Below are 115,343 nucleotides of genomic sequence, written 5' to 3'. Positions count from 1 at the left end.
TGAGAATACCTGCGCATTAATCCTCTCTTACACAAATAGTATCAACAGCACGTATATATACCCTCAAAAATTTGGTTATTGAGGATAAGATCAATGTGGATCAGCGCCATTACGGATACACTAGGTAAAACCTCACAACAATATCCTCACACGATAGGCAAACAGGAACAGAAATGGATGTATTACGCGAAATCCTTCATGCCTTATGGCAGCAGGATTTTAGTAAACTTGCCGACCCGAATGTGATTTGGGTTATTTACGGCATACTCTTTACCACCCTCTTTTTAGAAAATGGTTTGCTACCGGCTTCTTTCCTCCCCGGTGATAGCTTGTTGCTATTGGCGGGTGCATTAATTGCCAAAGGTGTCATGGGGTTCTTACCCACCATGATAATTCTGACCGCCGCGGCCAGCTTGGGTTGTTGGCTGAGTTACCTGCAAGGGTTGTGGTTGGGAGATACCAAAGTAGTAAAAAGGTGGCTGTTACAGCTGCCGGTTCATTATCGTCAACGCGCCCATAACCTGTTTGTGCGCCACGGTTTGGCGGCACTGATTATTGGCCGATTCCTGGCTTTTGTGCGGACTTTATTGCCGACTCTGGCAGGTATTTCCGGCTTAAACAGCACACGTTTTCAGTTCTTTAACTGGCTCAGTGGGCTGCTATGGGTGGGGAGTGTCGTGGGGCTAGGTTTTGCACTTAGCCATATTCCACTGGTTAAGCACTATGAAAATCAAGTCATGACAGCATTGATGATTTTGCCGATTGTCTTGTTACTGGTGGGGTTGGTTGGCACGCTGGTATTGGTCTGGTGTAAACGTAAAAGTGTGACTGAGTAATCTTTTCCGCTCGAACAGTTAAACGGCGCTCAGTGCGCCGTTTTGTGTAGATATCACCTCAGTTAGTACGTAGTTTGGCAACTTCCTCACTCGGCGTGAGGCCAAAATAGCGTTTAAACTCGCGGCTAAATTGCGAAGCACTCTCGTATCCCACCTTATTTGCAGCGGTGCTGGCCTTTAACCCATCGTGCAATATCATCATGCGCGCACGGTGCAAGCGGTAAGATTTCAAGTACTGCAACGGAGAGGTATTCGTCACTGCTTTGAAATTGTGATGAAACGCCGAGATGCTCATATTCACATCTGCGGCTAATTGTTCGACATTCAAGTTATCTGCAAACTGATTTTCGATCCGCCGCAATGTCTTGGTAATTTGATTGAAATGACCGTGGCGATTAACTAATGCCTGCAGTGCCCCACCACACTGACCACATAACACGTAGTAGATAATTTCTCGCACGATTTGTGGGCCAAGCACTCTGGCATCACGGGGATTAGACATTACATCCAGTAGCCGCTCGGTGGCGCATAGCATCTCTTCAGTCAGTGCCGATGAATTCACGCCAGAGGTATTGCCGAAAGGCTTGTCTAGCTCGTCATCACCGATATCTATAATCAAGTCTTGTAACATCTGGCTGTCTATATGAATGGAAATACCGGCCAACGGCACTTCCGGGCTGGCGAAGGTTTCACATTCAAACGGCAACGGTACTGTCAGAATCAGGTAGTTCTTCGGATCGTACTGAAACACCTTGCTACCCAGATAGCCTACTTTATGGCCCTGAAAAATAATAACCACACTCGGGGTATACATCACTGGCGTGCGCGGTTGATGCACGGTGGAGTACAGAATTTTTACTTTTGGCACCGCACTGGGGGTTAAACCATTGCCTTGAGCCAAACTTGCAATCATCCCGGCCATCTGTGCCTGGATATCAGTAACCTCAACCATTGCGCCCTCGCCTGCTTCTGCTATCTGAAACGATCTGACATAAATTGTGCAGTATTTTGCGTGTTTTCTACAGTCTTTTGTAGAAATAGGCAAGAGCAAGGCAGAAATGTGCATTGAGGTATGGCATCAAGTTACCGACAATGGCTATCACTGATACGGCGGCAAATAACGCTTGCGCCATAAGCTAATCTTTTAGTTCTTATTGTTCATTACCCAACGCTGGAAAAAAATCATGCAAAATTTTACCCTTCATACCCCAACTAAAGTGCTGTTCGGAACTGGTCAAATCGCGCAACTGAATAAAGAAATTCCTGCTAATGCACGTATTTTGATTACCTATGGCGGCGGCAGCATTAAGCAAAATGGTGTGCTCGACCAGGTTCACCAGGCACTGAAAGGTTTTGATTTCCTCGAGTTTGGTGGCATTGAGCCGAATCCTACCTATGAAACTCTGATGAAAGCGGTTGAGGTTTGCCGGAAAGAGAAAATTACTTTCCTGCTGGCCGTTGGTGGTGGCTCTGTATTGGATGGCACCAAATTCATCGCTGCAGCCGTCAATTATCCACAAGACCCATGGCATATTCTGGAAACTACTGGCAGCGATATCAAAGAAGCTCTGCCGATGGGTTCAGTATTGACCTTACCTGCTACCGGCTCTGAAGCTAACAACGGCGCGGTTATTAGTCGTCGTAGCACAGGTGATAAACAGCATTTCTTCTCCGCTCATGTACAACCGCTATTTGCCGTGCTGGACCCAGAGGTGACGTATACCTTGCCACCGCGTCAGGTCGCCAATGGCGTAGTCGATGCTTTTGTTCACACTATCGAGCAATATTTGACTTACCCAGTCGATGCCAAAGTGCAAGATCGCTTTGCTGAGGGCTTGCTGCTAACACTGATTGAAGACGGCCCAAAAGCCTTAAGCGACCCTAAAAATTACAATGTGCGTGCCAACATCATGTGGAGCGCAACCATGGCATTAAACGGTCTGATTGGTGCAGGCGTCCCACAGGACTGGGCGACACATATGCTGGGCCACGAACTGACCGCTCGTCACGGGCTGGATCATGCACAAACATTAGCGGTGGTATTACCGGCTTTGTTGGTGGCGAAGAAACAGCAAAAACGCGCCAAATTACTGCAATACGCAGAACGTGTTTGGGGGCTGCAGGGCGGTAGCGAAGAACAACGTATTAATGCTGCCATTGAAGCGACCCGTGATTTCTTTGAAAGCATGGGTGTGGCAACTCGTTTGTCTGCTTACAAACTGGATGGCAGCACCATTCCTGATCTCATTAAAAAACTAGAAGAGCACGGTATGACTGCGCTTGGTGAGCACGGTGATATCACCTTAGCCGATAGCAAACGTATCTACGAAGCTGCGGTCTAAAAGATAGCCCGGTGAAATGTCACGAGGCTAAGAATATTGTTCTTTACAGTTTGGCTTTGAGCGATTTCTGCTGAAACTAATAAGCAAAGCAATCACGACTAAACTTACATCATCGGCTTCAGGCTGATACAGCCCAATCACTACCCTAAGACATCACAGTTGCAGACCTCCCTGCAACTGTGAATGCGAAGGGTATGCATGCTAAGGAGATAAATATGGCGACGCAACCCATTATCAAATTGCACGATGGAAATCTGATGCCACAACTCGGCCTTGGCGTTTGGCAAGCAAGTATTGAAGAAACACAACTTGCTGTCAGCAAGGCGCTGGAAGTCGGCTATCGATCAATCGATACTGCGGCTATTTATAAAAATGAAGAGGGTGTTGGTGAGGCACTGAAATCAGCACATGTCGCCCGTGATAAACTATTTATTACCACCAAGCTGTGGAATAGCGATCAAGATAATCCGCAGCAAGCACTGGAAGAGAGTCTGAAAAAACTTCAGCTCGATTATGTGGATCTCTATCTGATCCACTGGCCTGATCCAACACAAGATCGCTATGTCAGTGCCTGGCGCGAGCTGATCGCATTGAAAGAGCAAGGGTTGATCCGCAGTATTGGCGTTTGTAACTTTAATATCCCCCACCTACAGCGGCTAATTGATGAAACTGGCGTTGCGCCTGCCGTCAATCAGATTGAGCTACACCCCTTACTACAGCAACGGCAAATCCATGCATGGAATGCCACGCATCATATTGCGACAGAATCCTGGAGCCCGCTGGCCCAAGGTGGCGATGGTGTTTTTGATCAGGCAGTTATCCGTCAATTAGCGCAGAAATACAGCAAAACACCAGCACAGATAGTGATCCGTTGGCATCTGGACAGCGGGTTGATTGTGATTCCAAAATCGGTGACACCTGCGCGTATCAGAGAGAACTTTGAAGTATTTGATTTTAAATTGCACAAAGATGAACTGACGGCAATTTCGAAATTGGATAGCGGCAAACGGCTAGGGCCAGACCCGGATGTCTTCGGATCTGACCGCTAGTTTACATGCTTAGTGATGCCTGGCTTTCCCTCTGCCTGCACCAACGGAGGGTTTATTCACCGGCGCTCTGTTTGCGCCGGTTTTGTTGCCTGTCGTCTTCGGCGCTGAACTGCCCGTCGTTGTCTGTGCAGTTTTGCCCGAAGGTGCTTTACTCGCAGGAGCCTTACCTGCTGGAGCACCATTTGTTCGGTTACCCGGCTGTCGCTGACGCGTGATCGAGGTGTGCTTGGTCAGCGCTGGCGTATGCTGACGATACGCCCGACGTGCTTCACGCTGCTCTTCCAGTGTAGGTGCAGGAACCAAACATTCACGGCGGCTACCAATCAAATGCTGTAACCCCATCTCTTCTAAAGCCGTGCGGATCATCGTCCAATTGGCAGGATCATGATAACGCAGCAATGCCTTATGCAACCGACGCTGACGATCGCCTTTCGGCACCACCACATCCTCACTCTTGTAGTCCACTTTACTCAGCGGATTCTTGCCGGTGTAATACATGGTGGTGGAGTTAGCCAACGGTGATGGATAGAAGTTCTGCACTTGATCCAAACGGAAGCGGTTTTTCTTCAACCAAAGCGCCAAATTGACCATATCTTTATCTTCGGTTCCCGGATGAGCCGAGATGAAATACGGAATCAAATATTGCTCTTTACCCGCCTGCCTGGAATAGGTATCAAACAGCTCTTTAAAGCGCTGATAGCTGCCCATCCCCGGTTTCATCATTTTTGAAAGTGGCCCTTCTTCAGTGTGCTCCGGGGCTATTTTCAGGTAACCGCCCACATGGTGGCTGGCTAATTCTTTGATATAACGAGGGTCTTCCACTGCCAAATCATAGCGGACGCCGGAGGCAATCAGGATTTTTTTAATCCCTTTCAAATCACGCGCTCGCCGATACAGAGAAATGGTCGGCTCATGGTTAGTGTCCATGTGCTGGCAGATTTCAGGATAAACGCAGGATGCGCGGCGGCATGTTTGCTCGGCTCGCGGCGACTGGCAACGCAGCATATACATGTTGGCTGTCGGGCCACCCAGATCAGAGATAATGCCGGTAAAACCAGGAACTTTATCGCGAATTTCTTCTATTTCACGAATGATGGAATCTTCAGAGCGGCTCTGGATAATGCGCCCTTCATGTTCGGTAATTGAACAGAACGAGCAACCACCATAGCAGCCACGCATGATATTAATCGAGAAACGAATCATATCGTAAGCCGGGATCGGCGATTTCCCATAAGAGGGATGCGGCACACGTTGGTAAGGCAGGGCAAAAACGCTGTCCATTTCTTCGGTACTGAGCGGGATTGCCGGCGGATTAATCCAGATATAGCGGTCGCCATGTTTTTGCATCAAAGCCCGGGCACAACCGGGGTTGGTTTCATGATGTAAAATCCGCGAGGTATGGGCATACAGCACTTTGTCTGCTTTCACTTTTTCATAAGAGGGCAGCAAGACATAGGTCTTTTCCCAGGGCTTAGGTTTGGCAGCCCGCACAGTAATAGGTTTGGCTTCCGGCTCGGGTACGCTGTCTGTTGCACAGGGTAAATCATCGCCATAAGGGTTAGGAATCGCTTCGATACGGCCCGGTTTATCCAGCCGGGTAGAATCCACACCACTCCAGCCCGGCAATGCCGTTTTGCGCATCACAACGGTGTTACGGACATCCTGAATATCCGCAATCTTCTCACCCGCCGCCAAGCGATGTGCGACTTCAACCAGAGGCCGTTCACCATTGCCGTACACCAGCATATCGGCTTTGGCATCGACAATAACCGAGCGGCGCACAGTATCCGACCAATAATCATAATGGGCAATACGACGCAAGCTGGCTTCGATCCCGCCAAGCAAAACCGGCACATGGCTATAGGCCTCTTTACAGCGCTGGCTATACACTAATGTGGCGCGGTCTGGCCGCTTACCACTTTGATTATCTGGCGTATAAGCATCGTCATGGCGTAACTTGCGATCAGCGGTATAGCGGTTGATCATCGAATCCATATTACCCGCCGTGACCCCGAAGAATAGATTCGGCTCCCCCAATCGCATGAAATCGTTTTTATTGGTCCAATCAGGCTGAGCAATGATTCCCACACGGAAGCCCTGAGCCTCCAACATGCGGCCAATGATAGCCATGCCAAAACTGGGGTGGTCAACATAAGCATCGCCGGTGATAACAATAATGTCGCAGCTATCCCAGCCTAATATGTCCATTTCTGCGCGAGACATCGGTAAAAATGGCGCAGTGCCATAGCATTCAGCCCAATATGGCTGATAAGAAAACAGGTCACGCTCTGGCTGGATCAGGCTGGTACTCATGGCAATACTCTTTGAATTGGGGAAAGTTGAGGTGGTTCGGGTTAAGAAATCATCACCGGGCGGCGATTATACGCATTTATCCACGGAAAGAGGAAGGATATAGACAGCTTTTAGTTTTTTACTGCATGAGAAAAACAATTTTTTGATGCGTCAATCAGTAACTGCGTTCGCCGCTGTCCCAAAAGGTGCACCATTTATGTGAGGTTAATGACAAAGCGATTGATAATTCAGTGAGTGAAGGGTTTACCGCACCTCGGGGCACTCCGACGGCTTACACCGTTACGGCCCCAACGGCGCGATTCCCCTTCATTTGACTTTGTCAGCAGTCTGAATTTATATGGCCCTTTGGGAATATAAACCGTTATTTAATATTGATGACCGCTGTCATTTTACAGGTTGCCATTACGGTTGCTCCGCGAGGCGTTGTCACTTGTACCTGGTCACCAGACTTCTTGCCTGCGCACGGTTTAATTAAGTGCTCTTCAAAACTCTTTTTTGCCTGTTCGGTTTGCTGATCTGCCGCTTGAGCAAAAGAAGAAACAGCCGCAGTAGCAAAAATTGCAGAAACCAAGATTTTCTTAAACATGAGTAGCTCCATTTATTCTGATTAATAGGCATCACTTACATCGCCAATGGAGCATACATTCGATATTTATTATTAGTTGTAAGTAAATAACAGTTACTGTGAATATATTATCTATAATAATCAAGTGATTAGGATTAATCTTCCGTAAGAGAGAATAATCTGTATTTGAATACTGGATATCTGGTCACTCAAGCCAGACACCCAATATTCAATCATGATTTAGCTCGGCACAGCTTGTGTCACTAATTGCCCTGCGGAGCCACGATCGGCCATTTCAAGGCTCTGGCTGTAGAACAGGAATGGAAAATGCTCGGAAGAAACCTGATTGAAGTACACCAGTAACTCCACACTTCCATCAACCCAGACGGTATCTTTCCAGCCGCGATCCTCGGCCATCGCCGGTGCACCATTCACATTTTTCACCAGGAACGAGACGCCCTGTATATGGAATGCTTGCGGCATATCTGCGTGTATGGTCCAGCGCTCCCAAGTCCCTTGCTGTGCTTGAGCATCGACCCGACTCATATCCCAGATAACGCCATTGATTCCCGGCAGATCATCTCCCAGACGGAACTCTCGGGTACGCACCACACTGCCATCCAGAATCTGATCAGAGAGCAAGCGCATTGGCAGGTTATCAGTGACCAATGGCAGCAAGCCAGTCGGTTTTAATGTCAGTACCAAAGTGGAAATTAAAATACTTGATGGCTCAAATAGCCCACGCAGCCTGTCCATAATCCCGGCAGACTCACCCGCCGTGATGGACACTTCGCTACCCTGCGACATATCGATAACCACTTCACGCCGCTCACCGGGAGCCAGTGAGAGCTGTTGTACCGCAACTGGCGCAGGCAGGAAACCTTGATCACTGGCCACCACATGCAGTGGGCGGCCATCACTCAACTGCAAGGTATAGCGGCGGGCATTGGACGCATTGAGTAAACGTAAGCGCACCCAACCACGAGAAACTTCGACAAACGGGCTTTGCACCCCGTTAACCAGCAAAGTATCGCCGATAAAGCCACCTTTGGCTGGCGGGTCATATTCCGGTACGCCAAAGTTATCGAGTCGTTTGTCCTGAATAATAATCGGAAAATCATCAACGCCGTAATGGCTTGGCAATGGCATTGCTTTGCTGACTTCATCTTCCACCAGCCACATACCCGCCAGCCCATTATAGACATGGGGTGCCATGCGGTTAGGCGTATTGGCATGATACCAACAAGTTGCAGCGGGTTGGCGTACAGGCAAAACCGGTGACCAGTCGACGCCAGGGGAGATCATGCGGGCGGCCCCCCCCATCAACGTGCCTGGGACTTGCAGCCCGCTGATAGTCATAGATACCGGCTCAGCCAAACGGTTGCTGTAAATGAGCTTCACATCATCACCGCTGTACACCCGAACGGTCGGCCCCAGATACATCCCGTTGATACCCCATACCGCAGCTTTCTGCTTACCACTGAATGCCCAATGCGCTCGCTGCAAGGTCAAAAACAGCGGTTGGCCACGACGTGATTCCAGTAAGGGTGGAACAGGTAACGAGGGCTGCTGGGTACTATTAGCCTGTGCCCTCAATGGCAACGAACCCGCGCCAAGCGCTAAGCCCGTAGCCTGAATGAACTGGCGACGACTGAGTGACATATCTTCTCCGTGAAAACCACAATCAAACCTACTGCAAAATTTTGCCTGACTGCGAATAACGCTGAAGGACGGCAAAATGCTCACGACCAGAGTCGTTTAAATAAAACCCGTCATACTTCAAGCTGCACGTGCGTTAGCTGCACTCAATCACCCGAATCACTTACTTATGTAAGCTCATCGGGATTAATGAGCCTCAAAGAGGCTCACCCTGCGGGCTAGCATAAATGCTGTTCAAATCGGTTTTCAACCGATTAGTCACTCGTTTGCCGCCTTCCTGCAACTCGAATTATTTAGGGTATTCTTTATATAGATTATTTTTCAGTTGCTGCCTGTTGGGCTATTTCTGCATCAAGTTGCTCAATTTTAGCCAGCATTAAATTACGGCAATGCTCTGACAACTCGCGCACACGTTCTTTACCATAACCAGTGGTATCAACGGGCGGCATTATTTCTACAATAACTTTGCCATTTGACCAACGGTTTAACTTGATATTATTGGTACTGGATACGCAGATTGGCACAATGGGCACCCCAGCGGCGATAGCGGCATGGAAGGCTCCGGTCTTAAACGGCAGCAAACCACGGCCACGGCTACGCGTCCCTTCAGGAAACATCCAGATAGACACATTCTTTTTTTTCACTTGCTCAACCACTTGAGCGATAGTGCCATGTGCTTTGGCGCGATTATCGCGGTCGATAAGCAGGTTGCCAGTCAGCCAATACAATGGGCCAAATAAAGGTATCCACAACAAGCTCTTTTTACCCACGGTGACGGTGCCGGATTGAACCACATTAGACATCGTGACCATATCGTAGTTATTTTGATGGTTAGCGATATAAATACAGGTTCCGTAGTTCGCCGCTTCCGCCGGAATTCGCTGTTCAACGGTAATCCCAAATAACACTGACATCCGGCCAAAGAGATGGGCGAACGTGGCAAGATTACGCGGATTTCGTGGGCGAAACAGGCAATAAATCGAACCAAACACACACACCAGAACACAATATAAAACTGCCAGTACCGTGCGCAAAATTAGTAGCATAACAACCTCTTAAACACTTATTTTTATGAAACACTCACTTCTATTAAACACTGGCTCTTAGATTTGTAATCGGCGCTAGTATAGCGGCTTCCTGACAAAATACCGCGCAGATTCCTTAACCTAATGATGTTACTCGAAAGCGCGAATGGCGCGCTCCCTGTAACATTAACTGGCTACCACCTCATGACTCTTCATTATCTGTTGGTATCGCCCGTTCAGGTGCATCAACATCAACGCGGTCAATACGTTGTAACCCACGAGGTAGTGGCGAACCTTTGCGCCCACGTTCAGCACGGAATTTCTGCAAATCTTCCGGCCGTAAGGTTAGCTTACGTTTACCGAAGTGAAGTGTAATTGACGTTTGCGGAGGCAAGACAAATAGCCATACCAAGCGGTCTTTGCCCGCTGCTGCATCTGCCGCAGAGATCGAGACGATTTTATTACCCTTACCTTTTGATAATTCAGGTAGATCTGCCACCGGGAACATCAACATACGGCCAGCCGCAGTGATGGATAATAACATGTCATCCGGCCCGTGAATTTCCAATGGCGGCAACGCCTTGGCATTCTCCGGCAAGGTAATCATGGTTTTCCCCGCACGATTTTTGGCGACCAAATCATTGAAAGTACAAACAAAGCCATAGCCAGCATCTGAAGCCATCAATAATTTCTGATCATCTGCTGCCATGAGTACGTGTTCAATATTGGCTCCTGGCGGCAGAGTCAACTTGCCAGTCAACGGCTCCCCTTGCCCACGCGCAGATGGCAGGGTCAGTGGATCTAATGCGTAGCTGCGACCGGTGGAGTCCATAAACACCACCGGTTGGTTACTCTTACCGCGAGCCGCTGCACGGAAACTGTCCCCCGCTTTATAACTTAACCCACTCGGGTCAATATCATGACCTTTGGCACTGCGCACCCACCCCATTTCTGACAGCACTATGGTCACCGGCTCTGACGGCACAATGTCATGCTCACTCATGGCTTTGGCTTCTTCACGTTCAGTCAACGGCGAACGACGATCATCACCATAAGCGGCTGCATCGGCCTGAATCTCTTTCTTAATCAGGGTATTAAGTTTACGTTCTGACGCCAGCAATGCCTGTAATTGATCGCGTTCTTTGGCTAATTCATCTTGCTCACCACGGATCTTCATCTCTTCCAATTTGGCTAAATGGCGGAGTTTCAGTTCGAGGATCGCTTCAGCCTGAGTTTCAGAAATCGCAAAGTGCTGCATCAGCAGCGGTTTTGGCTCATCTTCAGTACGGATGATATGAATAACTTCGTCGATATTCAGGAAGGCAATCAATAAGCCTTCTAAAATATGCAGCCGCTTCAGTACTTTTTCCAACCGATAATTCAGTCGGTTACGCACAGTTTGACGGCGGAATACCAACCATTCGGTCAAGATCTCCAACAGCCCTTTGACTGACGGTCGATGATCCAGGCCGATCATATTCATATTAATACGATAGCTTCTTTCCAGATCCGTGGTGGCGAACAGATGGTTCATCACTTGATCCAAATCGACGCGATTGGTACGTGGAACTATTACCAGACGAGTAGGGTTTTCATGGTCAGATTCATCACGTAAATCTTCAACCATTGGTAATTTCTTGGCGCGCATCTGGCTGGCAATCTGTTCCAACACCTTAGCGCCAGAAACCTGATGCGGTAGTGCAGTGATGACCGCACTGCCGTCTTCTTTTTTCCACAAGGCGCGCATCCGCACCGAGCCACGACCACTCTGGTAAATCTTACGAATCTCATTACGTGGCGTGATAATTTCCGCTTCAGTTGGGAAATCTGGCCCTTGCACAAACTCCAGTAACTCTTCGAGGGAGGTCGTAGGCTTATCGATAAGAGCAATGACCGCCTGCGCAATTTCACGCACGTTGTGTGGCGGAATATCGGTCGCCATACCCACAGCAATACCAGTAGTGCCATTGAGTAGAATATTGGGCAGGCGCGCAGGTAGCATTTTCGGCTCCTGCATGGTGCCGTCAAAGTTCGGCACCCAATCGACAGTTCCCTGCCCCAACTCACCCAATAGCACTTCTGCATATTTGGATAGGCGAGATTCGGTGTAACGCATTGCCGCAAAGGATTTAGGGTCATCCGGTGCCCCCCAGTTCCCCTGCCCATCAACCAATGGATAACGGTAAGAGAATGGCTGTGCCATCAGCACCATTGCTTCATAACACGCGCTGTCACCATGTGGGTGATATTTACCCAGCACGTCACCCACGGTACGGGCTGACTTTTTGAATTTAGCGCTATTGTTCAGCCCCAGTTCGGACATTGCGTAGACAATGCGCCGTTGCACCGGCTTCAAACCATCGCCGATAAACGGCAACGCCCGATCCATGATGACGTACATGGAATAGTTCAGATAGGCGTTTTCAGTAAAGGTGTGCAGCGGTAAGCGTTCTGCACCGTCATGAGTCAAATCACTCATTACTCAATTATCCTCAGACTCTGGAGGCGATCACTGTCAGTCAGCAGATCGGCACCGCAAGTTCATTGTCAATTTCTGCCCGCGATAGTACCTCATCTGCAGGGTTACTGTCACAACCCACAGAATCAATGTCGTGTCGGCTGATGCACAATTTTGCAGCTAAAACGCGGCAATCCAGGTGCTTTATTGCTTATTAAGCAACAGTGTTATGCATTGTTGTCTATTTTTCTCTGGTAAAGAAACCATTAGCATACTCAGTATTCCGGGTTAGGCAGTTTCAAACCCCTGTTATTTAAATGAGTTATATACCCAAAATAATTCGAATTGCAGGAAGGCGGCAAGCGAGTGACTCCTGATGAGCTTACTCAAGTAAGTGATTCGGGTGATTGAGTACAGCTAACGCACATGCAGTTTGAAGTATGACGGGTATAGCTTTAAAAAGGTATATCAATGAGTAACGTACTAATTATTAACGCAATGAAAGAATTTGCGCACTCCAAAGGGGCGCTCAATCGGACTCTCACTGATGTTGCTGCCGGGTTTCTTCAGGAAAATGGCCATGAGGTGAGAATTACCACGGTTGACCAAGGCTATGATATTGAAAGTGAAATTCAAAGTTATCTGTGGGCCGATACTGTCATTTATCAAATGCCGGGTTGGTGGATGGGCGAGCCTTGGATTTTGAAAAAATACATTGATGAAGTCTTTACCTATGGTCATGGCAAACTGTACCAAAGTGATGGCCGTACTCGCTCCGATGCCACGAAGAGCTATGGTTCTGGCGGTTTAATTCAGGGTAAAACCTATATGCTTTCGGTGACCTGGAATGCCCCTCTTGAAGCGTTTACTGATCCGAATCAGTTCTTCGAAGGGGTCGGTGTTGACGGTGTTTACTTGCATTTCCATAAAGCAAACCAGTTCCTTGGCATGAAGCCATTGCCAACATTTATGTGTAACGATGTGATTAAACAACCCAATATTGAAGGTGACATTAGCCGTTATCGTCAGCATTTGGCCGAAAACTTTAAGCGCCAGGCTATTTGATATCACTGCATCACACCTGAGTTGGAGTCGCTATGATTACCGTTTTTGCAGAAATAAAGGTCAAACTGGGTCGTCGCCAGGCGGTGTTGAACGCCATTGAGAAACTCATTCCTGCCGTGCTGGCAGAAGAAGGTTGTGGCGGCTACGTGCCGATGATTGACGTACCCACCCAGCTTGACTGGCAAAAGAATTCGCCGGACTCAATTTTCATGCTGGAAAAGTGGCAAAGTGTTCACCATCTGGAATTGCATTTACAGATGGAACACATGCATCAACATCGTGAAGTGATTAAAGACGATGTACTGGATGTGAATATTCATATCCTTGATAACGCTTAATCAACCGATCCCCAAAGTAATTGAAGTTGCAGGTAGGCGGCAAGCAAACGCATCCCGATGAGCTTACTCAAGTAAGTGATTCGGGTAAGTGAGAGTGGCCAACACCCCTGCGGCTTTAAGAACGAAGGGGATCTTTCAACCAATTAATGCCCTGCAACTTGATCTGCTCACTCACATAATCCAGAAAACAGGTAATCCGCGCTGCAAGCTGTGTATTGCGATAATAAACCGCGTTAATCGGCTGCCAGGTTTCCAGAATTTGATCTGCCATGACCTCAACTAAACGCCCCGCCAGTTGATCTTCTCGGGTCATAAAATCAGAGAGTTCGACGAGCCCTTCGCCCTGTAAAGCCAACAAGCGCAGTGTCTCACCACTGGATGCCGCCAAATTAGGCGTGATTGATGCCCGTCCACCGGGCAAATGAGGTAGCGACCACTGATTAAGAAATTCCGGCTGAGTGAAGCCGAGCAAGCTGTGATTTGCCAGGTCATCAATGGTGTGAGGGGTGCCGTGGCGTTGTAGATAATCAGGGCTGGCAAGGATACGCACCCGACTGGCTCCCAGCAGACGTGCATGGATGGTCGAATCGCGCAACGCACCAATACGAATCGCAATATCAGTGCGTTGTTCCAGTAAATCTATATTCAGGTCATCGGTATTCAGTTCAAGAATGATTTGCGGATATAGCGCGCGAAAACCGCTGATCATCGGCACAATCACATGCTGCATAAAAGGAGCTGCCGCATTCACCCGCAACCGCCCGGCAGGTTTTAGCCGCCGTAGCGCAATCTGCTCTTCAGCATCATCAACCGCACCAAGGATCTGCCGTGCATGGGTGAGAAACAACTCCCCCTCTTCCGTCAATTCCAATCGCCGAGTGGTGCGGCGTAGCAAAGTGGTCGCCAGCTTCTGTTCCAGCCGACTTAATGCCCGGCTGATGCCCGATGTGGTTTGACTGCGCTGTTCCGCAGCCGCCGTAATAGAGCCGCAGTCAACGACCGAGGTAAACGCCTGCAACTCTTCTAAGGTAACCTTCATCGATCAGACCTCAATCTCGGCGGTATCCCCTTTCTCTTGTAGCCAATTGCGGCGATCTTCTGAGCGTTTCTTCGCCAATAGCATATCCATCATCGCCATGGTTTTATCAATATCGTCATCACCAATGGTCAATTGCACCAAGCGACGGGTATTGGGATCAAGCGTTGTTTCGCGTAACTGCAACGGGTTCATTTCACCCAACCCTTTAAAGCGCTGCACATTCGGCTTGCCACGTTTGCGTTTTAGCTGCTCCAGCACACCGGCTTTCTCTTCTTCATCCAGCGCATAAAATACTTCTTTGCCCAAATCGATGCGGTATAACGGCGGCATGGCCACATACACATGCCCATTGCGAACCAGAGCACGGAAATGACGCACAAACAGCGCGCACAGCAAGGTGGCGATATGCAAACCATCGGAATCCGCATCCGCGAGGATACAGATTTTACCGTAGCGCAATTGGCTCAAATCTTCGCTGTCGGGGTCAATACCAATCGCAACTGAGATATCATGGACTTCCTGCGAGGCCAGGACTTCATCTGAAGACACTTCCCAGGTATTCAGGATCTTCCCTTTCAGCGGCATGATCGCCTGATATTCGCGATCACGTGCTTGCTTGGCAGAGCCACCCGCGGAATCCCCTTCCACCAGAAACAGTTCAGTCATGCTTAAATCTTGCGAAGTACAGTCAGCCAGTTTACCGGGCAGTGCCGGGCCGCTGGTCAGTTTCTTACGCACCACTTTCTTGGCCGCACGCATACGGCGCTGAGCGCTGGAAATAGCCAACTCAGCTAACTGTTCAGCCGCTTGTACGTTCTGATTCAGCCATAAGCTGAATGCATCTTTGACTACGCCGGACACAAAGGCCGCGCACTGACGTGAGGAGAGTCGCTCTTTCGTCTGGCCGGCAAATTGTGGATCTTGCATTTTAACTGACAACACATAGGCGCAGCGTTCCCAGATATCATCTGCCGAGAGTTTGACGCCACGTGGCAGAATATTGCGGTATTCACAAAATTCGCGCATCGCATCAAGCAAACCCTGACGTAAGCCATTAACGTGAGTACCGCCCTGCATGGTTGGGATCAAGTTGACGTAACTTTCAGTCAGTAACTCGCCGCCTTCCGGTAGCCATAACAGCGCCCAATCAATCGCTTCGGTATCCCCGGCAAAAGAGCCGACAAACGGCACTTCCGGCAAAGTAATCAAGCCGTTAACCGCTTCCATAAGATAATCGGTTAAACCATCGGCATAACACCAGCGCTGCTCGGTATTATTGACCTGATCTTTAAAGACGATCTCCACGCCAGGGCACAGTACCGCTTTCGCTTTAAGCAAATGAGACAAGCGAGATACTGAAAAACGCGGGCTATCGAAGAAAGAAACATCCGGCCAGAAATGTACGCTGGTGCCAGTATTGCGCTTTCCACATGTGCCGATAACCTGTAAATCCTGCACTTTATCGCCATTTTCAAAGGCAATGCTGTAGATTTGGCTATCGCGACGTACCGTCACTTCTACACGCTTGGATAAGGCATTCACAACTGAAATACCTACACCATGCAAGCCACCGGAGAACTGATAGTTTTTATTCGAGAATTTGCCGCCTGCATGTAAACGACACAAAATCAGTTCAACCGCAGGAACGCCTTCTTCAGGATGGATATCAACCGGCATCCCACGGCCATCATCAATTACTTCCAGTGATTGATCGGCGTGCAGAATGACATCAATGCGACGGGCATGGCCTGCCAGTGCCTCATCGACGCTGTTATCAATCACCTCTTGACCAAGGTGGTTTGGTCGCGTGGTATCCGTATACATTCCCGGACGACGACGCACTGGTTCTAAACCGCTGAGTACTTCAATGGCATCAGCGTTATAGCTGGATTCAGTCATGGTTTGATTAATATTCGGCTAATGGTTGGAAGGCTAGCGGCGATATGCCCGCTGTATTGAGTGATGCTTAAACCGCCAGATATCAAGCAGTCGCTAGCCCTAAAAAAGTCACAATCGGGGAGAAATAATGATCAAAGCCGACAAAGGCATGATTCCCACCTGATTCTACTGTTTGCCGACAAGGGGTGTAATAGGCAACCGCTTGACGGTAATCGAGGACTTCATCCCCGGTTTGTTGCAATAACCAGAGTAAATCCGGTGATTCCAACTTTTCAATCTGCATGGCTTTCAGATCGTAAATATGCCGAGACTCTAACACATATTTTTGCCCGGTGTAGGGGTTCTGATTTTCGCCCAGGTAATCACCGAGCAGCTCAAATGGCCGGACTGCCGGGTTAACCACTACTGCGGGAATACTGAAGCGCTGGGAAAGCCAGGTCGCAAAATAGCCACCAAGAGAAGAGCCAACCAAACCAATGGATTGCCCGGCTTTATCCATCACGATGCTTTCCAGCATTTCTGCGGCCTCCGCCGGATAAGGCGGTAATTGCGGTATCAGCATCTCAATATGAGGATGGTGTTGCTGCAACCAGCTTTTGAATGTCGTTGCTTTGGCCGAGCTGGGTGAGCTATTAAAGCCGTGAATATATAGAAGCGTACTCATCAATAACCATCCGAGTCCATGTCCGGGCAGAACTCATCACTGGCTAACCGACGAACCTCAGTTTCAAGTCTTCCATCAGGCAGTAAGTCGAGGTAGCGCCATCCCGGTGCCACGGTATCAAGTGTGAAATTAGTACAGTGCGGTTTGAACTGCACACAGGTAGAAGGGCTGGCCAGCAGGCGTTTGCCATACCAATCGAGATCCAAATCCTGATGGATATGGCCACACAATAAGGTGGTCACACGCGGATAGCGGGTCAATACTGCCGCTAGCATATGTGCATTACGCAAGCTGTGCTGATCAAGCCAGGTACAGCCTGAAGGCATCGGGTGATGGTGTAATAATATCAGTGTATAGCGTTCTGGATGTGCCATCAGGCAGCGCTCCATCCACTCCAACTGATACTCACTCAACTCACCATAAGGAACACCAAAGACCTGACTGTCCAATAATAGAATTTGCCAGTTATCACCCACCAGAACATGCTTTGAAGGGGCGATACCAGCACTGGCTAAGGCATCCACCATAGCTGGTTGGAAATCATGATTACCTGGAAGCCAGACACAGGGCGCTGGCAAACGGGAGATACCCTTTGCAAAATTTTGATAAGCGGCAACGGAATGATCCTGAGCCAAATCACCTGTTGCAACAATAAGATCAAAGGGGTGCTGCTCAGCAATAATCGCATCCAGCACAGCGCGATAACTGCGAGAAGTATTTACACCCAGCAAGGTCTCATGTTCCCCCGCAAAGAGGTGGGTATCTGTTATTTGTAAAATTCTAACCCTGGCCCCACTCGCCATAGGCAGTTTAAACAGGCTTTCCAAATGGTGTCCTTGTTTTTGCATCCTTCCCAACCAGATTCATTACGTACCTTCATCTCTGTAGGTCAGGCTATAAGTCTGTCTAACAAACCGGAACTGCCACCGCTCCATGCGCCAAGCAATAGCGCAACCAGTCAGCAAGAAACTGGTTAATTTGATGCTTTTCGTCCCGCTGATGCAACTTTTTATTCGGATAATCATAACTTGCTTTGAAACGAAAGATCTGCTGACTGGCACACACTTCCGCGACCATAGCATCATGATAAAGCCGTACCACCATAGAGGGTAGGCTCCAGTATCTGACTGCGGGCTCGATTTGGACAATCTCAACAACAGAAGTGTAGCGGGTCGATTCAATAATTGTCAGTTGATAACTGGCGCCATTAACCTGATAAGCCACGCTTTCGCCCACTTCGTCGACTCGCGGTATCAAACGACGTAATTGGGCGAAGTTAGTTTCGCATACCCGCATCATCTCAGGGAAATCAGGTGTGTAGCGCTTGCTCATTATTATCTCTCTTTTTATCTACTTATCTATACTCTAAATAATTCGAGTTGCAGGAAGGCGGCAAGCGAGATAATCCCGATGAGCTTACTGTAGTAAGTGATTCGGGTTATTGAGTAAAGCCAACGCACATGCAGCTTGAAGTATGACGAGTATATTTATGACTGCCATTCTGCTCTTAGCGCTTGATGGTGCAACGCCAACCACTGTAATGCAATGATTGAGGCTGCGTTATCAATTGCACCTTCGTCAACCCAGCGACAAGCCTGCTCACGGCTGACAACATGCACCTTGATATCTTCATTTTCATCGGCCAACCCATGAATCCCACTCGCGGTGGTCGCATCGACTTCCCCAACCATAATGGACAAACGTTCACTGGTGCCCCCCGGGCTGGCTAAGTAACTCAATACAGGTTTACAGCGGCCAATATGAATTCCCGCTTCTTCCTCAGCCTCGCGCCGCGCCACTTCCTCAACGGTTTCGCCCTCTTCAATCATCCCTGCAACCATTTCTAATAACCAAGGTGATGGGCTGCTGTCAATGGCGGCAATACGCAGTTGCTCCACCAGCACCACTTCATCACGTATCGGGTCGTAAGGTAATAGTACGGCGGCGTGACCGCGCTCAAAAATCTCGCGTTTAACTTCCCCGCTCATTTCGCCATTAAACAAACGATGACGAAATCGGTATAAATTCAGTGAAAAAAAGCCCTTATACAGTGACTCTCGTGCAATAATTTCCACATCGTTTTTATCGAAAGTCACCGGTGAGGGTTGTTGTGATGACATATACTTCTCTCCTGATGTCAGTATCAAACCTAAATTGTACTTTTTGATGACAGCCAAACGACACAGGCTACACCCTAAATAATTCGAGTTGCCGGAAGGCGGCAATTGAGCGAACCCCCATGAGCTTACATAAGTAAATGACTGGGGTGAACGAAAGCAACCAACGCACACGCAGCTCGAAGTATGACGGGTATACAGGATTTTAAAATAGCAGGCATAGAGTTAGCTGATAGAAATGATTTTGATAAAGATTATTTGACAAAGATGGCCGATACAGATTAGTTGTCTGAATACTCATTTAGCTTTGTGTTAGATTTAGGTAAATTTAGGCGAGATGGCACAATCAGCCACCTTATCCCATTGGCAGACTCTGATAGAATCGGCAACAATTCGTCTATCGACAGCTACCATAGTAATATTGCCGCACAACTGCTGCACAACAAGGACTGCAAATGAAGAAACTGCTCCCCCTTCTTATCGGGCTGAGTCTGGCTGGTTTCAGTAGCATGAGCCAGGCAGAGAACTTGCTGCAAGTTTATAAGCAAGCCAGGGATAGTAACCCGGATTTACGCAAATCAGCGGCTGACCGCGATGCTGCATATGAAAAAATTAATGAAGCTCGCAGCCCGCTATTACCACAGTTAGGTTTAGGTGCGGGTTACACCCATACCAATGGCTTCCGTGATGCTTCTGATAACCCAGATAGCAATGCCACATCAGGCTCACTGCAACTGACGCAAACTATTTTCGACATGTCCAAATGGCGTGCTTTGACTTTGCAAGAGAAAGCTGCCGGTATTCAGGACGTAACGTTTCAGACCAATGAACAAGCGCTGATTCTGAACACGGCAACCGCCTACTTCAATGTCCTTAGAGCCATTGATAGCCTGTCTTATACCGAAGCGCAGAAACAGTCCGTTTATCGCCAGTTAGACCAAACAACCCAGCGCTTTAATGTGGGTTTAGTGGCTATTACTGATGTGCAAAACGCCCGCGCTAGCTACGATACCGTGCTAGCAGACGAAGTTACGGCACGTAATAACCTGGATAATGCGCTGGAAAACCTGCGTCAAATTACCGGTGTTTACTACCCAGAACTGGCGTCACTCAATGTCTCTCGCTTGAAGACTGAACGCCCACAAGCCGTCACTAACCTGTTGAAAGAAGCTGAAAAACGTAACCTTTCTTTGCTTTCTGCCCGCTTGAGTCAAGATTTGGCACGTGAGCAAATTAAGTCAGCAGAAACTGGCTATATGCCAACTATCGATTTGACGGCATCAACTTCAGTCACCAATACCCGTTATAGCGGCGGTACACCAAGCACTCAGCAACTGAATAACGATGCAGGTCAGAACAAAATTGGCGTGCAATTGAGCTTACCGCTGTACAGCGGTGGGGCGACGAATTCTGCCGTGAAACAAGCACAATACAACTTCGTCGGTGCCAGTGAGCAGTTGGAAAGCGCACACCGCGGTGTAGTGCAAACTGTACGCTCCTCATTTAATAACATTTCTGCATCCATCAGCAGCATCAAGGCTTATGAGCAGGTGGTTATTTCTAACCAAAGCTCATTAGACGCAATGGAAGCAGGCTATCAGGTGGGTACTCGTACTATTCTGGATGTATTGACTGCAACGACTAACTTGTATCAATCCAAACAGCAACTCGCGGATGCGCGTTATAACTACCTAATCAATCAGTTAAATATCAAGTCTGCTCTGGGCACGTTGAATATGAACGACTTGATGGAGCTGAACGGTGTACTGGATAAACCCGTCCCGACATCAGCCACCAGCCTGGCTCCAGATAACGCTAACCAGAATGCTTATGCTGATGGTGCCAGCACGCAGGCAGCACCTCGCGTTACCACAGTTAGCCAACCGACGACTGCAGCGCCAGCCGCCGCACGTAACGGCAACCCATTCCGTAACTGATTTTTACGGATTTGTACCTACCGGGCATAGCATCAAGCCATGCCCGGTTTATTTTTATTTACTCCCTCTTTTAGCTCCCCAGCATTTTTCGGCGATGAAAAAAGCGAACTTACTCGCAGCATTTCGTATAACTTTGTAAAGTCTGCGTCTCATCAGCCCTCGCGCTTTAATTTCATACACATTTCCCCTATTCTTAGGACACTTACTGGGAAAGGGCATTGAACGCCCGGAAATGAGACAAATAAAGATGAAACGGACTCAAAACATCAATCAAGAGACTTTCCGTAAATCCTGGCGCAGTTATCGCCTGGCGCCAGTAGCTTTAGCTATCAGTGCCGTATTTATGCTGGCTGGCTGCGAAAAAACCGATGAAACCGTCTCTTTGTACCAAAATGCTGATGATTGCTCAGCGGCAAATCCGTCCAAGAGCGCGGAATGTACCACTGCTTACAATACGGCGTTGCAGGAAGCAGCTAAAACTGCGCCCAAGTATGCAACTCGTGAAGATTGCGTGGCTGAATTCGGTGAATCACAGTGTACTCAAGCTCCTGCACAAGCAGGCATGGTGCCAACATCTTCGTCATCTTCTGAAACAACGGCTGCTGCACCACAGCAAAGCGGTAGCATGTGGATGCCACTGATGGCAGGTTATATGATGGGCCGAATGATGGGTGGCGGTGCAAGCCAGCCGTTGTTTACCTCTAAAGCACCAAATAGCCCGGCTAACGGCAAGTTTGTCGATGCCACTGGCAAAAACTTTGGTTCAGCCACCACTGGCCGCACCATGACAGTACCTAGAACAGCGATGGCTCCGAAGCCAGCTGTGACCAATACCATCACCCGTGGCGGTTTTGGTGATTCAGTAGCTAAACAGTCTTCGATGCAACGCAGTGCGGCAACATCATCCAAAACCAGCACGCGCAGCATGGGTGGCTAAGGTCTGATTAATGAAACGTTTAGCGATTAGCGAACGCCCGGACTGGCGCGAAAAAGCCACTGAATTTGGTTTTCGTTTCCACACCATGTATGGCGAACCGTACTGGTGTGAAGATGCATATTACCAATTCACACTCGCACAAATTGAAGAGTTGGAAGACACCACCGCAGAGTTGCATCAGATGTGCCTGCAAGTGGTTGAGAAAGTAGTTAATAGCGATCAACTGATGGCAAAATTCCGCATTCCAAAACATTGCTGGGATTTTGTTCGTAGCTCATGGAAGACCAATCAGCCTTCACTCTATTCGCGTCTTGATCTGGCCTATGACGGTGTAAATCCAGCTAAATTGCTGGAAAACAATGCTGACACCCCAACTTCATTGTATGAGGCAGCTTTTTTCCAATGGCTGTGGTTGGAAGATCAGATCAATGCGGGCAATCTGGACTCAGAGTCTGATCAGTTCAACAGCATGCAAGAGAAACTGATTGAGCGTTTTGCTGATCTACGCGATAACCACGGCTTTAGTTTACTGCATCTGGCCTGCTGCCAGGACAGCGAAGAAGATCGTGGAACTGTGCAGTATCTGCAAGATTGCGCATTAGAAGCCGGTTTGCCAACTGAATTCATGTTTATGGAAGAAATTGGCTTAGGGGAAAAAGGGCAATTTACCGATCTGGATAATCAGGTTATCAGTAATTTGTTCAAGCTCTATCCGTGGGAATTTATGTTCCGCGAAATGTTCTCCACCAAACTGGAAGATGCAGGTGTACGCTGGCTGGAACCGGCCTGGAAGAGCATTATCTCCAATAAAGCCTTGCTGCCACTGCTGTGGGAAATGTTCCCAAATCATCCTAATCTGTTGCCTGCATATTTTGCTGAAGATGATCATCCAGCCATGGATCATTATGTCACCAAGCCGTTATTCTCGCGGGAAGGTGCCAATATCCAGATAGTGGAAAACGGTAAAGAAGTGGCGCGAGTTGATGGGCCATATGGTGAGGAGGGCATGATTGTTCAGCAATTCCATCCTTTACCTAAGTTTGGTGATAGCTACACGTTGATTGGTAGCTGGTTGGTTAACGATCAACCATGCGGTATTGGCTTGCGTGAAGACCGCGAATTGATCACCCAAGATCTGTCACGTTTTTACCCACATATCATTTTGGGTTAATCCTGCGCAAGAATAGGTATAAAGGCTAATGCCGTAAAATTATTGATAAAACTGAACCAAGGGGAAACACTCCGTTGGGGCCGTAGCGGCTTATGCCGCCGGAGCGCCCGTAGGAGTGGTCACCCCTTGGCTCACTGACTTTATCAGTTCAAGCTCTTCTTTTATAACACCTAACTATCCAATTCTTACCGACAACATACTAAGCGACCCCATCTCAATTCCATCGGTCGGAATCGAAATCGGCTCTTTACCATCCCAACTCCCCAACACATACAGTAATGGTAAATAATGCTCTGGCGACGGGTTAGACAACGCCGCTCCTTCGTGTTGCATAAAGTCAACCAATGGGTGGTTATCACCTTGATAATTCAAGTTATCCCGCACAAATTGGTTGAAAGACTCCGCCCATGGATATGGGCTACTTTCCCCCTGCCATCTCACCATACGCAGGTTATGTACCACGTTGCCGCTGGCGACAATCATCACGCCCTGCTCACGTAGTACCGCCAGCTTACGACCTAATTCATAGTGATACTCTGCCGGTTGGGTGCCATCGATACTCAATTGCACCACCGGAATATCCGCGTCAGGGTACATCTTGATCAATACTCCCCAGCTGCCGTGGTCCAACCCCCATTCACTGGTATCAGCTTGCACCGCAATAGGTGCCAGTAGTTGCTGAATCTGGGTTGCCAACTCTGGCGAACCAGGCGCCGGATATTGCGTATCAAACAATGCCTGTGGGAAGCCACCAAAATCATGAATCGTCCGAGGTTTCTCCATCGCTGTCACCGCGGTGCCACGGGTATACCAGTGCGCGGAAATAGCCAAAATCGCCTTTGGACGCGGCAATGTCTCACCCAACGCACGCCATGCCTGAGTGTGACTGTTTTCTTCCAGCACGTTCATCGGGCTACCGTGGCCGAGAAACAGTGCAGGCATACGAGAGGTGTTCATAGATAATCCTTACTGTTAAGAAAAAGTGTGGCGCTAAAACCATAAACAGTACATTACGCGCTTTTTTTTCATTACACAGCCGGATAACAGTGATGAAGATATTCAATAAATTTGAAGAGGAAAAATCGTGGGGAGATATCAAGGATAGGGGGGGAAGGAACGAAATAACCGGGCGGCGATCTATTCAATAGAATAATGGCAACCCGGTGTGTAAACCACGTTATCAATAGGCAATATCAGTAGATATTGCCATCAGACATCAGCTGGCTTTTTTTTCTTGAGACTGGCGGTACTCAGCCAAGTCATCAATAGTCACAACTGGCATATCATGCAATTTGGCAAACTCAATCACTTCTGGTGCATGCGCCATGCTACCGTCATCATTGGTCAGTTCACACAAAACGCCCGCTGGTTTGTAGCCTGCCAGGGTAGCCAAATCGATGGATGCTTCAGTATGACCACGGCGTGATAATACACCACCCGGTTGACCGCGCAGTGGGAATACATGGCCCGGACGATTAAGGTCAGTAGGTTTCGCGTTATCAGCAATTGCCGCACGGATAGTAGTCAAACGGTCAGCCGCAGAAACCCCAGTTGTCACACCTTTAGCCGCTTCGATTGTTACGGTAAATGCAGTTTGGAACTGGCTGGAGTTGTTGGCTACCATCATTGGTAAATCAAGCTGTTGGCGGCGTTCATCAGTGATACACAGACACACAATGCCACTGCCGTGGCGGATAGTCAGTGCCATTTGCTCTACAGTCATTGCTTCAGCAGCAAAAACCATATCGCCTTCGTTTTCACGACTTTCGTCATCCAACACCATAACACCACGGCCATTACGCAGAGCGTCAATAGCACGTTCTACACGCTCAACAGGCGTGCCGAAATCTGATAGAAGGGTCTGATTCATGGTAAAAAACCTCATTAAAATTATGGATTACCAGAATCAGGGCGGTCTTGAGGAGTAAATGGCCACTTTTATATCAATAACAGCATATATCAATAGAAATAGCCGAAATAACGCAAGCGAGCTATTTAATACAATAAATAAGCTCGGCAGATACCGTTACTCTCTCCCATCCGGACTATAACCGTCGGCCCCGGAATTACACCGGATCTGCTGACCTCTACCCTGCTCTCTTTGATAAGAGAAACAACGTGAGCGCTCGCGGGCTTTTGCACCACGACATGATATGCCGCAACACAATTTACCGCCGGTGGGGACTTGCACCCCGCCCTGAGAATAAGCCCTATGACTATAGCGCTATTGATTCGTCGGAGCAATTACCAAAATGGTGATTGAGGAGGTTTATACATTCGGCATCAAGCATTACACTAGTAGGAGTAACTTCACATCTAATTAGGGAAATACCATGATTGACCCGAAAAAAATTGAACAAATCGCCCGCCAGGTGCATGAGTCTATGCCGAAAGGTATTCGCGAATTCGGGGACGACGTCGAAAAGAAAATTCGGATGGTACTGCAATCGCAGTTAACCCGTCTGGATTTGGTTAATCGTGAAGAGTTCGACGTGCAAACTCAAGTGCTGCTGCGCACCAGAGAGAAGCTGGCGTTGTTGGAACAACGTATGGGCGAACTGGAGGCCAGGTTCAACAGCACTCCGGCCACCGTTGAAGCGCCTGCCGCTATTGATGATAAAACCGACGAGTAATCTGAGCCGCTTATTATGATTGGGGCGCCATCTGGCGCCCTTTTTAGTGCGGTATTACTGCTCCACGCGACTTCGACATTAGCATCCACAACAGCGTAAACATCAGTAAAGCATATAAGCTCTTCCAACCAATCATCACCAGTAATACACAACACAGAATACTGCCAATCACCGACATCACCCATGAGCGCCCGGTTAACAAGCGAATTCCAGCCAGCATACACAGCAAATAAATCAGTACAAAAATGCCGTTGGCATACACAATCAGCAGATCTAATGGCAGAGACAGCCAGTAGGTCAGCAAAGTAAACAGCAGGCAACTGCCGACCACTGCAGTCAGTGCATTCACCGGTGTTTGGCCAACAGACAGTTGCGCCAACTTGCTTTGTGGGCGCACCTGCGCCTGCGACCACACCATGCGAGCAAAACTCTGGGTATAGATATTCACACTGGCAAAACAAGCCAAATAACCAATAATGCAGGCAATCCATAGTGCATGCTCACCGAACAATTGCACCACAATTCCTGGCAAGGAGGCAGCAGCGGCTTGCTGCTCACCATAGGCATGAAAATGCAGCACCGCCACGGTACAACCCCAATAGACGGCCCCGGCGACTAATAGTCCGGCCATCAGTGCGCGTGGGAAATCACGTTCTGGGTGGCGGAATTCTGTCGCCAGATGTGCAAAAGCCTCCAGTCCGACAAAGCACCAGAACATTACAGCAAGCGCACTGAACATATTCAACGGGATAATATCTTGTGGTGCTGGCCAAGGAATCTGTGATGGCTGAATATCACCCTGCCACCAAATAGCCACCACCAGTGCGATGACCAGTAACGCAATCAATGTTTGCACATTGGCACTGGAGCCAGCACTGCGTGTTCCCAGCAACCAAATAACCAGCAAGGTAACCAGTTGCACCATCAATAATCCGCTATCACTCCAACCAAAAGTGGCTTGCCAGAAACCAGCCGCAATTTGGAGCGCGGCGGGTAACCCGACTGGAATGACAGACAAAAATAACCAACCGGTAACTTTGCCAAGTTTCGGCCCAAATGCCATGGTGACAAAGTGAGCCGCACCTCCGGCGTTGGGAAAGTGACGGCCTAAAGCAGCAAAAGCTATAGCAATCGGGAAAACCAGCACAATCAATACTGGCCAGGCCCACAAACTATCTTCACCGGCCAGCATTGCTGCCAGTGCGGGCACGGCAAAGACCCCGGTTCCCAGCAATGAAGTGGACAACAACCCGACTCCCTGGGCCAGACTCAACTCCTGTTTTAGTCCATTCATTCTCTTTAATACCCAAAGTCATTGATGTTGCGGGTAGGCGGCAAGCAAACGCGTCCCGATGAGCTTACTCAAGTAAGTGATTCGGGTAAGTGAGCGCAGCTAACACCCCCGCAACCTCAAGGACGAAGGGTATTTAGCCTCGACCATTCTTGATGGACTGAATAATATTGGTAGTAGAAACACCATCTTCGAAATTCAGCACTTTCACTTCCCCACCAGCGGCCCATACCTCTGCACTACCGGCAATTTCGTCAGGTTTATAATCCCCGCCCTTCACCAGTAAATCCGGCAAAATATCAGCAATTAAGCGCTGCGGAGTATCTTCTTCAAATGGCACCACCCAATCCACCGCTTCCAGCGCACCCAACACAATCATGCGCTGATCCAATGGATTCACTGGGCGTTTCTCACCTTTCAACCGTTTGGTAGAGGCATCGCTGTTCACTGCCACTATCAGGCGATCACCCAGCTTACGGGCATTGGCTAAGTAAGAGACATGACCGGCATGAAGGATGTCAAAGATGCCGTTAGTCATGACGACCTTTTCACCACGCTGGCGCGCCTGAGCCACCGCTTTTTTCAGTTGCTGCTCGTCCATCACGCCGAAACCGGTTTCAGCACGACCACGAATCGCATTTTCCAGCTCAATCGGGGAAACAGTAGATGTCCCCAATTTACCGACCACCACACCAGCTGCAGCATTCGCCAGGAAACATGACTCTTCAAGCGTATTCCCCGCCGCTAATGCAGCCGCCAGCACGCCAATAACCGTGTCACCGGCACCGGTCACATCAAACACTTCTTGTGCCTGGGTCGGTAAATGTAATGGCGGTTTGCCCGGCTGTAACAAGGTCATCCCTTGCTCAGAGCGAGTTACCAGCAAAGCAGAAAGCTCAAAGTCAGCGACCAGCTTCATGCCACGGCTCACCAACTCTGCTTCGTTTTGGCAATGCCCCACCACCGCTTCAAACTCGGATAGATTTGGTGTCAGTAGCGTTGCGCCACGATATCGTTCGAAATCGCTGCCTTTGGGATCGATAAGCACCGGAACTTTTGCTTTTCGCGCCAGTTGGATCATCGTCTGCACACTGTTCAGTGCACCTTTGGCATAGTCGGACAGCACCAGGGCACCAATCTGTGGTAGCGCTTGTTGAATGCGCTCAAAGATAGGTTGGGGGTCAACACCATCAAAACCTTCTTCGAAATCCAGGCGAATAAGTTGCTGATTACGGGAAAGTACCCGCAACTTGGTGATAGTTGGGTGAGTGGGCACCGAGACAAAATCACAACGCACCTGCACTTCATTTAGCTTGCTGGTCAGTGCGCGTGCGGCGTCATCAATACCCGTCAACCCGACTAACCGGGAGATAGCGCCAAGGGAGGCGATGTTCATCGCGACGTTTGCAGCGCCGCCGGGGCGTTCTTCGATGGTATCGACTTTGACAACCGGCACCGGTGCTTCTGGTGAAATGCGGCTGGTTGGGCCATACCAATAACGGTCTAACATGACATCACCAACGACTAATACACCGGCGCGGCGAAAATCAGGCAGCGTGACTTTCATACGTTAGCCCCCCAAAGTGAGCTGTTATTAACCCCGAAAACACACATCCCTTCGCTCCAATTTTATGTTTGTTATACTCTAAATAATTCGAGTTGCAGGAAGGCGGCAAGCGAGTAAATCCCGACGAGCTTACTGTAGTAAGTGATTCGGGTGATTGAGCGCGGCCAACACACATGCAGCTCGAAGTATGACGAGTATATATGGTGCCAGATAATATCACAGACACCTTATATACCATTAATAACTGGAATCTATACGCCCGAAGGCGCTGCAACCAACCATTTATGCCAACTGGCGGCTACTTGTTCTCTTTCTGCGGTAAAACAATCAGCAGAGACCTTGCTTGATTGCTCCTGCAATGCCAGATGATGAATCTCATCACGCATGGTGACATAAGCGTGAGTCAATGCTGCCGCCTCCGCCTCCGGCATAATGTCGTAATTAGCCATTAGCTCGAAAATTCGCACATTATCAGACCAACGGGTCAAGCGCGGTTCGGTAGCAGCATAGCGCAGCACCAAATATTGAGCGATAAACTCAATATCGGTGATCCCCCCCTCATCGGCTTTGATATCAAAGATATCACGCTGTTTACTGCCTAAATGATTGCGCATCTTCTCGCGCATTTCGCGAACTTCCTGCTGTAATTGCGAGCCTTCGCGCGGGCGACAAAGAATTTGCTGGCGAATAGCGTCAAACTTTTGCTGCAATTCAGGGCAACCATAGACAATGCGCGCGCGCACCAGCGCCTGATGCTCCCACGTCCAGGCTTCATTCTGTTGATAGTCAGCAAAAGCCTCGATAGTGCTCACTAACATACCCGCTTCACCGGATGGCCTTAACCGCGCATCAACCTCATACAAAATACCTGACGAGGTGCGAGTGCTGAACAAGTGCATAATGCGCTGAGCCAAACGCAAATAGAACTGGCGGCCATCAATACTGCGCTCGCCGTCAGTCATCACATCCAGCGGGCAATCGAGCAGGAACACCAAGTCCAAATCTGAGCTGTAACCCAGCTCCCAGCCCCCCAACTTGCCATAACCAATCACAGCAAAACCACGACCTTCGCGCTGTTGCAAATGACTTGGCTGACCATAACGGGCCACCATTTGATTCCATGCTTGTTGGATAACCGCATCAATCATGGCTTCTGCCAGATAAGTTAAGTGATCACTCACTTTCATTACCGGCAGTGCCTCGGTGATATCTCCAGCGGCAATACGTAATTGTTGAGCCTGCTTAAACTGGCGTAACGCCTCCAGTTGTTGCTCTTCATCATCGGGCGGAACCCGTAACAAGTATTGGCGCAATTCATCACGGTAGGCGCTGGGTTCCAAAGGTTGATAGAGCGATTGCGGATCGAGTAGTTCGTCCAATAACAGTGGATAACGGGCGAGTTGGCTGGCAACCATCGGGGAGGCAGAACATAAACGAATAACATGTTTCAGTGCCGCGTGGTATTCCACCAGCAATTCCAGATAGGTAGTACGAGTCACAATACTTAGCAACAGTTGAATCAGTCGGCTAAGAGCAATATTGGCATCTGGGCGTGGGCAGACTTCAGCGAACAGGCGTGGCATCAGTTGATCCAGCACCTCGCGGCCACGCGGGCCAATGGTGCGTTTATCCACATCATGACGAAAATGATTAATTGTGACCAATAATTGGCTGCGTGCCGTTTCATCTAAATGCGGCGTCAGTGGCGCTAAATCACGCTCTTCCAATACATCCTGCCACAAACTTTTATACAAACCGTGGCTGGGATCTTCGCCAATATCGGGAGTATCGTCGCCAATCAGATCATCAAATACTAAACGCACCGCTTGCATATGCTGCTCTAGTGCGGCATTCATAGCTGCCCAATCTGGATAGCCCATGCCGCAAGCCAGCCGAGCCTGATTCAAGGTGTCACTGGGTAAAGTCTGGGTTTGCTCGTCGGCAATGGCTTGCAGTAGGTTTTCCAAACGGCGCAAGAACAGATAGCTAGCGCTGAGATCCGCCACCTGTTTTTCGGGTAACAAACCCAATTCGGCCACGGCCTGTAAGGTCGGCAGTAAAGCACGATCTTGTAGACGCGGTTCACGGCCACCGCGAATCAACTGAAATACCTGGGTAATGAACTCGATTTCACGAATTCCACCCGCACCCAGTTTGATATTGTCTTTCAGGCCGCGCCGACGCACTTCACGGGCGATCATCCCTTTCATGTTACGCAGCGATTGAATCACACTGAAATCGATATAGCGGCGGAAAACGAAGGGACGCAGGGTTTGGCGTAATTCCTGGCTGTAATGGTCTTCCGCTCCGCCCATCAGACGAGCTTTCACCATCGCGTAGCGCTCCCAGTCGCGCCCTTGCTCTTGGTAATAATCTTCCAGTGCAGCAAAGCTCAACACCAGCGGGCCACTATCGCCAAATGGGCGCAGGCGCATATCTACCCGATAGACAAAGCCGTCTATCGTTTGCTGATCCAAAGCCTTAATCAGCCGTTGCCCTAAGCGAGTAAAGAATTGGGCATTATCCAACTGACGCCGCCCGCCCTGGGTCTGGCCGTTTTCTGGATAAGCAAAGATCAAGTCGATATCCGACGAGAAATTCAGCTCGCCGCCACCTAATTTCCCCATACCTAAAATGAGTAAAGGCTGCGGCACGCCTTCGCTGTTACAGGGCGTACCGAACTCGCGACAGCACGCCTGATATAACCAGTCGCGCGCGGCAATAATCAGGCTTTCTGCCAACCAACTTAGCTGTTGCAGGGTATCCGTCGTGGCGCTGGTTTCCAGTGCCTGTGACCAGGCGATACGCACCATAATCCGCCGGCGAAATAGTCGCAATGCTGCCAGCAGCCCGGCTTCATCTTGTACCTCGGCCAGTGCCTGACTGAGCCATTGTTGATAAAATTGCCACTCCTGCGGTTGTGGCGGCTGCTGATGCAGCTCATCCAGCCAATCAGGGTGAATCAGTAACATGTCACTGACAAAATCACTCAATACCAATACTGCGATATCTTCTTCACGTAAGCTCAGTGGAGCCGGTAACTCATAAAAGCGCTGCTGTATATTTTGCGCCTGAATCTGTAATTCTGAAGGGAGTGGCAACATATCATTCCTTATATACCCTTCGTATTTGAAGCCACAGTAGCGTTAGCTGCAACTCCAACGACTTTGGGTATAAGCTCTATTAATGCACAGCCCCATTCAACCAGAACGCGGGCTGAGACAGCGCTTCTTTACGGGCGGTATCACGCCAGTGACCCTGCCGCTCCATAATGGCCTGCTGTAAACCAAACCAGCCATCAATGTATGGATGCCATTCACTTTGTGGATAGAAACCGGAGAGTAACTGGAAAGACATAATCTGCCGGTTTAAACGCGGAAGTTGTGCCAGATAACCATCATCATCCAGATTGTGGCCAAAGGCCTCTTTTAGGTCAGCAGCACTGCGGCTCAGCATGATGTCGCAGAAGCGTTTGAATGAACCCTCAAACTTGGTTCGCGCTTTGTCATCCATAAACGGTCGCCAGCCAGCAGTGACCAGCCACGATGTGAGCGCCAACTTACATTTCAGATAATCGGTGCTATAACAAATGAGCTCGGCCTTGGCATTTTTCGGCTCTAACTGGGGTTCCAGCGCAATTAATGCCGCACGTAATTCAGTGCTGGCTTTGCGTGGCACCAATCCACCAAAAATAGCCAATGTCTGACGAATCATTCCTAAAGCCTCGATAATCATTGGCTTGGCCGCAGTCTCACCGCGCAACCATAATTCCTCATGATACTGCCAGTGGTTCAACGCCATTTCCAGCCCGGCCACCATACCTTGCTCGACGGTAGATTTCGGCGCAGGTTGTAACACTAACAACGGGCGCAATTCACGTGGTGGCTGACCTTGTGCTAAATGATAGCCGCGCGCCGCTTTACTCAAGTTCCCCTGCCGTAAACCACCGATTTGTGCCAGTTCAGTCGCCAGTGCCAGTAAATCGGCCTGATTGCCTTTCTTGAGTTCCAATTCAATTTCACTTAATGGCTCTGACAACTCACCTGCACTAATAGTACCCTGGTCAAGAGCAAGCTCTATCTCGCTCTCACCGTAAGTAATTACCCACTTCTCACGGGTAAAATCGGTACGGAATAATGGCTGTAACTCGGCTTGTAGCGCGTCAACCGCCCACCCTTCTGGCCAAATATCAGCGGGGAAACGTGCCAGATCTAATTTGTCGTTATCAATATCAACGTTATATTCAGGCCGTTGATGCAAACCGCCGACCACTTTACCGCCGGTCTTAATCGTCATTTCATAGCGGCCATCATAACCACGAATACGTAAGCCAATATCATGTTGGCGCAGACGGTTATCCGCCGTTTCAAAATAGATGTTCGTCAGAGTTTGCGGCGCTGAATGCTGACTTTGCCAAGAGGTGATTCGCTCCGGCAAAGCGGCAATGGCCGCAGGAGTAGCAATAAATTTTAATTCTATTTCAACGGTCATAATTTCATTCACACCGGTATGTTGCGAGATTACGGGCATTATGCCTTTTTCGCGATGATTTGCCTGTTTTACACAAACTTCTCTGCTTTAAAACAAAAAACACGCACGCGGCAGCCCTGATTCAAACTCTATTTTAACCTGTTTTCACCGGTCGACCCTAAGGCTTCATAAGACAAATTTTCACCGTCGTTAAAATGAACAATCAAAGGGCTAAAGCCGCGCTGGCTATGAGAGTAAGATAGTTCTCATTCCGGTTTATGCGTTGCGTCGGCAAACTGAACACACTACTATCGTCCCATAAATTCACTCATAAATGACTCTCTAATGCAGAAATTACGCCTAATTTGCCTCATAGTGCTAAGTCTCACTGTTTCCCTGAGCGCTTACGCTGAAGAAAAACGCTACATCTCTGATGAGCTGGATACCTACGTTCATAGCGGCCCCGGTAACCAATACCGTATTGTTGGCACGCTAAAAGGTGGGGATGAAGTTACCCTGATAAGCGTTAATGACAGCACAAATTACGGCCAAATCCGCGACAGCAAAGGGAAAACTACCTGGATTCCGCTGAATCAATTGAGCGAAACCCCCAGCTTACGCGTTCGGGTTCCTGACCTTGAACAACAGGTCAAAACACTCACCGATAAACTGGCTAATATTGATAATAGCTGGAATCAACGTACTGCCGAAATGCAGCAAAAAGTGGCTGCCAGCGACAGTGTTATTTCCGAATTACAAAAAGAAAATGAGTCATTGAAAAACCAGCTGGTGGTGGCTCAGAAGAAGGTCAACGCGGTAAATCTGCAATTGGATGACAAGCAGCGCACCATTATTTTGCAATGGTTTATGTACGGCGGCGGTGTTGCAGGGATCGGCTTATTACTGGGTCTAATACTGCCACATCTGATCCCCAGCCGTAAAAAGAATAACCGCTGGATGAACTAATAGCAGTTCACTACAACTGCAACGTCAAGAACGAAGGGCCTATATGGATATCTATTTGGTCGGCGGTGCCGTACGCGACAGCTTATTAAACCTACCCGTGACCGAAAAGGACTGGGTGGTGGTAGGTGCAACGCCAGAACAGCTACTCGCGCAGGGTTACCAACAGGTCGGTAAAGATTTCCCGGTATTTCTTCACCCCGTCACCCATGAAGAATACGCGTTGGCCCGTACCGAACGTAAATCAGGCCAAGGCTATACTGGTTTTACTTGCTACGCCGCCCCGGATGTCACTCTGGAAGAAGATTTACTGCGCCGCGATTTGACCATCAACGCCATTGCACGTAGCAGCGAAGGTGAGCTATTTGATCCCTACAATGGCCAACAAGATATAGAAAAACGCGTATTACGCCATGTCTCAGACGCTTTTGGCGAAGATCCTCTACGGGTTCTGCGGGTGGCTCGTTTCGCTGCCCGTTTTGCGCATCTGGGCTTTACCGTCGCCCCAGAAACCCAATCCTTGATGGCAGCAATGGCTAAAAGTGGCGAACTTTCTGCTTTGACAGCAGAACGCGTGTGGAAAGAGACCGAAAAAGCACTCAAAACGCAAAGCCCGCAGGTCTATTTTCAGGTATTACGCGATTGCAGTGCACTGGCGGTGCTGTTCCCTGAGATTGAGCGTTTATTTGGTGTCCCTGCACCGGAAAAATGGCATCCCGAAATTGATACCGGCATTCATACTCTGATGACGCTGGCTATTGCCGCGCAACTCAGCCCAGAAGTTGATGTACGTTTTGCCGCACTCTGCCATGATTTAGGCAAGGGTCTGACACCTAAAGAGTTCTGGCCCCATCATCATGGGCATGGTCCTGCGGGCGTGAAATTAGTCGAACAGCTATGCCAACGTTTACGGGTGCCAAATCCAGTGCGAGATTTAGCAAAACTGGTCGCTGAATACCATGATCTCATCCATACGGTGAATAAGCTCCGACCTGAAACCTTGCTTAAACTGTTCGATGCTATTGATGTATGGCGTAAACCAGAACGCCTTGAGCAAATGATAATGACCAGCGAAGCTGATGCCCGAGGCCGTACTGGATTTGAAGAAAACCCATATCCTCAGGGCGACTATTTACGTGCTGCGTTCCGTATTGCTAACGGAGTCTCAGTGCAGGAAGTGGTCGCCAGTGGGCTGCAGGGTTTGGCTATTCGTGATGAACTGAAACGTCGTCGCCAACAAGCCTTAGCCGAATGGAAACAGACTCAGGAAGTGGTTTCCCCCTAAATTGACCTTCTGACGATAATAAAAAAAGCCCTGATAATTCAGGGCTTTTTTTATTTACAGACCAGGATACTGTTACATAAAGACCCAGTACACCGCTGCCGCGACAATAAAGCGATAAATCGCAAAAGGCACGAAAGAGATACGTTTAATCAGTGACAGGAAGGTTTTGATAGCAATTAGCGCGACAACAAATGCGGTGATAAACCCGACGGCAAACATCGGCAAATCGCCCCAACTCAGGAAATGTAGACTCTTATACAAATCTAATCCGCTGGCCCCGAGCATCATCGGTACTGCCAAAATAAAGGAAAATTCAGAGGCTGCGTAGCGGTTCACACCGACCAGCATCCCACCTGAAATGGTGGCACCCGAGCGGGAAAATCCCGGCCATAATGCCAAACACTGGAAACAACCGATGGCAAAAGCCTGACGATAGGTAATATCATCCAGCCCGATAGCCTTAGGATTTTTAGGTTTAAACCATTCCGCGGCCAGTAAGAGCAAACCGCCGGCGACCAAGGCATACATGACACTTTGCGGGTTAAATAACGATTTAATGACATCGTGGAAAACCAATCCCAAACCAACCGCTGGGATCATTGCCAGCAAAATATGACCCAATGTCAGGTGGCCGCTGGTTTTCCCTTCATGAGGCACTTTACCAAAATGGATACCGATCAGACCGAATAAGCGCCGCCAGAACACCACCACCACGGCCAAAATCGATCCTAACTGAATAATGACTTCAAAAGTTTTTGCTTTATCGCCGGTAAAACCCAATAGCTCGCCAACAATAATCATATGCCCAGTAGATGAAACCGGCAGGAACTCAGTAAGCCCTTCAACCACGCCCAAAACAAAAGCCACAAACAGCGAATACATATCCGTCATCTACGATACCCAATGCCCTGTAATAGAAATCCACAAAAAAACGGCAATGTGAAAAACAATGCCGTTCAATTTCAGTATGTAAAAAATATCACGTTAATCAATAATTCAGACCACATTATCAATATAGGGTTGCATTTTTATGTCGTGGCAGAACAAAAATCAGCCAGGCCGTTGGCCACGTTCGATAACTACACCGACATTACGCGCCTGAGCAACCGCCCCCGGTTTGCTCACCTTAATCCGCACCCAAGGTGAATTAAACTGCTGTAGCAATAGCTCGGCAACCTCTTCAGCCACTCGTTCAACCAGAGCAAAACGTTGCATTTCAACGTGTTTGATGACGGCATCGCTGATATCTGCATAGCTCAGGCAATCATTGACATCATCGCTGGCGGCGGCTTTACGATTATCCCAACCCATTTCGATATCGAACACTAGTTTTTGCTGAATGGTCTGTTCCCAGTCATAAACACCGATAGTGGTTATAACACTGAGTTCCTCAATAAATACGATATCCATCACGTCATTCTCTGTTTTTGTGCCTGCCGGATACCACTTCCAGCCGAATATGCGTATTATCCACAGATGTTGCGATTAAAACGATCATTATTCAACAGGGCGGTGTTATGAGTGCTATCGCGCTTGGCATGATTATCTTCGCGTATTTGTGTGGCTCAATTTCCAGTGCAGTCCTGGTATGTCGAGTTGCCAAGCTACCCGATCCGCGTGAACATGGCTCCGGTAATCCTGGGGCCACTAACGTACTACGTATCGGTGGCCGCACCGCCGCTGCAACCGTACTGATTTTTGATGTACTGAAAGGTATGTTACCAGTTTGGATAGCTTATCTGCTGCACGTATCACCACTGTATCTTGGTCTTACCGCTATTGCCGCCTGTCTGGGCCATATTTATCCGGTATTTTTCCACTTTAAAGGTGGCAAAGGTGTCGCCACTGCCTTTGGTGCCATCGCACCGATTGGCTGGGATCTGACTGGCCTGATGACGGGCACTTGGCTACTGACGGTTTTATTAAGCGGCTATTCATCTTTGGGCGCAATTATCAGCGCGCTGATCGCACCATTTTACGTCTGGTGGTTCAAACCACAATTCACCTTCCCTGTAGCTATGCTCTCCTGCCTGATCCTGATGCGTCATCACGACAATATCCAGCGTTTATGGCGCGGTAAAGAAAGTAAAATCTGGGACAAACTCAGAAAGAAAAAGCAAAAAACCCCCGCTGAAGAAGCCGCAGAGTTGGAAGAGAAAGAAGAAGATTAGTTTTACCTCTCCCGCCCAATCCAGAATGACTGAGCGGGAGCGAGGCAAGGCGCCAGGAATTGAGAGAGCGGAGCATACATCAGTATGTGAGCATCGCGAGATGACGCAGCAACACAGCCACAGCCCCGCTCAGGCTTTCTGATCAGACTTTCGGCAACTCAGCCAACGGCCAGCGCGGCCGCACCGACACACTCAATTCACTATTCACACCACTTTTCAACCTGATCAACCCCGCATAGGCGATCATGGCACCATTATCGGTACAAAATTCTGGCCGGGCATAGAATACTTCGCCGCCACGTTTTTGCATCATTTCTGCCAATTTACTGCGCAAAGTGCGATTAGCGCTCACGCCGCCAGCAATCACTAAGCGTTTAAAACCGGTTTGATCTAGCGCGCGTTTCGATTTGATTGCCAGTGTATCGACCACCGCATCTTCGAATGCTCGCGCAATATCAGCACGCGTTTGGTCATCATCGCCATTAGAGCGAATCGTATTTGCCGCGAAAGTTTTCAAACCAGAAAAACTAAAATCCAGGCCGGGGCGATCAGTCATTGGGCGTGGGAAAGTGAATCGTCCAGCCGTTCCAAGTTGCGCCATACGCGACAACATTGGCCCGCCGGGATAATCCAGACCTAGCAATTTCGCTGTTTTATCAAAAGCCTCACCTGCCGCATCATCGACAGATTCGCCCAACAACAGATATTCGCCAATGCCAGTCACACTAATTAATTGCGTGTGGCCACCAGAGACAAGGAGCGCGACGAATGGAAATTCTGGTGCATTTTCTTCCAGCATTGGAGCCAATAAATGGCCTTCCATATGATGAACGGGCACGGCTGGAACACCCCAGGCAAAAGCTAATGCACGCCCTACTGTGGCACCAACCAGCAATGCGCCAACCAAGCCGGGGCCTGCGGTATACGCCACGCCATCAATATCTTTGGCGCTCAAATTAGCTTCTTTCAATGCAGCCTGAATCAATGGCACTGTTTTGCGCACATGATCTCGGGAAGCCAGTTCAGGCACAACGCCGCCATAATCAGCATGCAATTTAACCTGACTGTACAATTGGTTAGCTAACAGACCGGTTTCATCGTCATACACTGCAATTCCGGTTTCATCGCAGGACGTTTCTATACCCAAAACTCGCATTACATTTCCCATCATTCACGTGCGGCCGATAGTTTAGCATAACCGTGTCGCTCGTCATGATTTCTGATACCAAATTGAACGGAAAAACGGCATTTTGGCTATCCAACAGGATGAATGTTGTTGATAGTTGTCACATTTGAAAAGAATGTTGATAAATTCGATCAATGGCCCTGTTTAGTATATAATCAGCGGCCGTCGCACTCCTGGCACCAACTTTCTTGTAAAGAACGGGGGCGACATCACAGGGGCGTGCCTGTTTCAATTTGCTGTGGTGCTTTACAAAGCAGCATCCATTGAAGTAAAATTCCGCACCATTTTGAGAAGGCTGGCGATTGGCCAGCAGCAAACCGATTTCTATTGAGGTGAGAGGCACATGCCGGTAATTAAAGTACGTGAAAACGAGCCATTCGACGTAGCTCTTCGTCGTTTCAAACGCTCTTGCGAAAAAGCAGGTGTATTAGCTGAAGTTCGTCGTCGTGAGTTCTATGAAAAACCGACTACCGAACGTAAACGCGCTAAGGCTTCTGCTGTAAAACGTCACGCGAAGAAATTGGCTCGCGAAAACGCACGCCGCACTCGTCTGTATTAATTCTTCGGGGGTAACCCCACCGCGTAGTTTTTTATGTTCTAAGAACGCGCAGATCGAGTAGTTGCATACGAAGGCCGTGCTTTCCGAAAGGAATGCGCGGCTTGTTCTCGTTTATGGACTGACCGAATAGGGGCTTATGGCTGGACGAATTCCACGTGTATTTATCAATGACTTGCTGGCTCGCACCGACATCGTCGACCTTATCGATGCTCGGGTAAAGCTGAAGAAGCAAGGCAAAAATTATCATGCGTGCTGTCCGTTCCATCATGAGAAAACACCCTCATTCACCGTTAATGGCGAAAAGCAGTTTTACCATTGTTTTGGTTGCGGTGCGCATGGCAATGCTGTTGATTTCTTGATGAATTACGACAGGCTAGAGTTTGTTGAAAGTATCGAAGAATTAGCCACCATGCACGGGTTGGAAGTGCCTTATGAGGCAGGAACCGGCACCACTCAGTTAGAACGCCATCAACGACAAAGTCTTTATCAACTGATGGAAAGCCTGAGTGCATTCTATCAACAATCACTCAAGGGCCAAAACGCCAATCAGGCACGCGAATATCTTAAACATCGCGGTTTGAGTGAAGAAATCATCCAACATTTCGCTATCGGTTTTGCCCCCCCAGGTTGGGACAACGCCTTAAAACGTTTTGGTCGCGATGGTGAAAGCCGTACCGCACTGAACGATGCCGGGATGCTGGTGACTAATGATACAGGGCGAGTTTACGATCGTTTTCGTGAGCGCGTTATGTTCCCTATCCGCGATAAACGTGGGCGGGTTATCGCTTTTGGTGGGCGAATTCTGGGTGATGGAGTGCCGAAGTACCTCAACTCCCCAGAAACAGAAATATTTCATAAGGGCCGCCAGTTATACGGCTTGTATGAAGCGCAAGTGAGCCATCCTAACCCAACACGGCTACTCGTGGTGGAAGGTTATATGGATGTGGTAGCACTGGCGCAATTTGGTATTGATTATGCCGTTGCCTCACTGGGTACAGCGACAACTGCGGAACATATTCAATTATTATTCCGCGCAACGGATAACGTAATTTGTTGTTATGACGGCGATCGTGCAGGTAGAGATGCCGCCTGGCGTGCACTAGAAACTGCACTGCCCTATCTAAATGATGGGCGTCAGCTACGCTTTATGTTTTTGCCTGATGGTGAGGATCCAGACACTCTGGTACGTAAAGAAGGGAAAGATGCATTCGAACAACGGATGGAGGAGGCGCAGCCACTCTCAACTTTTTTGTTCGAAACATTAATGCCACAAGTGGATTTGAGCAGCCCAGATGGGCGAGCCAAGTTAAGCACGCTGGCACTCCCTTTAATCAGCCAGGTGCCCGGTGAAACCTTACGGCTTTACCTGCGCCAGCAGCTCGGCAATAAGCTAGGTCTGCTCGATGACAGCCAGCTCGATAAGCTGATGCCAAAGCAGACTGAAAATGCAAATAGCTACCAGCCGCCCCAGCTAAAACGCACAACCATGCGTATACTTATAGGGCTATTGGTACAAAATCCACAACTGGCTACACTTATCCCCTCACTACAGGGGGTCGAGCAAGCCAAGTTGGCCGGTTTACCATTATTTATTGAGTTGGTTGAGACGTGTTTAGCCCAACCAGGGCTAACAACCGGGCAGTTATTAGAACTGTATCGTGATAATAAATTCAGCCAACAACTTGAAACTCTCGCAACATGGAACCACATGATTGTTGAGGATATGGTCGAACAGACTTTTGTCGACACGCTAACCAGCCTGTATGACTCCATATTGGAGCAACGTCAGGAAACACTTATAGCGCGTGATCGTACTCATGGATTAAACGCCGAAGAACGTAAAGAGCTTTGGTCTTTGAATCTGGCGTTAGCCAGAAAAAAATGAAACACCCAACGGCTTAATTGCCGATAAATGTGGGGGCAAATCCCCACAATATGCCGTCATGGCGGGCAGCGGCGACAAAAAAAAGCCCCAAATGCTATTGTTGGCGGTTTCGCCGACCGACACCAACCCAAATACTCTGAAGTGTGGATACCGTCTTATGGAGCAAAACCCGCAGTCACAGCTGAAGCTACTTGTCACCCGTGGTAAGGAGCAAGGCTATCTGACCTATGCTGAGGTCAATGACCATCTGCCGGAAGATATCGTCGATTCCGATCAGATCGAAGACATCATCCAGATGATTAATGACATGGGCATACAGGTGCTGGAAGAAGCCCCTGATGCCGATGATTTAATGCTGGCCGAGAACACCACTGATACCGACGATGACGCGGCTGAAGCTGCTGCACAGGTGTTGTCCAGTGTTGAATCCGAAATCGGGCGTACAACCGACCCGGTGCGTATGTACATGCGCGAAATGGGTACCGTTGAGCTATTGACGCGTGAAGGCGAGATTGATATTGCCAAACGTATCGAAGACGGTATCAATCAGGTTCAGTGCTCAGTGGCTGAGTACCCTGAAGCGATTACTTACCTGTTGGAACAGTATGATCGCGTTGAAGCGGGCGAAGCCCGTCTATCTGACTTGATCACCGGCTTTGTTGATCCAAACGCCGAAGAAGATATTGCGCCTACGGCAACTCACGTTGGTTCTGAATTATCCTCTGAAGAAATGGATGATGATGACGACGAAGATGAAGACGACGAAGAAGAAGAAGACGACAACAGCATCGATCCTGAGCTGGCACGTCAGAAATTCAGCGAATTGCGTGAGCAGTACGAAAACGCACGCTTGGAAATCAAGAAAAATGGCCGTAGCCACGCCAACGCTGCTGCTGAGATTCTGAAACTTTCTGAAGTGTTCAAACAGTTCCGTCTTGTACCAAAACAGTTCGACTATCTGGTCAATAATATGCGTGCCATGATGGACCGCGTTCGTACTCAAGAACGTATCATCATGAAACTGTGTGTTGAACAGTGCAAAATGCCGAAGAAGAACTTCGTTACCCTGTTTGCCAGCAATGAAACCAGCGATACCTGGTTTGCGGCTGCAATTGCTATGGGCAAACCTTGGTCTGAAAAACTGAAAGATGTCTCGGACGATGTGCAACGCAGCTTGCAAAAACTGCGTCAGATCGAAGAAGAAACAGGTCTGACCATTGAGCAAGTGAAAGACATCAACCGTCGTATGTCTATCGGTGAAGCGAAAGCGCGTCGTGCCAAGAAAGAAATGGTTGAGGCTAACCTGCGTTTGGTTATCTCTATTGCGAAAAAATACACCAACCGTGGTTTGCAGTTCCTTGATTTAATTCAGGAAGGCAACATCGGTTTGATGAAAGCAGTAGATAAATTCGAATACCGCCGTGGTTATAAGTTCTCAACCTATGCGACCTGGTGGATTCGTCAGGCTATCACCCGCTCTATCGCGGACCAGGCACGTACCATCCGTATTCCGGTGCATATGATTGAGACCATTAACAAACTCAACCGTATTTCGCGCCAGATGCTGCAAGAGATGGGCCGTGAACCAACGCCGGAAGAGTTGGCTGAACGTATGCTGATGCCGGAAGACAAAATCCGTAAGGTATTGAAGATTGCGAAAGAGCCAATCTCAATGGAAACCCCAATCGGTGATGATGAAGATTCACATCTGGGCGATTTCATTGAAGATACCACTCTGGAGCTGCCGCTGGACTCTGCCACCTCTGAGAGCCTGCGTTCTGCCACTCACGACGTGTTAGCTGGCCTGACCGCGCGTGAAGCGAAAGTTCTGCGTATGCGTTTCGGTATTGATATGAACACTGACCACACTCTGGAAGAAGTGGGCAAACAGTTCGACGTCACCCGTGAGCGTATCCGTCAGATCGAAGCCAAGGCATTGCGTAAACTGCGTCACCCAAGCCGTTCTGAAGTGCTGCGCAGCTTCCTGGACGATTAATCGTCGGTTGCCGTGACAAGCATACAAAACCCTCGGCATGCCGGGGGTTTTCTTTTTGGCTTAAACTCTGATTCCGATACTAATATTGGCTTACTATTTTCCACTATATACTTAAAAACCCTCAAATTTGCACAGAAAACGCCCATCTGATTTATCAGCTCTAGACCGCAGGATAAAAACTACCGTATAATCAGCGTCCAAGTTTGGCCCCTTAGCTCAGTTGGTTAGAGCACGCGACTCATAATCGCTTGGTCACTGGTTCAAGTCCAGTAGGGGCCACCAAATTTTAGCTGTTAAATCAGCACATTAAGCCAACTTTCGAGTTGGCTTTTTTGTTGGCTAAAATGGCGATGGCGATAAAATGGCGATCGATATTCTGGTGATCGGTTCTTAGGGCGAAAAAAAACCTGCTTTCGCAGGCTTATTCTATATCCACAATACACCTTGATTCGTTCGACTTGGATGGGGTGGGGCTGGCTTTGTTTCCCCCGGTGACACAATGATTCTGTCTACCGTTTCGTGCGTAGCGAAAGTACAACTGCAATTTATATTCTGGCACTGGTGATAACGTTCTTTCGTTTTTTCACTCAGGTAACGGCTAGACCGAGCATGTGCAGCGGTCTTACAAAGCGGGCAATGCATCATACTCGTATCCCCTCCTCTCTCTGCTTATGCAAGTATGATAACACTAGAAATGCTTAACAATTAGCTTTATGTGAACTAATTAATCAATAAATCACTTATTGTGAATTTACTCAGCCTCATATGTCACATCCGACAACAACACTTCGAGTGACAATTGTGTGGTGTAGCCGCTGTTGCTCAAGCTGTGCGATACCTTGCTGATTATCCAGCTTTGCTGGTCTATCACGGATTTAAAGCCATTGACCGCAACCGGTGTTTCAGGGAATAAATCAGCGCGCCCCATAGCAAGGGTGATACTGAATTCAGCCACACCGCGCTGTAACTTCTCCCATTTAGACTGTGCGGCGCGCATGGCGGCTTTTTGCGTGGCGTAAACCGTGGTGATAGTAAAAACGTTATCCTCAGACCCCACCAGATAATCCCCTTGCTTTTCCTCCACTGGCTTTTTTACTGTCGCTGCTTTGGTGCGGGTCGGTTTGGCTTTGGGGTGTTCCAGCGCGCGGAGTTGTTTAAACTTGGGCTTACGCTGCAACTTAACCTTTTTCGGCTTGGCCGGTTTAGGGTCTTTAGTGTGCAACCAACTGGCACTCACACCGGTATACGCGCCCCGGTCAGCAATACTAAAGCTGTGCTGGTCGCCATCTTGCCGGGTGATCGTCATTTGCGGAATAGGTTTACCACTGGCCGTCACACCGCTGCCCGGCTTGATAAATAACAATCGCCCAGCTTTGACGGCGGCCACTGCACCATTGAGCGAGGCTAACCGGGTGATAAACTTGGCGTCTGTTTCTTGGGTCTGGTCGATATGGGAAATAGCGATATCCGCCAGCCCCTCGGCCAGCATGGCTTTCAGGTTATTGCGCTCGGCCACCTGCGCCACCACTTTCCCCAGTGTGGTTTCATGATAAGAGACTTCTCGGCGCGTATTGAGCGAACCGCGAAAATCAGCACTGCGCGCGCGAATAATCAGCGTATCCGGCGCGCCATGATGCTCGACTTCATCCACGGTAAAATCGCCTTTACCAATTAAGGCCGAGCCTTTCCAGCCCAAGAACACCGACAGCACCGCGCCCCGTTCCGGCATGGCAAGCTGCCCGTCGGCATCATCCAGTTCCACATCGAGCTGGTCAGCCTCAAAACCTCGGTTATCGGTCAGGCTCAGGGATAGCAGCCGGTCACGAATATTCTGCGTGATATCTTTTTGATTAATATTCAGCATAAAGTCCGGGGCCATATCCGCACCCGCCGGTAGTGCCATGCCAGTCATCATGAGAAGAATCCCCCGATAGTCGCCTGCGCCTTGCCGGTCATTTCCGTCGCCTTACCCAGTAACTCGTCAGCTTGTTGTTGCAGGTCGCCGAACATGGCCGTTAACGACTCATCCACCCGCAACAGGTTGAGGGTGAACTCAATACGACGGGCGCTACCGTCTTCAAAAAACAACGCGCCGGTCTGGCTCAGGCTCTCAATCACAAACATGCCGTAAATCATGCCACTGCCCTCAACCAGCGGCCAAGCCTTGCCTTGGTCAGCCATGGCCTCAAGGGTCAGCAATGACAGGCGGCCACCGGTTAGCTCCGGCAATAGCACCCCAGACAAGGTGATTTTTTCACTGTCGACGCCAAGAAATTGCGCGGACGGGCGCAAACCCACGCGGCTGTTAGTCGGCCAACGGTAATCAATGTTACGGGCCATGGTTTGATAGGGTGTGGTCTGGCGCATAAACACAAATAAACCCAGTGATAACATCATGATTAATCATTCTCCATCTGGCCGCGCTGACGGGCGCGCTTATCGCGTTCGTTCTTGGCAAGCGCATCAACCATCATTCGCTCGGCATCCTGTCGGCTCATACCCGGCGGAATAGTCACCTTGATATCGTTGGTGGTGACACTACTGTCAACGATAGTGGTGCCAGTATTGGCAGTCACCGGCTGATAACCGCCATATAACACGCCGCCACTGGGTGAGTATCCGCCCGCGTAAGGGTTATCTTTCGGGACGTTATCGGCCAGCCCGGTAGATTTGCTGTCAATAACGCCGAGCTTTTCCAGCACCCAGTCAATACCACTGCGCAGGGTGTTCAGCGCATCCATGGGCAGACTGAGCGCCGCCGCCAGCCCCTCACCAAATAACTTGCCCGCATTGGTCGCCACGTCTAAGGTTTCCTGCGTGGCTTTCACCGGTTTAATCAGGTCAGCGAACCAGTTTGAAAGCTGTTTCACCTTGTCACTAAACCAGTTAAACACCGGCTTTAGCGGCTCAAAGGCGGCACTGATTGGCCCCATGGCAGCAGTAAAGCCCTCGGCGACGCCAGCAATAAAGGCGCTGATAGGCTCCCAGTATTTCCGGATAAGCAGGCCACCGGCCACAATGGCTGCCACCACGGCCACTATCGGCCATGTTAGTGCCGTGAGCGCAGCGGCAATGGTTCCGGCCATCAGGGAAAAACCGGTACTCAACAGACTGGCCCCGGCCAATAGCAGGTTAAACCCGGCCATGACCGGCCATGCCATCAGCCCCAGCGCACCCAACCCGGCGACCAGTGCCAGCGCTCCGCCGGTCACTTTGGTAATAGTGGCGACCAGCTCCGGGTTTTTCTTGGCCCACACCGCGACATTGACCAGCCAGTCTGTCGCGGTCACGGTCAGTTGGCGCAGTGCAGAGTCCTGTTTCTCAAACACTTCAATCTCTAAGTCTTCCCATGCCGAACTCAGGTTTTTCAGGTCGCCGTCGAGGTTGTCCATTCTGACCGTGGCGATAGATTGCGCGGTGCCATCAGCATTTTTTAGCTTACTTTGCTTCTCCGCCAGCTTGCCGTTACCGGCTGCGGCCACCAGTTTCACCGCGCCTTTCATCGCTTCATCACCAAAGATCACTTTCAGGTATTCGGCTTGCTGTGCGGTGCCTAACTTGTTCTTTTTAAACGAGCGGTCAATATCTTTGAGGATTTTCTCCACCGGCAACATATTGCCTTTGCCGTCGCGGGTGGTTATCCCCAGTTCGCGCAAGGCTTCCGGTGCTTTGCCGATAGGAGCCTGTAAGCGGCTAAATACCGCACTGGTACTGGTACCGGCCATACTGCCTTTTATGCCGTTATCGGCCAGAACACCGAGTAGCGCGGTAGTGTCTTCGATGCTGGCCCCGGCGGCCTCGGCAATCGGGGCGACATATTTCATCGCCTCGCCCAGCTCTAACAGGTTGGTGTTTGAACTGGTGAAGCCTTTCGCCATCACGTCCGACACGCGTTGAATCTGGTCTAATGGCAGGTTAAACGCCGATTGCATGTTAGTGACAATATCGGCCGCCTCGGCAATATCCACACCGGATGCCAGCGACAGGTTAACCGTCGGTTCAGTGGCGGCCAGAATGGCGTCAGCGTCATAGCCTGAGCGGGCCAGCGTGTCTTGGGTTCGTGCCACATCGGTTGGAGAAAAGGCGGTTGAGCCGCCAATGTCACGCGCCTGCTGACGAATGGCGGCCAGCTTGGTGTCGTTTTTATCCAGCCCCAAAATCGCCTGAGTGCCGGACATCTGGCTGTCGAACTCGATACCCGGCGCAATCAGTTTCGCCGCGCCGTACAGCCCGGCGGTGGCTATGCCCAGACTGGCCGCGCTGGTATTACGCACCGCACTGGTGGCGGCTTTGCCTTTCTGGTAACGGTTGCTAATACGGTTGAGCTGTTCCTGTTTCATACTCAGGCGTTGCAGCTCTTGCCGTTGGCGACTCAGGGCGACAGTCGCCTCGGCGGCACTGCTGCGTAACCGGCGCTGTTCACTGCTCAGGTTTTTGGTCGCTATGCCGTCAGCGTTGAGCGCATCGCGCTGGCGCTGTACCGATGTACGCAACCCGTTGTACTTGGTTTGCAGTTCAGCCGCTGCGCGCTTGGCTCCCTCCATCAGCCGGGCTTGTTGGGCGGTGGGTTTCTCAGTGTTTTTAAACGCAATCGCCAGCGCCGCCGCGTCTTCTTTGGCTTTTTTTAATGCCTGCCCGGTGACCGCCAGTTGGGCGCTGGCCTTGCGGAAACCGTCAATTTTCGCCGCCTGCGCATCAAGGGATTTGATGCTGCTTTGCGTATTGCGAATGTCGCCAGTGAGAGATTTACTGGCGGTTTGAATGGCTTTAAACGGGCGGGTAGCTTGGTCTACGGCTTTGAGCAATACCTGTAACTGTAAGCTCTTACTCATGGTTTACGGCTCCACTTCGTAGCAGGGCTTTATGACGCCAGCGCACCAGCTCGGTGAGGCTCAACCCCCAAAGCTCCGACGGCGGCCAGTGAAAAATGGCGGCAATATCCGCCATCAGGTCATCCACTTCCAGTTTCGGGTCGAGCGTTACACCCCCCGTTTCGGTGATAAAAAACCAACCACCTTACCGGCCAGCGCCACTAAATCGGGTAACTCCAGACGGTTGCATTCTGCGGCGGTCAGTGTCGGTGAGGTGATACGGGGCAACACAATAATCAGCGCATCGACATCAGCATTGGCTACATCAAGCAGCCTCACCCCGCGCAACGACCCAGCATTGGGGCGGTAAACTTCAATTTCAGTAATCAGGCTATCGCCGCGTTTTAATGGGGTATCCAGTACCACCACATTCTCGTTAATCTCGGCGACAGGTTCAGTTTTAGCAGTCACTTTTTTCATGGTTTTTTCCAGTTCAGTCAGGGAGGGCCAGCGGATTAACACTGGCCGTCAGGGGTTAGCGGCCAATGGCCTTGCGTTGGGCTTCCAGCAGGTCTACGCCGTTAACCATTTCAATCAGGTTAACCACGTCAATCTCCATCACTACCTTGCCGTCAATGGTCAGCTTGTAATAAGTACACTGGGTGGATACCTTGGTTTCGGTGTCTTCCCCTTGTTTGGATTCGCCGCCATCAATCTCTTTATGACGGCCACGGATTTCGACCTCTACCGCCGTCACTTCGCCAGTGTCGTCACGCTGATAAGCCCCGGCAAAACGCAGCGGAACCGCGTCAACTTTTGGGGTTCCCCATTGCTGCAACACCAGCTCGTCGAGGCCGCCCATCGACCACTCCATGGATAGCGCATCGTCATCCAGCCCCAAATCAATCGGCGCGACGCCATTCATCCCACCGCCCCGGTAGTTCTCCAGCTTGCGGGTGAGTTTCGGCAGGGTGATTGAGGACACGATCCCCATATAATCCCGACCATCGTTAAACAGGTTCATCAATTTCAGCTTACGTGGCAGTGCCATAAGTCAGGTTTCCTTAGCTGTTGACGGCAGCGGCAAAGTTCACCAGATATTTATCGGTGATACGCTGGCGCAGGGTTAAATCTTCCAGTGGTGGCACTGGGGTGTAGTCGTAATCGATAAACAGCTTGCCCGCTTTCAGGGTGTTTTTATCGTTGGCGCTGTCGTCATACCAGCAACTGCCGTCAATAATCAGCCCGGCGGATTTCATTTCGCGGAATTTAGCATTGATGCTGCCAATCATGTCTTTAACCAGCGTCGGGTGCATCGGGCGGTCTATGGCCCACAACTGCGCCTCGGCCATGGTGTCAGCCAGAATTTGTGCGGTGCGGGTGTAGTTTTCAAAGGCGAATAGCGGGTCGTCAGAACAGGTGCGCGAACCCCAAAACTTGAAGCCATCTTTGCGTACAAGGGTGGTTACACAGGCTTTATTGAGCAGGTCGGCGTCAGTGCCGACGGTCTGTAAATCCCAGTAGACGCTGGCAGATATACCGGTCACGCCATTCACCCCGACGTTAGACAGGGTTTTATGCCATCCCGTCTCTTGGTCAATCTTGGCGCGCAGACCCAGCGCGCGGGCAGTGGCATAAGCAATATCGGTGCTGTTGGCGGTGGTGTTCCAGCTCAGGAAGTCCGGCCAAATCAGCATCAACTCACGCTGGCTGAAATTGTCACGGTACAAAATGGCTTCGGAAAGGGTCTTGCAACCGTAGGCGCTGATATAGCCAAAGGCGCGCAACTGCTGGCAGATACTCGCCAGTGCGGTAGACACCTGCTGATTATCCAGCCCCGGCACACCCAAAATACGCGGGCGCACACCGGTGACAGACTGCGCATCTAACAGCGCTTTCATGCCGGTGTAGCGGCCGTTCTCGTCAGCGCCGCCGATAATATTGGAGGTAGTTTCAGCCTCATCTTTACCGGTAGCCACCCGCACCACAATGGTGACAGGGCGGGCCTGTTCCGCAATCGCCAGCAATGACGCGGCCAGCGTGCCTTTTTTTCCGGCTTTGCCAGCGGCGGCCAGCACATTGGTAATCAGTACCGGGGTATTGAGGGGAAATGCTGCCGCGTCTGCATCATCGCTGGTGCAGACCATACCGACAATGGCGGTTGAAATAGTGGAAATGACACGCGTCCCCTCGTTGATTTCGAGAACGCGGACGCCGTGATGATAATCACCCATGGGGTAACTCTCCGTTGGTTAAGGGTGAGAGTATGGTGACGGGTTACAGTGCGCGGGGCGATTGATAGGGGATGTGTGAGGGATGGCACAATGAAAAGCCCCGATTGCGGGGCTAATATAAAATATCAGGCTGACAGCGGCGGCCAGACTGGGACACGATAGCCCTGATTAACGGCTTCCACTAACAGCCATTGCGGCAGCTCGGGTAGTTCAATCAGCGGCCAGTTCTCTACTGTCGGCCATGCACGATAGAGCGCGCGCGTGGCGGTTAACTCGGTGCGTTGTGCCTTGGTCAGTGGGGCGTCATCAATCGAGTAATCGCTGACCATCATGGGGTCAGTCGCCATAATAAAATCATCACGGTGAGAGCGAGCTTTTGCGGCAAGTTCATCGGCGGTTAATGGTTGTTGTGGGGAAACATCTACCCAGGCAGGCATTCCATCAACAGAACCGCGCACCTTCCCCGTTGGCGGTTCCCCTGTGTAAAGTGCAAATATATCCTCATCAACATCTACACCAGACTCGGGCCACATTCCTGCTTGTTTATAATCTTCCATGCTTGAGTAAGGGAAAAATAGATTTTTAATATCACTGAATAAATATTTCATTTTATTTTCCTATGGCGATGTAATCAGTACCCACATTGCTAATTGTGTTTGAGTTTAAGACCCACACGGCAAATGAAAAGTTTGTCCTACCGTCACCCAACGGCCCCATATTGGCTGAATAACGCGTAGCCGGTGGGTTTGCAGAACTCACTGGCAATAAAGCCAATGTAAATCCGGTTATAAATGGAATAGGGAAATTTATCAGTGCATAACCTGCATCAGAGCTGTTCGCCCGCCCGCGCTGAATAATGGTGCCATCAGGATATTTCACCCAGCCATTGCCAGAAGTAAATGAATTCATATCGGGTATTTGTCCTGCGCCCGTTCCGACATCTTTTACCGCCACCGTTCCACAGCCGAGATTAATTCTTGAGTTAGTCTTGGCTACTTCCCCTTTGTTTTTAATTTCGATTAAGTCATTAACCACGCGGAGCGTATCGTTAAAGAGTGCAACGCCCCCGGCGACACCAGAATTTAATTTAGCTGCACTGCCCAACCCCAAAGCGTCAATAGCAGCCTGAATAAAAGCGGTGTTCGCCAACTGTTGGGTATTATTTCCCGCAGCCGGTGTAGGCGCGGTTGGTTTACCCGTCAGTGCGGGACTGGCAAGCGGTGCGTATTGCGAATGGGGATTAGTCCCGGCCAGATGTTTAACCATCAGGTCATCTGCATAGGTTTTAACCTCAATCACCCCATCATCCACGTATTTACGCGTCGCCAATACCACCGACGGGTCGATTTTCAACGTAACCGCCGCCGTGCTGCTGACAATCAAAATCACCCGAATGGTTTGGGTGCGGCCGCTGCCCTCTTGCAGTTGCGGTTTATAGGTTTCGGCACAGTTGGCAATGGCAATCAAATCACCGTCTTTATCCAACAAGCCAATTTCTCGAATCCACCACCCGCCCTCGGTTTCAGGGATAACCTGTTCCGCAATAATCTGGCTCGTGTTTACTGGGTCAACGGTCAGCATATTAAGAGCCGCCCGGCGTTGCTCATTCACCAGTTGGGTTTGTGCCGGGTTAGGGGTTGGCAGGGTTCCGCCGCCATCCCCGACGGCCATTTGAGTTATCTCTAAGCGGGTGCCGAGTGCGGTGGCGTTCGCCAGCTTGGCCGCGCCAATATTAGTCAGTAAAGCAAAGAATCTCGCTGTCATGGGTTCACTCTCAGGTCATCAATAATATGGACGGCGGCGCTGGCGTAATCCTCGCCGCTCACGGTTATGGTTTCAGGTAAATACGGGTACACGGTCAGCTCGTCACCGCTGTAACTGCCAGCAGCCACATACAGCGGGCCGCTGCTGTCGAGGTTGATAGACAAGCCGATTAAATGGCGACTGCACGGCTTTGCATCATCTATTAGCCGCTCAAGCTCTTGATACATTTCTTCGGTAATGCCGGTTTCCAATACGCCGACATCGAGGCGAAAGGTGCCGGGTGCCTCACCGCTCTTCCACCACTCGCGCACATTGATGAGATAGCCCAATGGCTCAACGATCCGACGAATTGCGCCTATGGTGCCTTTGTGTTTGTGGACATACTGCGAGGACTTCACCACTGCCCGCTTGGTGGTTTCCGGCCATTTCTCATCCCAGCGATCCACTGACCACGCCCACGCCAAATAAGGCAATAATTCAAGCGGGCAGGTGTCGGCGTTCCACAGCTGGCGAATCGGAACCGGGGTATTCTCCAGTTCGGCACAGGCGCGCGCGGCGGCCACTTCCAGCACCGAGGAACCGACAGGCAATAAACGGTCAGTCATCCGTCCCTCCGACAGTGATGGTGCTGCCGGTGCAATACGCGGCTTGGGTTTTATCCAGCACCACGTCGGCCAATGGGGCATTAATCACCACCCGCTGGACACCCTCAACATGCAGCGCGGCATAAAGTGCCGACAGGCGAATATCGCGACCAAGGCGGCGCTGTGCGGTGACAAAGGCGGTCAGTTTTTTCTCGGCCGCCACGCGTACCGGCTCCGCTTCCGGCCCCGGATGCAGGTAGAGCACCGCGTCAATCTCATAATTTTCAATGCGGGCCGATTGCACCGTCACCCGGTCAGCCACCGGCCGCGTATTCTCATCATTCAGCGCGGTTTCAACCACAGCCAACAGCTCGGCCGAGGCTTCACCGTTACCCTCGCGCGATAACACCGTGACCGTGACACAGGCGGGTGTCGGGCTGATTGCCGAGGCATCGGCCACCCGGCCGTCAGCACTTTTTGCATGGTATTCATAGGCTCCGGTCGGCCCGGCGACACTCAAGCCCTCGAAAGCCTGTGGAATTCTCACCCGGAAATCACTGTCAGATTCCATCACCGCCTCAATCGGCGGAATGGCCGTGGGGTCTGCCGGGGTAATCACCAGCCGCGCAACGTTGTTATTCGCGCCGAGCTGGTCTAAATCGCTGCCGACGGCATAAGCCACCATCACCGCGCGGGCCGCATCATTGACACGCTGGCGTAATATCACCTCGCGGTAAGTGTTTTCCTGCAATAGCTTGACCAGCGGCTCCGATTCCAGCGAAAGGGTGCGGGCCACGGCGGCGCGCTGTTCTTCTGGATACAGAGAAATCAGCGTGGCTTTGCGCTCGGCCAGTAAGGTTTCATAATCCAGTTCTTCCACCACAAACGGCGGCGGTAACAGGCTCAGGTCAATGGTTGCCATAGGGTCAGCTCACAGGAATGGTTAATGAAAGCGGACCCGCGCTATCGCTGCGGGTACCGGTGATATCGACCACCATTTTTCCGTCAATAGTGGTCTCAAAGGTGATGCCGGTCAGCTTAACCCTTGGCTCCCAGCACAGAATGGCACTGTAACTGGCGGCCATAATTTGCAGGCGCAGGGCTGGATTTTGCGGCTGGTCAATCAACTCCGATAGCAGCGAACCATAAGCGCGGCGCATCACACGTGACCCCACCGGGGTAATCAGTATGTCTGCAATTGACTGGCTAATATGGTCAGCGTCGGTAATGGTCTGCCCGGCGTTGCGGCTCATGCCGAGATAGGTGGCAGTGGTCATTTAATCCCCTCCGTATAATCCCCGCCGCGCAACACACCACCGTGGTCATGGTCATCAACTACCACGCCATTGGATGAGAACTTGCCGCCGGAATGCTCGATATTGCCGCTCATCGTGCCGCCTTTCTTCACGTTCAACGTGCCGGTAGTCAGGTTGTTGGTGCATTCCACTTCGGGTGTATCCAGCAGGATTTTGACCAAGGCAGCACAGGTGATAGTGGGGGCAGTGGCATTTATCGATTCACTGGCATTGATAACCGCCGTTTTGATGCCATCAGCCTGCAACTCGCCGCTCTCAGGTTCATAGTGCAACGTGGCACCGTCAGGAAAAGCGATATACAGGCCATGCGCCGAGGCCGACGGCGGCGGGAAGTTATCAGAGAAAATGCCCGGCAGCACAAAGGCGGTATCCAGTTCGCCGCCGAGGGACAATATCAATACTTGCTCCCCCTCAGACGGTGCCCACCATGATCGCGATTGACCGGCGCGCAGCGTCAGCCAGTTTAACCAGCCGGTGGTATTGTCCCCTGTCGCCACACGGCACAGGGATTGGTCGAGATCGACCTCGGCCACCGTACCAATACGGATCAGGTTGCGCAGCAGGCGCAGAATTTCAGTGATTTGGGTTTGAGTGTTCATGCAGAAAGGATGCCGCCCAACAGGTCAGGCGGCAATTTGTGCGGGTTTGTTCATCGACAGGACAACAGACACTCTACTTTGACAGGCTTTCCATCACGGCATGCTCGACAATGGCAATATCTTGCTGACTGAAACCGAGCAACGGCCGCTCGTCATACTGCACATCTTTGCTGTGCGCGTTTGGACGGTCACGCAGGCCAAAATGATGCACGGCCGCCATCCGTTCCACGCGTCCCACAAATTCGACCACCGCCTCATCAGGGCTGCTGTTGGCTTTCATATAGCGCGTGGTGCGCAACTTGGCGAACATTTCCCGCTTAATCCGGCCCTTGGGTTTACGCAGTGGTTGAGATTTACGGGTGGCATACGGGGTGCCGTCCGGCGCTTGCTGGCGTTTAATACGTTGTTGCTGACTGGCGCGCAGGCGCTTGGCAACCGTCACCGCCAGTGCTTTGCGCGCCTTGGGTGACAGGTTGGCAATCAGCCCGGTCAATGCATCATCAAAGGGTTTCAGCTCATTCATTTAATCCGCTCACCGTGGAAGTAAATTTCTGTTGGTCGGGGTATCGTTTCCGGCAATTGCGGCTCAGGCACATGGTTAACATGCAGTGCGCCGTCTATCTCTTTCACAATGGCCCGCTCAGTCAGTTGCAAGTCGATACGGATATCACTCAGCACATCGCTCATCACATCAACTTTATGAATAAAGCCGGTGCGGCGCTTTTCCTCCGTCGCCATGATGTCCGGTTGATGTTCCCGCAGCCATGCCAGTATCGGCACAAAGAGATAATCAACATCACTGGGAAAATCCTCAATAAATAGCGTGAGCTGATATTGATTTTCGAAAGACAGCGACGGGGCCAGCGTCGAGACAATGCGCCCGCCATCAACAAACATTTTCAGCCGTTCCGGGTTAGTCTGGAACAGCGGCAGGCTGTCGGTTAAGGCTTGGCGCAGCAGTTTGGGTTTTAACATGATGTTGTTCCTGACATTGTTTCACGGCTTCCACTTGCAGCCCGCAGGCCACCAGTGCGGCTTCTAACTGGCGGATATCGGCACTTAAATCACCGTTAACCGCCGGACTGCTGCCCGGTAGTGGGCAACTGTTCACCGTCGGACAGCCAACGTAAATAATCGTTGGGGCTGGCAAACCCGGGTCTTTGGTGCAGCCGGATAACATCATCAGGCAAAGCAGTAGCGAACCAATCACGCAACGCTTTATTTTCATTGAGTAACCTCTGTATTTTCTGTTCACGCGATAATGACAAGGTGCTGGCGTGGCTCAGTGATTGCCGTAATGCCCGCTCATTGTCTGCCTGTTGCCGGGCCTCATCTTGCAGGAGGGTGATCGCGTTGTCCCGGCTCTCAATCCCAGCGGATAAAGTGCCAATCTCAGTCTTGGCGCTGTCTAACTCTGTTTTCAGGCTATGGGCGTGCCACGCCAGCAACCCCATCATCGAAAGGTATAAAATGATTATTGTGCGCATATCAGACCCCGCTCAGGCAGTGTGTTTGTTCAGTGGCGCGCCGACGTTCCAGCCCTTTGGTTTTCACGCCATTGACGTACACCCAGCGCGGTAACTGATTGCAGGCGCTGCGCCAGTCTCCCTTGTTGATATGAAAGGCAAGCGTCGAGCGACAGGCCGCGCCGGTGCCGACGTTAAAGGCAAACGACACCACCGAGTCATACACTGGTTGCGGCATGGCAACTGGCATACAGACGACGATTGCCCGTTCAACCCGCTGCACATCAGTGACTAGATTGACCGCCACCTGTCGCTCACTGATCACACTGCCCGGCTTAACCCCGGACGTGTGACCGATGCCATTTGTCCAAACGTTGGCGCTGCACTGATAGGCGTTGAGTTGGCAACCCTCATAATCGGCAATCAGTTTTAGCCCGGCGGCTGATGTTTTGAGCGTCTGGTAGTTTGGTAAGGTGGCAGCCAGCGCCAAAATGACCCCGACCAGACAGCGCTTAACGATTGAGGACATCAAACACCTCCTCTCGGATACCCAACTCCTTGAGCAACAGATAACTTTTGCGTCGGTAATACCAGTTGATGATGCAAGTCGTTATCGCGGCAGCCGTCGCCACATAAAACGCCATATCCTGTGGACTCAATGCACCAATAAAAACCAAGATGACAGTGAGTAAATGCGCTAGCCGGGTAATAAATTCTTCCATTTTCAATCCCATAATTGAACGGTTTCACGTTGGGCCGCCGGGGCCATATCGGGCAACTGCACCGGATAACCATGCGGCAGAATGGCCCCCAGTTCCGACAGCCCCGGATTTGCGTCATAGACTTGCTCAAGCACATCTTGTGTGCGGCCGTAATGCCGCCAGCACAGTGCGTCGAGCGTGTCGCCTTGCAACGCGTAAACCCGCATCAGATAAGGCCAATAATGCTGTGGGACTTACCGGCAATGTTACGAATGCTAATCCGCGCATCACGCCACAACTCATCAACCGTGCTTTCAATGGCCTCCGCACGTTTATCACCGCGCGCGCTGGCGTCATAACCGCGATAACGCTCGGCCAGTAGTGCGGCCGTGATGGCACAGACTGCCCGCTGGTACTCGGCCAACAGGATGCTTTCGCCGTCCAGTTGCTCGGCCTGCACCTCGGCCAGTGTCTTGAAACCAGTCGCCATCTGGTCACGGCGGTACTCGTACAGTTCGGCGTTGACCTCAGAGATTGCGCCCTTGATGGTAAAACGCAGGCGCTCGGCGGTGACGGTTCCCTCAAGGCGCAACAATTCGCGCAGTTTTATCGGGTCAACCGCAGGCCAGAAAAAGGTATTTTCAATCACCGGCTCGGCCGTCTTGTCGGGCCGAGGCGCGGGAATAACAACAGTGGTGGTCATGGCAACCTCAATATCAGAATGGGTGGGCGGTGGACGATGGCGTTAACAAAATGAATGCTGTTGCGGCCATCGTGCCGCCCGGCTCGGGGAGCGTTCGGGTTAGCGGCTGGCGGCGTTCTTTAACTTCACGGCCAGTCGCTCAATGTCTTTCTTGACGCCACAACCGGTATGCAGTTGGAGTGCGCGGTGAAGATGGGTAAGCGCCAGTTCGCCCCGGCCACTGTCACGCAGCACATAGCCGGTCATTTTGTGCAGTTTGGCGCGTACCTGGTCGGGCATATCTTCATCTTCCATCAGCTCAATGGTTTGCAGCAGAGGCTCAACATCAACAGGTTTACCGGTGGCATAGGCGCGCGCCGCAGCGTCCGCGACTTCCTCGGCAATCAGGTAAGCTGTTGAGCGGGTAAAGCGGTCAGTTGGTACTAACTGATAACGAAGGGCATAACGGGCGATATCCAGTGCGCCGGGGATATCCCCAGCGTCCAGACGCCAAATCATGATAGTCATGACAATGGCGTCCTGCGCGCCTTTCCCCTCACTTAACACACCCGACACCCACGGCAGATAATCCGGCAAGAGTTGGCGTTTCAGCTCGGCTTTACGCTCGTTTGAACGCACCTGTTTCAGCTTGCGCTTATCTTCATTGAGCTTGAGCAACATCAGCTCGTAGCCGGTGGCGTGGCGCAGCGGGTTATCCCGCTGCTGTGAGGCAGCAATAGCCGACTGCCTCAGAAAGTGGCGGCGCGCAGGACTGGTCATGGCTTATTTACTCCCCTTCGCGGCTGGTGCTTCGCCTGTGGGTTCCAGCACGTTTTCCGCGTTGGCTGTGGCTTCCGGCTTAGTTTCATCCGGGTTAGCAGCCACTTTTACGGCGGCAATAATCGCGGCCGCTAGACCATCGTAATTAGGTGCGTCAGACGCGGCTTTTTTATCTGCGCCAGATTCCGGTTCATCTTTTTTCTGTGGCGGTGGCAAAATCTCGATGTTTTCCACCAGACAGCCGCAGGCGTAATCTTCCACTACATAATCCTGTTTAATGGATTCGTAGTTTTCGATGCGGTCACGCTTAGCGTTCTCATCAATATGGCGGCGGTGCGAATCTTCCAGCCAGTAGATAGACAGGTTATCAAGGCGGGTGATCATGAATGCGTTGGGCGGAAAATAAGGCGCACGGACAGCAGGCAAATTGCCGATACGCTTCTGGCTGATAATTAGGTCAGCGGCGAGGGTTTCGCTGTTCTCTTGCACTTTGTTGACCAGTGGAAAATATTTATCCTGCATCAACTGGCGACCCGTAATGACCACCAACTCAGGGTCTTCTTGATACCACTCGGCAATCATTGAGCTGGCAGCATCCATCACCAGTGCATCCAGATTGACGTAGTTACCCTCGTCACCCACGGTGATTTTATCGGTGACAGTACCGTCCTTAGCCGTAAACGAATCCATCACACGCGCCGGTGCATTGGTGCGATACTTCTGTAACCAGCCCACCGCGATATCCTGCAACAATGGATTTTGTGCACGGTTGGATGTCTTGGCGCGGTGGGTGCCATTGAAGCCTGCCATGATGCGGTCAAGTGCCTGCCGCTTGATAATGGCGTCGCGTAAACGGGTCTGGAAGTCCTGATAACGCGCCCACAGGTCGAGGGTGTTATAGCGAATGTGGAAATCGTAGTTCACCTGTTCACAGAAATATTTCTCACTGTCCAGTGAGGCAAATTCGGCAGTTTCGCGTTCGTCGCCGCCGTCAGTATCGGTGGTGCTGGCAACCGAACCATTGACACCAAGGCCGACCTTTTCGGCGGTCAGCTCGGCGACTGGCACAATATTGATGCTGCTCAGAAATTCTGAGGACTCTTGCACGCGGGTCATGATGGTTTGCGTAACGGAGGGTTCAACACTGAATTTTTTATTCAGGTCGCCGGTTGCTACTCCGTTCAGCTCGGCTTGACGGGTTAGATAGGCATTAAATTTAAAACGGGTTGCTGGGCGCATAATAATCCTGATTCAGTTAAAAAAGGTGTTAATGAAATAACCAGTGGGCCGCACAGCCGGCGGCCAGTGACCCCAACTAGCAGTCGGTCAATACATCGTTTTGATTGTTGCCACCGGTGGATTCCGGGCGCTTGGTCTGGCTAAAGTTTTCAGTGATAGACAGTTTGGTTTCTAGGGACGTAACCCCTTGTTTTCCCTTTTCGATACTTTGCTTAAGCTCTGTCACTTGGTCAGCAAGTTGCTTCTCGATGGACGTAAAGCGGGTTTCAATGGTTTCTCCCTGTTCCTGTACATGCACGGCCACGGCATTCACCGCCTCATGCACATCATTAAAACGGGCGTCGTCGGTGGCCTGTTTGCGACTGAATACTGACTTCACCATGTTGAGCAAAGTGACACCCGGCTCGGCCACGTCTTCAAATTCCAGTTGCACTTCAACCGCCGCAGAAAACAGGTTGTCCGGGTGAGATTTACGGGAGGCCAGTGGGTTGTGTTTGGCTTTGGCGCTAAATTCCAACATTTCGGTGCCAAGGCTGGCGGGGTCATCGGTCACGGCCAGACCAACCAGATAGGCTTTACCGGTATTGGCAAAGTTCGGGCGAATCTCCATCGAGGTATAGATTTTCTGTAGGGCTTTGGTCATCTGCACCAAATCATCGGTTGGGCTGATTTGGGCGAACAACGCGCGCTTACCATTGAGAATGGAATCGTCTTCAATGGTTTCCGCTTTAAGGGCTGAGACGTCGCCATAACGGCGGAAAGTGCTGTCCGGGGAGTAGCTTTTCAGATGCTCCAAATTAATGCGGCAACCGTAGACGCGCGGGTCAAAGGATTCGGCCATTTGGTTGATATCGTCAGCGTCAATCACTCGCCCGTCACAGGTATCACCCTCAACGCCGATACGAAACCATTTTGATACTTTCTTAGCCATAAGTGGCTGCTCCATTCAGTGTGATTATGATTATTCGGTTCGGGGCTTAGTTTCCTGATGTATGGCGGCAGCAACAACGAAAGCCCGTTGTGACGGGGCTGGCACAACAGCGAGGACGCGCAGAGGGTCGGGCTGGTCGCGTAGCCTAATGGCATGAATACAACACCGAGCACCATCATCAGCGACCCACGGCGACAGGCGGCCTTGCTTTACTGGCAGGGCTTTTCTGTGCGCCAAATCGCAGACCAGCTAGCCCTGAAATCGCCGACAGTGCAGAGCTGGAAGAAGCGCGACAGGTGGGACGCCATTGCGCCCATTTCTCGCGTGGAAACCAGCATGGAAGCGCGGTTGATTCAGCTCATCATGAAAGACGCCAAAGAGGGGCGGGACTTTAAAGAGATTGACCTGTTAGGCCGCCAGATTGAACGGCTGGCGCGGGTGAACCGCTACAGCCAGACCGGCAGCGAAGCTGATTTAAACCCGAATGTGGCGAACCGCAACAAAGGGGAGCGCAAGCCCCCGGATAAAAACCTGTTCGGTGAATCCGCTATTGAAAAGCTGGAGTCTATTTTTCACGAAAATATCTTTGATTATCAGCGCAACTGGTTTGAAGCCGGACTTACTCACCGTATCCGCAATATTCTGAAATCGCGCCAGATTGGTGCAACCTTCTTCTTTGCCCGCGAAGCGCTGCTGGACGCCATCACCACCGGGCGTAATCAGATATTCCTGTCCGCCAGTAAGGCACAGGCGCATGTGTTCAAAAGCTACATTATCGATTTTGCCCGTATGGTTGACGTTGACCTGAAAGGCGACCCGATGGTGTTACCGAATGGCGCGCGCCTGTTCTTCCTCGGCACTAACGTCCGCACCGCACAGAGCTACACCGGCAATCTCTATCTTGATGAATATTTCTGGATCCCCAAGTTTCAGGAGCTGCGCAAAGTCGCCAGCGGCATGTCATTACACAAAAAATGGCGTACCACCTATTTCTCCACGCCGTCGAGTCTGGCGCACAGTGCCTATCCGTTCTGGTCTGGTGAGCTGTTCAATAAAGGCCGCCGCAATAAATCCGACCATATCCAACTGGATTTAAGCCACAGCCATTTGGCTCGTGGTGCGCTGTGTGATGATGGTCAGTGGCGGCAGATAGTCACAGTTGAAGATGCACTGGCGGGCGGCTGTAACCTTTTTGACCTCAACCAGCTCTCACTGGAATACGGCCCGTCAGAATATCAAAACCTGTTGATGTGCGAGTTTGTGGACGATCAAGCGTCCGTCTTCCCGTTCGCCGAGTTGCAGGCTTGTATGGTGGACAGTCTGGAAGAGTGGGAAGACTACAACCCGTATTCGTTGCGGCCGTTTGGGCATCGCCCGGTGTGGATTGGTTACGACCCGTCCGAGGCCAACGGCGGCGACAGTGCCGGGTGTGCGGTGATCGCGCCGCCAATGGTGCCGGGCGGCAAGTTCCGCGTATTGGAGCGCCACCAGTGGAAAGGGATGGATTTTGAAGCGCAGGCCAAACATATCGAAGAGCTGACGCAGAAGTATTGTGTGGAATATATCGGTATCGATGCGACTACCGTCGGCCAAGGCGTTTTCCAGTTGGTGCGCCAGTTCTTCCCGGCAGCAAGGGAAATCAAATACACCCCTGAAATCAAAACCGCCATGGTGCTGAAAGCCAAGCACACCATTAATAACGGCCGTCTGGAATATGACACTGGCCACACCGATATCACCCAGTCATTTATGGCCATTCGCAAGACTATGACCGCCAGCGGCAAGAGTTCGACTTATGTTGCCAGCCGCAGTGAAGAAGCCAGCCACGCCGATGTGGCGTGGGCGATTATGCACGCCCTGTTAAATGAACCCCTTACCGCGACATATGGCGGTCACAGCCCTAACTTCTTGGAGTTTTACGGATGAAATCAATGACTTTTACTGCTGGTCAAGTTGACGGCCTGCGCGAACATTTCGAAAACGCGGCCTTTGACTATCAAAAGACGTGGTATCGGGTGGGGCAGACCGGCGTAGCCCGAAATATCACCAAGTCGCGCCAGATTGGGGTCGACTGGCTTTTTGCTTTTGAAGCGTTACTGGATTCCCTCACCACCGGGCGCAATCAGCATTTTTTAACCTGCACCAGACCAAGCGCCTTGAATACCCGCGCTTATATTGCCGAGTTCGGTCGGGTCGTTGGGGTAAACGTGAACCCATGTTCGCTGAATAATATTCTGTTAGGTAATGGCGCACTTATCGCCTTTCACGGTGAAAACAGTCACGCCGCTGCTCATGCCGGGAATGTGTACCTGGGTGAATATGCATGGGCTAAAAACCCACGTTCAATACTGCTCATGGCTAAGGGGATGGCAATGCACAAAAATCATCGTTTAACACTCTATACCACGCCCTCCCGCTCACATACCGCGTTCAAGATTTGGAACGGCTCACTGGGCCATCCACGAAAAGTCGCACCGGTGATACACACCGATAACGGCGTTTTTTGTGCTGATGGCGTATTCCGTCAATCGGTTACGGCTGATGATGCTACTCAGCAAGGCGGCATGTTATGGGGAAAAAATTGGGATAAAGATTGGCTGAAAAAACACATGACGGCGGATGATTTCAAGCTCTTATATTTGTGCGACTGGTCACAAGCGGCAAACAATGCAGAGGAAGTAAAATGAGTAAGCGCAAAGGCCGCAAGGCATTAAGTCGCCCGGCAACTAATCACACCGCCAGCCAACAGCAGCCGGTGGAGGCTTTCACCTTTGGCGAACCCTCCGCCGTTCTCGACAAGCGGGAAATACTGGATTACATCGAATGCACCGGCAACGGTAAATGGTATGACCCGCCGATTAGCTTTGACGGGCTGGCGCGCAGTTTCCGGGCGGCGGTGCATCACAGCTCACCGCTGTATGTGAAACGCAACATACTGGCAAGCACATTTATCCCGCATGCAATGCTCAGTCAGCAAGCCTTTAGCCGCTATGCGCTGGATTATCTGGTGTTCGGCAATGCGTTTTTAGAGGTGCGCCGTAACCAACTGGGCGCACCACTGCGCCTCGACCCCAGCCCGGCCAAGTACACCCGCCGGGGACTTGAAAAAGATTGCTATTGGTTTGTCCAGAACTGGAAAGATGAACACCTGTTCGAAGCCGGGAGCGTTTTTCACCTGATAGAACCGGATATCAATCAGGAGCTTTACGGCCTGCCGGAATATCTCAGCGGCTTAAATTCGGCTTGGCTCAATGAAGCGGCCACGCTGTTCCGTCGCAAGTATTACCAGAATGGCGCTCACGCGGGATACATCCTGTATATGACTGACGCCGCGCAAAGTAGCAGCGATATTGAGGCAATGCGTAAAGCGATGCGCGACACTAAAGGGTTAGGCAATTTCCGCAACCTGTTTATGTACGCACCTAATGGCAAGAAAGACGGTATCCAGATTTTACCGTTGAGCGAAGTCGCCACCAAAGATGACTTTTTTAATATCAAGAACGCCACCCGCGACGACCTGCTCAGTGTGCACCGGGTGCCACCGCAGATGATGGGGATTATTCCCAACAATACTGGCGGTTTCGGTGACGTGGCGAAAGCCTCACAAGTCTTTGTCCGCAATGAGTTAACGCCGTTGCAAGAACGATTGAAAGAGGTGAATGACTGGATAGGGCAAGAGGTGATCCGGTTCAAGCCTTATGAATTAATTAGCGAGGAAGAAAATGAAAAATCAAACTAACCCAAAAATCACAGCGCAACTGGCTGTTGATATTCTTAATCAAGCGTTGTCACTTGACCCGGATTGTATTACTGCGCTGGTATCGCATCGAATAGAGTGTAACGCGACGTTAGCCCATGACTCTGAGGTGATGTGTGGTATGTCTAAAGGCAAATACATGACTGGCGCGCTTGGTATTATCAATTCACTGGTCAAAGACGGCGTTATTGCCGCAAAGTTTACGGATGACAATAAGCTGGCCGCGTTTCAGGTTTACAAATAGTTAACTGATAGTTTTGAACATCATAGCCGCCGAACCGGGCGGCTTTTTCATGCCTGAAAAATAGCCATTCCGCCCCCTCGCACCATACGCCACCAGACGCCCGTCACGCCCTCACACCCTACGAATGCGCATTGACTCTCGACTCAACCGAGCGCAGCACCACGGCCCGCCCAAGATCGATAAATAAGGGTATCAAAACCCTTTGCGCGCAATGCTATCCCCGCCACGCCTGCGCGCTTTGCAGGTCGCTTTTCATGCACTTGCATGAACCATCGGGAACCGCGCCGGAACTGGGGCTAACTGGGAGTTTCTGGCTCAGCTTCATCATGCAAAATCATGCACTATATGCATGCAGCGCTAAAAGTCAGCGCAAAGGATGTAAACCTGACTCCCCTGCCCCGTCTAAATAGCTATTTTTAGCTTCCATGGCTAACTCAGCAATCCATGCTAACGCCACCTCACGATCTCGGTTTTTCATTTCATCGCTAGCTGACATTCTAGCGATGAGGTCTATCCGTTCAAGTAGAACTAGCCCGTCTAAATCCATCACCTAATAACCTCCCAGCACCACGCGTACTGTGTTTATATACAGTATACTATGCATTTTTTAAGAAAACTTCTATATAAATCTATGGTTTTACTTAAGTAAAAAATCTTGGTTTAAAAAGCAGCCTGTTGAACAACAAGCCTTTTATGCATAAAAGCAGTGAACACAGCGCGTCACATTACATATTTAATTTTCAGTGTGACGCGTCACAACGGTTTAATTGCGCTAATCAATAGACTGTTGATGCCTTTGGTTTGCCAACATGCCGCCTCACCGCGTAAACAACACCCATTCGGATCACCCGGCAAGGTATCGCCACATTTGCCGCAACATTGTTTACCCAGTTCAGCCAGTTGCTCTTTTAGTCGCTGGTTATCTTGTCGAATCAGGAGCGCGATATATTCCGGTAAATCGTAGGCTGGCCGGAACAGACGTCGGGCGGCCATACCCTCGGTCAGCATGGCGTGTTCTTCTGGCTCAAGCCGGGCGCGAATTTCATTGATACCGGCGGATTTATCACGCTGGCGCTGTGCCTGTTTGCGGGTAGTGGCGTCGGTTTTAGTCATGGTTTCTCTCTCAGGTAGATTAATCATCGAATTCCGGCCAGTCGGACAAGGCCGGATATTGAATAACAGTGTCATCGAACGTCATTGAAGCCCCACGGGCTAACGATTCCAGCTCCCAGCGCTGGACGCTGATATCTTTCAGCAGTAAATCATTGCGAATTTGGGAGATGCGCTGGCGTTCTTCGCGGGTTAAGCGGGCAGATGGCGCAATAATTCGGCCCTTGGTGGGGTCATAACTGCGTTGTATCTTGCTTATCGTTGGCTGTTTCTCTTTAACGCGGGCCACAATCGCCCTCACGGCGGCAGTGTCCGACCAGTCAATAACGGCGTCCGGTGGGTATTCCATCGCCACCACAGGCGTTTCAGCCTGCCCGCTGGGGTCATTTGGCGCTTGGGTGTTTCCACCTAACCCACAGTTATTGACAGGACTCCGAGGCGCGCCAGAGGCGCTTTTCAAAGTCAAAAGCTCAACGTCAACGGCACCAGCAACGATGCGCCATTGGGTTGTGCGGGTTTCATGAATATGGTCAGCGCCCAAGTGAGGCGCATAGATACCGACGACTTTCTGTACTTCTTCATCGTAGGCGTTCAGCTCATCGGCGACGCGCTTGGCTAACCGGACGGTCTGATTACCGCAATTGGTGCCACCTTGCGCCATGATGTAGGCCGCAAAATCACCCTCGTCAGCCGCATGGCGCACGGCTTCCACGGTTTCGTCGAAAGTCTCGGCCAGACTAATAGAACGGATACGGCGACACTCGCGATAGACTCCCATGGAGGGAAGCCCAATCGGGCGAAATTGAGGGATGCGCCACGTTGCCGCCCACGCTGTTACCGCCGCAGCGGAATCGGTTAGCAGCTCACCGGTTTCATGGTCGCGTTCACCCTCAAGCGCATAGCCGTCGATATTCTTGGCAATGTATTTAGCAATGTAGCCAGCGGCCCCGCCTTTGTTCATGTGCTTACACTCAAAGCGATATTTATCAGCCCCACGCTCGTCACCGTCTTCTTTCAACGCATAGCGGCGCATGATGTCGATAACCTGCTGGCGCTGGCGGCGTTGGCAAAACAGCATCATGTGCCAGTGCGGTGTACCGTCATGGTGTGGCTCAACTACGCGCATTCCGTAGACGCTTAATTCGTTGTCTTTAAAGGCGGTGCGCATCTTGCTCCAAATCTTGCAGAGATAGCGCTGGCCGTCTTTGGGGGAATAGGCTTCATTATTCCACTTATGATTAAGCTGGACTTTCTCGTTGTCGCCTTTCCCCACAACGCGGGTCGGGTGATATTTTGACGGGGTGGTGATGGTCAGGAACATGCCGACGTGCTTTTGCCCGGCAGCATATTTTTCCGTGAAAGCGATGGTGTTCATTAACTCCATGCGGCGAATTTCTGGATTAGAAATACTCGCCATCACCTTATCAATCAGGTCGATGCGTTCACCGGTTTCAATATTTTCTAACTGGCAGCTTTTGAGATATTCCAGATTAGATTGGCGACGGGCGAACACTTCGCGGATAGCCTGCTTACTGGCATATGAAGACGCCGATATATCCCGGCTAACATTACCGACAGCAATCAATAGCGCTTCCCGCCAGCGGGTACGCTGTGCTTTGAGTTTGCGCTCCCACCATTCGGGATTAACCAGCCGTGACAAACTGGCAATAGCTGAGGTGATATCTAACCGACCTTTCAGGTATTTGCGCCAGTGCATCGGGGTGATATTAAAAGCGCGCGCCATTCTGGCAAGATCGCCGAATATCCGTACCTGCGTATCGGCCTGCAATAAAACGGCCCTGTCACCCTGATTAGCCTTAATGCATTCATCACAATGATGGTTGTACGCCACCATTAGCTCATCACCGATTTTGCGGGCAAAGCGGCGCAGCTCTTTATCATGCATACCCGCTAGGCTGGCATAGGTTGGGGCATCAATGGAAAAGCTCATTGATGCACTGAGGCGCATAACATTTTTGCTATTGACCACCTGAATACGCGGCCAGATACGCTGGTCAAAGACAAAAACCAGCCATTTATTAGCGTCGTTTAGCCCTTTATTGGCTAACAGGTATTGATAGCGAGAAATAAACTGGCTACGCAGGAAGTGAGGCAGATTATGGATATTGGCTAAAACGGCTTGCCCCTGAATCAGTTGTTCACGGGTAAGCGGTCTTTGAATGCCGGACAAGGTTTCGCGCGGTTTGCTACCGGGATAGGCATAAGCAGGAACAGCAGCGCCGCTGCCCGGATAAGGCAGCGGCGGAGTTGGTGTAACACGGCCACGAATAAAGGTGCTCACTCGTCACCCGCATCATGTTCGAACCGATTAGCAACATCTTCCAGCGCAGTACGACGGGCTTTAATCTCAGTTTTCTTTTGCTCCCATTCATCCCAATCAATTCGACTGGATATTTTTTCCTCAACAAGTTGATTTAGATAGCGAGGCTGCAAAGCATCAAGCTCCCAACTTGAGCGGCCATATCTTTTGATATATTGAGCAAAACGAGAGTCCGTTGTTTTCGCCGGGTTTTCAGGCGGGTTAATTTCTTCAACCTGTTCCATATTTAGTGCGATTCGCTCAAGGGAAACCAGAGCGGAGGTATAAGTAAACATATCTAATCGGCCAGCTAAATCCCGCGTCATATCAATGCCACTTGGGTCATGGTCGCCAAGGTGCAAAATATGGCAGTGCTGCCGCAAATTGGTTGCAGGAATTAAATGACTTTGAGCAAAATCATACAAAACGGAACCTGACGGATAACCACGTGCAGCAAGTAAAGGCACGTCATACCGATTGCAAAGCGACTCAAGAACGCCGACCAACGCCTCTTTTTCGATAATGACAAAAAGCCGCTGTGATTGATTACCCCATAAATCCTCATGATACTGCTCAGCACTAGCACGAATAATCTCGCTAGGACTATTCCAGTGACTCCGGGTAATAAAATCTCGCGTCCTATCCTCAAGACCAGACCAATCAATCAAGCCCGCGAGCTTCGCGTCATTAATCAGCGAGGCAATACGTTTATAGCTCTGTAGCGTGTTCTCAATCATGCCACGCGCCACAAGTTGGTAATAAACCTGACGCGTAGTTAATCGATACCCCTGCTCTTGATATTCCGTCACAATATCGTCAATGGTATTAATCATTAATGTTCGTTCATCATTAAAGTTTTTATATACAAAGCATTCAGTAGCCATAATTACAGCCCATTAACTTTTAAGGTGAGACACAAAATCACCAAGCCAGCACCGCAAATAGCTGGCAACATGACGTGAAAGAAAATCCAGATACTTAATTTCATTGCTTCACCTTGGATGATGGTGAAGAAAACGCCTCTTGACATAACTTACCAATGCGACCAATTTCATTACCCAATGACGCAAAGCTATTAATCTGCGCTTCACCTATATTGCGCTTTATTAATCCCTCGACCAGTTGGGCAATAGTTGGATAATAAGCAATTGGCTCTAAACGTTCCTGCCCCTCACTTTTACCTTTTTGGCTTACTTTTACTTCATTAAGAATAAATTGCAGACTGTCAGAAGTAACAATGTGTTTTTCACCAATTTTAATATGCATAATAAATCCTTTATTTAGGTAATAAGTTAGGAGAGTGAAAATCTTTAAATCCTTTCTCACATAATTCAGCAAGGCGTTTAGTTTCCTCAACCAACGCCGAAATAGAATTAACGCCAGAGCGATAAATACGATGATGAATTAAATCACTTACCAAACTAACTCTTGTCGGATAATGAGCAATTACGGCTAACACCCTTTCATTTTCTTTGGTGAATTTAATCTCGTTAAGCACGAGGTTTGGAATGCGATTTAGAGTTCGGGTTGGCTCAAGCAACGTAATTGCGTAACGAGCATCAATAATGATTTCATCAATCATCAATGTTGCGCCTGCGCTTGGTTAAGAATTCCCTCGGCTATTTGATTAAGCAGCTCCGCCGCCTCTACGCCGTTCAATTCTCGGTTTAGGATTTGATTAGCAATCTCATCCAAACGAAATGAAACCAGCGCGGCCTGATTCTTTCTTTCATTCATGCGCGCTTCATTGAGCATTAGCTCCATTGATTCAACTGACGTCATTGTGATTGTGCTCTCACTGCCCGGCTTTGCGGGGTCTACGAAAACCCATATATTCTGTTCTGTATTCTGCATAGATAACTCCTGTTTTTAGGCAATACGAAACCCGGCGAGTAGAACGCCATATATTGCGATGATAATTAATTAATAATATTCAGCGCGCAGTCATCATTACTGACAAACGACGGCAGCGAACGAGTAAACTCAATTAAGTAATTTAACGCTTCAATAACAGATTCTCTTTCTGCTGGAGTTAACTCTGAAAATTGCATATTCACATGGCGTTTTTTTAACCCTGCATGAAAACAAATTGTTTTACGCAAATGTGCCGGTGATTTGTCAAAAGCCTCCTGAGCAACATTCTTTCTATTACGGAAATGCGTTTCTTTTAATTCAGCAATACGAGCAATACCCGTCATTCTTAATTTTTCAGCTTCCGTTAATTGCAGCATATAACCCCCAATCAACGTCCGAACAGACGACGTAATATTGGCGTCTTCTTTGCAGAGGACAATTCTTGTAAAAGCACCTTTTGATTACTTCCCGGCTTCCAGCGCTGGCCGTTCTTCAACTCCAGCACACCGTGACCGAAATGGCGCAGGTTTACCGGGCTTTGCTGTTTTAACAGTGGAGCAATAGAAATAATCATAAAGACACCTCAACTTAAACCGGCGACAGCACTCAAGCCGCTAATAACATCAACGGTTGAAGCAAGCGCAGGGGTTGACTGAATGCGACATTGCACTGTCAGGCCAATCAGTGACAGGTGGCGAATCGCAGTATTGACGGTATCCAGTAGCGATGATTTACGGGAAGCGGTCTTATGATCGCCTTGAACAGCAGCAGCGGCAATTAAGCCAACAGCAGCAGTAGCATGTAACGCATAAGTTGGGATATTACCGGCACAGGCTTCATTGACTGGCACCGATGGCATGCAATTGATTTGCGCCAACATAGCATCGATAAGGCTGGCGTCTTCTGTTGCGTCGGTGATAGCAAGCAATTCAGTAACAGTAAGGTGGTGCGGTTGCTCCGGGTTGAGCTTATTCCGCAACGTTTGTGCATTCATATCCAACAGTTTCGCCAACTGCGTCAGATTGTGACGCGTTGGAAACTGGCGGCAGGCGTTGTCAAAATGCGGATGTTTAGAAACAGAAAAATCAAACATGTTTTCACCTCAAAATTCACTTAATGTGAATTACGCACCAATGACGATTTGAAAACGGGAATGACCAAGCGCTTTTCTTGCTTCTAGTTCTTTATAACGAGCATAAAGAATCTTGATAGGGCCGCTAGCCCGCTTGTTTCCTTTCTTTATAGTGCGTGGCTCAATGGGGATACAGGCGTCGTTACCAGTTGTACGACGATAAACGGTGCGAACAGAAACCCCCTCAAGGGCTGCAAACTCTTCTGGAAAAACGGTTTCACGTGGGATCTTGATTGTAATGAGTGCTGTCATAATGCATTATTCCCGGTTAGAAAATATTTGCCATTGATTGCCACGGTTTGCCAACTTTTGCCATCAATGACTTTAGGCTTGACCGCAATCCTAATGCGTAACGACGCATTGGTCAATACGGAGTGACGTATTAATTATGAATATTGATGATGGAATCAGTAACGAGGATGTTTTAAACAGAGTCTGCGAGGCTTACGGATTTAGTCAGAAGATACAGCTTGCGAGACAATTCAATATCGCAGCCAGTTCCCTACAGAATCGGTATACGCGTGGAACTATCTCTTATGATTTTATTGTTCACTGCTCCTTAGATACCGGCGCAAGCATTCACTGGTTACTCACTGGGAATGGGCCGAGATTTAGCGGTGAAACCCCTAAATATGAAGTGTTAGAGCTAAAAACATTCACTTTAAGTGAAAGTAAGTTAGTCGAAGATGGAATTTTGAGTATCGACCCAAAACTATTTGGCAAAGTGCTAACTCACCCGCAATGTGTTAAGTCCGATGGTAAGACACATATTATAGAGCTAGTTGCATCTATTTCAGATGGATTGTGGCTGGTAGATATTGAGGGTTCTATCAGTATCCGCGAGCTAGCTTTACTTCCTGCCAGGAGGCTCCATGTTACGGGTGGTAGGGTGCCATTTGAATGTGGCATTGATGAGATTAAAACACTTGGCCGCGTTGTTGGGATTTACACCGAGGTTAACTGATGGCAATCAGAAAACAGGCTGATGGATGGTGGCTCTGTGAAATTTACCTTAATGGAGCCAAAGGTAAGCGCATTCGTAGAAAGTTCGCGACAAAAGGCGAAGCTATTTCCTTTGAGCAACACACTGTTCAGAAACCTTGGCACGATGAAAAAGAAGATGAACGGACTCTAAAAACGTTGGTTGATGCATGGTTTACAGCACATGGTATAACACTAAAAGACGGTGAAAGGCGGCAGCAAGCAATGCATCATGCTTACGAGTGCATGGGCCAACCGCTAGCAAAAGATTTTGACGCTCAGATGTTTTCACGGTACAGAGAGAAGCGCCTAAAAGGCGACTTTGCCCGTTCTAGCAGAGTAACTAAAGTTGCACCGCGCACTATAAATCTAGAGTTAGCATATTTCCGAGCAGTTTTTAACGAGCTAAATCGTCTAGGTGAATGGGCTGGTGAAAACCCGCTTAAAAATATACGCCCTTTCCGTACTGAAGAGAGTGAGATGGCTTTCCTCACTAAAGAGCAAATAGCCCACTTGTTGCTTGAGTGCGGGCGAGAGAACAACGCTGACTTGGTGAATATTGTAAAAATCTGTCTTTCTACTGGCGCCCGCTGGTCTGAGGCAGAAGAACTAAGAAGTAGCCAAGTTAATAAGTATAAAATCACTTATACCAAGACCAAAGGTAGAAAGAATAGAACCATTCCTATTAGCCCTGAAATATATGATTCCTTACCTGAGAAGAAAAAAGGACGTCTTTTTACTTCATGCTATGGCGCATTTCGCTCAGCCCTAAATCGCACAGAAATAGAATTACCAGCGGGTCAATTGACCCACGTATTACGCCATACCTTTGCATCACATTTTATGATGAATGGCGGTAATATACTGGTATTACAACGTGTACTTGGACATACCGATATTAAAATGACTATGCGTTACGCGCACTTTGCACCAGACCATTTAGAAGAAGCAGTGAAACTTAATCCGCTGGCAATGAGTGGCGATAAAGTGGCGATAGAGATTGTATAATCTGGCATTTCTTGGCAATTAATGGCAATCTATGTCACTGACATATATCATAATTATATGATTTATATAGATATAGTTAGATACTCATAATCGCTTGGTCACTGGTTCAAGTCCAGTAGGGGCCACCAAATTTGTAAGGAGTTAGATGAGCAATCATCTGACTCCTTTTTATTTGGTTCGAATAAATCATTGCACTACCCAAGATAATCATCATAAAAAAGGGGCGCAGCTCTCACTGTCACCCCAAACGTCAAAGAAGAATAATAGGATTTAAGGATAAATTTTATATTTCTCGCGTAATTTCAGATAATTATCAAGATCAGGCTGCCAGCTAGATTCTAGATAATTCACAGTTTCATCGATAGTTAATTTCTTATTGTCTGCTTCTTTCATTAATTTAACCAGATTGCGCGTACCTGTTAATTTAGCCAACCATGTAGGTCGTATTAGAAAATACTTCTCCTGATGCTCCAGATAATTTGCTTCCATTTGAGCAGGGATCACCATGGAATAACCCGCATCTTTAAATTTAAACCACCATTCAACAAAGTAACGTATCGTCGGCTTAATCTCGGCTATATTGGTGGCAGTAAATCTTTCGCCACAGACTTCTTTTCCCGCTTGTGGCCATCCGGTTTTCTGTTGGTTAATATCAACATGATAGCAAGTATTGGTGTAAAACTTCTTGGATGGGAAACCCAATTGCTCAAAAGGATAGTCTGAACCTCGACCCATATTGACACTGGTTGCTTCAAATAAGCCCAAAGAAGGATAAAGCTGAATAGACAAATCACTGCGTAAATTGGGTGAAGGTCTTACTGGCAATGAATAAGGTGAATCATGCGTGTAATTTCCCATAGCAATAACAGTCAAGTCTTCAGGGGGAAACTGATAATCTTTGATACTAAATGAGCCCCAATTAGAATCATTGAAATGGGTTAACCAACCCTCATTAACTATCATCCGGGCAAACTCTCCCGATGTCAGACCATGCACCATAGGGACAGGATGCATACCAATTCCGGAAATATTTTCCTCTTCAAGAATTGGCCCATAAACATGATTTCCGAGCGGGTTAGGCCGGTCAAATACCATAAATTGCTTATGGTATTTTTGCAGGCTTTCCAGCATATGATGCATGGAAATTGTATAGGTAAAATAACGAACACCGACATCTTGTAAATCATAAATAACAACATCAACATCAGATAACTGCGTTTCGGTTGGGTGGGCGCGTGCGCGTCCATCTTTATCTATTCCATACAGAGAAATAATGGGGAGGCCACTCTGTTTATCGATATGATTATCATCCCCTAATCCAGCATCTTCGTTTCCACGTATACCATGCTCAACGGAGAATAATTTTGTCACTGTAAAATGGTATTTATTTTGCTCGGCTAACAATTTATCAATGGTATGACGCCCTTCCTTGTTAATCGAACTTTGGTTGACCATTAAACCAATACGTTTATTTTTAAGTAGTGGACCATAAACACTTTCCTGATCAACGCCTAAAATAATTTCTTGGGTAACGCTGGCATGGCCAAAGCTGACAATAAATAGTCCATACAGACATAATAATATTCGCAGGAAATTCCTCATCCCTAATATCTCGCTATTAATAAATTGATTTTTTGATATTTCTTATTAAGTATCAGAAATTGTGCCTCAACTCCACAGCCCAAAACCAAAAATTATTGCTGGTTTTGTTGCTGTCAGTCCAGGTTTGCTCTGGACGGTAATAGGTATCGGCAAATATTGATGTTTGTTTTGTCAGTGGGTAGAGCACCTGTAAACCATAACGGCTACGATTCTTTTCTTTATGTACAGTTTCATGATTATTCGAGTCACGGAAACTTTGTGTCCCTTTAACCAAGGCCAGACGCGTATAAGGCATAAACAAAAGGCCATTATCAAATTTATGGCGGTAAATTCCCCATAAGAAATGCTCTTTGTTATAAAGCGTATTGACCAATTGTTCATCAATGTACAAATAGTTTAACCAGAGTGAGTTTTTCTGATTAAAGGTGATATTGGCGCCAGCAAAATGCTCATTTATTTGGCTCCAATCTCGTTTGTATACGCCATAATTCCCTTTAGCACGAGCGTAGTCCAATTTACGATCAATCAGGCGAAATGATAAGCTGGCGTTAAAACTTAGATTCTCAGAATATTGATAATATGCCTGTGGGCGGATCCAGATTTCATGCCGCTCTTCACCTTTGCGAACATCCCCTTTGTACTCAGGGTCAGCCAATGCCGGGTTGCTTATTGATGGATAATGCCAGTTATCATTACGATAACCTAAGCGCAATTTCGTATTACCACTCTTACCATCGTAGGTGAAAGGAAAAGTTCTGGTGACACCAACCTGCCAACGTGTACGATCATACTCTGGATTATTATCCAGATATGTTTTTAAAAACTGAACATCATATAGCCACAGTGAGTCATTTTGATAGATATAGGCACCAACATAAGGTGAGGTTGCCATACTACCTTTAATAAACTTCCAACTTTCATCACTGTCTATCTCTTGTTCTGCACCTATATAAGTTTCGAAATTCCATGCTTTTTGTCGTAGTTTATCCTGTGCTTCTTTTTTTTCTTTTTCTATTTTTTGGATTCTTTCATTTAATTTAAAAATCTCCTGATCATAATCAGTTTCAAATTCATCTGCTAATACCGGCATGCATAGTGTTAAGGTACTAAAAACCACAATTCCATTTAATATATTCATTTTACCTTCCGATAGCTTATTATGTTGTTAGTCCATAACCCCGTGGAAAGAGTATTTGGCTATTATCAGGGGTTTTAATATCAACAGGCAATTTCCCATGTGGTTTGGCCAATACATCTAATTTCCCTTTTGGCCCCTGAAATAATGTTCTTAACCCACTACGGATATTAGTTTCTAAACTGTTTCGTACATTATTAGTCACATCGAATCCTGTAATACCATAAATAGCAATATTCGCCTTTACGCCGGATAGATAAGCAATATCGTAAGGGTTGCGACTAGATATGACGACCAGTGGAATATTGGCATTATTTGCCTCATCGATGATCCGCTGTGCATTAATGGGATCAAGTTTAAGATTATAAGTAGCAAGAATAATAAGGTCTTGGCCTTTAATCTGTTTGGCGATATCCTCAGAATTTGCATCACTCTTATCTAGTTTTATCACTTGATTTTTAATGGAAAAATCAACTTGAAATTCATTAGCAATATCATCAAGATGTTTGGTAATGAGTTCGTTGCGTGGTTTCTCGTCAGAAAATACCATTATCTTGTTTTGTGGCTTAATTTTATAGGGTAACACATTATCATTTTTAATTAACGTGATAGCCTGTTCAGAAATAAAGTTCTCAATATTCTTATGGTTTTTCGATGCGACAACTTTCTCCGCAATAGTGACATCATGTGGCTCAGGAGAAATACGCTTATTCAGTTTGGTGTAAATAACTCGCTGTGCTGCATCCTCAATACGTTTTTTAAGCACCGGATCTTTCATGGCCTCAGTTTTTAAATAAACATAAAGTGCATTGAGTTGTTCAATACTGTCGCGATTCTTAATTTCCATTGGCATTAAGACAATATCATTACCAGCCATAATGGCCTGTTTGATAGACCAGTTACGATCAAAGTTACTGGTAATCGCCCCCATATCCATAGCATCAGTCAGGATCAAGCCATCAAACTTTAGCTGATTGCGGAGGATGTCGGTCAGTATGGGCTTTGATAATGTGGCTGGAGTACCCACTTTTTCGCCCTTAATATTTGTGAGCATTGAATCATCCAGGGCTGGCACAACCACATGAGCAGTCATAATGGCATCAGTCACTGGCATAACTTCGACAAAGGGTTTCAGTTCGACTTGCTGCCATGCAGCTTTATCAATATTAACCGTCGGCAGGGAAAAATGGGTATCCGAGGTAACGTTGCCATGACCAGGGAAGTGTTTTAGTGAAGTGAGTACATTATATTTGTGGATGCCACTGATATAACTGCGGGCTAATTCCCCGACCAGTACCGGATCATTTGAATAAGAGCGTACGCCAATAACGGGGTTATTCTGGTTATTGTTAACATCAACCACTGGGCCAAAGTTAAAGTTAAACCCCAGGCTGGATAACTCATAACCATGGATACTTCCAGCCTGCTGAGCATACTTGGATGAACCGGTAGCCCCTAATGCCATATTCCCTGGCATTTCAGTCCCCACTCGTAGGCGGGTGACATACCCGCCTTCCTGATCTGTGCTAATAAATAGAGGGAGATTACTGCGCGCATTTTGAAGATTATTAATTAACTCGACTGTTTGTGGTGTATCAATCAGGTTTTCACGGAAAAGAATAATAGAACCTAAATGATAATCACGAATCATCTTACTGACAGAGTCATTTATTTCAATGAATGCTGCTTTATCGCCGTTATCAGTATGACTCCAGGATCGAATATCAACCATTAATATTTGCCCGAGTTTTTCTTCAAAACTCATTTGGGAGGTTATTTTTTCAGCCGAAATTTTCGGCGACAACCACATTTCTTTAAGTTGTGCATCTGGAATAACATCTGCGTAAGTACAGGTACTAAATAAGAGAATCGCGGGTATTAATTTTTTCATTAACTTTTCCATTAGCTATGTTTGTCGGGCGATTTTACTTTTTAACTCGTATAATAAAGTGATAATAATCACAGTTGATTGATTCGCCTTTTCGTACTAATAAGGAATAATAACATTTCTTTTTTGTGTGTTCATTTCAGAAAACCCGCCATATTAGGCGACAAGACAAGGAATAACTTTATTACCAGCAGGAATAGTTATTACAAAACAAATCAAAATGTAATCATTTAATAGCCATCAGAGTTACAGATAGTGCCTGATAAGATAGACATACCGAAAGTAACACAAGGCAATGAGGTAATTAAAATATATAACCTTCATTGCCTTAAAACTTATGAACCGATATGCTAACACATCAGTCATCCAGATTATTTATTGTCATACTCGCATTCAGAATCAAAGGCTTAGCCATTTCTTTTCGCTGCTGCATCAATGCCAGAAATATCAGGTCAGTGAGAGTATTTTGCGCCGTTCTGGATGATATTGAAGAACTTCGCCACTCATTTTCATCCGAAATACTTTCAAGGACATAATCAGCAATTTTAGCCAACGGCGAGACTTTACTGCCGGTAATCGCAATGACCGTTGCACCTTGTGCTTTGGCGACTGTTGCTGCAATTCTCATATCTTTTCTTCTACCCGTGAAGGAAAGAACAATTTGCACATCTTTGGGTGTAAGGGTCAGCGCTGCGGCAATCTGTACATGGAGGTCTGCTTCAACCAGAGTCATTATACCTATTTTTTGCAATTTATAGCTCAGGTCCTTTGCTGTAAGTCCTGACCCCCAGATACCCACTATTTGTACTCGCTGAGCAGTATTAATGAGTGAGATCACTTGCTGGAAAACAGAAAAATTAATTTTTCTTGTTGTTTCCATAATTGACGCCGTTTTCTCATGTGCAAGTTTTTGTGCCATCACCATCAATGAGTCTTCGGGTGAAATAGAATTATGCAGTGCTTTATGTGGATAGGATTTAAATAAGTTATTTCTGCTTAATTCTTCACTGATCGCGACTTTTAAGGCCGGAAAACCTTTCATACCAATCTTTTGACTAAATTTTACAATGGCCGACTGGCTGACTCCCGCATCTTCTGCAAACTGAGAAGAAGATATACTGAGAATAGACTCCGGATTATCAAGAATGTATTTTGCTATTTTTTGTTGGTTTTCTGCCAGTTCAGGTAGTAACCAGGTTATTTCATTCAGAATCGACATCAAAGGTTTCCCGTTAAAGATAATGGATTATTCCAGCTCAATACCTTTTATGACCAAGGCGTAACTGTATAAATATAATGAAGATAATTTATTAATTTATTCATTTTTATCTGTACTTATTCCTCATAGCCCCAGTGGTTAGAATAGGTTTTACCGTGACGAACATCACGTTTAATAAATAATTAATTACTTAACATCGCCGATAATTTAAATAAAAGGAAGTCCCCATGAAGATTAATCTAAGTTCAATGGTTACGGAAAGCCGAAACCCTGCCAGTTCTCAAATTGATACTCTTTCAACACTGGAGATACTCAAGGTTATCAATAATGAGGATAAAAAAGTGCCCTATGCAGTGGAAGAGAAGCTGCCCGAAATTGCCCAAGCCGTTTCGCTTATCGCCGAGGCGTTCGCACACGGCGGTAGATTAATTTACTGTGGGGCAGGTACATCTGGACGACTGGGGATTCTGGATGCTAGTGAGTGCCCACCAACCTATGGCACGCCACGAGAAATGGTTATCGGCCTTATCGCTGGCGGCAGCAAAGCTATTTTGCAAGCGGTTGAGAATGCAGAAGATAGCCGCGAAATGGGTGAGCAAGACCTGCGTGACCTACATTTCAATGCACGAGATGTGCTCGTCGGAATTGCAGCCAGTGGCCGCACACCTTATGTACTAGGGGCCATGGCCTATGCGCGCAGTGTTGGGGCTACCGTGGTGGCGATTTCCTGTAATCAGAATAGCGAAATGAGTAAAGCGGCAGATATCGCTATTGAGGCGCTGGTCGGCCCAGAGGTTGTCACTGGGTCATCACGGATGAAAGCCGGAACAGCACAGAAGTTAATCCTGAATATGCTGACAACCGGTGCGATGATCCGCAGTGGGAAAGTGTATAGCAATCTGATGGTAGATGTTGAAGCGACAAATGCCAAACTGGTGCAACGTCAGGTCAATATTGTTGTTCAAGCAACTGAGTGCTCTCCCGAAGAGGCAGAAGATGCACTTGATAAATGTAACCGTCACTGCAAAACAGCCATTATGATGATTCTGAGTGGTATGTCTGCGGAGGAATCAGCCGATATCCTTATAAAAAATAAAGGATTCATCCGTAAAGCGCTCCAGGAGATTAAAGTATAACCATGGCGAAAATAACCAGCACTACGATAGGCCAGATCTTACTCTTGATTGGCGGAAGTAAGAATATCATCGTTTGTGGAAATTGCATGACGAGGCTGCGCCTGACCTTAAAAGATCGTCAGCTGATACAACATGACAACTTAAAAACAATACCCGGCGTGATGGGGGTCGTTAACGGCGATGATCAGTTACAAATCATTCTCGGGCCGGGCAAAGCTCAAACCGCCAGTGAGATGATGAATAAGGTGCTGAGTTCTGAACCGCAGCAGTTACATGAAAGTGTTCAGGATGCAGATTTGCATGTGCTGGCCAGCCAGAAAAAACAGCAAATGAAAGCGAAACAACAAAGTGCTGTTCATAATTTTCTGACCAAATTCGCCACCATATTTACTCCACTGATTCCCGGATTCATTGCCGCAGGATTACTGCTGGGGATCGCAACATTACTCCAGCAAACACTGGCAGTGGATGGCGTGATTCAATCCCCATGGCTGGCGGCACTGATTGCTTACATGAAAGTGTTCAGCATCGGTTTGTTCACCTTCCTCAGTATTCTGATTGGCTTTAATACACAGAAAGCCTTTGGTGGGACAGGGGTCAACGGCGCAATTATCGCTTCGCTGTTTATTTTACGCTATGTACCGGAAGGCACTGTCGGCTACTACGGCGGCATGGAAAGTTTCTTTGGGCTGGCGATTGACCCACGCGGCAATATCATCGGCGTTCTGTTGGCCTGTATGTTAGGTGCCTGGGTTGAGCGGCAAGTGCGTCGTTTTATTCCTGATAATCTGGATATGATCCTGACATCAGCCATCACACTGCTGATTACAGGTGCAATTACTTTCGTTGCCATCATGCCAGTAGGGGGCGAGCTATTTAAGGGCATGTCATGGCTGTTTATGCATTTAAATGGTAACCCGTTCGGCACCGCTATTTTGGCTGGATTATTCCTGATTGCCGTGGTGTTCGGTATCCATCAAGGGTTTGTTCCGGTTTATTTCGCCTTAATGGACGCGCAAGGTTTCAACTCATTATTCCCGATTCTGGCTATGGCAGGTGGGGGGCAAGTGGGGGCAGCACTGGCACTTTATGTTCGTTCGCCAAAAGGCTCTGTCTTGCGTACACAGATTAAAGGAGCCATTTTCCCTGGGTTATTGGGGATTGGTGAGCCACTTATTTATGGTGTGACATTACCGCGCCTGAAGCCTTTTATTACCGCGTGTTTAGGTGGCGCTGTCGGCGGCTTCTTTATCGGTCTGGTTGCCTGGTTGGGGCTACCGGTTGGTTTGAATACGGTGTTTGGCCCATCGGGATTAGTGTCTATTCCACTCATGACATCAGGCCAGGGGATTTTCGCCGGAATGATGGTTTACGTGGTTGGTCTCCTCATCTCATATGCTGCGGGCTTTATTCTGACGTGGTTTTTCGGCCATAAGGATATTGATTTAAGCTAGTTGCGATGATTGATTTGGCCCTGCTGCACCGCAGGGCCGCTACCCAAGATTAAAGCGAACCTTTATATAGGTTATATCCCAACTGTTGCGCCACTGATGCCACCATTTTTTGGCCACGGACACTATTGCCTACCGGGTCAAGGGGCGGCGAAAATGCCGCAATCCCCATAACACCCGGCACTACCGCCAGAATCCCGCCACCGACACCACTTTTACCCGGTAAGCCCACGGTATATGCCCAATCTCCAGAGCTACCATACATTCCTTCCATGGTCATTTCCGCCAAAATAAATGGCGTATTGCTGGCCGTCAGCACCTGTTTTTTAGTCACAGGGTTGACTCCCGCCGCCGCAAAGGTTGCCCCCATGGTGGCCAGTTCAATAGTATTGAACAATGTTGAACACTGACGGGTATAAACGTCACAGGCTTCCATCGGATCACAATACATGGCCTGGGCCGAATAAAGCAGCCAGGCAATGGCTCGATTGTGAAAATTGGTAGTCTGTTCTGAATGATTAACTTCATCCGAAAGTGCAATGGGCGCGCCAGCCAATTGCTGCTGCATATCCAAAATACGTGCCCAGCGCTCTTCCCGGTTGCTGGCCTTAATCGCACTCACTGTCGACATCGCCCCCGCATTGACCAGTGGTGACAAAGGCTTACCATTATGCAGCTCTAACGCAATGACCGAGTTAAAAGGTAAACCGGTAGGGTCAGCGCCTATTTTGTCCTGTACCGCCTGTGGGCCAATATCTTCTAGCGCTAAGGCAAGAGAGCACACTTTCGAAATAGATTCCAAGGCAAAACGAAAATCGGCATCACCTTGCGAAATAATATCGCCATTAACAGTGACAATGGCTAACCCAGCAAGCTGACTGGGAACGCTGGCCAGATAAGGAATGTAGCTGGCATTCTCGCCTCCGGCGAGGGTGGAGTGTTGCGAATAAGCATCCTTAATAACGTGATTCAAGCGAGCTAGGTCAATAGTCATAATACTGACTCCAACACTTAATATTATTGGGCAGGAGGCCGAAGCCGCCCTGCATAGAGAAGAAAGATGTTAACTTTTCGGCGCATTGGTAGCCGGTGCGTTAATTGCTGCCGCAGCCGTGACGTCATTGGTATGCATCGCTGAAGTACTCGGAATACCTGGATGACCATTTTCTGCTTGCCAGGTAAATGGGGCAAAATCGCTATTTGCATCACGCCAGTGAGGCTTGCGAACGATATAAATCAAGAATGGCAAAATGACAAAGAACAGTGTGGAGGCGATCAGAATACCGACATATTCTGTTGGGCTACCTACCGTAATTTGACTGGGTGGAATAAAGCTGAATACGAAAGCCAGAATTGAGCCAATAAGCCCTGCTCCGCCAATAATCCACATGCCGATTGCCCCGCCGGGAATATGATATGGGCGTGGACGATTCGGCTGACTGTAACGCAGATAAATTGCAGAGCTGAACATCAGCATATACATGATGAGATATAAGATAACGGTCATTTGACTCATTATTTGATACGCCGCCTGCACCGAAGGTAATACCACAAACAGTATTGCCAACAAGGAAACCAGCAGAGCCTGTAACAGCAGAATATGGGTCGCCATGCCATTCTTATTGGTATGTTGCCACCAGCGTGGCAAATAACCCGCTTTCGCCACTACCAACAAACCTGAAGATGGGCCAGCAACCCAGGTCACCACCCCTGCCAGCACACCAATAGCCAAAGCAAAAGCAACCACTGGCCCCAACCATTCCAAATGAGCCCACTTGAACATATCATCGTAAGCCACCAACAGGCTTTGCGTCAGGCTAATTTCAGACTGTGGAATAATAAAGGCAATTGCCAGAGTTCCTAAGACGAAAATAAGTACCGTCCCCACGGCGGACAACATAATGGCTATGGGATAGTTTCTATTCGGGTTATCCACATCTTTAACATGGATGGCATTCATCTCCATACCGGCATAGAACAAGAAAATACTGGCGGCCAGCACCACATTATCAAAGTTGGTAAAATCGGGAACCACCTGATCCCAGGCTAATTCTATTTGTGGAGTCCCACCGCCAATTAAGTAAGAGAAACCCAGCACAATCAAAATCACCGCAGGAATAATCGTACCGATAATACCGCCCCATTTTGAAACTTTGGCGAATGTATCAACGCCTTTAAAGGCAATAAAGGTGGCGAGCCAATAAATAAATAGCACTATTCCCAAGACAAAGAATTTATTGGCAGACAGGGCCTCGTCCCATCGTTGTTCTGGGCCGATAAAGGCCAGTGATACCGCAGCAAATGTCAGTGCAGTGGGGAACCAGACGGTCACCTCAATCCACAACATAAACATGGCAAGAAAAGCTAAACGCGGGCCAAATGCTTCGCCAACCCAGCGAAATACCCCGCCTTTTTCAGGCCAGCCTGTGGCTAATTCCGCCGCTACCAGTGAAACAGGAATTAAGAAAAATACTGCAGCAAACAGATAATAGAAAATTGAACTCAGGCCATATTCGGCTTCAGCGGGTAATCCCCTGAGACTGACAACAGCCACGATATTCATGATAGCCAATGTTGCGATACTCAGCTTTTTGACTGGAACAGCAGGTTTACCTGTCCCGGAGCTATTATTCGACATAATTTATCCACCTTATTCACGGGCATAGCACCATCTTGAAGGTTAATAATCAGAATAAAGACCGCCACCCGGTTTATGTATGACTAAAACTATTCTGACTTGCCTCGCCTCCAAGGGATGGATGTTCACTTAGATATTTCAGTGAGGATTTAAAATCATCTAAGAGCAACCCTGCGAAATCCATCTCGAACCCACGACGGCACATGATGCGCATCACCACCACATCTGACATCTTGCCACTAAGGGTAAATGCCGGAACCTGCCAGCCACGCAGCCTTAAACGCTCGGAGAGGTCATAGAGGGTATACCCAGGTTTCTCCCCTTTTTTGATGCGAAAACAAATAGCCGGAATACCCTCATACGGGCCACCACTGCAATAGAATTCATAAGGCCCAAGCGGAGTTATTTCTTTGGCGAGGAATTCAGCTACCTGATAGCAGGCGCTTTGTACTTTGGTATAACCTTCACGCCCTAAGCGTATAAATTCATAATATTGGGAAATCACTTGCCCCGCCGGACGCGAGAAGTTGATAGCAAATGTGCCGACCTGCCCACCAAGATAATCGACATTAAATATCAGTTCTTCAGGTAACGCCGCGGCATCGCGCCAAATAACCCAACCACATCCCAAAGGTGCCAGCCCGAATTTATGCCCGGAAGTGCTGATTGATTTAACGCGTGGTAAACGAAAGTCCCACTCAATATCCGGCGCAACAAAGGGAGCTAAAAAGCCACCACTGGCCGCATCAATATGCATATCAATATCGAGGCCGGTATCTTTTTGCAATTTATCCAGCGCGTCATGCAAGGGTTTGGGTAATTCATAGTTGCCGGTGTAAGTCACACCGAAAGTCGGTACAACACCAATAGTATTTTCATCGCATGCTTCTATCATCCGTTGTGGATCCATAAATAATTGCCCTGGAATCATAGGAATTTCACGAATTTCCACATCCCAATAACGGGCAAATTTATGCCAACACACCTGTACCGGCCCACAAACAAAATTAGGTTTATTCGTTGACTTGCCTGCCGCTTCCATTTTTTTGCGCCAGCGCCACTTCATCGCCATGCCACCCAGCATGCACGCCTCTGAAGAACCAATGGTATTCGTCCCCACACCTTGCTCCCCCTTCGGCGTAGGGGCATTCCATAAATCAGCCATCATATTTACACAGCGCATATCTATTGCCGCTGATTGCGGATATTCCTCTTTATCAATCCAGTTTTTATTTATCGAAAGATCCATCAGTTTGTGGACATTATCGTCATCCCACGTCTGACAGAATGTGGCAAGATTCTGTCGCGCATTACCATCAAGAAATAGTTCATCACTGATGATTTGAAAAGCAATATCCTCGCGCATCTCCTCTTTAGGGAATACTTTATTTTCTGAAATATTACGAATCGCTTTAGAGCCAAAGCGAGAGTCTAATAAATCTGAGCGATAATCATCCAGAGATTTTCTAGTCATTTCCTACCCCTATCCTAATTGAGATAAATGTTCAATTAAAAATCAGTGAAATCAAATAACTATAAAAATTAAATTATTATTGAGTGCAGAAAATATATCGACAGAGCACTATTATGATTTCACATGCTAATAAACGTTAGCACTGGATAAAAAATGTGCCACTGCAAATACGAATATGTTTGTTTTATGGATGGATGATTATTGTATTACTTGCATGCTAGTTTCTATTTATTAAGAAATTTTATGCAGAGACTTTCAAAAATATATTTCTTCTTTTTTATCACTCAGATTCTGTGAATAAGACTATTTCTATAGTGAATTATTTAACGTTTAATCACTTTTTCCCGATGACAATCACTGGCATCCAGAACCTGACCTTGCTGTGAAGATACCGCCAATTTACTGATAGGTTGGCCACTCAGATTATCAACTAAAATAGAATGTTTCTCGCCCGCTGAAAATAGATGCTCTTCACCCCACTGGCGTAAGCTAACAATAATCGGGAATAATTGATGGCCCTTTTCAGTCAGCACATACTCATGATAGGCGCTGCCATCAGAGGCCGGAGCCACCCTCAAAATTCCGTGTTCCACTAAATCTCGTAGACGCCCCGCCAAGATATTTTTCGCCAATCCGAGATTGTTACGAAACTCGCCAAAGCGGCGGATCCCATCAAAAGCATCACGAATAATCATCAACGACCAGCGATCCCCCAAGATCTCAAGTGTTCTGGCAACTGGACACTCTTCTGCTTCGGTCTGGTCTTCACTCATTTTAGACATTCTTTGACTCCGGTCTGGCATGGAAAACTAGTTGCATATTAAAACCACCTCTGTTAAAAATCAATTAAGTGGTTTCAATTCGAAACCAGATTATGTATCAGGCATTTTATGTCCACTGTAAAAGAATCGGCAAAAAACCGTATCCAGCCATTACCGAAAACAGCTTTTACGCCGTACCTCAGCTCAATCATGATACTGCTCTTCGCGATGGTATCAGCCATGGCTGTTGCCAATGTCTATTTTGCTCAGCCTCTACTGGACATTATGGCGGGAGAGTTGAGCGTTAGCCCATCGGCGATTGGTCTGGTAGTCACTCTGACACAAACAGGTTATGCCCTGGGACTCATCTTCATAGTACCGCTGGGTGACCTTTGGGATCGTCGAAAATTAATTATTGGGCAACTATTGCTGTCTGCTGCAGCATTGATCTCGGCAAGTTTTGCCCCCACTTTTTCACTGCTACTGATGGCAATGCTGATTATCGGGCTGATGGCCGTTGTGGTGCAGGTGATCGTCGCCTTTGCCGCAACCCTGGCTCCCGAGCAACAAAGAGGAAAAGTGGTGGGTAAAGTCACCAGCGGAATTGTTTTGGGGATCCTGTTGGCGCGCTTTATCTCTGGTGCAATGGCCGATTTTGCCGGTTGGCGTTCAGTCTATTTTTGTTCCGCTGCCATGATGTTATTGATGGCGATAGTGCTCTATTTCGTGATGCCGTCCGCAGCTAAATCAGCTCCGTCATCCTATCGGCAGCTGCTACTTTCGCTGTGCGAGTTATTTATCAATGAGCGTGAGCTTCGCATACGAGCCACCCTCGCATTGTTGATATTTATGGCGTTTAGTGTGCTATGGACCGCAATGGTGTTACCACTGAGCAGCCCACACTATGCTTTGTCCCATAGCCAGGTGGGATTATTTGGGTTGGCGGGTGTTGCAGGGGCATTAGCTGCAAGCCACGCTGGGCAACGTGCAGATCAGGGGCTGGGGGAAAAAACAACACTGATTGCCTTGGCGCTGCTGCTGTTTTCCTGGCTTCCTATCGCATTTTTGCCCTACTCACTGTGGTGGTTAGTTATCGGCGTAGTGATATTGGATTTTGCCGTACAAGCGGTGCATGTCACCAATCAGAGCATCATATTTGCACTACGACCTGATGCCCAAAGCCGTTTGGTCGCAGGTTATATGCTGTTCTACTCGATTGGCAGTGCCATCGGGGCTATCGCCACAACTTGGGTATTTGCCCATGCTGGATGGTCAGGTGTTTGTATGCTTGGTGCGACAATAAGTGCCGTTGCAATCCTGTTTTTACATCTGACGTACAGGAAAGATTCCACATGTGTAATCAATTGAATATCATAAATTTTATTTATGTATCAATTGTTCGACCTATACTCATGTTAGTTATCTATAACTGAGTTCAGACCATACAGGAGTAATAGTTATGCTGAATATAGATCGGAAATACCTTCTGAGTATTGATGAAGGAACCTTAAAGAAACAACGTCTTATCATGCGAGTCATTGCCATATTACTGCTGCTCGGTGGGATCTTTTGTCTGATTAACCCATTAGCTTCTGGAGCTGCCCTGAGTATGATTATCGGTGTTCTGCTGTTGCTCAGCGGGATCGCGATGATAGTTGGGATGATAGCCAACCGCACTAATAACCTTTGGCCGATGGTCACCGGTATATTGCTGGGTGTGGCATATATCGTAATGGGTTATGTATTCATTACCAACCCTGCGGTGGGAATGATAAGTCTGGCGATAGTGCTGGCGGTGCTGTTTGCCTTCGGTGGGGTCATGCGGCTGATAACCGGCTACAGAACATGGGGATTACCGGGCGCATGGCTGCATATTTTACTGGGGATATTGGATCTGGTTATTACCTATTTGCTGGTCAGTGCCGGGCCGTTGATGTCAATCACTATGGTCACCACCTTGGTGGGGATTGAGATGCTGTTCAGCTCATTTAGCTGTTTTATGGTCGCGGGTTTATATAAACGCCAATCTTAATTCTTCTCCCTGAGCGGTATCGTGAGCTGCGATACCGCTGTCCTGGAAATATTTTCATGTTCTCGAACAATTATTGATACTCACAGTGGGAACTGCCACAGTGATATCCGTCTACTCAAATTAATTAACCCCAACAAATATAGGCAGGTTGTGTGAAATTCACTGACTTTTTAATTGCTCTATTGATCACTGCCATCTGGGGTGTAAATTTCTCTATTATAAAACTTGGTCTAATTACCGTAGACCCGCTTATTTTAGCGGGCATTCGCTTCACTCTTTGCGCGTTGCCAGCAGTCTTTTTCATTAAGAAACCAGATACTTCATGGCGTTATATAATAGGTTACGGACTCTTATTTGGCATCGGTCTCTGGGGCATTGTCAATCTGGGTATCAAAGCCGGAATATCTGCTGGAATCGCCTCTTTAGTGCTACAATTTGGTGCTTTTTTTACTATGGTTCTTGGCGCATTCTTATTTCACGAAAATCTATCGAAATATCAATATATAGGTATTTTCGTCGCCCTATTAGGGCTAACCAGCATCATATTTATCAGTGACGGTTCCGTGACATTTATTGGCCTGGCTTTGGTATTATGCGGCGCGGTAGTTTGGGGGTTAGTCAGCATTATTATTAAAAAATCCGATACTAAGCAGGTATTTTCATTTTTGGTGTGGTCGAGTTTATTCTCCCCTATTCCACTATTCATACTGAGTTATCTCTTTAATGGGCCAAGTGGATTTACTGAATTAGCTATACATTTTAATACAACCACACTATTTTCTATTTTGTTTCAGGTTTATCCGAATACATTATTCGCCTATTGGGTATGGAATTCATTGCTCACCAAATACCCCGTTTCAGTCGTCGCGCCGTTATCCCTGTTAGTGCCGATTTTCGGTATGCTAGGCTCAGTGATGATTTTTAATGAAAGTATTCCCTCCGGGAAAATCATCGCGATGGTATTCATTATTAGTGGGCTAATTATCGGTCTATACGGCAAACGGCTGATGGGCCGGCTAAAGAGAAAATCTTCAGTGACCCTCATTGAATAAAACGCAGCCATATTCATGACGGCTATCACAATCAGCACATTGTGATTTCCCAAGTTGCATTGCACCGTCTAAATTTGAATAAAAAATCTCATCCGACCACTTGCCGAAAGCAGCTGTAACGGAGAGGAATAACAATAATGGAGACTGCAATGTTAGCTTACCCTCACCTGCTCGCCCCCTTAGACCTTGGTTTCACCACCCTGAAAAATCGCGTATTAATGGGCTCGATGCATACCGGGCTGGAAGAGTTACCTGATGGCCCACAACGCTTAGCGGCATTCTATGCTGAGCGCGCTGCGGGAGGTGTCGGCCTGATTGTCACTGGCGGTATTGCGCCCAATAAAAAAGGCGTCGTGTATCAAGGTGCATCAGTGCTAAATGACACTACACAAGTGCCACACCATCAAATTGTGACTGATGCGGTGCATCGTGCCGGCGGTAAAATCGCGCTACAAATTTTGCATGCGGGCCGTTATAGCTATCAAAAACAGCCAGTCGCCCCCTCAGCATTACAAGCTCCGATTAACCCATTTGCCCCTCAGGCATTAAGCCATGATGAAGTGCTGCAAACTATTGCCGACTTCGCCCACTGCGCGCAGTTAGCCAGACAAGCGGGTTATGACGGCGTCGAGGTGATGGGGTCTGAAGGGTATTTGATTAATCAGTTTCTGACTGCGCGAACTAATCAGCGCAATGATGAATGGGGCGGTGACTTTACGCGTCGCATGCGTTTTGCCGTTGAAATCGTACGGGCCGTTCGAGCGGCAGCTGGCCCTGATTTTATCTTGATTTACCGCCTTTCGATGCTCGATTTAGTGGAAGATGGCTCCAGTTGGGATGAAATTGAACAGTTGGCGCAGGCAGTCGAGCAAGCCGGTGCTACCTTGATTAACACCGGTATTGGCTGGCATGAAGCCAGAATCCCCACTATCGCCACCATGGTGCCACGCGCTGGATTCAGTTGGGTAACCCGCAAATTGATGGGAAAAGTGAATATACCGCTCATTACCACCAACCGGATCAATGACCCCTCAGTGGCAGAACAAGTGCTGACCGACGGCTGTGCAGATATGGTATCGATGGCACGCCCCTTCCTCGCCGATGCCGCTTTTGTGCAAAAAGCCGCTCAGGACAGGGCTGATGAAATTAATACCTGTATCGGGTGCAATCAGGCCTGTCTGGATCAGATTTTTGACGGCAAGCTGACTTCGTGTTTGGTCAACCCTCGCGCCTGCCGTGAAACAGAAATGCCCATCTTACCGACAGAAGCACCAAAACGGCTTGCCGTCGTCGGTTCTGGCCCCGCCGGATTAGCTTTTGCCGTCACCGCCGCCAGCCGTGGCCATCAAGTCACACTCTTTGATGCAGCAACCGATATTGGCGGCCAGTTTAATATTGCCAAACAGATCCCCGGCAAAGAGGAGTTCTACGAAACTCTGCGTTATTTCCGCCGTCAATTAGTGCTTCATGGTGTTATTCAACAGTTGAATACTCCAGTTCAGCCGGAGCAACTGGCTGATTTTGATGAAGTGATCCTTGCCTGCGGTATTCAGCCACGTTTACCTGCGATCAAAGGCATTGAGCATCCCAAAGTACTCACCTATCTGGATGTTTTGCGTGATAAAAAGCCGGTGGGCGAGCGGGTGGCTATTATTGGCGCGGGTGGGATTGGGTTCGATACTGCCGAATATCTCAGCCAATCGGGTGATTCCAGCAGCCTGGATAGCCGCGCATTCAGCCAAGAATGGGGCATTGATCAGGATTTGGCCCATCGCGGCGGTTTATCTCCCGCCGGGGGAAAAGTCCATCTATCACCACGGCAGATTTTTCTGTTACAGCGAAAAACCAGTAAAGTGGGTGAAGGATTAGGGAAAACAACCGGTTGGATACACCGCACCAGCCTGGCGATGCGCGGAGTGAAAATGCTCAACAGTGTCAGCTACGAAAGTATTGATGATGAGGGCTTACATATCATTCGAGCAGAACAAGCCAGTTGCCTGCCTGTCGATACCATTATTATTTGTGCCGGTCAGGAGCCGCGTCGGGAGTTGCATCAACCCTTGCTGGAAATGGGAAAAACGGTGCATTTAATTGGTGGTGCTGATATCGCCGCCGAACTGGATGCCCGTCGGGCAATAGATCAAGGAACACGGCTGGCACTGGCGATATAAGCATGAGTAAAAAGCGGTAAGTGGTAAATACCACGCCCCGCAGCTTTAAGCCCAAAAGAGATACCCAAAGTAATTGGAATCGCAGCTAGCAACCCCGTAGCGTCCAGGACAATCGCCTTGGGGTTAATTTTAGCAAAGGATTATCCAAAGTCATTGGAGTCACAGGTAGGCAGCAAGCAAACAAATCCCGATGAGCTGACTCAAGTCAGTGATTCGGGTGAGTGCGCGCCGCTAACCCCCCTGTGGCTTCAAGGACAAAGGATAATTAGAAATCGCTGTACGACATATCCAGACTACCACTACCACCGCCCTCAGAGCGCGATGAGGCCGTCTTCACTGCCTTGAGCACCATAAACTTCTGATTGGAATCCAGCGTCTCGCAGTTACCAAACAACCGTTTTAGTTTGTGGAAATAATCCAGATGACGGTTACCGACAATCATCAGTTCGCCGCCCACTTTCAGACAGCGTTTGGCATCACAGAACATCTGCCAGGCCACATGGTCACTGACCGCGTGTTGTTGATGGAATGGCGGGTTACATAACACCAACTGTAAGCTCTCGCGCTCAACACCAGCCAAACCATGGCTCACCATAAATTCACAACGCAATAAATCTTGTGGGCGGTTATAGGTCACATTCAGCTCACTGGATGCCACCGCCATATATGACTCATCGACGAATAACATCTCTGCCAGCGGGTTTTGCTCCAACGCGATTAAACCCACTACCCCATTACCGCAACCCAGATCGGCTATTTTACCCTCAACATCATAGGGCAGAATTTCCATAAAGAAGCGCGCACCGATATCCAAATTATTGCGAGAGAAAACGTTCGCATGGTTATGGATGACATATTCGGTATTTGCCAGCGGCCAATCAACCGTTTCCGGTGCATCCTCAGCCAGAGGAATATCAGCCACTTCGCAGTGAATCAGGCGTGCTTTTTTCCATGCCAGCGTGGTTTTGGTCGGCCCGAGAATTTTTTCGAATAATTGCAGGGTTGAATTATGCACATCACGAGATTTAGCCCCGGCAATAATCACTGTGTCTGGCGCAACGACACGACGCAAAGCACGTAATTGATGCTCCAACAACGCCAACGCTTTAGGGATCTTAATCACCACCAGCTTAGGGGCCTCAGGCAAAGCATCCATACTGCTCAGCAATGTGACTGCATCTTCATCCAGATGGTTTAAACGTAAATTATGTGCCGTTGCCAGTTGGCTCATATAAGAGTCACTGACACTAAACGGGCGATAAGCATGTAAAGCACAGGTCAGCGTACCGAACTGATCGTTAAACACCAGCACCGGGCGGCCATCAATTTGGTTTAAGTCAATGTTTTGTAGCAGATATTCATCTGCTGCTTCCCATGCCTGTAAGGTATTGGAATTTTCTTGTGGGGGGAAACGCTCAAGCTCAAGGCTTTGTGTCCCCAGTAAGACTTGGCTCATCACCACTCCTGACTTCTATTATAAATAACAAATTTGGGCTGTTTATCCCCTAAAACGGGCGCTCAGTAAAATGTTTTTTTACTTAAATGCCGTTTTAGGTGCCGACATGCGGCCTTAGGCTGCGCCCCAGAAGGCAGATTTTACACTTTTGTGCTGAAAACATCCCGCTAAACCATAACTATTAATTATCGAAGGAAATAAATATCTCTTATCAAGATGTAAGAATAATAATCTGCAAGGAAATTAAGATTTATTAATAAACATTGCACGTCTGCCAAAATAAAAAATCACAAACACCAATCAACATTGTAATATAATCCACAGTCACGAGGCTTACTGCCTTATTTATTATAATTTTAAATTAAGAATTGAAAAACCATTCCCCATAACAATAAGTTATAGGGTCACCAGCCATTAATAAGGATTAGTGATATTAAATTATGGAAAATATAAATAACTTAAGAGAGTACACATCTAGAAAACCAATATTTCATAAAAAAAAATTCATAAGTAGAATAAAGCCAATTGCTAAATTCATTTCATCAGCATTATTTATAGTAGGAAGTTCATCTACTATCTCTTATGCAAACAATACTCCCCCCGCACTCACAGGTGTTGTTAATGCAAGAGAGATAACCTTGGCATCAACAGATATCGCAAAAGATGCTGTAATCGATGAAAATTCAATATTAATACTTAAGGAACATTCCTCAGCACAGAATCTTATAGTTCGTGGTCAAACTCAGTTAACAGACAACAGTAAAGCCATAAACGGCAAAGTCTACGATGGGAATATGTCGGTAGACAACAGCGCAGTCGTTGAAAGCACTGAAATTGGTTTCGTTCCTTATGATAATAAGATACAAGCCATAAATACTATTTTTGGTTTTCTGATGAATAACACACATGCAATACGTGGAACAATGCATATATCTAAGCATGGGAAATCTAGCAAGACAACTGTTGGGATGAATGGTCTTTTATCCATCGATGGTGGAACTGCAGAAGATACCAATATTCTTGATGGTGGTGAACTGATTATTGATTACAACTCAGAAGGTAATCCAATAACACTGAAAGCCACGGAAATCTCAGGGGTATTTACGCTAAAATCTGATAGTGACATTACACTGCAAGGTAAAACTGAGTTTTTACCTACGGCAAAACTTATTACACAAGGTGGTGGTGACATTACCAACGAAGGTGAGCTGATATTTAAAAATGGTGGGGTAGTTTCCGCGTTTATTAGCGGAGAAGGTTCATTAATAAAAGGAGGCTCTAATACTTTAACTTTGCAAGGCTCTGAAGAGTCTAAACGTGTAGGATATGAGTATAGCGGTAATACATATATTGATGGTGGTACTTTAGAGTTATCAAATGTAGCATTACTCCGTAGTCCGATTATATATGGGGAAAAAGATACACTTCTTTTTTTAGATAAAAATAGCAAGATAAAAACCTCAGTACAAAACGGTAATGTTCTTATCAAGAATAATAGCGCATGGGTAATCAGCGGTAACTCTACAATTAATAATCTGAATATAGACACTGGTGGAAAAATTAATTTCAACCATGGCGATAAAGTCGGTAATAATTTAACTATTGAAAATAACTATTCCAGCGACGGCGGCACCCTGACTTTTTATAGCAAGCTGGTGGGGGATGAGTCAGAAACTGACCGTATGATAGTCGAAGGTAATACATCGGGTCATACCAATGTCAAAATTAATAATTTGGGCGGTGAAGGTGCGAAAACTGATTTAGGTATTCTATTAATCGAGGTCAAAGGTCTATCTGATGGTGACTTTAAACAAGTTGGCCGTAATCCCGCTGGCGCTTTTGAATATTTTCTCAAACGTGGTAGTGAAGTTGATAGTAGAAAGAATTGGTATATGATCAGTGATGCTCCAAATGTTGATAAGAAACCTACTCCAACTGAGGAAAAGATAAAGGTAGAGGAGCCGGCCATACCAAAAGCAGAAAAAGAGGACGATAAAACCAATAAACCAAAGGAAACTAAATTAGCTAATGCATCTCAAACAACCGCTCCAGCAACTGAGATAAAAAACGAACCAGAGAATATTTCAGTAGATAAATCGCCAGAAAATACAAAAAATACCCCGAAAAAAGATATTAATACTGTGGCTGTACCAAACAAACCTGAGGTTAAGATTGAGGTTGAAAGTAGCAAAAATGCTCCCCAAAAAACCTATAAGCCCGTTTATCGCCCTGAAAACGGCAGTTATATTGCCAATCTCTCAATGGCAAGAAATCTATTCACTACTGACCTGGATAATCGCTCCGGGAACTATAAATATAAAGATGCAGCGACCGGAGAATGGCGCACCTCCAGTATGTGGATACAGACTCAGGGCGGAATAAAACAGTTTGGAAAAACCGTTGACCAACTGAATATCAAAGGAAAATACTACTCGATTCAGCTTGGTGGCGATGTAGCCAAGTGGGATATTGGCACGCAAGGCAGCGGGCGAATCGGTATGTTGGCCGGAATGGGTAAAGCAACTAATCACAGCAAATCTAACATTACAGGTTATTACTCTAATGGTTCAGTTAATGGTTATAATCTTGGTGTATATGCAACCTGGCTAACCGATCAGCAAAATAAGACAGGGCTCTACATTGATACCTTGGTGCAATATAGCTGGTTTAATAATGCCGTTAACGGTCAGGAGCTGGCAGAGGAAAAATATAAATCTTCCGGTTTCACCAGCTCAATAGAAAGCGGTTATACCTTTAATATTGGAAGCACTGAGCAATTAAGTTACTTCATCCAGCCTAATGCACAAATCACCTGGGTGGGTATAAATGCTCAAACTCATACTGCAGCCAATAAAGACATCATCAATTATACGAATAGAAGCCAATTGATAACGCGTATTGGTGCCAAAACATACCTGCAAACCACCAATAGCTCCGATCAACAATTTATGCCATTTATTGCCGTCAACTGGCTTCATCAAGATCACAATACCGGCACACAACTTTCAGGAAAAAGTGTTGAGAACAGCAGCAAAAACAGTGCTGAATTCAAAATTGGCGTAGAAAGTAAAATTGACCAACGGTTGCATGCCTGGGCAAATATCAATCATCAGATAGGAAATTATAATACCAGCGATACTAATGCCTTGGTTGGCATAAAATACGCTTTCTGATAACAACAAAAGATACCTGTAAATATATTGCAGGTATCTTCACTTTAGTAATACCTCGCAACTCACATATCCCTCCCAGTATAAAAATAATGTTGGTGTTGAGCCTTTATGGCTAACAGTAAGAAATCATCCAGGTAGCTGGTTTTTCTCAGCAACAGGATTTTGTCTAACCAGACAGAAAACGCTATTATCACCATCAATATATACAAAACCATTAGCAGCCAGAGCAAATCCATATGCAGGAACTAACCTATCTGCAAGGTTATCCAGAACACTTACAGTCTCAAGTACAGCAACTTATTAGTGAACAACGGTTGGGAAGTGTATTACGGCAGCGCTATCCGCAACCTCATGATTACAATACAGATAAAATGCTGTATCAATATACGATTGATTTAAAAAATCAATATCTGCGGAATGCTCAGCCACTCAGTAAAGTGGCCTACGACAGTAAAATCCAGGTGATGAAGCATGCACTAGGGCTGCACACCGCTATCTCCAGAGTACAAGGTGGAAAATTAAAGGCCAAAGCGGAGATCAGGGTTGCTACGGTATTTAAAAATGCCCCTGAAGCCTTTTTGAAAATGATTGTGGTGCATGAATTAGCACATTTGAAAGAGAAAGATCACAACAAAGCGTTCTATAGTTTGTGCTGTCATATGGAACCGCAATATCATCAGTTAGAGTTTGATACGCGTCTTTATCTGACACACTTGGATCTGTTTGGCACTATTTACTAGCCTTTAAAAACCAATCCGTTGTTCGCGGGGCGGTTCAATGTGTTTTTCTTCTGTAGGAATGGAGTTCACTATGATTCGCTTCGCTGTTATTGGCACAAATTGGATCACTGCTCGCTTTGTTGATGCCGCCCACGAAAGTGGCAAAATGAAACTGACCGCTGTTTACTCGCGTAAATTGGAGCAAGCTAAAAAGTTTGGTGATAATTATAACGTTACTGAATGTTTTGATAATCTCGAAGTAATGGCAGCAAGCGATCAGATTGATGCAGTGTATATCGCTAGCCCAAACTCCTTGCATTACCCCCAAGCTAAATTGTTTCTCAGCCATAAAAAACACGTTATCTGTGAAAAATCATTGGCCTCAAATTTTGCAGAGGTTGAAGCGTTGGTTACCTGTGCCCGCGAACATGAAGTGGTGTTATTCGAAGCCTTTAAAACAGCCTATCTACCTAATTTTATTCAGTTAAAAAAATCTCTGCCGCGTGTGGGGAAATTGCGTAAAGCCTTTATTAATTTCTGCCAATATTCCTCACGTTACCAGCGCTATCTGAATGGCGAGAACCCTAATACCTTTAATCCAGCATTTTCAAATGGCTCTATCATGGATATCGGTTATTACTGCCTGGCAAGTGCTTTGGCATTATGGGGGGCGCCTAAATCCGTGCTGGCGAGCGCGAGTTTATTACCGAGTGGTGTTGATGCGCATGGTACGGTTTGCCTAAATTATGGTGATTTTGATGTAGTTATTATTCATTCAAAAGTGAGCCAATCCGATATTCCCAGTGAGATTCAGGGCGAAGATGGTTCATTGGTTATCGAAAGCATCTCTGAATGCCTGTCTGTAGCCTTTACCCCCCGAGGCAGTCACTCTCAAGATCTGACGCTACCTCAGCATATTAATACTATGCTGTATGAGGCTGAGGTTTTTGCCAATCTGGTTGAAACCAATCAGGTGGAACACGATGGCTTGCAACTGTCATTGCTGACGTCACGTATCCAGACGGATATTCGCCGCCAAACAGGGGTTATCTTCCCAGCGGATTCCCAGCCACCGGCAGTATATCCAAAGTAATTGGTGTTGCTGGTAAGCTGCGCATATGAAGGATACATAGTTAATATTTTGTTTCAGAGATTGACCTGTCGGCCGTTTTCCATTATTTTTGCGCGGCAAAGGGGAGTAACTTCATTGCCGGTCTGCCGTCATTACGGTGCGAAAGCACCCGGTTACCGGGCAACCTCATTAATGTTCTGGCATCTGTTTAGATGCTTCCATACCCAAAATAATTCGAGTTGTAGGAAGGCGGCAAGTAAGTGAGTCCCGAGGAACTTACATAAGTAAGTGACTGGGGTGAATGGATGCAGCCAACGCACATACAGCTTGAAAGATAACAGGTATACATTAATAGAGTTGTAAGTGAGACCTTGCCGGAAGGCGAGGTTTGCTTGCAGCTCAGACATAGCGGCTGGCGTCTTCCGACGTTGGCCGTTTTTGTTTTTATGAGGTTCCTTAATGATGAATACTGTAGGTACTCCCTTATTGTGGGGTTGTTTTGCCGTTGTTGTGACAATTATGCTCGCCATCGACTTATTGTTGCAGGGGCGTCGTGGTTCACAAACCATGACTCTACGTCAGGCTGCCTGTTGGTCGCTGGTGTGGGTGAGCTTATCTTTGCTATTTAACGCCGGTTTCTGGTGGTATCTGACCGAAACTATGGGCCGGGAAATCGCCGACAAACAGGCGCTGGCCTTCCTCACCGGCTATCTGATTGAAAAAGCACTCGCTGTCGATAACGTCTTCGTCTGGCTGATGCTATTTAGCTATTTTGCTGTTCCTGCCAATTTGCAGCGCCGAGTACTGATTTACGGTGTATTAGGCGCGATCGTGCTGCGTACTATCATGATTTTCGCCGGAAGCTGGTTAGTATCGCAATTCAGTTGGATTTTGTACCTGTTTGGTGCGTTCCTCCTGTTTACCGGTATCAAAATGGCATTGGCGAAGGAAGACAGTACACCGATCGGCGAGAAGCCACTGGTACGCTGGATTCGTAATCACCTGCGCATGACTGACGAGTTACATGGTGACCGCTTTACTGTGCGCAAAAATGGCCTACTCTATGCCACGCCATTAGTATTGGTATTAATTCTGGTTGAACTGAGCGATGTGATTTTTGCCGTCGACAGTATCCCGGCTATCTTCGCGGTTACCACCGATCCCTTTATTGTTTTGACCTCTAACCTGTTTGCGATTTTAGGTCTGCGCGCCATGTATTTCTTGTTAGCAAACGTGGCTGAGCGTTTCTCCATGCTGAAATACGGTTTGTCCGTCATTTTGGTCTTTATCGGTGTCAAAATGATGATTATCGATCTGTTCCATATCCCTATTGGCATTTCATTAGGCGTGGTAGCAGGTATTCTTGCCCTAACATTGTTAATTAATACGTGGGCAAATCATCGTGCAGATAAGCGTTTGGCAGCAGATAATACTAACGATAAATAGTTAGCATCTCGATACAATATATTATGTGGGGCAGTTACTGCCCCACATTTATCTCGCTTATTTCGCCAACAACCAAACGTTATTGCCATCACACAAATGTAAACAAAATGTTATGCAAATTTGATCTGCATTGGATTTTGCTGATTGTTTCTTTCCTGCTCAATAGATTCCCTTATACTGTCAAAGCAAACACACCCAGTTACAAATAATACAAAGTTACAGGTGTGAAAACTCTACCCCAAATAATTCGAGTTGTAGGAAGGCGGCAACTGAGTGCATCCCGATGAGCTTACTCAGGTAAGTGATTCGGGTAAGCGAGGGCAGCCAACGCACATACAGCTTGAAGTATGACGGGTATCAGTGCGTGGCCCCGTTCCGGCTCATGCGCTAATTAACTAAAGATTGGGAAGAGGTATCACTGGAAACTATGGAAAAGACACAGTCTGGCTTTATCGGATTTATTATCCGCGGCAGTTTGGTTAAGCAAATTCTGGTCGGTTTGATTGCCGGGATTATTTTAGCGCTGGTATCAACTCAAGCCGCACTGGCCGTGGGTTTACTGGGTACATTATTCGTCGGCGCGTTGAAAGCAGTCGCCCCTGTTTTGGTTTTGATGCTGGTTATGGCCTCCATTGCCAACCATAAGCAAGGTCAAAAAACCAGTATCCGCCCTATTCTGTTTTTGTATCTGTTGGGCACATTCTCGGCAGCTCTGATTGCGGTAGCTGTTAGCTTTATGTTCCCATCCACTTTGGTATTGGCTACGCAGAACGCGGATATCACTCCGCCAGGTGGGATTGTTGACGTGCTGAAAGGCTTGTTAAACAGTGTGATAGCAAACCCAATTCATGCACTGCTGAATGCGAACTATATCGGTATTCTGGCCTGGGCTGTTGGTCTGGGTGTTGCTTTGCGCCACGCAGCAGATACTACCAAGGCATTGATTAATGATATGTCTGATGCCGTCACTGTGGTGGTACGTGTGGTTATCCGCTTCGCACCATTAGGCATTTTTGGTCTGGTGGCATCCACTATGGCCGAAACCGGCTTTGGCGTGTTGCTGGGCTATGCACACCTGCTGGTGGTATTGATTGGTTGTATGTTAGTCGTGGCGTTAATAGTTAACCCACTGATTGTTTACTGGAAAATCCGCAGTAACCCCTATCCACTGGTCTTCGCCTGCCTGCGAGAAAGTGGCGTTACCGCTTTCTTTACCCGCAGCTCAGCCGCAAATATTCCCGTGAATATGGAAATGTGTAAGAAAATGAACTTACACGAAGATACATACTCCGTTTCCATTCCATTGGGTGCCACCATCAACATGGCGGGTGCTGCTATCACTATTACCGTGTTAACACTGGCGGCGGTTCATACCTTAGGTATCCCGGTAGATTTGCCAACAGCGCTACTATTAAGTGTGGTAGCGGCTATCTGCGCCTGTGGGGCATCCGGTGTTGCCGGTGGCTCATTGCTGTTGATCCCACTGGCTTGCGGCATGTTTGGTATTCCCAATGAAATCGCCATGCAAGTGGTGGCGGTTGGTTTCATTATCGGCGTATTGCAGGATTCAGCTGAAACTGCGCTGAACTCGTCAACTGACGTTATTTTTACTGCTGCCGCCTGTCAGGCAGATGATGCCAGACTAGCAAATCCAGATCCGCTGGCGAGCCGTAAATCAGTCTGAAGCACATTATCGAGATAACTATCGGGGGCAATTTGGCCCCCGTTTCTTATTATTTTGCGACGTTCTTTTCGACCAGAAAAGGGTCTATCCCTTGCCGTTGCAGACGGTAAAAACGAATAATATTAAAGCCATTAAGCAACAAGAAACTGCCCTCAATCAATGACCCCCCGATCGACCCCAACCAAACGTTATGAATAACCCAACAAACGGTGGATACCCACATCACACAGCGGGTTGTCAGGCCTGTGGTGCGAAATATCGCCCAGGTGCTAATAACGGTGCCGAAAATTGGCAATATCTCGACTGCATGCTGCATACGCCAGAGACCAAAAGCCAATATCAGAATAATAAACACCAGCATGGCAATACTACTGCGGGTCTTAGCCGCAACCAGATTACGTAATGCATTCAGCATAGCGCTGCTACCGGCAGCACTGGCTCCCATCAGGAAGAAATGGCAGCCAATAATGGCGCTGTAAGCAGAAAGTTGTAGCCTGAAACGCCGCTCATCGCGGTTGAAGAACATGGTAATGCCGACAAAAAATGCCAGCACACCAACAGCTTGAGCAAACCAATAGAAAGTCATGAAGGGATAATCCTGGTGTACGGTAACCGTACAAATTAATAAGCAAACGGCACTCCCCTTCGTGCTTGAAGTCGCAGGAACTCGCTTCCTGCGACTTCAATACCTTGGGCAGAGTGTCTTATCCATAAAAAATAAAACACCGTTTCATATTAATCAAAAGACACAATATTTACAAGGTGACACCGCTTTTAAAGATTGCCAGCTCACGGAAGTCATTCACTTCATTACGCGCGGGTTTGCCATTGGCAATGTCGACAATCAAATCAACAAACTCTGTCAGCAAATCATCCATTGACGTGCCATGAATCAGTTTACCGGCATCGAAATCAATCCAATGGGGCTTTTTAGCGGCCAGTTCACTGTTAGTTGCCAGCTTCACTGTCGGTACAAAACCGCCATAAGGTGTACCACGCCCGGTACTGAACAACACCATATGACAACCTGCGCCCGCTAAGGCACTGGTGGCGACTGCATCATTACCCGGTGCACTGAGTAAATTCAGCCCTGGGTGCTGTAAACGCTCACCATACTTCAATACGTCAACCACCTTGCTCTGACCCGCTTTTTGGGTGCAACCCAGCGATTTTTCTTCCAGCGTCGTGATACCGCCAGCTTTATTGCCCGGAGATGGGTTTTCATAAATCGGCTGGTTGTGCGCAATAAAGTACTGTTTGAAGTCATTGACCATGCTGACAGTCTTTTCAAACGTCGCTTCATCACGGCAGCGGCTCATCAGAATCCGCTCAGCGCCGAACATTTCCGGCACTTCGGTCAGAACAGAGGTTCCGCCATTGGCAATCACATAGTCGGAGAAGCGGCCCAGTAATGGGTTAGCGGTGATACCTGATAGCCCATCAGACCCCCCACATTCCAGACCAAACTTGAGTTCACTCAACTTACCCGCAACCCGTTGGTCATTGCGCATGGCCTGATACAAAGCATGCAGATGCTCAAGACCGGCTTCGACTTCATCATCCTGCTGCTGGCAGACCATAAAGTGCACGCGATCTTCATCAACCGGCCCCAAAGTAGTTTGGAAAACGTCTACCTGGTTGTTTTCACAGCCCAAACCAATGACCAGTACCGCACCAGCATTGGGGTGACGCACCATGTTTTGCAGCATGGTGCGGGTATTTTCGTGATCCTGACCCAGTTGTGAACAACCAAATGGGTGGCTGAACAGATAGACGCCATCAATACCTTCAGCGTCTTGTGTCTCTTTCAGAAAACGTTGTTGGATCTGACGGGCGATCCCATTCACACAACCTACTGTTGGAATGATCCACAACTCGTTGCGAATGCCCACATCACCATTGGCCCGGCGATAGATCTGCACCTCGCGATCCGCCATTTGCGGCGGTAACTCGTCGAATTCTGGCTGATACTGATACTCATCCAGGTCACTGAGGTTAGTTTTAGCATTTTGCGAATGAATATGTTCGCCGGGCTGGATCAGTGTTAATGCATGGCCGATCGGCAAACCATACTTCACGATCATTTGCCCAGGTTCGATGGCCGTTAAAGCAAATTTATGACCACGCACCACTGGCTGAGCCAATTTAACACTGAATTCTCCAATTTCGAGAACATCATCAGCGGCTAAATCTTGCAGTGCGACAGCGACATTATCCAACGGGTGAATTTTTATAATACTTTGCATAGTTAAACCTTTAGCTGTATGCCGCGACCGCAGCTCTCATTCCGCTGTCAATGATGGTTTGTAGTTGTTCTGTCACTTGATTGGCCAGTTTTGGTACTGCAGTCAGATCCTGTCCCCAATGGGCAGTATCAGAAAGCACAGTGTTCACCAATTCAGCCAGCTTGATATCGCCGTGCTTTACACCATTCCACAAGGTGGAATAGCGCTCCAGCCAGTGAGCATCATCCTGCAACGGGTAAGTCTGACCATCACGTTCACCACGATAAAAGGCAATCAGAGCGGCCAGTGCAAAAGTCAGGCGTGGCGGCAACTTGCCTTGCTGCTGCTGATAAGTTAGCAATTGCGGCAAAATGCGGGTGCGGAATTTGGTCATGCCATTCAAGGCAATAGACAACAACTGATGCTGAATGAACGGGTTACGGAAACGGCTCAATACCGCTTGAGAGAATGACAACAGCTCGTCTTCCGGTAAATCCAATACCGGCACAATTTCTTCAGTAATGGTTTTTTCGACAAAGCTGCTGATTTGCGCGTCATTCATTGTCTGACCAACAGTGTCCAGCCCAGCCAAATAAGCCACTGGCACCAGCGCAGTGTGCGCGCCGTTCAGAATCGCAACTTTACGTTCTTTATAAGGTTTAATGTCATCCACGATACGAACATTCAGGTCTAACTTATCAAGACGAAGTTCTTGCGCTAATTCTTTTGGCCCTTGGATAACAAACAAATAGAAGTATTCGGCGGTATCCAGGAAGCTGTCTTGATAGCCTAATTCAGCTTGCAGTGCTGCCACTTCATCACGCGGATAACCAGTCACAATGCGGTCAACCAATGTGGAGCAGAAGGTATTGTTTTCAGTCAGCCACTGAGTGAATGCCGCAGGCAGTTGCCAATGGCTGGCATAGCGCAGAACTAACTCACGCAGCGCTTCACCATTATAATCAATCAGTTCACAAGGCAGCAGTACCCAACCTTTATCTGCCGCACCAGAAAAATGCTCAAAACGTTCGAACAGTAAACGGGTCAATTTAGCCGGGAAAGAGCTTGGCGGTGCATCGCTAAATTGATCCGCTTCATTCCAGGCAATACCGGCTTCGGTGGTGTTCGAAAACATAAAGCGAATATTAGGATCACGAGCCAGCGCCAGATATTCATCAAACTGGCGGTAGATATTAATTTCACGGTTAACCGAACGGATCAGGCGGGATTCACGCACCGCTTCGCCTTGTTCATTCAGACCGCGGATCACCGCAGTATACAGGCCATCCTGAGTGCTGAGTGACGGCGGAAAATCGGTGTCGATCGGGCGGATCACCACGATCCCGGCATTCAGATCGGTATGTTCATTCAGTAAATCGATCTGCCAGTCAACAAAGGCTCGCAGGAAGTTACCTTCACCGAATTGAATGATTTTGTCAGGGTGGCTACGGCCAGGAAAGTCACGACGGTTCAAAGTTTGCATCAGGATTCACCTCATAACGCATACAGCCGGGCGTTAAATATTCAATATGTTTATGTTATAAGGGGCTGATATTCAGCCCCGAGATTGTTATTAGCTATTCATCACCGAAGCAGTTCGACGATTACAATTCGATGGCAAAATATTGCTTAGCGTTATCAAAGCAGATGTTTTTCACCATAGAACCCAGCAGTTCAATATCCGCCGGAGCCTCGCCGTCCTCGACCCAACGGCCAATCATTTGGCACAGAATGCGACGGAAGTATTCATGGCGGGTATAAGACAAGAAGCTGCGGCTATCAGTCAGCATGCCGACAAAGCGGCTCAGTAAACCAAGTTGTGCCAGTTGGGTCATTTGACGTTGCATGCCATCTTTTTGGTCATTGAACCACCAGCCAGAACCAAACTGCATTTTCCCGGCAGCACCTTCGCCCTGGAAGTTGCCCACCATGGTGCCGATCACTTCGTTATCACGTGGGTTCAGGCAGTAAAGGATGGTTTTTGGCAGCGCATTACGCAGGCCTTGCGCATCCAATAAGCGAGATAAAGGTTGAGCCAATGGCTGGTCATTAATGGAGTCAAAGCCGATATCTGGCCCGACCAGGTTGAACATGCGGCTGTTATTGTTGCGCAGTGCACCGATATGATACTGCTGCACCCATTCACGGCGGTGATATTCGCCAGACAGGAAGAGCAACACGGCTGTTTTGAACTGTGCGATTTCTTCAATGCTTGGCTGGTTACCCGCCAGACGGCGAGCAAGGATGCCGTCCAGAGTCGCTTCATCTGCTTCACCGTAAACCACCACATCCAGCGCATGATCAGACACTTTGCAACCGTGAGCGGCAAAGTGATCCATACGTTTATTCAGCGCGGTACACAAATCAGCAAAGCGACTAATGGACGTGTCAGCGGCAGCTTCCAGGCGCTGCATGTAGTCGTTGAAACCTGCGGCTTCAATATTGAAGGCTTTGTCTGGACGCCAGCTTGGTAAGACTTTGATATTGAAGCTACCGTCAGCAGCAATCGCTTTATGGTGGCGCAGATCATCAATCGGGTCATCAGTAGTACCGACCATTTTAACATTCATCTGCTGCATGATTCCGCGCGCAGAGAAGCTGTCCTGAGCCAGTAATTCGTTACCACGCTGCCAGATTTCGTCAGCAGTGGCTGGGGACAATAACTTACCTGTAATACCAAATGGACGGCGTAATTCGAGATGTGTCCAGTGATACAGCGGGTTACCAATTGTATGAGGAACCGTTGCTGCCCAAGCATCAAACTTCTCGCGGTCGCTGGCATCACCGGTACAGAAACGCTCAGCCACACCATTAGTGCGCATCGCACGCCATTTATAGTGGTCACCTTTCAACCAGATGTCATACATATTCTTAAAGCGGTAGTTTTCTGCAATCTGTTCTGGGGGTAAATGGCAGTGATAATCATAGATCGGCTGATCTTTTGCATAATCATGATAGAGACGACGGGCAAATTCGGTGTCGAGCAAAAAGTCTTCGGTTAAAAACTGCGCCATATTAGGTTCCTCACTTGAGTACATCTAGAGTACTGCTTTCTGTTATCGCGAAGTTATCACACCAATTTCATCTATCGTCCAGCATTTTTTATAGATAGAGATCGCAAAAACCTAACAAAAAGAACAAATACTCAACATTTATAGTTTATTTAGTCCCTTGCGGCACTAAGTCTGCTGGGTTCTATTATTCCCTAATTGAAAAGCGGTTTTTGTGATATCACTCAACTTTTAAATCTGTATGACAAGTTATTGTTGCGTCGCCATCAGTCATCTCATTCGTATTGTTCATCAAACACACTGATTTGACCTAAATGGAAATATCGAAGCGTGAGCGCCGTACCAGCACTACGGCCGCAAACAAGAGAAGGGATAGCCGAATAGTTGAAGTTGGCACAGCACGGCCAGCCTCAATTCAATAAGAAGAGCCAGGTACCACCGCGATGTCGGATTGGACCAAATTGCGCCATGAAACGTCACGACAGGCGGCGTTTCATGGCAGTAATCTAAGACTGGGAGAAAGTTATAAATGATGCGTAAAATTAAAGGCTTACGCTGGTACATGATCGCGTTGGTCACCGTTGGCACCATATTAGGTTACCTAACCCGTAACGCTATTGCCGTTGCTGCACCAACGTTGCAAGAGCAGCTACATATCACCACTCAGCAATATTCTTATATTATTGCCGCTTATTCAGCCGCTTACACTCTGATGCAACCAGTAGCTGGTTATATTCTGGATGTGATGGGGACGAAAGTCGGTTATGCCATGTTTGCCGTTATGTGGGCCATATTCTGTATGAGTACCGCATTGGCCAGTAGCTGGGGTGGTTTAGCGATCGCTCGTGGTGCTGTGGGTGCAGCAGAAGCGGCGATGATCCCTGCTGGTCTGAAAGCGACCAGTGAATGGTTCCCGGCAAAAGAACGTTCCATTGCTGTTGGTTATTTCAACGTAGGTTCTTCTATCGGCGGCATGATTGCACCACCATTAGTGGTGTGGGCTATCGTGATGCACAGCTGGCAGATGGCATTTATTATTACCGGTGTGCTTAGCCTGATTTGGGCCATTGCCTGGTTAATCCTGTACAAACACCCGAAAGACCAGAAAAAACTGTCTGATGAAGAACGTGAGTACATCCTGAGTGGTCAGGAAGCACAGCACTCTACTGCGAACTCCAAAAAGATGTCTGCAATGCAGATTATCCGTAATCGTCAGTTCTGGGGTATCGCGATCCCACGTTTCCTGGCAGAACCTGCCTGGGGAACATTCAATGCGTGGATCCCACTGTTCATGTTCAAGGCTTATGGCTTTAACCTGAAAGAAATCGCCATGTTTGCCTGGATGCCAATGCTGTTTGCCGATCTGGGCTGTATTCTGGGTGGTTACCTGCCACCTCTGTTCCAGAAATACCTGAAAGTTAACCTGATTGTTTCCCGTAAGTTAGTGGTAACCATGGGGGGTCTGTTGATGATTGGGCCGGGGACTATTGGCCTGTTTACCAGCCCTTATGCTGCTATCGCTCTGTTATGTGTTGGGGGCTTTGCTCACCAATCCCTGTCTGGCGCACTCATTACACTCTCGTCTGACGTCTTTGGTCGCAACGAAGTTGCCACCGCCAACGGTTTGACGGGTATGGCGGCCTGGACGGCCAGTACACTGTTTGCTCTGGTGGTAGGGGCGTTGGCAGATACTATGGGCTTCAGCCCACTGTTTGCGGCATTGGCAGTATTTGATGTGTTGGCAGTGGTGGTCATCTGGACGGTGCTGCAAAACCGCCCAGCAGCAGAACCGGCTATCGATCCGGTGCAACAAACGCCAGCCGGACAGAACTAATCCAAACCACAGTTATTAAGTTATAGACATCACCAGCCCGGTTAAATCTACCGGGCTTTTTTATCCCCTCACCGCCCCTCTCGTTAACGCACATTTTCCATCATAACTGTGATAGCAATAACTAGAACACGATAGGGATAAGTGGTATAACAAGTCCAATTGTATCTCCTTCGGGATATCATGCCTTCCAGACAAAATGAGCCGCAAAATTTGCGGCCTCAATTGATCCCAAGAGCCTTAATCATGGAATTCACAGAAACCAGACGGTTGTACCAGCAGTTAGCCGCAGAGTTAAAGCAGCGCATCGAAGCCGGCGTTTATCCGGTGGGCGATAAATTGCCCGCAGAACGCTACATTTCCGAAGAAATGAATGTCAGCCGCACCGTGGTTCGTGAAGCGATTATCATGTTGGAAGTGGAAGGCTACGTAGAAGTGCGTAAAGGCTCCGGCATCCATGTGATGTCGAATAAACAAAAGCACTTAGTTATGCCTAACCATGGCATTGAATTCGCCACCGCAGGCCCCTTTGAGCTGTTACAAGCGCGGCAGTTGATCGAAAGTAACATTGCTGAATTTGCGGCCACGCAAGTAACTCGGCAAGATATCGTGCAATTAATCGAGATCCAGAAACATGCGCGCCAAGAAGATCGTTTCCGCGACTCGCAGTGGGATTTGAAATTCCACGTACAAGTGGCACTGGCGACGCAAAATACCGCCATGGCAACAATTGTCGAAAAAATGTGGAGCCAGCGGGTACATAACCCTTACTGGATCAAACTGCATGAACATATCGATGATAAGTCGATCGAGAGTTGGTGCGAAGATCACGACAGAATCCTCGAAGCCTTGATGCGTAAAGATCCTTACGCCAGCAAGTTGGCTATGTGGCAACATCTGGAAAATACCAAGCAGATGCTGTTCCGCGCGACTACCGATGATTTCGAGTTTAATGTCGATCGCTACCTCTTCACTGAGAATCCGGTTGTTCACCTTGATATACCCAGTGTTGCCACTAGCGTTGCTACTAGCAAAAACTGACGTCTATACCCAATAGATTTCGAGTTGTAGGTAGGCGGTAACGAAATAAACCCAAGGAGTTGAGATAACTCAATGACTTGGGTGAAAAATCTGCTGGGTGCAGATTTGAACGCTGCTTGCAGCGGCCTCGCAGAGGTGAAGCACATGGACGGGCCGAGTAACAATAGTAACCAACAACCCTGCATCTTGAAAGATGACGGGTATATTCTATAAAGAGATAATCCGCGAGGAGAAAACTGACTCTATTCTTTCTCTCCCCAGCAAGATCATGCTGCTTTGAGGTCAGTAAACGTCGAGTTCTGTCAGCAAACGTCAGTGTTAAACCTGTTTTTTAACTATTGCTTAAAAAACACCCAATTAGCCTCTATATTTCCCTGTTTCATATCTCGCTATTTTGCTAAAGTGGCAGCACTTTTTTATTCGGGTTCTTTGGGAGCGAAACGCAAATACATGCGCTGGTTGTTTGCTCTGTTTATTGCAGTGTCTGGCTGGGTCGGTTCGGCTTCCGGCAACATGCTATCGTCCGCGTATCCCCCATCAGGCATAGCTTTACCTGCGCCTGACTGTCACTATGTCAGTGGCGCATCGTCATCCGTAAATGTATTTTCGTCATATCTGCGCCTGCAAAAGAAAAACCTCTATTCGCAATTGCGTCTGATGGGGGTGCCGACCAAAAAAACCGCGATAAAAAATCGGTTGGGTATCACTAAATTTGCTGGTTCAACCAATCTTTCATTCGCCAATAATACCTGGCATAGCACGTACCTATCGATATCTCGCAGTCATCGTGCGGATGAGATCTACAAACAGCCGCGGCAGTCACAGCCTCTGCTGAATTATTCCAATTGGATATTCTATGCATCGACACAGCAAAATCGTGTGGGAGGCTGGAAAGAGAGTAATACTCAATATAGCGGAATGCTTACCTACCACATTATGGCGTGATGCTTTCTCTGTTGTCGTAATATGTGGGCATCGCAACAAGAAGTAAATTTACCTCAAGATATCAGCGAATTGGTTTGCTCTGGTTCATTTATCATAACCATCGCTAAAACACGAAAAGTCATCGGATATTTTTGTGATCGTGTTTATATCCATAAAGATGCATACAACAAACAATGACGTTTTAGGAATACCAGATGGATATCATTAAAGAACTCTTACATGCTTTATGGGCACAAGACTACGAGACACTGGCAAACCCGTCTTTGGTCTGGGCCATCTACATCCTGCTATTTATGATACTTTTTCTGGAAAATGGCTTGCTCCCGGCAGCCTTTTTACCTGGCGATAGCCTGTTAATTCTGGTGGGTGTACTGATTGCAAAAGGTGCCATGAGCTTCCCGGTAACACTGGTAGTATTAACCACCGCGGCCAGTCTGGGTTGCTGGGTCAGTTATATTCAGGGGCGATGGCTGGGGAATACAAAAGTGGTGCAAGGGTGGCTATCCCACCTACCGGCCCATTACCACCAACGCGCACATAACTTATTCCACCGCCATGGGTTATCCGCACTGTTAGTCGGGCGTTTCCTGGCATTCGTACGCACCTTACTGCCAACAATTGCCGGCCTTTCCGGCCTGAACAATGCCCGTTTTCAATTCTTTAACTGGATGAGTGGTTTCCTGTGGGTATTAATCTTAACCACCATGGGCTTCGCTTTTGGTAAGACGCCGGTATTCCTGAAATATGAAGATGAGGTGATGTTTGTCCTGATGTTGCTACCTCTGGCACTATTGGTGATCGGCTTATTTGGTTCTCTTTATGTGCTTTGGCGCAAGAAAAATGCTACTCAAGTGAATGATAGCAATGACAAAGGTAAGTCAGAGTGATTAACCTCCGTGGTCGTTTTGGCCGCCCAGTTTGGCACTATCTTATCCTGCCAGTGACAGTTTTATTACTGGCAGCACTGCTGTTTACCCCCATCATTATGCGTACAGAAAGCGCGCTAAAAATTCGGCCTAATCAGCAGGGGCTGTCATTACCTGATGGGTTTTCTCTGTATCAGCATCTCGATCAGCGAGGGATTCGCATCAAAAGCATCACTCCAGAGAATGACAGTCTGGTAGTAAGTCTTGAGTCTCCGGAACAACAAAAAGAAGCCATTACAGCTTTACAAGATATCCTGCCAAGCGGTTATGTCATTGTCTCAAGTGAGTCAAAGAAACGTCAGCGTTTATTGCCCGCATTCAGAAATAACCTACAAAACGTAGGGTAATCTGTACCTCGGGGAGTTATCTCCCCGTCATTTGATCTTCGTTATTACCAATTTATCCCCGTCATACTTCAAACTGCATGTGCGTTGGCTACGCTCCGTCACCCGAATCACTTACTCATGTAAGCTCATCGGGATTTATTCGCTTGCCGCCTTCCTGCAATTCGAATTATTTAGGGGATATCCTGCTGATATATGATTAATCTATAAAAAATCCTGTAGTAAACTTGGGTATCATATAATTCAGCGCTATGCTTAGTCATTCACGGCAACCCATTTCACCCCGATTCTTGTTGTAAAAGGAAGCAATACCATGTTGTTACGTACCGTTTTCTCCCTACGGGCCTTTCTCCTGCTGGTATTACCGATGATTGCATTTGGCAGTGTCGCCCAGGCAAATGAATGCGATACCAAAGCCAAAGAGATCCAACAGCAGATTGATTATGCCAAACAACATGGCAATACCCGTCGCGCCGCAGGTCTGGAAACGGCCTTGCAACAAGTTAAGAATAATTGCACGGTTGAAAGTCTGGAAGCCGACCGCCAAAGCAAAATTAAAGAGAAGCAGCACAAAGTCGCTGAGCGTAAGGAAGAACTAAAAGAGGCTCAACAAAAAGGTGATGCTGATAAAATCATCAAACAACAGAAGAAGTTAACGGAGGCGCAAACTGAGTTAAAGCAAGCTCAGGCACAGAAGTAGCGACTCCGGGTTTAAATACAAACACAGTGAGTCATTTGGGAATTATTAGGATGATTAACCTATCAACTTCCAGAAAAATTCACTAGATTAGGTATTCACCTCAGTTATGTTAAGGAGCTATTACATGCCACAAGATAAAACCTCTGAACATTTGCGCGCTGAACTTAAGTCACTTGCGGATACTTTGGAAGAAGTGCTGCAATCTTCGACCGATAAGCCGAAAGCTGAGTTAGATAAGCTGCGGGCCAAAGCGGAAAGCGCGTTGAAAGATACTCGTGAACGTCTGAGCGAAACAGGTGATAGGATCGCCGCCCAAACCAAAGAAATTGCTGATAAAGCTGACAACTATGTCCATGACAACCCTTGGGCTGGCGTAGGCATCGGTGCTGCTGTGGGCGTGGTGTTAGGCGTTCTGTTGTCTCGCCGCTGATTATGGCTGAACTTCCTCAAACTCAGGGCCCCGGCAAAGGGGTCCTCGATACTGTCCACCGCATTGCTACCATCGTGGTTGGCATGGTTGAAACCCGTGTTCGACTAGCAGCTATTGAGCTGGAAGAAGAAAAAGCAACACTGATTCAGTTGCTGATGATGGCGGGGATCACTCTGCTGTTTACCGCTTTCGGTTTGATGAGTCTGCTGGTGTTGGTGATATGGGCGATTGATCCTGCTTATCGCTTAGTGGCATTGGGGTCGACAACGGCAGTGCTCTTAGCACTGGCGATAATCGGTGTTATCTGGACACTCACCAAAGCGCGCCGTTCCACTCTGCTGGGGTCAACCCGCAAGCAACTGGAAACGGATCGCGAATTATTGGAGAAAGAGCGTTGAGTCGCCGTCAATTAGCACAGGAAAAGGCCGCATTGTTACGGGAGATCCAGCAACAACGTCTGGATCTCGCTAACAGCGCCGCGCAATGGATTGAAGTCACCGCACCTTATGATCGTGGCTGGGCGAAAATCGTCAGTATGCGAAAATATCTGATGGTAGGTTCAAGCCTGGTGGCGTTATATGGCATTCGCCATCCCAGTAAGTTAATCCGCTGGTCGCGCAGAGCGGTCAGTGCATGGGGTGCTATCCGATTGTTTCGCAGTACTTTTTTATTACGTTGATCCCCCATTCCACTACACTGTACTGATCCGCAGCCATTATCTTATGTTTGATAAAACCAGCATATAATTCAGCCTGCTAGCAGCATTTCTCCCCATAAGCAGGCTTTTATATTCTGTCACTTCAATTTTTTTGATAAAAAACGACAGTTTTACTTGCTAACAACTTATCAACTTCTCGACTAACATTCTTTCATCAAGTCAGGGCGTTTGCAGAAATACACCAGCAAACAATCATATATATACCCTAAATAATTCAAGTTGCAGGAAGGCGGCAACTGAGTGAATCCCGATGAGCTTACTCAGGTAAGTGATTCGGGTGAACGAAAGCAGCCAACACACATGCGGCTTGAAGTATGACGGGTATAAAAATTAACGCCAGCAGATGCCAGGCATTAATACAAAACACTTTTTGGAGAAGTCGTCGATGAACAAATTACAAGATACTGGCCTGTTGGTAGCACGCATTCTGATGCCAATTCTGTTTATTGTTGCCGGTTACGGCAAAATGGGTGATGCCTATGCCGGGACCCAACAATATATGCAAGCCATGGGCGTCCCTGGTTTCTTCCTGCCACTGACTATCCTGTTGGAATTTGGTGGTGGTTTGGCCATTCTGTTTGGTTTCCTGACCCGCACCACTGCGCTGTTCACTGCCGGTTTCACCATTCTGACCGCACTGATTTTCCACACTAACTTTGCGGAAGGTGTTAACCAACTGATGTTCATGAAAAACCTGACCATCGCTGGCGGTTATATTGTCTTAGCAGTTGCTGGCCCTGGTGGTTTCAGTATCGACCGCCTGCTGGGTAAGAAGTGGTAACACTGCTTTTATCCAAAGCACACTTAAGCAATTACGCCCTATCATTAGATAGGGCGCATTTTTTAGAGAGGGACATAAAATGGGGCAACTTGTAGACGGTATCTGGAAAGACATCTGGTATGACACCAAATCTACCGGTGGTCACTTCAAGCGCAGTACCTCACAGTTCCGCAATTGGGTCACGGCTGATGGCCAGGCTGGGCCGCAGGGCAAGGCCGGTTTTAAAGCCGAAGCAGACCGCTACCATTTGTATGTTTCTCTCGCCTGCCCGTGGGCGCATCGCACTTTGCTGTTACGCACTCTGAAAGGCCTGGAGTCACTGATTTCGGTTTCCGTCGTACATCCGCTAATGAAAGAACATGGCTGGACATTCGGTGATGATTTCCCCGCCGCCACCGGCGACTCGCTGTATCACCTCGATTATCTTTATCAACTCTATTTGCGGGCTGACCCCCACTATAGCGGGCGCGTCACCGTCCCTGTGTTATGGGACAAACACCAGCAAACTGTTGTTAGCAATGAGTCAGCCGATATTATTCGTATGTTCAATAGTGCTTTTGATGGCGTAGGTGCCAGAGCCGGGGATTATTATCCACCTGCATTACGCCGCGATATTGATGACATTAATGGTTGGGTTTACGATCAGGTCAACAATGGCGTGTATAAAGCGGGCTTTGCTACCACGCAAGAAGCCTATGACGAAGCTGTCAATACCCTGTTTGATGCTCTGGCGAAGCTGGAACAGATTCTGGGGAAACAGCGTTATCTGACCGGTGACCAACTTACCGAAGCAGATTTGCGTTTATGGACCACATTGGTACGTTTTGATCCCGTGTATGTCACGCATTTTAAATGTGATAAGCACCGGATCAGCGATTATTTAAATTTGTATGGTTTCCTGCGTGATATTTATCAGATGCCGGGCATTGCCGAAACAGTAGATTTTGCTCATATCCGCAATCACTATTACCGCAGCCACGGCACGATTAATCCTTATGGGATTATCTCCATCGGCCCACAGCAAGATCTGCTGGAGCCACATGACCGAGATACCCGTTTCGCTTAGTTAACCGGTTAGCCGTTCACCTCCCAATCGAGGCGCAGTAGCCGTTTATTTATTCATAAAAAGTTTAGGGATCTCGCGTAGACACCACGACTTCGCCTCACCCATACTGTCACGCCGCCAAGCCATAATGATATCGGCCTCGCGGCTGTATTCTGGCCCGACAACCCGTAAGCGCCCCGCTTCAATATCTTTCTCAACCATTTCATACGGCATGGTCGCCACCCCCAAACCGGCCAACAATGCCCGCCGTTTATCTTCGATGGTACTCACCGTTAGCCGCTGC

The 115,343-nt window shown here is 48.3% G+C and carries 113 protein-coding genes, 2 tRNA genes and 1 riboswitch (1 of these 116 cut by a window edge); of the genes, 45 read left to right on the top strand and 70 right to left on the bottom strand.

Features of this window, described 5'->3' with window-relative positions; all coding sequences use genetic code 11:
• The first annotated feature begins 173 nt into the window (after positions 1-173).
• A complete protein-coding gene (locus FTB31_RS10225) occupies positions 174-836 on the top strand; it encodes a DedA family protein (protein WP_005160739.1) in 663 nt (220 codons plus the stop codon).
• Between the two features lie 58 nt (positions 837-894).
• Here FTB31_RS10225 and FTB31_RS10220 read toward each other — a convergent pair whose 3' ends face one another.
• Entirely contained in the window at positions 895-1,788 is an 894-nt protein-coding gene (locus FTB31_RS10220) for an AraC family transcriptional regulator (protein ID WP_227731340.1), read from the bottom strand.
• A gap of 232 nt (positions 1,789-2,020) precedes the next feature.
• Here FTB31_RS10220 and yqhD point away from each other — a divergent pair, with 232 nt between their 5' ends.
• Together yqhD and dkgA are read left to right on the top strand one after the other, a co-directional pair.
• On the top strand, positions 2,021-3,178 hold the full coding sequence (gene yqhD / locus FTB31_RS10215; RefSeq protein WP_050077107.1) for an alcohol dehydrogenase: 1,158 nt from the start codon (positions 2,021-2,023) through the stop codon (positions 3,176-3,178).
• Between the two features lie 215 nt (positions 3,179-3,393).
• On the top strand, positions 3,394-4,227 hold the full coding sequence (gene dkgA / locus FTB31_RS10210) for a 2,5-didehydrogluconate reductase DkgA (RefSeq protein ID WP_050077105.1): 834 nt from the start codon (positions 3,394-3,396) through the stop codon (positions 4,225-4,227).
• A 9-nt stretch (positions 4,228-4,236) separates the two neighbouring features.
• Here the strand turns inward: dkgA and FTB31_RS10205 are convergent, their stop codons facing one another.
• From FTB31_RS10205 to parC, 5 genes are all read right to left on the bottom strand, one after another.
• On the bottom strand, positions 4,237-6,540 hold the full coding sequence (locus tag FTB31_RS10205) for a YgiQ family radical SAM protein (RefSeq protein WP_227722096.1): 2,304 nt from the start codon (positions 6,538-6,540) through the stop codon (positions 4,237-4,239).
• A gap of 361 nt (positions 6,541-6,901) precedes the next feature.
• Positions 6,902-7,126 carry a hypothetical protein gene (locus FTB31_RS10200; protein ID WP_050077102.1) on the bottom strand — a complete coding sequence of 75 codons (225 nt, stop codon included), beginning with the start codon at positions 7,124-7,126 and terminating at the stop codon, positions 6,902-6,904.
• A 219-nt stretch (positions 7,127-7,345) separates the two neighbouring features.
• Positions 7,346-8,767, bottom strand: coding sequence for a cell division protein FtsP (gene ftsP, locus FTB31_RS10195; protein WP_050077101.1), 1,422 nt, complete (start codon positions 8,765-8,767; stop codon positions 7,346-7,348).
• Positions 8,768-9,078: 311 nt separating this feature from the next.
• Positions 9,079-9,810 (bottom strand): 1-acylglycerol-3-phosphate O-acyltransferase, encoded by a 732-nt coding sequence (locus FTB31_RS10190; protein WP_005174094.1) that lies wholly within the window; start codon positions 9,808-9,810, stop codon positions 9,079-9,081.
• A 181-nt stretch (positions 9,811-9,991) separates the two neighbouring features.
• The gene (gene parC / locus FTB31_RS10185; protein ID WP_227729513.1) at positions 9,992-12,268 is read right to left on the bottom strand and encodes a DNA topoisomerase IV subunit A; all 2,277 of its coding nucleotides are present in this window, start codon (positions 12,266-12,268) and stop codon (positions 9,992-9,994) included.
• 450 nt (positions 12,269-12,718) lie between these two features.
• On the opposite strand from parC, the gene FTB31_RS10180 reads away from it, so the two are divergent.
• Positions 12,719-13,312: an NAD(P)H-dependent oxidoreductase gene (locus FTB31_RS10180; RefSeq protein ID WP_050077097.1), complete on the top strand. Its 594-nt coding sequence runs from the start codon at positions 12,719-12,721 to the stop codon at positions 13,310-13,312.
• 32 nt (positions 13,313-13,344) lie between these two features.
• Entirely contained in the window at positions 13,345-13,650 is a 306-nt protein-coding gene (locus FTB31_RS10175; protein ID WP_227731339.1) for a putative quinol monooxygenase, read from the top strand.
• 115 nt (positions 13,651-13,765) lie between these two features.
• Here FTB31_RS10175 and FTB31_RS10170 read toward each other — a convergent pair whose 3' ends face one another.
• From FTB31_RS10170 to nudF, 6 genes are all read right to left on the bottom strand, one after another.
• A complete protein-coding gene (locus FTB31_RS10170; RefSeq protein WP_050077095.1) occupies positions 13,766-14,689 on the bottom strand; it encodes a LysR family transcriptional regulator in 924 nt (307 codons plus the stop codon).
• A gap of 3 nt (positions 14,690-14,692) precedes the next feature.
• Positions 14,693-16,588, bottom strand: a complete 1,896-nt coding sequence (gene parE / locus FTB31_RS10165; protein WP_050077094.1) for a DNA topoisomerase IV subunit B — start codon at positions 16,586-16,588, stop codon at positions 14,693-14,695.
• An 82-nt stretch (positions 16,589-16,670) separates the two neighbouring features.
• A complete protein-coding gene (gene yqiA, locus FTB31_RS10160; RefSeq protein ID WP_050077091.1) occupies positions 16,671-17,252 on the bottom strand; it encodes an esterase YqiA in 582 nt (193 codons plus the stop codon).
• A complete protein-coding gene (cpdA, locus tag FTB31_RS10155; RefSeq protein ID WP_046050212.1) occupies positions 17,252-18,079 on the bottom strand; it encodes a 3',5'-cyclic-AMP phosphodiesterase in 828 nt (275 codons plus the stop codon). Before cpdA ends, yqiA begins: the two co-directional genes overlap by 1 nt.
• Before the next feature lie 79 nt (positions 18,080-18,158).
• Positions 18,159-18,584, bottom strand: a complete 426-nt coding sequence (locus FTB31_RS10150; protein ID WP_019079117.1) for a DUF1249 family protein — start codon at positions 18,582-18,584, stop codon at positions 18,159-18,161.
• A gap of 155 nt (positions 18,585-18,739) precedes the next feature.
• Positions 18,740-19,372, bottom strand: coding sequence for an ADP-ribose diphosphatase (nudF, locus tag FTB31_RS10145; RefSeq protein WP_050077089.1), 633 nt, complete (start codon positions 19,370-19,372; stop codon positions 18,740-18,742).
• A 452-nt stretch (positions 19,373-19,824) separates the two neighbouring features.
• On the opposite strand from nudF, the gene tolC reads away from it, so the two are divergent.
• From tolC to FTB31_RS10130, 3 genes are all read left to right on the top strand, one after another.
• Positions 19,825-21,306, top strand: coding sequence for an outer membrane channel protein TolC (tolC, locus tag FTB31_RS10140; protein WP_050077087.1), 1,482 nt, complete (start codon positions 19,825-19,827; stop codon positions 21,304-21,306).
• Positions 21,307-21,553: 247 nt separating this feature from the next.
• Positions 21,554-22,243 (top strand): DUF1190 family protein, encoded by a 690-nt coding sequence (locus FTB31_RS10135; RefSeq protein ID WP_019079121.1) that lies wholly within the window; start codon positions 21,554-21,556, stop codon positions 22,241-22,243.
• 10 nt (positions 22,244-22,253) lie between these two features.
• Positions 22,254-23,414 carry a glutathionylspermidine synthase family protein gene (locus FTB31_RS10130; RefSeq protein ID WP_005160795.1) on the top strand — a complete coding sequence of 387 codons (1,161 nt, stop codon included), beginning with the start codon at positions 22,254-22,256 and terminating at the stop codon, positions 23,412-23,414.
• Between the two features lie 174 nt (positions 23,415-23,588).
• On the opposite strand, the gene ygiD is transcribed toward FTB31_RS10130, so the two are convergent.
• The gene (ygiD, locus tag FTB31_RS10125) at positions 23,589-24,371 is read right to left on the bottom strand and encodes a 4,5-DOPA-extradiol-dioxygenase (RefSeq protein ID WP_077175191.1); all 783 of its coding nucleotides are present in this window, start codon (positions 24,369-24,371) and stop codon (positions 23,589-23,591) included.
• A 259-nt stretch (positions 24,372-24,630) separates the two neighbouring features.
• On the bottom strand, positions 24,631-25,284 hold the full coding sequence (gene ribB / locus FTB31_RS10120) for a 3,4-dihydroxy-2-butanone-4-phosphate synthase (RefSeq protein WP_011817217.1): 654 nt from the start codon (positions 25,282-25,284) through the stop codon (positions 24,631-24,633).
• Between the two features lie 154 nt (positions 25,285-25,438).
• Positions 25,439-25,623, bottom strand: a riboswitch (FMN riboswitch).
• A gap of 124 nt (positions 25,624-25,747) precedes the next feature.
• Here ribB and ubiK point away from each other — a divergent pair.
• On the top strand, positions 25,748-26,047 hold the full coding sequence (gene ubiK, locus FTB31_RS10115; RefSeq protein WP_077175192.1) for a ubiquinone biosynthesis accessory factor UbiK: 300 nt from the start codon (positions 25,748-25,750) through the stop codon (positions 26,045-26,047).
• Between the two features lie 43 nt (positions 26,048-26,090).
• Here ubiK and yjeH read toward each other — a convergent pair whose 3' ends face one another.
• The 4 genes from yjeH to FTB31_RS10095 all read right to left on the bottom strand — a co-directional run bounded on the left by yjeH (position 26,091) and on the right by FTB31_RS10095 (position 33,396).
• Positions 26,091-27,341 (bottom strand): L-methionine/branched-chain amino acid transporter, encoded by a 1,251-nt coding sequence (gene yjeH / locus FTB31_RS10110; protein ID WP_050077080.1) that lies wholly within the window; start codon positions 27,339-27,341, stop codon positions 26,091-26,093.
• A gap of 133 nt (positions 27,342-27,474) precedes the next feature.
• Positions 27,475-28,905: a bifunctional D-glycero-beta-D-manno-heptose-7-phosphate kinase/D-glycero-beta-D-manno-heptose 1-phosphate adenylyltransferase HldE gene (gene hldE, locus FTB31_RS10105; protein WP_050077078.1), complete on the bottom strand. Its 1,431-nt coding sequence runs from the start codon at positions 28,903-28,905 to the stop codon at positions 27,475-27,477.
• Between the two features lie 251 nt (positions 28,906-29,156).
• Positions 29,157-32,009, bottom strand: a complete 2,853-nt coding sequence (gene glnE / locus FTB31_RS10100; RefSeq protein ID WP_077175194.1) for a bifunctional [glutamate--ammonia ligase]-adenylyl-L-tyrosine phosphorylase/[glutamate--ammonia-ligase] adenylyltransferase — start codon at positions 32,007-32,009, stop codon at positions 29,157-29,159.
• Positions 32,010-32,088: 79 nt separating this feature from the next.
• On the bottom strand, positions 32,089-33,396 hold the full coding sequence (locus FTB31_RS10095; protein ID WP_227731338.1) for a CYTH domain-containing protein: 1,308 nt from the start codon (positions 33,394-33,396) through the stop codon (positions 32,089-32,091).
• Between the two features lie 324 nt (positions 33,397-33,720).
• Here FTB31_RS10095 and FTB31_RS10090 point away from each other — a divergent pair, with 324 nt between their 5' ends.
• Positions 33,721-34,341, top strand: a complete 621-nt coding sequence (locus FTB31_RS10090; protein ID WP_227731337.1) for a TIGR04211 family SH3 domain-containing protein — start codon at positions 33,721-33,723, stop codon at positions 34,339-34,341.
• A gap of 43 nt (positions 34,342-34,384) precedes the next feature.
• On the top strand, positions 34,385-35,623 hold the full coding sequence (locus FTB31_RS10085) for a multifunctional CCA addition/repair protein (RefSeq protein ID WP_077175196.1): 1,239 nt from the start codon (positions 34,385-34,387) through the stop codon (positions 35,621-35,623).
• 72 nt (positions 35,624-35,695) lie between these two features.
• Here the strand turns inward: FTB31_RS10085 and bacA are convergent, their stop codons facing one another.
• Positions 35,696-36,514: an undecaprenyl-diphosphate phosphatase gene (bacA, locus tag FTB31_RS10080; protein WP_050077071.1), complete on the bottom strand. Its 819-nt coding sequence runs from the start codon at positions 36,512-36,514 to the stop codon at positions 35,696-35,698.
• Positions 36,515-36,673: 159 nt separating this feature from the next.
• Positions 36,674-37,033, bottom strand: coding sequence for a bifunctional dihydroneopterin aldolase/7,8-dihydroneopterin epimerase (gene folB / locus FTB31_RS10075; protein WP_077175197.1), 360 nt, complete (start codon positions 37,031-37,033; stop codon positions 36,674-36,676).
• 107 nt (positions 37,034-37,140) lie between these two features.
• Between folB and plsY the strand changes: the two genes are divergently transcribed.
• Positions 37,141-37,794: a glycerol-3-phosphate 1-O-acyltransferase PlsY gene (gene plsY, locus FTB31_RS10070; protein ID WP_005160822.1), complete on the top strand. Its 654-nt coding sequence runs from the start codon at positions 37,141-37,143 to the stop codon at positions 37,792-37,794.
• Between the two features lie 142 nt (positions 37,795-37,936).
• Here the strand turns inward: plsY and tsaD are convergent, their stop codons facing one another.
• The gene (gene tsaD / locus FTB31_RS10065) at positions 37,937-38,950 is read right to left on the bottom strand and encodes a tRNA (adenosine(37)-N6)-threonylcarbamoyltransferase complex transferase subunit TsaD (RefSeq protein ID WP_050077069.1); all 1,014 of its coding nucleotides are present in this window, start codon (positions 38,948-38,950) and stop codon (positions 37,937-37,939) included.
• A gap of 373 nt (positions 38,951-39,323) precedes the next feature.
• On the opposite strand from tsaD, the gene rpsU reads away from it, so the two are divergent.
• From rpsU to FTB31_RS10045, 4 genes are all read left to right on the top strand, one after another.
• Complete coding sequence (gene rpsU / locus FTB31_RS10060) at positions 39,324-39,539, top strand: 30S ribosomal protein S21 (RefSeq protein WP_001144069.1); 216 nt, start codon at positions 39,324-39,326, stop codon at positions 39,537-39,539.
• A 136-nt stretch (positions 39,540-39,675) separates the two neighbouring features.
• Positions 39,676-41,424: a DNA primase gene (gene dnaG / locus FTB31_RS10055; RefSeq protein ID WP_077175198.1), complete on the top strand. Its 1,749-nt coding sequence runs from the start codon at positions 39,676-39,678 to the stop codon at positions 41,422-41,424.
• A 157-nt stretch (positions 41,425-41,581) separates the two neighbouring features.
• Positions 41,582-43,420, top strand: a complete 1,839-nt coding sequence (gene rpoD / locus FTB31_RS10050; RefSeq protein WP_050077250.1) for an RNA polymerase sigma factor RpoD — start codon at positions 41,582-41,584, stop codon at positions 43,418-43,420.
• 205 nt (positions 43,421-43,625) lie between these two features.
• Positions 43,626-43,702, top strand: a tRNA-Ile gene (locus FTB31_RS10045).
• A gap of 144 nt (positions 43,703-43,846) precedes the next feature.
• Here the strand turns inward: FTB31_RS10045 and FTB31_RS10040 are convergent.
• The 25 genes from FTB31_RS10040 to FTB31_RS09920 all read right to left on the bottom strand — a co-directional run bounded on the left by FTB31_RS10040 (position 43,847) and on the right by FTB31_RS09920 (position 60,527).
• On the bottom strand, positions 43,847-44,065 hold the full coding sequence (locus tag FTB31_RS10040) for a DNA-binding transcriptional regulator (protein ID WP_072076720.1): 219 nt from the start codon (positions 44,063-44,065) through the stop codon (positions 43,847-43,849).
• Between the two features lie 106 nt (positions 44,066-44,171).
• Positions 44,172-45,335, bottom strand: coding sequence for a phage late control D family protein (locus FTB31_RS10035; protein WP_227731336.1), 1,164 nt, complete (start codon positions 45,333-45,335; stop codon positions 44,172-44,174).
• On the bottom strand, positions 45,332-45,817 hold the full coding sequence (locus tag FTB31_RS10030) for a phage tail protein (protein ID WP_227731335.1): 486 nt from the start codon (positions 45,815-45,817) through the stop codon (positions 45,332-45,334). The genes FTB31_RS10035 and FTB31_RS10030 overlap by 4 nt, the downstream gene beginning before the upstream one ends.
• Positions 45,818-45,819: 2 nt before the next feature.
• Entirely contained in the window at positions 45,820-48,252 is a 2,433-nt protein-coding gene (locus FTB31_RS10025) for a phage tail tape measure protein (RefSeq protein ID WP_227731334.1), read from the bottom strand.
• The gene (locus FTB31_RS10020; protein WP_050115637.1) at positions 48,245-48,367 is read right to left on the bottom strand and encodes a GpE family phage tail protein; all 123 of its coding nucleotides are present in this window, start codon (positions 48,365-48,367) and stop codon (positions 48,245-48,247) included. The genes FTB31_RS10025 and FTB31_RS10020 overlap by 8 nt, the downstream gene beginning before the upstream one ends.
• Positions 48,368-48,399: 32 nt before the next feature.
• The gene (locus tag FTB31_RS10015; RefSeq protein ID WP_050115638.1) at positions 48,400-48,711 is read right to left on the bottom strand and encodes a phage tail assembly protein; all 312 of its coding nucleotides are present in this window, start codon (positions 48,709-48,711) and stop codon (positions 48,400-48,402) included.
• 55 nt (positions 48,712-48,766) lie between these two features.
• Positions 48,767-49,282, bottom strand: coding sequence for a phage major tail tube protein (locus FTB31_RS10010; RefSeq protein ID WP_050107464.1), 516 nt, complete (start codon positions 49,280-49,282; stop codon positions 48,767-48,769).
• A gap of 13 nt (positions 49,283-49,295) precedes the next feature.
• Entirely contained in the window at positions 49,296-50,465 is a 1,170-nt protein-coding gene (locus FTB31_RS10005; RefSeq protein ID WP_227731333.1) for a phage tail sheath protein, read from the bottom strand.
• Positions 50,466-50,590: 125 nt separating this feature from the next.
• The gene (locus FTB31_RS10000; protein WP_227731332.1) at positions 50,591-51,073 is read right to left on the bottom strand and encodes a tail fiber assembly protein; all 483 of its coding nucleotides are present in this window, start codon (positions 51,071-51,073) and stop codon (positions 50,591-50,593) included.
• A gap of 1 nt (position 51,074) precedes the next feature.
• Positions 51,075-52,229 (bottom strand): phage tail protein, encoded by a 1,155-nt coding sequence (locus FTB31_RS09995; RefSeq protein WP_227731331.1) that lies wholly within the window; start codon positions 52,227-52,229, stop codon positions 51,075-51,077.
• Positions 52,226-52,834, bottom strand: coding sequence for a phage tail protein I (locus tag FTB31_RS09990; protein ID WP_227731330.1), 609 nt, complete (start codon positions 52,832-52,834; stop codon positions 52,226-52,228). The genes FTB31_RS09995 and FTB31_RS09990 overlap by 4 nt, the downstream gene beginning before the upstream one ends.
• Positions 52,827-53,735 (bottom strand): baseplate assembly protein, encoded by a 909-nt coding sequence (locus FTB31_RS09985; protein ID WP_227731329.1) that lies wholly within the window; start codon positions 53,733-53,735, stop codon positions 52,827-52,829. Before FTB31_RS09985 ends, FTB31_RS09990 begins: the two co-directional genes overlap by 8 nt.
• Positions 53,736-53,739: 4 nt before the next feature.
• Complete coding sequence (locus FTB31_RS09980) at positions 53,740-54,090, bottom strand: GPW/gp25 family protein (protein WP_227731328.1); 351 nt, start codon at positions 54,088-54,090, stop codon at positions 53,740-53,742.
• Positions 54,087-54,728, bottom strand: a complete 642-nt coding sequence (locus tag FTB31_RS09975; RefSeq protein WP_227731327.1) for a phage baseplate assembly protein V — start codon at positions 54,726-54,728, stop codon at positions 54,087-54,089. The genes FTB31_RS09980 and FTB31_RS09975 overlap by 4 nt, the downstream gene beginning before the upstream one ends.
• Before the next feature lie 73 nt (positions 54,729-54,801).
• Positions 54,802-55,251: a phage virion morphogenesis protein gene (locus tag FTB31_RS09970; protein WP_227731326.1), complete on the bottom strand. Its 450-nt coding sequence runs from the start codon at positions 55,249-55,251 to the stop codon at positions 54,802-54,804.
• Positions 55,248-55,703: a phage tail protein gene (locus FTB31_RS09965; protein ID WP_227731325.1), complete on the bottom strand. Its 456-nt coding sequence runs from the start codon at positions 55,701-55,703 to the stop codon at positions 55,248-55,250. Before FTB31_RS09965 ends, FTB31_RS09970 begins: the two co-directional genes overlap by 4 nt.
• Complete coding sequence (gene lysC / locus FTB31_RS09960; protein ID WP_265102183.1) at positions 55,642-55,911, bottom strand: Rz1-like lysis system protein LysC; 270 nt, start codon at positions 55,909-55,911, stop codon at positions 55,642-55,644. The genes FTB31_RS09965 and lysC overlap by 62 nt, the downstream gene beginning before the upstream one ends.
• Positions 55,799-56,215: an Rz-like lysis system protein LysB gene (gene lysB / locus FTB31_RS09955; protein ID WP_227731324.1), complete on the bottom strand. Its 417-nt coding sequence runs from the start codon at positions 56,213-56,215 to the stop codon at positions 55,799-55,801. Before lysB ends, lysC begins: the two co-directional genes overlap by 113 nt.
• Before the next feature lies 1 nt (position 56,216).
• Entirely contained in the window at positions 56,217-56,723 is a 507-nt protein-coding gene (locus tag FTB31_RS09950; RefSeq protein ID WP_227731323.1) for a lysozyme, read from the bottom strand.
• Entirely contained in the window at positions 56,707-56,916 is a 210-nt protein-coding gene (locus tag FTB31_RS09945; RefSeq protein ID WP_049679414.1) for a phage holin family protein, read from the bottom strand. The genes FTB31_RS09950 and FTB31_RS09945 overlap by 17 nt, the downstream gene beginning before the upstream one ends.
• Before the next feature lie 2 nt (positions 56,917-56,918).
• Entirely contained in the window at positions 56,919-57,122 is a 204-nt protein-coding gene (locus FTB31_RS09940; protein WP_167311483.1) for a tail protein X, read from the bottom strand.
• Complete coding sequence (locus tag FTB31_RS09935) at positions 57,122-57,598, bottom strand: head completion/stabilization protein (protein WP_088130132.1); 477 nt, start codon at positions 57,596-57,598, stop codon at positions 57,122-57,124. Before FTB31_RS09935 ends, FTB31_RS09940 begins: the two co-directional genes overlap by 1 nt.
• Positions 57,599-57,697: 99 nt before the next feature.
• The gene (locus tag FTB31_RS09930; RefSeq protein ID WP_088130131.1) at positions 57,698-58,357 is read right to left on the bottom strand and encodes a phage terminase small subunit; all 660 of its coding nucleotides are present in this window, start codon (positions 58,355-58,357) and stop codon (positions 57,698-57,700) included.
• A gap of 3 nt (positions 58,358-58,360) precedes the next feature.
• Complete coding sequence (locus tag FTB31_RS09925; RefSeq protein WP_227731322.1) at positions 58,361-59,596, bottom strand: phage major capsid protein, P2 family; 1,236 nt, start codon at positions 59,594-59,596, stop codon at positions 58,361-58,363.
• Between the two features lie 76 nt (positions 59,597-59,672).
• Positions 59,673-60,527: a GPO family capsid scaffolding protein gene (locus FTB31_RS09920; protein WP_227731321.1), complete on the bottom strand. Its 855-nt coding sequence runs from the start codon at positions 60,525-60,527 to the stop codon at positions 59,673-59,675.
• Positions 60,528-60,680: 153 nt separating this feature from the next.
• Here FTB31_RS09920 and FTB31_RS09915 point away from each other — a divergent pair, with 153 nt between their 5' ends.
• The 4 genes from FTB31_RS09915 to FTB31_RS09900 are packed head-to-tail and all read left to right on the top strand — an operon-like array spanning position 60,681 to position 64,528.
• Positions 60,681-62,453, top strand: a complete 1,773-nt coding sequence (locus FTB31_RS09915) for a terminase ATPase subunit family protein (RefSeq protein ID WP_050107432.1) — start codon at positions 60,681-60,683, stop codon at positions 62,451-62,453.
• The gene (locus FTB31_RS09910; protein WP_227731320.1) at positions 62,450-63,214 is read left to right on the top strand and encodes a terminase large subunit domain-containing protein; all 765 of its coding nucleotides are present in this window, start codon (positions 62,450-62,452) and stop codon (positions 63,212-63,214) included. Before FTB31_RS09915 ends, FTB31_RS09910 begins: the two co-directional genes overlap by 4 nt.
• Entirely contained in the window at positions 63,211-64,266 is a 1,056-nt protein-coding gene (locus FTB31_RS09905) for a phage portal protein (RefSeq protein WP_227731319.1), read from the top strand. Before FTB31_RS09910 ends, FTB31_RS09905 begins: the two co-directional genes overlap by 4 nt.
• Positions 64,250-64,528, top strand: coding sequence for a hypothetical protein (locus FTB31_RS09900; RefSeq protein ID WP_227731318.1), 279 nt, complete (start codon positions 64,250-64,252; stop codon positions 64,526-64,528). The genes FTB31_RS09905 and FTB31_RS09900 overlap by 17 nt, the downstream gene beginning before the upstream one ends.
• Before the next feature lie 753 nt (positions 64,529-65,281).
• On the opposite strand, the gene FTB31_RS09895 is transcribed toward FTB31_RS09900, so the two are convergent.
• The 10 genes from FTB31_RS09895 to FTB31_RS09850 all read right to left on the bottom strand — a co-directional run bounded on the left by FTB31_RS09895 (position 65,282) and on the right by FTB31_RS09850 (position 71,199).
• Positions 65,282-65,641 (bottom strand): hypothetical protein, encoded by a 360-nt coding sequence (locus tag FTB31_RS09895; protein WP_227731376.1) that lies wholly within the window; start codon positions 65,639-65,641, stop codon positions 65,282-65,284.
• 19 nt (positions 65,642-65,660) lie between these two features.
• Positions 65,661-67,940: a replication endonuclease gene (locus FTB31_RS09890; RefSeq protein WP_227731317.1), complete on the bottom strand. Its 2,280-nt coding sequence runs from the start codon at positions 67,938-67,940 to the stop codon at positions 65,661-65,663.
• Positions 67,937-68,842: a hypothetical protein gene (locus FTB31_RS09885; RefSeq protein ID WP_227731316.1), complete on the bottom strand. Its 906-nt coding sequence runs from the start codon at positions 68,840-68,842 to the stop codon at positions 67,937-67,939. Before FTB31_RS09885 ends, FTB31_RS09890 begins: the two co-directional genes overlap by 4 nt.
• Before the next feature lie 100 nt (positions 68,843-68,942).
• Positions 68,943-69,224 (bottom strand): DUF5405 family protein, encoded by a 282-nt coding sequence (locus FTB31_RS09880; protein ID WP_227731315.1) that lies wholly within the window; start codon positions 69,222-69,224, stop codon positions 68,943-68,945.
• A 10-nt stretch (positions 69,225-69,234) separates the two neighbouring features.
• Complete coding sequence (locus FTB31_RS09875; RefSeq protein ID WP_061111902.1) at positions 69,235-69,540, bottom strand: DUF5405 family protein; 306 nt, start codon at positions 69,538-69,540, stop codon at positions 69,235-69,237.
• Entirely contained in the window at positions 69,540-69,812 is a 273-nt protein-coding gene (locus tag FTB31_RS09870; protein ID WP_227731314.1) for a DUF2732 family protein, read from the bottom strand. Before FTB31_RS09870 ends, FTB31_RS09875 begins: the two co-directional genes overlap by 1 nt.
• A gap of 65 nt (positions 69,813-69,877) precedes the next feature.
• On the bottom strand, positions 69,878-70,189 hold the full coding sequence (locus tag FTB31_RS09865) for a hypothetical protein (RefSeq protein WP_227731313.1): 312 nt from the start codon (positions 70,187-70,189) through the stop codon (positions 69,878-69,880).
• 11 nt (positions 70,190-70,200) lie between these two features.
• A complete protein-coding gene (locus tag FTB31_RS09860) occupies positions 70,201-70,386 on the bottom strand; it encodes a phage filamentation protein Fil family protein (protein ID WP_019079165.1) in 186 nt (61 codons plus the stop codon).
• 9 nt (positions 70,387-70,395) lie between these two features.
• Positions 70,396-70,905 (bottom strand): phage regulatory CII family protein, encoded by a 510-nt coding sequence (locus FTB31_RS09855; protein WP_227731312.1) that lies wholly within the window; start codon positions 70,903-70,905, stop codon positions 70,396-70,398.
• 30 nt (positions 70,906-70,935) lie between these two features.
• Positions 70,936-71,199: a hypothetical protein gene (locus tag FTB31_RS09850; RefSeq protein ID WP_042659705.1), complete on the bottom strand. Its 264-nt coding sequence runs from the start codon at positions 71,197-71,199 to the stop codon at positions 70,936-70,938.
• A 133-nt stretch (positions 71,200-71,332) separates the two neighbouring features.
• On the opposite strand from FTB31_RS09850, the gene FTB31_RS09845 reads away from it, so the two are divergent.
• From FTB31_RS09845 to FTB31_RS09835, 3 genes are all read left to right on the top strand, one after another.
• Entirely contained in the window at positions 71,333-71,908 is a 576-nt protein-coding gene (locus FTB31_RS09845; protein WP_061112020.1) for a phage repressor protein CI, read from the top strand.
• A complete protein-coding gene (locus FTB31_RS09840) occupies positions 71,908-72,933 on the top strand; it encodes a phage integrase (RefSeq protein ID WP_061112021.1) in 1,026 nt (341 codons plus the stop codon). The genes FTB31_RS09845 and FTB31_RS09840 overlap by 1 nt, the downstream gene beginning before the upstream one ends.
• 13 nt (positions 72,934-72,946) lie before the next feature.
• Positions 72,947-73,061, top strand: a tRNA-Met gene (locus FTB31_RS09835).
• Positions 73,062-73,203: 142 nt separating this feature from the next.
• Here FTB31_RS09835 and FTB31_RS09830 read toward each other — a convergent pair.
• From FTB31_RS09830 to FTB31_RS09815, 4 genes are all read right to left on the bottom strand, one after another.
• Positions 73,204-74,535: an exo-beta-N-acetylmuramidase NamZ family protein gene (locus FTB31_RS09830; protein WP_050077067.1), complete on the bottom strand. Its 1,332-nt coding sequence runs from the start codon at positions 74,533-74,535 to the stop codon at positions 73,204-73,206.
• 52 nt (positions 74,536-74,587) lie between these two features.
• Complete coding sequence (locus FTB31_RS09825; RefSeq protein ID WP_077175233.1) at positions 74,588-75,673, bottom strand: hypothetical protein; 1,086 nt, start codon at positions 75,671-75,673, stop codon at positions 74,588-74,590.
• Between the two features lie 19 nt (positions 75,674-75,692).
• The gene (locus FTB31_RS09820) at positions 75,693-77,561 is read right to left on the bottom strand and encodes a glycoside hydrolase family 3 protein (protein ID WP_175628096.1); all 1,869 of its coding nucleotides are present in this window, start codon (positions 77,559-77,561) and stop codon (positions 75,693-75,695) included.
• 355 nt (positions 77,562-77,916) lie between these two features.
• Positions 77,917-78,777, bottom strand: coding sequence for an SIS domain-containing protein (locus tag FTB31_RS09815; RefSeq protein ID WP_050077062.1), 861 nt, complete (start codon positions 78,775-78,777; stop codon positions 77,917-77,919).
• Between the two features lie 227 nt (positions 78,778-79,004).
• Here FTB31_RS09815 and murQ point away from each other — a divergent pair, with 227 nt between their 5' ends.
• Both murQ and murP read left to right on the top strand, forming a co-directional pair.
• A complete protein-coding gene (gene murQ / locus FTB31_RS09810; protein WP_050077061.1) occupies positions 79,005-79,913 on the top strand; it encodes an N-acetylmuramic acid 6-phosphate etherase in 909 nt (302 codons plus the stop codon).
• 2 nt (positions 79,914-79,915) lie between these two features.
• Positions 79,916-81,367: a PTS N-acetylmuramic acid transporter subunit IIBC gene (gene murP, locus FTB31_RS09805; protein ID WP_227731311.1), complete on the top strand. Its 1,452-nt coding sequence runs from the start codon at positions 79,916-79,918 to the stop codon at positions 81,365-81,367.
• Between the two features lie 49 nt (positions 81,368-81,416).
• Here murP and glsA read toward each other — a convergent pair whose 3' ends face one another.
• The 4 genes from glsA to FTB31_RS09785 all read right to left on the bottom strand — a co-directional run bounded on the left by glsA (position 81,417) and on the right by FTB31_RS09785 (position 86,258).
• Complete coding sequence (gene glsA, locus FTB31_RS09800; RefSeq protein WP_077175236.1) at positions 81,417-82,358, bottom strand: glutaminase A; 942 nt, start codon at positions 82,356-82,358, stop codon at positions 81,417-81,419.
• Positions 82,359-82,427: 69 nt separating this feature from the next.
• Positions 82,428-84,002: a putative glutamine/gamma-aminobutyrate antiporter GadC gene (gene gadC / locus FTB31_RS09795; protein ID WP_077175237.1), complete on the bottom strand. Its 1,575-nt coding sequence runs from the start codon at positions 84,000-84,002 to the stop codon at positions 82,428-82,430.
• Between the two features lie 73 nt (positions 84,003-84,075).
• Positions 84,076-85,476: a glutamate decarboxylase gene (locus tag FTB31_RS09790; protein WP_050077056.1), complete on the bottom strand. Its 1,401-nt coding sequence runs from the start codon at positions 85,474-85,476 to the stop codon at positions 84,076-84,078.
• A 323-nt stretch (positions 85,477-85,799) separates the two neighbouring features.
• Complete coding sequence (locus FTB31_RS09785; protein ID WP_050077055.1) at positions 85,800-86,258, bottom strand: winged helix-turn-helix transcriptional regulator; 459 nt, start codon at positions 86,256-86,258, stop codon at positions 85,800-85,802.
• Positions 86,259-86,366: 108 nt separating this feature from the next.
• Here FTB31_RS09785 and FTB31_RS09780 point away from each other — a divergent pair, with 108 nt between their 5' ends.
• The 4 genes from FTB31_RS09780 to FTB31_RS09765 all read left to right on the top strand — a co-directional run bounded on the left by FTB31_RS09780 (position 86,367) and on the right by FTB31_RS09765 (position 91,492).
• On the top strand, positions 86,367-87,605 hold the full coding sequence (locus tag FTB31_RS09780; RefSeq protein WP_227731310.1) for an MFS transporter: 1,239 nt from the start codon (positions 86,367-86,369) through the stop codon (positions 87,603-87,605).
• A gap of 91 nt (positions 87,606-87,696) precedes the next feature.
• Complete coding sequence (locus FTB31_RS09775; protein ID WP_050077053.1) at positions 87,697-88,269, top strand: HdeD family acid-resistance protein; 573 nt, start codon at positions 87,697-87,699, stop codon at positions 88,267-88,269.
• A 152-nt stretch (positions 88,270-88,421) separates the two neighbouring features.
• Positions 88,422-89,321, top strand: coding sequence for an EamA family transporter (locus FTB31_RS09770; RefSeq protein ID WP_077175238.1), 900 nt, complete (start codon positions 88,422-88,424; stop codon positions 89,319-89,321).
• A 149-nt stretch (positions 89,322-89,470) separates the two neighbouring features.
• Entirely contained in the window at positions 89,471-91,492 is a 2,022-nt protein-coding gene (locus FTB31_RS09765; protein WP_050077051.1) for an oxidoreductase, read from the top strand.
• A gap of 265 nt (positions 91,493-91,757) precedes the next feature.
• Here the strand turns inward: FTB31_RS09765 and rlmG are convergent, their stop codons facing one another.
• Positions 91,758-92,948: a 23S rRNA (guanine(1835)-N(2))-methyltransferase RlmG gene (gene rlmG, locus FTB31_RS09760; protein ID WP_050077050.1), complete on the bottom strand. Its 1,191-nt coding sequence runs from the start codon at positions 92,946-92,948 to the stop codon at positions 91,758-91,760.
• 440 nt (positions 92,949-93,388) lie between these two features.
• Here rlmG and FTB31_RS09755 point away from each other — a divergent pair, with 440 nt between their 5' ends.
• The 5 genes from FTB31_RS09755 (at position 93,389) to sstT (ending at position 101,042) form a co-directional block, all read left to right on the top strand.
• The gene (locus tag FTB31_RS09755; protein WP_227731309.1) at positions 93,389-96,121 is read left to right on the top strand and encodes an autotransporter outer membrane beta-barrel domain-containing protein; all 2,733 of its coding nucleotides are present in this window, start codon (positions 93,389-93,391) and stop codon (positions 96,119-96,121) included.
• Between the two features lie 236 nt (positions 96,122-96,357).
• Positions 96,358-96,861, top strand: a complete 504-nt coding sequence (locus FTB31_RS09750; protein WP_077175240.1) for a M48 metallopeptidase family protein — start codon at positions 96,358-96,360, stop codon at positions 96,859-96,861.
• A 70-nt stretch (positions 96,862-96,931) separates the two neighbouring features.
• Positions 96,932-97,933 carry a Gfo/Idh/MocA family protein gene (locus tag FTB31_RS09745; protein ID WP_227731308.1) on the top strand — a complete coding sequence of 334 codons (1,002 nt, stop codon included), beginning with the start codon at positions 96,932-96,934 and terminating at the stop codon, positions 97,931-97,933.
• Positions 97,934-98,371: 438 nt separating this feature from the next.
• Positions 98,372-99,358: a TerC family protein gene (locus tag FTB31_RS09740; RefSeq protein WP_050077045.1), complete on the top strand. Its 987-nt coding sequence runs from the start codon at positions 98,372-98,374 to the stop codon at positions 99,356-99,358.
• A 427-nt stretch (positions 99,359-99,785) separates the two neighbouring features.
• Positions 99,786-101,042 carry a serine/threonine transporter SstT gene (gene sstT / locus FTB31_RS09735; protein ID WP_050077044.1) on the top strand — a complete coding sequence of 419 codons (1,257 nt, stop codon included), beginning with the start codon at positions 99,786-99,788 and terminating at the stop codon, positions 101,040-101,042.
• 49 nt (positions 101,043-101,091) lie between these two features.
• On the opposite strand, the gene FTB31_RS09730 is transcribed toward sstT, so the two are convergent.
• The 4 genes from FTB31_RS09730 to uxaC all read right to left on the bottom strand — a co-directional run bounded on the left by FTB31_RS09730 (position 101,092) and on the right by uxaC (position 106,281).
• Positions 101,092-101,628: a YgjV family protein gene (locus tag FTB31_RS09730; RefSeq protein WP_050077043.1), complete on the bottom strand. Its 537-nt coding sequence runs from the start codon at positions 101,626-101,628 to the stop codon at positions 101,092-101,094.
• Between the two features lie 169 nt (positions 101,629-101,797).
• On the bottom strand, positions 101,798-103,288 hold the full coding sequence (locus FTB31_RS09725; RefSeq protein ID WP_077175243.1) for a UxaA family hydrolase: 1,491 nt from the start codon (positions 103,286-103,288) through the stop codon (positions 101,798-101,800).
• A gap of 10 nt (positions 103,289-103,298) precedes the next feature.
• Positions 103,299-104,750 (bottom strand): tagaturonate reductase, encoded by a 1,452-nt coding sequence (locus tag FTB31_RS09720; protein WP_077175244.1) that lies wholly within the window; start codon positions 104,748-104,750, stop codon positions 103,299-103,301.
• A 121-nt stretch (positions 104,751-104,871) separates the two neighbouring features.
• Positions 104,872-106,281 (bottom strand): glucuronate isomerase, encoded by a 1,410-nt coding sequence (uxaC, locus tag FTB31_RS09715; RefSeq protein WP_050077037.1) that lies wholly within the window; start codon positions 106,279-106,281, stop codon positions 104,872-104,874.
• A 526-nt stretch (positions 106,282-106,807) separates the two neighbouring features.
• Here uxaC and FTB31_RS09710 point away from each other — a divergent pair.
• The 11 genes from FTB31_RS09710 (at position 106,808) to FTB31_RS09660 (ending at position 115,060) form a co-directional block, all read left to right on the top strand.
• Entirely contained in the window at positions 106,808-108,112 is a 1,305-nt protein-coding gene (locus FTB31_RS09710) for an MFS transporter (RefSeq protein WP_072081802.1), read from the top strand.
• 243 nt (positions 108,113-108,355) lie between these two features.
• Positions 108,356-109,150 (top strand): transcriptional regulator ExuR, encoded by a 795-nt coding sequence (gene exuR, locus FTB31_RS09705; RefSeq protein ID WP_050077035.1) that lies wholly within the window; start codon positions 108,356-108,358, stop codon positions 109,148-109,150.
• Positions 109,151-109,600: 450 nt separating this feature from the next.
• A complete protein-coding gene (locus tag FTB31_RS09700; RefSeq protein ID WP_227722193.1) occupies positions 109,601-110,095 on the top strand; it encodes a hypothetical protein in 495 nt (164 codons plus the stop codon).
• 194 nt (positions 110,096-110,289) lie between these two features.
• Complete coding sequence (locus FTB31_RS09695) at positions 110,290-110,982, top strand: DedA family protein (protein ID WP_050077034.1); 693 nt, start codon at positions 110,290-110,292, stop codon at positions 110,980-110,982.
• Positions 110,979-111,368 (top strand): EnvZ/OmpR regulon moderator MzrA, encoded by a 390-nt coding sequence (gene mzrA / locus FTB31_RS09690; RefSeq protein WP_050077032.1) that lies wholly within the window; start codon positions 110,979-110,981, stop codon positions 111,366-111,368. Before FTB31_RS09695 ends, mzrA begins: the two co-directional genes overlap by 4 nt.
• 310 nt (positions 111,369-111,678) lie before the next feature.
• On the top strand, positions 111,679-112,065 hold the full coding sequence (locus tag FTB31_RS09685; RefSeq protein WP_227731307.1) for a DUF1090 domain-containing protein: 387 nt from the start codon (positions 111,679-111,681) through the stop codon (positions 112,063-112,065).
• 124 nt (positions 112,066-112,189) lie between these two features.
• Entirely contained in the window at positions 112,190-112,495 is a 306-nt protein-coding gene (locus tag FTB31_RS09680; RefSeq protein WP_005164648.1) for a DUF883 family protein, read from the top strand.
• Positions 112,496-112,497: 2 nt separating this feature from the next.
• Positions 112,498-112,893 (top strand): phage holin family protein, encoded by a 396-nt coding sequence (locus FTB31_RS09675; protein WP_005174200.1) that lies wholly within the window; start codon positions 112,498-112,500, stop codon positions 112,891-112,893.
• The gene (locus FTB31_RS09670; protein WP_050077029.1) at positions 112,890-113,174 is read left to right on the top strand and encodes a YqjK-like family protein; all 285 of its coding nucleotides are present in this window, start codon (positions 112,890-112,892) and stop codon (positions 113,172-113,174) included. Before FTB31_RS09675 ends, FTB31_RS09670 begins: the two co-directional genes overlap by 4 nt.
• A 424-nt stretch (positions 113,175-113,598) precedes the next feature.
• Positions 113,599-113,994, top strand: coding sequence for a DoxX family protein (locus tag FTB31_RS09665; protein WP_004391987.1), 396 nt, complete (start codon positions 113,599-113,601; stop codon positions 113,992-113,994).
• A 79-nt stretch (positions 113,995-114,073) separates the two neighbouring features.
• The gene (locus FTB31_RS09660; protein WP_227731306.1) at positions 114,074-115,060 is read left to right on the top strand and encodes a glutathione S-transferase family protein; all 987 of its coding nucleotides are present in this window, start codon (positions 114,074-114,076) and stop codon (positions 115,058-115,060) included.
• 45 nt (positions 115,061-115,105) lie between these two features.
• On the opposite strand, the gene FTB31_RS09655 is transcribed toward FTB31_RS09660, so the two are convergent.
• Positions 115,106-115,343 carry the 3' portion of a LysR family transcriptional regulator gene (locus tag FTB31_RS09655; RefSeq protein ID WP_227731305.1) on the bottom strand. The gene runs 659 nt beyond the window's last position, so the window shows 238 of its 897 coding nt (coding positions 660-897); its start codon lies beyond the right edge, outside the window — the gene reads right to left on this strand; the stop codon is at positions 115,106-115,108.

Source organism: Yersinia proxima (genome assembly GCF_902170785.1).
GTDB lineage: Bacteria > Pseudomonadota > Gammaproteobacteria > Enterobacterales > Enterobacteriaceae > Yersinia > Yersinia proxima.
This window is presented reverse-complemented; position numbering and strand designations above follow the sequence as displayed.

Excerpts from the sequence above, each read along its gene's own strand:
- FTB31_RS10225 (WP_005160739.1), top strand. The coding sequence starts at position 174 with ATGGATGTATTACGCGAAATCCTTCATGCCTTATGGCAGCAGGATTTT.
- FTB31_RS10220 (WP_227731340.1), bottom strand. The coding sequence starts at position 1,788 with ATGGTTGAGGTTACTGATATCCAGGCACAGATGGCCGGGATGATTGCA.
- yqhD (WP_050077107.1), top strand. The coding sequence starts at position 2,021 with ATGCAAAATTTTACCCTTCATACCCCAACTAAAGTGCTGTTCGGAACT.
- dkgA (WP_050077105.1), top strand. The coding sequence starts at position 3,394 with ATGGCGACGCAACCCATTATCAAATTGCACGATGGAAATCTGATGCCA.
- FTB31_RS10205 (WP_227722096.1), bottom strand. The coding sequence starts at position 6,540 with ATGAGTACCAGCCTGATCCAGCCAGAGCGTGACCTGTTTTCTTATCAG.
- FTB31_RS10200 (WP_050077102.1), bottom strand. The coding sequence starts at position 7,126 with ATGTTTAAGAAAATCTTGGTTTCTGCAATTTTTGCTACTGCGGCTGTT.
- ftsP (WP_050077101.1), bottom strand. The coding sequence starts at position 8,767 with ATGTCACTCAGTCGTCGCCAGTTCATTCAGGCTACGGGCTTAGCGCTT.
- FTB31_RS10190 (WP_005174094.1), bottom strand. The coding sequence starts at position 9,810 with ATGCTACTAATTTTGCGCACGGTACTGGCAGTTTTATATTGTGTTCTG.
- parC (WP_227729513.1), bottom strand. The coding sequence starts at position 12,268 with ATGAGTGATTTGACTCATGACGGTGCAGAACGCTTACCGCTGCACACC.
- FTB31_RS10180 (WP_050077097.1), top strand. The coding sequence starts at position 12,719 with ATGAGTAACGTACTAATTATTAACGCAATGAAAGAATTTGCGCACTCC.
- FTB31_RS10175 (WP_227731339.1), top strand. The coding sequence starts at position 13,345 with ATGATTACCGTTTTTGCAGAAATAAAGGTCAAACTGGGTCGTCGCCAG.
- FTB31_RS10170 (WP_050077095.1), bottom strand. The coding sequence starts at position 14,689 with ATGAAGGTTACCTTAGAAGAGTTGCAGGCGTTTACCTCGGTCGTTGAC.
- parE (WP_050077094.1), bottom strand. The coding sequence starts at position 16,588 with ATGACTGAATCCAGCTATAACGCTGATGCCATTGAAGTACTCAGCGGT.
- yqiA (WP_050077091.1), bottom strand. The coding sequence starts at position 17,252 with ATGAGTACGCTTCTATATATTCACGGCTTTAATAGCTCACCCAGCTCG.
- FTB31_RS10150 (WP_019079117.1), bottom strand. The coding sequence starts at position 18,584 with ATGAGCAAGCGCTACACACCTGATTTCCCTGAGATGATGCGGGTATGC.
- nudF (WP_050077089.1), bottom strand. The coding sequence starts at position 19,372 with ATGTCATCACAACAACCCTCACCGGTGACTTTCGATAAAAACGATGTG.
- tolC (WP_050077087.1), top strand. The coding sequence starts at position 19,825 with ATGAAGAAACTGCTCCCCCTTCTTATCGGGCTGAGTCTGGCTGGTTTC.
- FTB31_RS10135 (WP_019079121.1), top strand. The coding sequence starts at position 21,554 with ATGAAACGGACTCAAAACATCAATCAAGAGACTTTCCGTAAATCCTGG.
- FTB31_RS10130 (WP_005160795.1), top strand. The coding sequence starts at position 22,254 with ATGAAACGTTTAGCGATTAGCGAACGCCCGGACTGGCGCGAAAAAGCC.
- ygiD (WP_077175191.1), bottom strand. The coding sequence starts at position 24,371 with ATGAACACCTCTCGTATGCCTGCACTGTTTCTCGGCCACGGTAGCCCG.
- ribB (WP_011817217.1), bottom strand. The coding sequence starts at position 25,284 with ATGAATCAGACCCTTCTATCAGATTTCGGCACGCCTGTTGAGCGTGTA.
- ubiK (WP_077175192.1), top strand. The coding sequence starts at position 25,748 with ATGATTGACCCGAAAAAAATTGAACAAATCGCCCGCCAGGTGCATGAG.
- yjeH (WP_050077080.1), bottom strand. The coding sequence starts at position 27,341 with ATGAATGGACTAAAACAGGAGTTGAGTCTGGCCCAGGGAGTCGGGTTG.
- hldE (WP_050077078.1), bottom strand. The coding sequence starts at position 28,905 with ATGAAAGTCACGCTGCCTGATTTTCGCCGCGCCGGTGTATTAGTCGTT.
- glnE (WP_077175194.1), bottom strand. The coding sequence starts at position 32,009 with ATGTTGCCACTCCCTTCAGAATTACAGATTCAGGCGCAAAATATACAG.
- FTB31_RS10095 (WP_227731338.1), bottom strand. The coding sequence starts at position 33,396 with ATGACCGTTGAAATAGAATTAAAATTTATTGCTACTCCTGCGGCCATT.
- FTB31_RS10090 (WP_227731337.1), top strand. The coding sequence starts at position 33,721 with ATGCAGAAATTACGCCTAATTTGCCTCATAGTGCTAAGTCTCACTGTT.
- FTB31_RS10085 (WP_077175196.1), top strand. The coding sequence starts at position 34,385 with ATGGATATCTATTTGGTCGGCGGTGCCGTACGCGACAGCTTATTAAAC.
- bacA (WP_050077071.1), bottom strand. The coding sequence starts at position 36,514 with ATGACGGATATGTATTCGCTGTTTGTGGCTTTTGTTTTGGGCGTGGTT.
- folB (WP_077175197.1), bottom strand. The coding sequence starts at position 37,033 with ATGGATATCGTATTTATTGAGGAACTCAGTGTTATAACCACTATCGGT.
- plsY (WP_005160822.1), top strand. The coding sequence starts at position 37,141 with ATGAGTGCTATCGCGCTTGGCATGATTATCTTCGCGTATTTGTGTGGC.
- tsaD (WP_050077069.1), bottom strand. The coding sequence starts at position 38,950 with ATGCGAGTTTTGGGTATAGAAACGTCCTGCGATGAAACCGGAATTGCA.
- rpsU (WP_001144069.1), top strand. The coding sequence starts at position 39,324 with ATGCCGGTAATTAAAGTACGTGAAAACGAGCCATTCGACGTAGCTCTT.
- dnaG (WP_077175198.1), top strand. The coding sequence starts at position 39,676 with ATGGCTGGACGAATTCCACGTGTATTTATCAATGACTTGCTGGCTCGC.
- rpoD (WP_050077250.1), top strand. The coding sequence starts at position 41,582 with ATGGAGCAAAACCCGCAGTCACAGCTGAAGCTACTTGTCACCCGTGGT.
- FTB31_RS10040 (WP_072076720.1), bottom strand. The coding sequence starts at position 44,065 with ATGATGCATTGCCCGCTTTGTAAGACCGCTGCACATGCTCGGTCTAGC.
- FTB31_RS10035 (WP_227731336.1), bottom strand. The coding sequence starts at position 45,335 with ATGATGACTGGCATGGCACTACCGGCGGGTGCGGATATGGCCCCGGAC.
- FTB31_RS10030 (WP_227731335.1), bottom strand. The coding sequence starts at position 45,817 with ATGATGTTATCACTGGGTTTATTTGTGTTTATGCGCCAGACCACACCC.
- FTB31_RS10025 (WP_227731334.1), bottom strand. The coding sequence starts at position 48,252 with ATGAGTAAGAGCTTACAGTTACAGGTATTGCTCAAAGCCGTAGACCAA.
- FTB31_RS10020 (WP_050115637.1), bottom strand. The coding sequence starts at position 48,367 with ATGGCGGATATTGCCGCCATTTTTCACTGGCCGCCGTCGGAGCTTTGG.
- FTB31_RS10015 (WP_050115638.1), bottom strand. The coding sequence starts at position 48,711 with ATGAAAAAAGTGACTGCTAAAACTGAACCTGTCGCCGAGATTAACGAG.
- FTB31_RS10010 (WP_050107464.1), bottom strand. The coding sequence starts at position 49,282 with ATGGCACTGCCACGTAAGCTGAAATTGATGAACCTGTTTAACGATGGT.
- FTB31_RS10005 (WP_227731333.1), bottom strand. The coding sequence starts at position 50,465 with ATGGGTGATTATCATCACGGCGTCCGCGTTCTCGAAATCAACGAGGGG.
- FTB31_RS10000 (WP_227731332.1), bottom strand. The coding sequence starts at position 51,073 with ATGAAATATTTATTCAGTGATATTAAAAATCTATTTTTCCCTTACTCA.
- FTB31_RS09995 (WP_227731331.1), bottom strand. The coding sequence starts at position 52,229 with ATGACAGCGAGATTCTTTGCTTTACTGACTAATATTGGCGCGGCCAAG.
- FTB31_RS09990 (WP_227731330.1), bottom strand. The coding sequence starts at position 52,834 with ATGACTGACCGTTTATTGCCTGTCGGTTCCTCGGTGCTGGAAGTGGCC.
- FTB31_RS09985 (WP_227731329.1), bottom strand. The coding sequence starts at position 53,735 with ATGGCAACCATTGACCTGAGCCTGTTACCGCCGCCGTTTGTGGTGGAA.
- FTB31_RS09980 (WP_227731328.1), bottom strand. The coding sequence starts at position 54,090 with ATGACCACTGCCACCTATCTCGGCATGAGCCGCAACGCCGGGCAGACC.
- FTB31_RS09975 (WP_227731327.1), bottom strand. The coding sequence starts at position 54,728 with ATGAACACTCAAACCCAAATCACTGAAATTCTGCGCCTGCTGCGCAAC.
- FTB31_RS09970 (WP_227731326.1), bottom strand. The coding sequence starts at position 55,251 with ATGAATGAGCTGAAACCCTTTGATGATGCATTGACCGGGCTGATTGCC.
- FTB31_RS09965 (WP_227731325.1), bottom strand. The coding sequence starts at position 55,703 with ATGTTAAAACCCAAACTGCTGCGCCAAGCCTTAACCGACAGCCTGCCG.
- lysC (WP_265102183.1), bottom strand. The coding sequence starts at position 55,911 with ATGATGTTATCCGGCTGCACCAAAGACCCGGGTTTGCCAGCCCCAACG.
- lysB (WP_227731324.1), bottom strand. The coding sequence starts at position 56,215 with ATGCGCACAATAATCATTTTATACCTTTCGATGATGGGGTTGCTGGCG.
- FTB31_RS09950 (WP_227731323.1), bottom strand. The coding sequence starts at position 56,723 with ATGTCCTCAATCGTTAAGCGCTGTCTGGTCGGGGTCATTTTGGCGCTG.
- FTB31_RS09945 (WP_049679414.1), bottom strand. The coding sequence starts at position 56,916 with ATGGAAGAATTTATTACCCGGCTAGCGCATTTACTCACTGTCATCTTG.
- FTB31_RS09940 (WP_167311483.1), bottom strand. The coding sequence starts at position 57,122 with ATGCGGGTTTACGCGTTGCAAGGCGACACGCTCGACGCACTGTGCTGG.
- FTB31_RS09935 (WP_088130132.1), bottom strand. The coding sequence starts at position 57,598 with ATGACCACCACTGTTGTTATTCCCGCGCCTCGGCCCGACAAGACGGCC.
- FTB31_RS09930 (WP_088130131.1), bottom strand. The coding sequence starts at position 58,357 with ATGACCAGTCCTGCGCGCCGCCACTTTCTGAGGCAGTCGGCTATTGCT.
- FTB31_RS09925 (WP_227731322.1), bottom strand. The coding sequence starts at position 59,596 with ATGCGCCCAGCAACCCGTTTTAAATTTAATGCCTATCTAACCCGTCAA.
- FTB31_RS09920 (WP_227731321.1), bottom strand. The coding sequence starts at position 60,527 with ATGGCTAAGAAAGTATCAAAATGGTTTCGTATCGGCGTTGAGGGTGAT.
- FTB31_RS09915 (WP_050107432.1), top strand. The coding sequence starts at position 60,681 with ATGAATACAACACCGAGCACCATCATCAGCGACCCACGGCGACAGGCG.
- FTB31_RS09910 (WP_227731320.1), top strand. The coding sequence starts at position 62,450 with ATGAAATCAATGACTTTTACTGCTGGTCAAGTTGACGGCCTGCGCGAA.
- FTB31_RS09905 (WP_227731319.1), top strand. The coding sequence starts at position 63,211 with ATGAGTAAGCGCAAAGGCCGCAAGGCATTAAGTCGCCCGGCAACTAAT.
- FTB31_RS09900 (WP_227731318.1), top strand. The coding sequence starts at position 64,250 with ATGAAAAATCAAACTAACCCAAAAATCACAGCGCAACTGGCTGTTGAT.
- FTB31_RS09895 (WP_227731376.1), bottom strand. The coding sequence starts at position 65,641 with ATGACTAAAACCGACGCCACTACCCGCAAACAGGCACAGCGCCAGCGT.
- FTB31_RS09885 (WP_227731316.1), bottom strand. The coding sequence starts at position 68,842 with ATGGCTACTGAATGCTTTGTATATAAAAACTTTAATGATGAACGAACA.
- FTB31_RS09880 (WP_227731315.1), bottom strand. The coding sequence starts at position 69,224 with ATGCATATTAAAATTGGTGAAAAACACATTGTTACTTCTGACAGTCTG.
- FTB31_RS09875 (WP_061111902.1), bottom strand. The coding sequence starts at position 69,540 with ATGATTGATGAAATCATTATTGATGCTCGTTACGCAATTACGTTGCTT.
- FTB31_RS09870 (WP_227731314.1), bottom strand. The coding sequence starts at position 69,812 with ATGCAGAATACAGAACAGAATATATGGGTTTTCGTAGACCCCGCAAAG.
- FTB31_RS09865 (WP_227731313.1), bottom strand. The coding sequence starts at position 70,189 with ATGCTGCAATTAACGGAAGCTGAAAAATTAAGAATGACGGGTATTGCT.
- FTB31_RS09860 (WP_019079165.1), bottom strand. The coding sequence starts at position 70,386 with ATGATTATTTCTATTGCTCCACTGTTAAAACAGCAAAGCCCGGTAAAC.
- FTB31_RS09855 (WP_227731312.1), bottom strand. The coding sequence starts at position 70,905 with ATGTTTGATTTTTCTGTTTCTAAACATCCGCATTTTGACAACGCCTGC.
- FTB31_RS09845 (WP_061112020.1), top strand. The coding sequence starts at position 71,333 with ATGAATATTGATGATGGAATCAGTAACGAGGATGTTTTAAACAGAGTC.
- FTB31_RS09840 (WP_061112021.1), top strand. The coding sequence starts at position 71,908 with ATGGCAATCAGAAAACAGGCTGATGGATGGTGGCTCTGTGAAATTTAC.
- FTB31_RS09830 (WP_050077067.1), bottom strand. The coding sequence starts at position 74,535 with ATGAGGAATTTCCTGCGAATATTATTATGTCTGTATGGACTATTTATT.
- FTB31_RS09825 (WP_077175233.1), bottom strand. The coding sequence starts at position 75,673 with ATGAATATATTAAATGGAATTGTGGTTTTTAGTACCTTAACACTATGC.
- FTB31_RS09820 (WP_175628096.1), bottom strand. The coding sequence starts at position 77,561 with ATGAAAAAATTAATACCCGCGATTCTCTTATTTAGTACCTGTACTTAC.
- FTB31_RS09815 (WP_050077062.1), bottom strand. The coding sequence starts at position 78,777 with ATGTCGATTCTGAATGAAATAACCTGGTTACTACCTGAACTGGCAGAA.
- murQ (WP_050077061.1), top strand. The coding sequence starts at position 79,005 with ATGAAGATTAATCTAAGTTCAATGGTTACGGAAAGCCGAAACCCTGCC.
- murP (WP_227731311.1), top strand. The coding sequence starts at position 79,916 with ATGGCGAAAATAACCAGCACTACGATAGGCCAGATCTTACTCTTGATT.
- glsA (WP_077175236.1), bottom strand. The coding sequence starts at position 82,358 with ATGACTATTGACCTAGCTCGCTTGAATCACGTTATTAAGGATGCTTAT.
- gadC (WP_077175237.1), bottom strand. The coding sequence starts at position 84,002 with ATGTCGAATAATAGCTCCGGGACAGGTAAACCTGCTGTTCCAGTCAAA.
- FTB31_RS09790 (WP_050077056.1), bottom strand. The coding sequence starts at position 85,476 with ATGACTAGAAAATCTCTGGATGATTATCGCTCAGATTTATTAGACTCT.
- FTB31_RS09785 (WP_050077055.1), bottom strand. The coding sequence starts at position 86,258 with ATGTCTAAAATGAGTGAAGACCAGACCGAAGCAGAAGAGTGTCCAGTT.
- FTB31_RS09780 (WP_227731310.1), top strand. The coding sequence starts at position 86,367 with ATGTCCACTGTAAAAGAATCGGCAAAAAACCGTATCCAGCCATTACCG.
- FTB31_RS09775 (WP_050077053.1), top strand. The coding sequence starts at position 87,697 with ATGCTGAATATAGATCGGAAATACCTTCTGAGTATTGATGAAGGAACC.
- FTB31_RS09765 (WP_050077051.1), top strand. The coding sequence starts at position 89,471 with ATGTTAGCTTACCCTCACCTGCTCGCCCCCTTAGACCTTGGTTTCACC.
- rlmG (WP_050077050.1), bottom strand. The coding sequence starts at position 92,948 with ATGAGCCAAGTCTTACTGGGGACACAAAGCCTTGAGCTTGAGCGTTTC.
- FTB31_RS09755 (WP_227731309.1), top strand. The coding sequence starts at position 93,389 with ATGGAAAATATAAATAACTTAAGAGAGTACACATCTAGAAAACCAATA.
- FTB31_RS09750 (WP_077175240.1), top strand. The coding sequence starts at position 96,358 with ATGCAGGAACTAACCTATCTGCAAGGTTATCCAGAACACTTACAGTCT.
- FTB31_RS09745 (WP_227731308.1), top strand. The coding sequence starts at position 96,932 with ATGATTCGCTTCGCTGTTATTGGCACAAATTGGATCACTGCTCGCTTT.
- FTB31_RS09740 (WP_050077045.1), top strand. The coding sequence starts at position 98,372 with ATGATGAATACTGTAGGTACTCCCTTATTGTGGGGTTGTTTTGCCGTT.
- sstT (WP_050077044.1), top strand. The coding sequence starts at position 99,786 with ATGGAAAAGACACAGTCTGGCTTTATCGGATTTATTATCCGCGGCAGT.
- FTB31_RS09730 (WP_050077043.1), bottom strand. The coding sequence starts at position 101,628 with ATGACTTTCTATTGGTTTGCTCAAGCTGTTGGTGTGCTGGCATTTTTT.
- FTB31_RS09725 (WP_077175243.1), bottom strand. The coding sequence starts at position 103,288 with ATGCAAAGTATTATAAAAATTCACCCGTTGGATAATGTCGCTGTCGCA.
- FTB31_RS09720 (WP_077175244.1), bottom strand. The coding sequence starts at position 104,750 with ATGCAAACTTTGAACCGTCGTGACTTTCCTGGCCGTAGCCACCCTGAC.
- uxaC (WP_050077037.1), bottom strand. The coding sequence starts at position 106,281 with ATGGCGCAGTTTTTAACCGAAGACTTTTTGCTCGACACCGAATTTGCC.
- FTB31_RS09710 (WP_072081802.1), top strand. The coding sequence starts at position 106,808 with ATGATGCGTAAAATTAAAGGCTTACGCTGGTACATGATCGCGTTGGTC.
- exuR (WP_050077035.1), top strand. The coding sequence starts at position 108,356 with ATGGAATTCACAGAAACCAGACGGTTGTACCAGCAGTTAGCCGCAGAG.
- FTB31_RS09700 (WP_227722193.1), top strand. The coding sequence starts at position 109,601 with ATGCGCTGGTTGTTTGCTCTGTTTATTGCAGTGTCTGGCTGGGTCGGT.
- FTB31_RS09695 (WP_050077034.1), top strand. The coding sequence starts at position 110,290 with ATGGATATCATTAAAGAACTCTTACATGCTTTATGGGCACAAGACTAC.
- FTB31_RS09685 (WP_227731307.1), top strand. The coding sequence starts at position 111,679 with ATGTTGTTACGTACCGTTTTCTCCCTACGGGCCTTTCTCCTGCTGGTA.
- FTB31_RS09680 (WP_005164648.1), top strand. The coding sequence starts at position 112,190 with ATGCCACAAGATAAAACCTCTGAACATTTGCGCGCTGAACTTAAGTCA.
- FTB31_RS09675 (WP_005174200.1), top strand. The coding sequence starts at position 112,498 with ATGGCTGAACTTCCTCAAACTCAGGGCCCCGGCAAAGGGGTCCTCGAT.
- FTB31_RS09665 (WP_004391987.1), top strand. The coding sequence starts at position 113,599 with ATGAACAAATTACAAGATACTGGCCTGTTGGTAGCACGCATTCTGATG.
- FTB31_RS09660 (WP_227731306.1), top strand. The coding sequence starts at position 114,074 with ATGGGGCAACTTGTAGACGGTATCTGGAAAGACATCTGGTATGACACC.